A 114097-nucleotide genomic window follows, 5' to 3' on the forward strand; every position below is an offset into this window, starting at 1 on the left:
ATCTTTCGCCTGCCGGTGGATGAGGCCTTCAGTAACCGGGTGGTGTGGCACCAGGATGTCGATATCATTTCGGAAATCAAACGCATGGCCCAGGGGCGCTGGCAAATCTCGGCCACCGGCGCCGCCGGTGCCGCGCCGCGTCCGAACGTGGCGGCCAGCGCAGAGCCCACAGAACGGCGCCAGCCGGTCGCCTTCACGCTGCCGCTCAGCCCGCAGGAGGAAAAGCATGCTGAACCTTAACGACATCGTGCAACTGATCCTGCTGTGCGCGCTGATCTTCATTCCGCTGGGCTACGCCTTTCATCGGCGTTTTCCACATTTGCGCCAATACTGGCAAAACCTGTTGTTATCGCCGCGCTATTTGAAATCCGCCGGTTTGTGGGTGCGCACAGGCGCCTCATCTCAGATTAAACGTGATAAGAAGCAGCCATGAATTCAAACTCGAATACGCAATCCGATAACGCACTGTGGCGCTACTGGCGCGGGCTGGGCGGCTGGAACCTCTACTTTCTGGCCAAATTCGCCCTGCTGTGGTTCGGCTATCTGAACTTCCATGCGCTGCCGAACCTGGTGTTCATGGCGTTTCTACTGATGCCGATCCCCTCGCAACGCCTGCACCGCTGGCGCCATTACCTTGCCATCCCGATCGGCATCGCGCTGTTCTATCACGACACCTGGCTGCCGGGCATCAACAGCATTCTCAGCCAGGGCTCGCAGTTGACCGGCTTCAGCGCCCAGTATCTGCTGGAGCTGGTCAACCGCTTCATCAACTGGCAGATGGTCGGCGCCGCCTTCGTGCTGCTTATCGCCTACCTGTTCGTTGCCCAGTGGGTGCGCGTCACGGTGTTCACCGTAGCGGCGCTGGTGTGGCTCAATATCGTCAACATCGCCGGGCCGGCGGTCTCACTGCTGCCCGCCACCTCCACGGCCTCAAGCGGCAGTGCCAATGCACCGGCCACCTCTGCGCCGGCGGCCGGGGACGCCGCGCCGGCAGACAGCCTGCCGCCGACCAGCGCCAACCTGACGGCCTACCTGAATCAGTTCTACGAGCGGGAAAAAGGCCGTGCCACCGCGTTCCCGGCCACCTTGCCCGCCGACGCCCAGCCGTTCGATCTGCTGGTGATCAACATCTGTTCGCTGGCCTGGGCCGATATGGAGGCGGTCAATCTGCAGAATCATCCGCTGTGGTCGAAAATGGACATCATGTTCGACAGTTTCAACTCAGCCACCGCCTACAGCGGCCCGGCAGCCATCCGCTTGCTGCGCGCCAGCTGCGGCCAGCTTTCGCATCACGATCTGTATCAGCCGGTGAACCAGCAGTGTTACCTGTTCGACAATCTGGCGAAGCTCGGCTTCAAGGAACAGCTGATGCTCGATCACTCCGGGGTATTCGGCAACTTCCTGAAAGAGCTGCGCGAACAGGGCGACATGCAGGCGCCGCTGATGTCGCAGGCCGGCATCGGCAACGAGCTGACATCGTTCGACGGCGAGCCGATTTATAACGATCTCGAATTGCTGAGCCGCTGGCTGGATCAGCAGCAAAAAGGCGGCGACGGCCGCACCGCCACCTTCTTCAACATCATTCCGCTGCACGACGGCAACCGCTTTGTCGGCTCCAACAAGAGCGCCGACTACCAGCCGCGCGCGCAGAAGCTGTTCGATCAGCTGAACACCTTCCTCGACCAGCTGGAGAAATCCGGCCGCAAAGTGGTGGTGGTGATCGTGCCTGAACACGGCGCGGCGTTGGTGGGCGACAAGATGCAGATGTCCGGCCTGCGCGACATTCCCAGCCCGAACATTACCCATACGCCGGTCGGCATCAAACTGGTTGGCATGAAGGCGCCGCATCAGGGCAGCCCGCTGCAGATCAAAACGCCGAGCAGCTATCTGGCGCTGTCTGAACTGGTGTCGCGCCTGGTGGACGGCAAAGTCTTCAGCGAATCCAGCGTCGACTGGCAGGCGCTGACGCAGGGGCTGCCGCAGACCCCGGTCATCTCCGAAAACGACAACGCTATCGTGATGCAGTATCAGGGCAAGCCCTACATTCGCCTGAACGGCGGCGACTGGGTGCCCTATCCGCAATAAGTACGGCCTCAGCAACTCAAAGCACGCCGGCGGCGTGCTTTTTTATTTGGTTTTTATAATAAAAATAGTTAAACCGATCGACCGACAAAATGTTATTAACAACAAACCGTTAAATTCTATTATCCGATAATTATTGCCATGCGAAGATTCTTAAAAAAATAACCACCACTCGACTTACAGCAAGAAAGTCGTTAAATCGCGGGTGATGAAGATAGTTTAATGATTAACCCGTTGATTAAATAATAAAAAACGCCGGCGTTATGCCGGCGTGGGTTTACGCAGTGACCTCAGGCGCCTTACGTTCCCGGATGTTCATCCTGATCGACCGCAAAACAGGCTACCATCTGCTCACCGTACTGTTTGAGCTGAGGCTGCAGCTGCACGCAGGTGCCAAAGGCGCGGCGGCAGCGGGCGTTGAACGCACAGCCCGGCGGCGGGTTCATCGGGCTGGGCAGTTCGCCGGTCAGCTTGATGCGCTCGCGGCGCATATCCGGGTTCAACCGCGGCGTCGCCGACAGCAACGCCTGGGTGTACGGATGGCGCGGGTTGTTGAAGATCGCCTCTTTACTGCCCTTTTCCACGCAGCGGCCGAGGTACATCACCATCACCTCGTCGGCGATGTGTTCCACCACCGACAGATCGTGCGAAATGAACACATAGGACAGCCCCAGCTCCTGCTGCAGATCCATCATCAGGTTCAGCACCTGAGCGCGCACCGACACGTCCAGCGCCGACACCGGCTCATCGGCGATCACCACGTCCGGGTTCAGCATCAGCCCGCGGGCGATGGCGATACGCTGACGCTGGCCGCCGGAAAACATGTGCGGGTAACGGTCGTAATGCTCGGTTTTCAGGCCGACCTTCGCCATCATCTCCAGCGCTTTTTCCCGCCGCTCGGCGGCGCTGAGGGGCGTGTTGATCAACAGCGGCTCCTCGAGGATCTGCCCGACCTTCTTGCGCGGGTTGAGCGATCCGTAAGGATTCTGGAACACGATTTGGATCTTCTGGCGGCGCAGCTTCTCGGCGGAAACGTCCGGCTTCAGCAGATCCTGCCCCTGGTAATACAGCTCGCCGCCGGTCGGCACTTCGATCATCGTCAGCAGGCGGCCGAGCGTCGATTTGCCGCAGCCCGACTCGCCGACCACCGCCAGCGTTTTGCCGCGCTCCAGGGTGAAGGAGACGCCATCCAGCGCCTTGACCAGCCGCTCCGGCGCGAACAGGCCCTTTTTCACCGGGTAATGCTTCTTCAGGTCGATCGCCTGCAGTAAAGGTTGATTCTGGCTCATACGGTCGGCCTCCCCGCATCATCCAGCGGTGTGTGACATTTAACCTGACGGCCGGGAATGCTGCGCAGTTCCGGCTCCTCGTTACGGCAGCGCTCGTTGGCGTAGGGACAACGCGGATTGAGCAGGCAGCCGGTCGGGCGATCGTATTTGCCCGGCACCACGCCCGGCAGCGAAGCCAGCCGCGCCTTGTCGGCGGCGAACTCCGGCAGCGCGCGCAGCAGCGCCTGGGTATAAGGGTGACGCGGAGCACGGAAAATCTCCGCCGCCTTGCCGGATTCCACCACCTGGCCGGCGTACATCACGATGATGTGATGCGCCGCTTCCGCCACCAGCGCCAGATCGTGGGTGATCAGCACCAGCGCCATATTCTCGCGTTGTTGCAGATCCAGCAGCAGTTCGATGATCTGCGCCTGGATGGTCACGTCGAGCGCGGTCGTCGGCTCATCGGCGATCAGCAGCTTCGGCCGACAGGCGATGGCCATGGCGATCATCACGCGCTGGCTCATACCGCCGGAAAGTTGGTGCGGGTACACGTCCAGCCGCGAGGCCGGATCGGGGATACCCACCTGCGTCAGCAGGTCGATGGCGCGCTGGCGACGGGTGCGGCGGTTGCCGCCCTGATGCACCTTCAGCGCTTCCATGATTTGATAGCCGACGGTGTAGCACGGGTTCAGGCTGGTCATCGGATCCTGGAAGATCATCGCCACTTCGGAGCCCACCAGCTGGCGGCGCTCTTTTTCGGAGATCTTGCGCAAATCCTGGCCGTTGAACTCCAGCTTGTCGGCCATCACCTTGCCGGGAAAATCGATCAGGCCCATGATCGCCAGCGAGCTGACGGATTTGCCGGAGCCGGATTCACCGACGATGCCGACCACCTGGCCTTGATCCACGCTGTAACTGATGCGGTCCACTGCGCGGAACGGGGTGCCTTCGTCACCGAAGTGCACCGAAAGCTTGTCTACATTCAATAACGCCATCTCTCTCGTCCTCTGTTACTGCTTGAGTTTGGGGTCGAGAGCATCACGCAAGCCGTCCCCCATCAGGTTAAATGCCAGAACCGTCAGCAGGATCGCCAGACCGGGGAAGGTCACGACCCACCAGGCGCTTTGCGCGAACTGCAGCACGTCGGAGAGCATGGTGCCCCACTCCGGCGTCGGCGGTTGCGCGCCCATGCCCAGGAAGCCGAGAGCGGCCATGTCCAGAATGGCGTTCGAGAAACCGAGAGAAGCCTGAACGATCAAAGGCGCCAGGCAGTTAGGCAGAATATTGACGAACATCTGGCGCAGCGCGCCGGCGCCCGCCACCCGCGAGGCGGTGACGTAATCGCGGTTCACTTCCGCCAGCACCGCCGCGCGCGTCAGACGCACATAGTGCGGCAGGGCGACGAAGGTGAGCGCCAACGAGGCGTTGACGATCGACGGCCCGAAGACCGCCACCAGCACCAGCGCCAGCAGCAGGCTCGGCAGGGCCAGCATGATGTCGACGACGCGCATGATCACCGCGTCCACCGCGCCGCCGAAGTAACCGGCCAGCAGGCCGAGCACCACGCCCATGATCAGCGACAGCACCACCACCAGACAGCCGACCAGCAGCGACAGGCGCGCGCCGTACATCAGGCGCGACAGCACGTCGCGGCCGACGTCGTCAGTGCCGAGAATGTATTGCCAGCTGCCGCCCTCTTGCCACACCGGCGGCTTGAGCAGCGCGTCGCGGAACTGGTCCGCCGGCGCATGCGGCGCCAGCACCCCGGCACCGAGCGCGATCACCAGCATCAGAACGATATACACCAGGCCGACCACGGCCCCTTTATTGCGCTTGAAATAGTGCCAGAACTCCTGGAACGGGGTCATCGGCTTCGGCGCACCTTTAACTGCAGACTCAGTAACTTGAGACATGAGAGCGCCCCTTATTTCTTGTGGCGAATACGCGGGTTGACCACGCCGTAGAGCACGTCTACCAGCAGGTTAACCAGAATGATCATACAGGCGACCAGCAACACCCCGCCCTGCACCACCGGGTAATCGCGGCGCTGCAGCGCGTCGATCAGCCAGCGGCCGAGCCCCGGCCAGGAGAAGATGGTTTCAGTCAGAATGGCGCCGGCCAGCATGGTGCCGACCTGCAGCCCAATCACCGTCACCACCGGCAGCAGCGCGTTGCGCAGCGCGTGAACGACGATCACCCGCATGCGGCTCACGCCCTTGGCGCGCGCGGTGCGGATATAGTCTTCGCCCAGCACTTCCAGCATCGAGGAGCGGGTCATGCGCACGATCACCGCCAGCGGGATAGTGCCCAGCACAATGGCCGGCAGGATCATATGCATCACGGCATCGATAAAGTCGCCCGGCTCGCCCCAGATCAGGGTGTCTATCAGCATGAAGCCGGTCAGCGGATGGCTGTCGTCGAGGAATACCGTGTCGCTGATGCGCCCCGACACCGGCGTCAGGTTAAGCTGCACCGACACCAGCATGATCAGCATCATGCCCCACCAGAAAATTGGCATCGAATAGCCGGTCAGCGAGATGCCCACCGCGGTGTGATCGAAGACCGAACCGCGTTTGACCGCCGCCAGCACCCCGACCGGGATGCCCACCAGCACCGCGAACAGCATCGCGCAGAAACCCAGCTCCAGCGTAGCCTGGAAGCGCGGAACGAACTCGCTCCAGACGGAGATGCGGCTTTTGAGTGAGGTGCCCAAATCGCCGTGCAGCACGTTGGACACGTAGGAGAAATATTGTTGATAAAGCGGCTTGTCCAGCCCCATTTCCGCCATCAGCTGCGCGTGGCGCTCGGCGGAGATACCGCGTTCCCCGGCCATGATGGTCACCGGGTCGCCGGGGATCATATGGACGAATGCAAAAGTCAGCAACGTAATGCCGATAAACGTTGGGATAACTAACCCCAAACGTCGGAGTATGAACTGCAACATATCCCGAACTCTCTGTATCAATGCCCGGCAGCTCATCGTCCGCCAGGCTTATTAACGCTCACATGCCTTTGAACGATTCGACGGCCATACGCCGGAGACTGGTCAGCAGAGGCGCAAACCTGTTGCGCCCCTGCAAGTCCATTCGTGCGTCTCCGGTAAAGCGGTCGAAATCAGTCTACAGAGACATTCTCGAAGTGATGCTTACCGAGCGGATCCACGACGTAGCCTTTCACTTCCTTACGCACAGGCTCATACACGGTGGAGTGTGCGACAATCAGCGCCGGAGCCTGATCGTGCATCACCACCTGCGCCTGTTTGTACAGTTCGATACGCTTGTCGTGGTTGGATTCGGCGCGCGCCGGTTGAATCAGATCTTCAAACGGCTTGTAGCACCAGCGGGAGTAGTTGGAGCCGTCTTTCGCCGCCGCGCAGCTGAACAGCGTGGCGAAGAAGTTGTCCGGATCCCCGTTGTCGCCGGTCCAGCCCATCATCACCGTCTGGTGCTCGCCCGCTTTGGCGCGCTTGAGGTATTCACCCCACTCATAGGTCACGATTTTGGCTTTCACGCCGATCTTGGCCCAGTCGGCCTGGATCATTTCCGCCATGCGGCGCGCGTTCGGGTTGTAAGGACGCTGTACCGGCATCGCCCACAGATCGATGCTGAAACCGTCGGCCATGCCCGCTTCTTTCAGCAGCTCTTTCGCCTTGGCCGGATCGTAAGCGTAATCCTGCACCGCGTCGTTATAGCCCCACATGGTCGGCGGGATCAGGTTCTTGGCCGCCTGGCCCGCGCCCTGATAGACCGCATCGATGATCGCCTGCTTGTTGACCGCCATGGTCAACGCCTGACGTACCTTCAGGTTATCCAGCGGCTTTTTCTCGACGTTGAACGACAGGTAGCCCACGTTCAGGCCCGGCTGTTCCATCAGGTTGATGGACTTGTCCTGCTTCATGCGGGCGATATCGGCCGGGTTCGGATACGGCATCACCTGGCATTCGTTTTTCTGCAGTTTGGCGTAACGCACGGAGGCGTCAGGCGTGATGGAGAACACCAGGCGATCGATCTTCGGCTTGGTGCCCCAGAAACCGTCGAACGCCTTGTACAGGATCTTGGAGTCTTTCTGGTATTGCAGCAGCTGGAATGGGCCGGTGCCGATCGGATTCAGGTCGACTTTCTCCGGCGTGCCGGCTTTCATCATCACGTCAGCGTATTCGGCGGACAGGATGGACGCGAAGTCCATGCCCAGGTCAGCCAGGAACGGTGCCTCCGGGCGATTCAGCACGAAGCGCACCGTGTTGTCGTCGACTTTTTCGATCTTGGCGATCAGCTTAGGCATGTCCATGCCTTCGAAGTATTCGTAACTGCCGCCGGACACCTTGTGATAGGCGTTGTTGGCATCCAACTGGCGCTCAAAGGAGAACACCACGTCGTCGGCGTTGAAATCGCGCGTCGGCTTGAAATCTTTGCTGCTCTGCCACTTCACGCCTTTGCGCAGGTGGAAGGTGTAGGTTTTGCCGTCTTCGCTGACGTCCCACTTCTCCGCCAGACCTGGCTGCAGTTCGGTGGTGCCGATTTTGAATTCGACCAGACGGTTGTAGATCGGTACCGAGCTGGCGTCGTAGGTGGTGCCGGAGGTGAACAGCTGCGGGTTGAACCCTTCCGGGGAACCTTCAGAACAGTAAACCAACGTCTTGGCCTGTACGCTGGCCGCCACGGTCAGCGCGATCAGCCCAATGCCGAATTTCAGAACCCCCGATTTACCCAAGGAACGTGTCATCGTTAGTGCTCCATTGTGTGATGTGATGTGTGTAATTGCCGCCAGACCTGTATTTTTTATTGCGTGGTCTGTGCGGTCGGCGCCCGAAGGCAGAAGGTATGAGAGGAGAGAATGCCGGATGGAACGCATCGCGGCGGGGACGTCTGAGCGCGTGGAATTCACTCAAACAACTCTCGCTCTTATCCCTGAGGCTATCAAGTTGCCAACTGTTTGGGGTGTCGTCAATATAACCAGTGGGGATTTACGCAGACTGTGAGAAACAGCAAACAAACATAAAAAAAACCTTTTGTTAACAGTTCCAGCATGAAAATTTATGCTAAGCGGTCATTTTTAGCGCATTGGTCTGACCCCCACAAACTTACTGGTTTTTAACTCCGTTAAAAAACGCCAAAACTTTGTTGCTGAATGATGAATATCTGAACGGTTATTTTTGTGATCGCCGTTAAAGACAGAAGGAAATGCTGAAGGATTACCCAAAAGGGTGAGTCCGATGACCGCGTTTTGCTCGGGGCAGAGCCACAATCTGTGCGGCGTAAAAAAACTTTCGGCGGCGAAAAAGCCGGGGGCGAAAGGATATCCCCCGGCAACGCACTGCAACCGATTATTGAACGCCGGCGCTGTTGCCCAGGCTGGCGTTCATGCTGTTGAGAATATCGCCGTTATCCGCGTCGATCTCCCAGGAGAACAGGCCGCCCAACTGCTTATCCAGCACGTACTTACCTTTGGCCTGCACCGAGCGGGCATCGTCGAAGGTGATCAGATCGCCGGTGGAAGGCTTGAACACGTATGGCGCTTCCGCCGTAGCGTCGTAGGTGTACTGCCACTCGCCGCTCATGAACTGGCTGGCGATTTGGCGATAATCCACGATGCCGTTCTCCCAGGTGCCTTTGACCGGCCCGGTGGCGGTGCCGGTGAACGGAATATTGTTCTGGTAGCCGTTCACCCCGGTCCAGCCGCGGCCATACATGGCGGTGCCGACCACGATCTTGCCCGGCGTGACGCCCTGCGCCAGCAGCGCATTGACGCCGTTCACCGTGGTGTAAGCGGTGTCCGGCTTCCAGGCCGGCGCATTCAGCGCGGTCTGATGCCCCAGATTCTTCAGATCGAAGGCGCCGTAGAAGTCGTAGCTCATCAGGAAAATGTGATCCATCGAGTTCTGCGCGACGTTGTACGCCACCTTGTCGATCTTGTCCTTGCCGGCGCTGATGGCGGAGGTCAGCTCATACTTGCGGCCGGTTTCCGCCGACAGCTGATCCAGCATCGCCCGCAGCTCTTTCATCAGCAGCACATAGGTTTCCCCGTCCTGCGGGCTGCCCAGGTTCGGGTTGGCGCCTTTGCCACCGGGGAATTCCCAGTCGATATCCACGCCGTCGAAGAACTTCCAGGTCTGCAGGAACTCTTTCACCGAGCCGACGAAACGATCGCGCTTCACCTTGTCGCCCATGAAGAAGAACGGGTCAGACAGCGTCCAGCCGCCGATCGACGGCAGGATTTTCAGATCGGGACGCGCCTGCTTCAGCGCCATCAGTTGGCCGAAGTTGCCCTTGTAGGGGTCATCCCAGGCGGTGACGCCCTTCTGCGCTTTTTGCAGCGCGGCGAACGGATCGTGGATAGAGACTTTGAAGTCCTCACGCCCCTGGCAGGAGCGCTGCAGCGCCTGGAAGCTGCCTTCAATCTCTTTCAGGCTGTCGTTGATGCCGTTGCCGCCGCAGATCGGGATAAAGCCGTACAGCAGGTGGGTCAGGTTCTGCGCCGGGATCTTGTCGACGGTGAAATTGCGCCCGTAAACGCCCCACTCGACGAAATAAGAACCGACCACTTTGCCGGAGTTCTGTTTATAAGGTTTATTCTTTTCCAACAGCGGCTCTTTCAACGGCGCCAAATGACTGCCGTCGGTGTCGGCCACCACAATTTCGGTGGCGTCGCTGGCGGTGCAGCCGTCGGCATTGCACAATGCCACCTGCATTTGATAACGGCCGCCTTTATTGACTTTAAAATTCGCCGTACCGGAAGAACCGGTTGAAGGGCCGCTCCACGCCTCTTTGCCATTTAATAAAATCTTGGCCGTCGTGCCCGCGTCGCCATTCCATAAATTCCAGGAGACCGAAACGTCGGCGGCATTTTTTACCTTCACCAGATTATTATAAGCGGTGGCCGCCTGATCGACTTCGACGATGGCGAACTTGGTGTTACCCCAGGCGATGGTCGGCTTGCCCGGCGCGGCGGCCTGCGCCGCGGAACACAGCGTACTGCCGATCAACAGCGCCAACAGCGGTTTATTAAATTTGCGCATAACTGATTCCTTTATTCCGAGAGGATAAACATAAAGAGTTAATCGTCGCGATGCATTGCCGAAGCGAAAAAATTCCGCAATAATCCACGAAGATTAAAATCAATAAATAGCAACAGCGTCTTACCACGTGGCGAAATAATCATTCCCACCGCGTACATTCAGACTATAAATAAAAAAGGCGTGAAAACAAGAGCGCTATCAACTGGGTTTTATTCAGCAAGTGTGAATTTATTTTAATATAAATAAAAGAAAGCACGACAAATAAGGATAGTGAATTTTTTATTAAGGAAAGATAAATATTTATCAGGATTACACCACACTCTGCAGTCAGGGTGTTGTCATTATTGACAACGCCCTGACTGTGTTGGTACTGTGAACAACACTTAAGGAAAGAGCATGCCTTCGCAGCTAATTTACCAAGACAGGATCCCCCTGGCACCTGCCGCATTTGCACAGCTCGTCATTTGGCGGGTAGAGCCGCCCGTCAGGGCCAGCGGCCACTGTTATAAATACCGATTTGCCTATGTAAAAGACGGCATTTGTCGACTGCGGTATGACAATGAAGCGGGCAAAGGCGATCACAAACATATCGATGGCAAAGAAGAGCCGCTTAATTTCACGACCATTGATGCCTTGCTCGACAGTTTCTGGCGCGAGGTTATGCAGCTTACAGAGGAGTCATGATGAACACAGTCACCATTCGGGTCGCTTCAGTCGAAGAAATGAAACTCGCACTGAAGGAAGCCGCAACAGGCCAGCAAAGCGCTCAAGGGCATTACATCACATTCCTGGATTGGGAGCGGCTGTGGAAAACCTTATCACCCAAGAAAATGCATATCTTGCATACCATGACCGGCGCCGGCGAACTTTCCATTCGGGAAGTTGCACGCCGAGTGAAACGTGATGTGAAAGCGGTGCATACCGATCTGCAGGCGCTGTTAGGCTGCGGCATCGTCGATAAAGGTGAACAAGGCGTGATTTTCCCCTATGACGAAATCCATTTTGACTTCGTTGTAGGCAAAGCCGCCTAAACTGCAGGCGAAAAAAAACCTGCTTTAAAAGCAGGTTTTTCGAATGGTGGTCGGCGAGAGAGGATTACGCGCATCCTTGATGCGCGCCCTGCGGGCCGTTGCTGAAGCAACGTTGTCTCGCTTCGCGAGGCTCGAACCTCCTGCGGAGGTACTCATCCTCATAAACTGCAGGCGAAAAAAAACCTGCTTTAAAAAGCAGGTTTTTCGAATGGTGGTCGGCGAGAGAGGATTCGAACCTCCGACCCACTGGTCCCAAACCAGTTGCGCTACCAAGCTGCGCTACTCGCCGATGCGGGGCGCATCTTACTGCTGGCGGTTATAGGCGTCAATCACTTTTTTGCCCCCGTATTTCAAGTGGTGATAAAAGCGCCATAATGCGCTGCACCGGGGGTTGCGCAGCGCAGGATGCTCAGGCTTTGGCGGTTTTCAGCGCCGGCGTCTGCGCACGCAGGAACGGCAGCAGGAACAGCGCCGACAGGCAGGCGGCGATGGAAATCACCACGAAGAAGCCGTTCCAATGCCAGATTTCCATCACCCGCGCAATCGGATAGCCAGACAGCGCCGCGCCCAGGTAGGCGAACAGGCCGACGAAACCGGTCGCCGCGCCCGCCGCATCCTTGTGCGAGCACTCCGCCGCCGCCATGCCGATCAGCATCTGCGGGCCGAAGATGAAGAAGCCGATGGCGAAGAAGCAGCAGGCCTGCAGCAGGTAGGTGACGCCCGGCATCAGCCACAGCGCGGCTACCGACAGGAAGATACCGATAGCGAAGATCAGGTTCATCGGGCCGCGGTTGCCGCGGAACAGCTTGTCGGAACCCCAACCGGCCACCAGCGAACCGATAAAGCCGCCCACTTCAAACAGCGAGATAGCCGAGTTGGCGGTCATCAGCGAATAACCTTTTTCCTGCGTCAGATAGAGGTTGCCCCAGTCGTTGATCGCGGTACGCACGATGTACACCAGTACGTAAGAGACCGCCAGCAGCCAGATGTACTTGTTGGTCAGCACGTAGCGCTTGATGATCTCGCGATTGCTCAGCCCCTGACCTTCCGACTCCTGCACCAGCTCCATGGCGTCGTTGCGCCATTTGCCGACGCTCGGCAGCCCCATGCTGGTCGGCTTGTCGCGCAGGCGCCAGCACATCAGCAGGCCCAGCACCACGCCGATGATGCCGGGAATGATCATGCCGTAACGCCAACTGAAGTGCAGCGAGATAAAGCCCACCAGCAGCGGGATCAGCGCGCCGCCGACGTTGTGCGACGTGTTCCAGATCGCCCACCAACTGCCGCGCTCGGAGCGCGAATACCAGCTGGTGAGGATTTTGGAGCACGGCGGCCAGCCCCAGCCCTGGAAGAAGGCGTTGAGGATCCACAGCGTGCCCAGCATCATCAATGACGAGCTGAGGCCAAAGAAGATATTCAGCACCCCGGTCATGATCAGGCCCAGGCCCATAAAGTAACGCGGGTTGGAACGATCGCTGATCATGCCGGAAATGAATTTCGAGCAGCCGTAGGTGATGTAGAACAGCGTGCCGAGAATGCCGACGTCGGACATCGTCAGGCCCAGATCGCTCAGCATCGCCGGCATGATGAAGTTGAAGCTTTTGCGCGTGAAGTAAAACGCGGCGTAGCCGATGTACATGGTGCACATCAGCTGGATGCGCCAGTATTTGTAGCTGGCGTCGATCTGCCGTTGATCGGTGACCTGCGGCGCGTCCGGGCGGCTTTTAAGGAAAGACCACATGTGGAACCTCAGAGGATTGAATAAAGTGCCGCTATGATGCTCCTCGCGCGCGCGCGGAGCTTACGCCGGATTCCCGACGCGGCTAGGAGTTTTTCCTAGTTTTGTGCCTGCGCCGGCGAAACTGTGGGCAAGATCACACTCAAACAGGCGCCCCGTTCAGAGGTGAGCCGCAGGCTGCCGCCGAGGGCGCTGATGCGCTCCTGCATACCGCGCAGGCCGTATCCCGGCTGATGGTTATCCGCTGCAAAACCCACGCCGTTGTCACGGATGGTCAGGGCGATCTGCGGCGCGGCGCCTTTGCGCGGTTGCAGGCGCGCGTCCAACTCCAGGCGGCTGGCGCCGGCGTGGCGGCACACATTGGTCACGCCTTCCTGGCACACCCGATACAGCGTGATTTTCAGCGTTTCATCCAGCAGTTCGTCCGGTACCTGCCACTGCATGCTGCTCACCAGCGACGCGTCCTGCGGCAGCGACTCCCGCAGCATCGCCGCCACCGCCGCCGACAGCGGCAGGTTGTTCAGCGCCGCCGGCCACAGCTGGGTCAGCACATCGTGCACCCCGTCGTAGACCCGCAGCGCCAACGCATCGATGGCGTCGGCGCAGCCGATCACCGCCGGCTCCGGCGCCAGGCGCTTGACGATGCTGGCCTGAGTGCGAATAACGGTGATGGTCTGCCCCACTTCATCGTGCAGCTCGCGCGCCACCTCACGCCGGGTTTGTTCCTCCGCCGTCACCAGCGCCCGCGCCAGCTGCCGATTCTCTTCCAGCCTCAGCCTCAGTTGCTGATTCAGCTCGCGCTGGCGCTGAATGCCGGCCCCCAGCAGCAACCCGGTCAGGCTTTGGGCCAGCAACGACAACAGCAGATCGCGGTGCGACTCCGGCTGCGGCGGCTCGTTGACCATCAGCGCCACGCCGTTGAGCAGCGTCGCCAACAGCGCCCCCTGCCAGCCGTAGCGGTAAGACATGAACACGATTGGGATCGCCAGGCAGAAAGGCGCGAAACGGCGCAGCTCGGCGGCGTTAACCTGCTGCTGCAGCCAGATGCTGAACGCAAACAGCAGCAGATAGCTGGCCAGGTGACCCAGGCGCAACTCCACCGGTTTGTGGATCAGCCCCGGCTCCAGCGGCACCCAGATTTGGCGCGCCAGATAGTGCCACAGCAGCAGGCAGGTCGGCGCGATGGTGAAACCGCCGGTCAGGCCGAGCAGCAGCGCACGGGCGCCCTCGCCGCTCACCAGTTGCCACACCAGCGCCTGCAATAAAGCGGCAGCGGCCACCACCGCGCCCTGCAACAGCGGCCAGCGCCATTCACTGTCGCTCTGCTGATGGCGCAGCAACCACGGCGAGGCCAGCAGGCTGAGCAGCACCGTCAATACCAGCACCGCCACCGATGCCCACAGCGCCGGGCCATAGCCGAACTGATCCGCCAGCAGCGCCATCAGCAGCAGGTCAGCCAGCAGGATCCCCGGCCAGAAACGGTACGGGCTCTGCAGCAGAATGCCCATGCGCAGGCCGAACGGGAACAGCAACAGCGCCTGCCAGGGCGGATCGATCAGTGCGGTGCCGATGCCCCACAGGCAAAACGCGCTGGCGGCATAGATGAAAAACAGCGCCAGCTGGGTGATCAGGCGCTGCGTCACAGATTCAACATCCGTCTGGCCAGCTCGACGTTGTTATTGATGCCCAGTTTGGCAAACAGGTTGGCGCGATGCACATGCACCGTCTTCGGCGACAGCCCCAGCACGGCGGCAATCTCGCGCACCTCCTGCCCCTGCGCCAACAGCAGCGCGATCTCGCGCTCGCGGCGGGTGAGCGGATCCACCTTCACCCGCGCCAGCTGCTGGGCGATTTCCGGCATCAGGTAGACGCCGCCGCCGGCGACGGTGCGCACTGCGGTGATCAGATCTTCCGGCTTGCAACGCTTGGAGAGAAAGCCGCTGGCGCCGCGCTCCAGCGCCATTTCCACCAGCGCCGGGTTATCGTGCATCGACAGCATCACCACGCGAATGCCGGAAGGAATGTCCGCCAGCAGATCCAAGCCGCTGCCGTCCGGCATCGAAATATCGCAGATGCAGATTTCCGCCTCCAGCCCCGGCAGGCCGGCACGCGCCTGCGCCGCGCTGCTGAATTCGCCCACCACCTGAATATCGGCCTCCAGCGACAGCAGCTGCACAAAGCCCGAACGCACAATGTCATGATCGTCGATAAACGCCACGCGCAGGGTCATGGAAATCTCCGGTTAGCAGGGAAAGTGCGCAAGTATACCGTATGCACACACCGGAATAATTGATGAAGAGAATGTATTAGGTGAAATAGCCGGGCGCACATGGCGCCCGGCAGGGGGATTACAGGCGGGCGGGCGCCGCTTTCGGCTGCGGCACATGGCACCAGTTGTTTTTATCCACGATGCCGCCGTTCGGCGAGGTGTAGCCGAGACAGCCAAGAATGGTGTCGAACAGCTCGACGTGGCGGTGCGTTCTGCCGATGCGCTGCTGCGCCTGCAGCTGCTCAAAGGCGCTGAGGTGCTGCGGATTCTCGAGGTACTTGTCCGACGCCCACACTATCATCGGCACGCGGAACTGCTCCGGCGGCGCCATTTCGCGCGGCGTGCCGTGCAGGTGTGTATTCTCGCCGATCGATTCGCCGTGATCGGCGGCGTAGAACACGATGGCCTTCTTGTCGCGCACCTGATCGATCACGTTGCTGATAAAGCTGTCGGTATACAACACGGTGTTATCGAAGGCGTTGATCAGCTGCGCCTTGGTGCAAGAGTCATCCACCCCCATACACTCCGGCTGATAGCGCGCATAGCTGCGCGGATAACGCTGCGAGTACAGGTAGTGTGAGCCTTTGGTATGCAGGATCACCAGGTGTTTGCCCTTCGGATAACGCGCCAGCGACTCCTTCATTTCATCCACCAGCAGCATATCGTCGACCGCCTTGCCGTCGTTGCGCTTCTCGGACGCGATCATCTCGCGGAACGAATAGTTGTTCACGTCGGTATTGTTGTAAAACCACACCTCGCTCTGCATGGCGAACAGTTCGGAAGAGAAGCCCAGCTCTCTCAGCACCGCAAACACGTTCTGCTCTTTCAGCGTGCGCTGCGGGTTGTCCTCGGCACCGCCTTCACGCACGAACATGCAGCGCAGCGACAGTTTGGTGGCGGTGTCGCACGACTCGCCGCGGAACGCCACCAGATTCTTCTCTTTCGACAGCCGCGGCGTGGTATCGCGCTCGTAGCCCAGCATGCCCATGTGATCCCAGCGGGTGGTTTCGCCGATGATGAACACCACATAGGTATCGTCGATGTCGGCCGGCGGTACATAGGTGAAGTGTTTGCCCGGATCGAACAGCGTGCTCTGATCCTGGCTTTCGTCATAGCGGGTATAGGCGAACAGCCCCAGCGCCGACAGCCAGTTGGACGGCAGGTACGAATGCGCCACCACGCCGCCGTAGCTCGGCAGATCGACGTTGGCGAGCTTCTCCTGCACGCTTTGTTCATCGTCCAGCATGCGCAGCGGCAGCCATACCAATGCCACCACCGCCAGCAAGACCAGCAGCGGCTTGATGCGGTGGCCGGGGGTTTTCAGCTGCTCTATCAGGGTGTGGCGCAGGCTGTTTTTCCAGATCAGCAGCAGCGGCAAGGCGCTGAGCGCCATCATCCACAGCACGAAGTGCAAGCCGACAACCTCTTTCGACAGATCGATATCGGTGGTCATCACCGAAACCACGATGCCGTAGCCGATCACCACATTGAAAAACGTCATGTAGTAGCTGGCGGCAACCGAAATCAGCACCAGCAGCGAGGCGACAATGCGATAAAACAAACGGCCGCCGAGCGACACCAACCGCATGATAAAGAAAGTGAACAAAACGATAGCGATCACTTCCGTCACCGCCGAAATAAGCTTAATTCCCTGAATGCCGTGCGCGAGCGAGTCAAAACGGCGATAAAAAACGGACAGGTTTAAAAAGATGCCGATATAGATCGCTAACAATAACGATAAATTCTGCTGCGATAGCGATTTTATTTTGTTCATGTAGTGCGGTGGCTCCGGAGGGCGATAGCAGTTCTGAGTTTTTCAGACAGTCAATGCGGCTGCAGGTTCAGCCAACCGGCAATAAGCGTGATTTGGCAGGCAACAATCAAGAGAATTCTCACAAAACGGACATTTTTTGCCATTTACGTGAACTGTTTTCAGGCGGGACGGACATGAAAATGGAGGGATAAACCCTCCATTTTTTCCAAGGTGTCGGCGAAAATCTTACTTAACGTTCAGAGTGACGTCGATATTGCCGCGAGTAGCGTTGGAATACGGGCACACCACGTGCGCCTTTTTCACCAGATCTTCCGCCACGCTGCGTTCGATGCCCGGCAGCGAAATATCCAACTGCACTTCGATGCCGAAGCCGTTCGGGATTTCACCGATGCCGACGGTGCCGTCGATCTTCGCTTCGGCCGGAATTTTAACCTTTTCTTTCGCCGCGACGAACTTCAGCGCGCCGAGGAAGCAGGCGGAATAACCGGCAGCAAACAGCTGCTCGGGGTTGGTGACTTCGCCGCCGGCGCCGCCCATCTCTTTCGGCACGCCCAGTTTCACGTCCAACACGCCGTCGGAGGAGGTCGCACGGCCGTCGCGGCCGCCGGTTGCGGTGGCGTGAGCGCGGTAAACCACTTTCTCAATAGACATCGTTCATTCCTTCTTGCTGGTTGGCGAGATGACTACGGCTTCCACGAGGGAAAACCGGTCACATATTTATCTTTTGCGATTAAATCGCGCACTACTTATTTTTGACACTTATTAACCAGTGTAGACCACCCGCGCCGTTCTTGCGTTCGGCGGCGACGGGTCAAATCTGATCGATCAGGCTGCCGCGCAGCTTTTCCAGCTGCTGTTTAAGCGAAACGATCTCGTCCAGGCTGCAGTCGGTGGCGCACATCACCGCCTCGGGCACCGATTGCGCCCGCTCGCGCAGCGCGCGGCCGGCTTCGGTGAGCGCGATGATCACCTGCCGTTCGTCGGTGGTGGCGCGATAGCGCACCAGCAAACCGGCGGTTTCCAGCCGTTTCAGCAGCGGCGTCAGCGTGGCGGAATCGAGGAACAGCCGCTCGCCGATATCCGATACCGTCACCCGATCGCGCTCCCACAGCACCATCATCACCAGGTATTGCGGGTAGGTTAGTTCTAGCTGATTCAACAGCTTACGGTAAACTTTGTGCAGCGCCAGGTTGGCGGAGTACAGCGCGAAACAGAGCTGCTGATCGAGCTGCAGCAGGTTCTTCGCCTTGAATTGTTCGGTATCGGTGCTTTTCATGTGTGTGAATATAGATAGTGCACGATGTAATCGCAAGCTATTTTTTGTGAGGTGTGCTACATTTTTTTCATGCAGAGGAAGCCCGGAGGGAAAGGAAATGACGAACACGCTTGCAGAACGCGCGCGCCGCTACGCCACCAAGGCGCATGCGGCCATCGATCAGCGCCGCAAATATACTGGCGCACCTTATATCGTCCACCCGCAGGCGGTCATGGAACTGGTGCGTAGCGTGCCGCATACCGAAGAGATGCTGGCGGCCGCCTGGCTGCATGACACGGTGGAAGACACGCCCACCACCCTCGGCGATATCGAAAGCCACTTTGGGCCGCAGGTAGCGGAGCTGGTGCGGATGTTGACCAACGTCAGCCACGCCGAGGACGGCAACCGCTTCGAGCGCAAAAACCGCGATCGGCGCCACAGCGCAAGCGCATCGCCACAGGCCAAAACCATCAAGCTGGCGGATCTGATCGACAACACCCGCTCGCTGCTGGACTACGACAGCCACTTCGCCCAGACCTACCTGATCGAGAAGCAGCGCCTGCTGGAGGTACTGACCGAAGGCGACCCGACGCTGTGGCGCCAGGCCAGCCATATCGTCGAACAGGGGCTGCTCAGACTGCAGCAGCCGCCGCACAACGTGCCGGCCAGCTGGTTCGATCATGCCCGCCGGCGCTACCGCGAGAGCGACGCGGCCTGATCAGAAGGTCACTACCGTTTTCAACGCCGTCACCCAGGCGTCCTGCGTCTCGCTGACGCCCGCCGGGTGATGCCAATACTGCAGGCCCGGCTGCAGCTGCAGCCACGGCGTGACGTTCACCCGATAATAGAGCTCCGCCGTCACCGAATGGCCCGGTACCGGCCGGTAGTTCGGATCGTGATAATCACTGACGCCGTTGAGTTGGTTGAGATAGCGCTGATTGTCTTTATAGCGATCGCTCAGCTTCACTACCGAGACACCCAGCCCCAGCCAGTCGTCCGGCCGCGCATCGAACAGCCCGCGGTAACGGATGCCGGTCGAGGTGGACCAGTGCAGGTAGTTGCTGCGCTGATCCCCCAGCCCCAGGCTGTAAAACAAGCTCAGACCGCGGTTGGCGTCATCCGCATGGCGCGTCACCTGCTGGTTGAAACCGGTGTACAGGAACCAGGTGCGATCGTGGCTGCGATAGCCCTGCGGATCGCTGGCGCCCGGCCCGCCGGATACCCCTTCATAGAGATCGCTCTGGCGCGCGTTGGTGAACAGCACGCCCAGGTTATACACCCCCGGCAGCTGGTTGACGGCGTGGGTTTTCAGCTCCAGCTCCATCGGCAACAGAAAGCCTTTGCTGCCCTTGGTGGACCAACTCCAGGCGTGGCTGCGGCTGGGGGCGCTCGGGTTCTGTTCCATCACGCCGCCCTTGAGCGTCAGGCCATCGGTCAGCTTGTACTGCAGCGTGGTGCCCCAGTAATGCACGTTCCAGTTGTACCAGGTCAACGAGTTGGCGGACTTGCCGCCGCACAGCGTCAGCGTTTGGAAATCGCAGGGGATGATCTGATCGAAATCCTGCACCTTGTTCATCATGCCAATGCGCCACTGCAGCCGGCTGTCGAGGAAGGAACGGCTGAAGGTCAACCAGCCCAGGCGGGTAATCGACTGCCCGCCAAAGCTCTCCTGCGACAGATCGGTCAGGCCGACGCGCGGATCCTGCAGCCGATCGCGGGTCAGGCTGTTGTCATGGTTGCGGTTGACGATATTGCCTTCGATCGCCGCGTCCGGAATGCCGGTCAGCGCCTGCAGATCCTGGCTGAAGGTCAGCGAAAATTGGTCGATGTACGACGCCTGCTTATCGTGGTTGTAACCGCCGCCGGCGTTATACGACAGCTGGCTGAGGTAACCGAGATTATAGTGGAAACCGTGATCCTCCAGGATCGGCCTGATCCCCAGCATATCCCCCAATAGCCCAGGCTGCGGCGGTTCAAAACCGAGCGCCACCCCTTCCCATTTGGCGGTGGGGGCTTCGACGTCCTTGCCGGTCTGCAGCGTTTCCGCCTGCGCCTGGCTGCACCACAGCGCCAGCGCCGCCAGAGTCATGGAACGAGGTAATAAGCTTTTCATCATTATTATATTTCTCCGCATAACGGCTGACTGCGGGCAACAGCATTCCCTGGGAGAGAATTTCCCATCATGAACAGCAGCGAATAAAGGTTAATGCCCGGCGTTTGCCGCCGGGCTGAAGGGCTAGCGTCGGTCTTTCAGGCTGGCGCCGTTGCTGTGGATCACATCGCGATACCAGTAGAAACTCTTCTTGCGGCGACGCTCGAGGCTACCGTTGCCAGCATCGTCTCTGTCGACGTGAATGAAGCCGTAACGCTTCGACATTTCGGCCTTCGAGGCGCTGACCAGATCGATCGGCCCCCAGCTGGTATAGCCCATCACCTCGACGCCGTCATCGATCGCCTCGGCCACCTGCACCAGATGATCATTCAGGTAGTTGATGCGGTAATCGTCGTTGATGCTGCCGTCGGCCTCGACGCGGTCTTTGGCGCCCAGCCCGTTCTCAACGATAAACAACGGCTTCTGATAGCGGTCGTACAACACGTTGAGCAGGTAGCGCAGCCCGATCGGATCGATTTGCCACCCCCACTCCGAGCTGGCCAGGTGCGGGTTCGGCACCATGTCGAGAATGTTGCCGCGCGCCGTTTCGTACTGCTCCGGATCGGCGGTTACGCAGCCGCTCATGTAGTAGCTGAACGAGATGAAATCGATGGTTTCACGCAGCGTTTGCCGGTCTTCGTTGGTGATCTCCACCTGGATGCCGTTTTCGCGGAAGAATCGCTGCATATAGGCCGGGTAATAGCCGCGCGCCTGCACGTCGCCGAAGAACAGCCAGTCGCGGTTTTGGCGCTGGGTTTCCAGCAGATCTTCCGGCCTGCAACTCAGCGGATACAGGATGCCGCCCAACAGCATGTTGCCGATTTTACCCTCCGGCACGATCTCGTGACAGGCCTTCACCGCTTTGGCGCTGGCCACCAGCTGATGGTGGATCGCCTGATAGATGGCGCTCAGGTCGCTCTCCGGCGGCAAGCCGACGCCGGTGAAGGGCGCGTGCAGCGACATGTTGATCTCGTTGAAAGTCAGCCAGTGTTTGACCTTGTGCTTATAGCGTTCGAATACGGTGCGCGCATAGCGCTCGAAGAAAGCGATGGTCCGGCGATCGCCCCAACCGCCGTAATTCTTCACCAGGCCGTAAGGCATCTCATAGTGCGACAGCGTGATCAGCGGCTGGATGCCATACTTCGCCATCTCGTCGAACAGCCGATCGTAAAACGCCAGCCCGGCCTCGTTAGGGGTCTCTTCATCGCCCTGCGGGAAAATGCGCGTCCAGGCGATCGAGGTGCGCAGGCACTTGAAACCCATTTCGGCGAACAGCGCGATGTCTTCCGGATAGCGATGATAGAAATCGATCGCCACGTCCTTGATGCCGCTGTCGCCCGGCATGCGCGGCGTGATGGCGCCGAAAATGCCCTGCGGCTGCAGATCGGAGGTCGACAGCCCCTTGCCGTCAGCCTGATATGCGCCTTCTACCTGGTTCGCCGCTACCGCGCCGCCCCACAGAAAATGTTGCGGAAACTTGCCGTTCATCGCTTGCTCCTCAATTAACGTAATAAAGTCAGCAGCGGCGCCTGTTCCTGCACCGGAGACAGGCCGCTGGTCAACACGTCCACGTAGTCATCGCTGTTGCTGATGATGATCGGCGTGGTGGTGTCATAGCCGGCGGCATGGATCGCCGCCTGGTCGAACTCGATCAGCAGATCGCCCGGGGCGATCCGTTCGCCTTCCCGCACGTGGGCAGTGAAATGCGCCCCGTCGAGCTTCACGGTATCGATGCCGACGTGGATGAGAATCTCCGCGCCGTCGTCCGATTCGATACCGATGGCGTGTTTGGTTTTGAACAGCGACGCCACGCTGCCGCTCACCGGTGCCACTACGCGCCCCTGCTGCGGCGCAATCGCCACGCCTTTCCCCAGCAAACCGCTGGCGAAGGTGGCGTCGTTCACCTGCTCCAGCGGCACGATATCGCCGGCGATCGGGCTGAGGATCGCCTGTTTGCGGTTGAGCGGTGAAGCGGCTTCAGGCTGCGCGGCGGCCTCTTCCGCCGGCGCGACGCCGAACAGATAGCTGGCCAGCGCGGCGAACACGAACGACAGCAGGGTGCCGCCGATCGCGCCCCACACCGTGGCGTCGATGCCGCCGCCGGGGATGATCTGCGCGAAGGTGAACACGCTCACCAGGCCAAACGAGTAAACCGAAGTATGGAAGTAGCCGATCACCGCGCCGCCCAGCGCGCCGCCGATGCAACCGAAGATGAACGGGCGCTTGTTCGGCAAGGTGACGCCGTACACCGCCGGCTCGGTGATGCCGAAAATGCCGGCGCCGATCGCCGACGCGGACAGCGCCCGCAGCTTGGCGTCACGGGTGCGCAGCATCACGCCCAGCGTGGCGCCGACCTGCCCCATCACCGCCGGCAGCAGCAGCGGCACCATGGTGTCACGCCCCAGCACGCTCAGGTTGTTGATCATCAACGGCACCAGTCCCCAATGCAGGCCGAAGATCACGCACACCTGCCACATCGCGCCCATAAAGGCGCCGGCAATGATCGGGTTGAAGGCGTAAATGCTCTGATAACCGTTGGCCAGCAGATGGCTGAGCCAGGTCGCCGCCGGGCCGATCAACAGGAAGGTCAGCGGCACGGTGATCGCCAGACACAGCAGCGGCGTGATGAAATTGCGCAGCGCGCTGTGGATCACCCGGTTGAACAGCGGCTCCAGGCGGCAGGACACCCAGGCCGCAAAGATGATCGGAATCACCGACGAGCTGTAGTTGATGAAGGTCAACGGAATGCCGAAGAAGTATTCGCGCACCGCGCCCGGCTGCTGCGCCGCCTCGAAGGCCGCCATCATCAGCGGGTGCGTCAGCGCGCCGCCGATCGCCATGGTGACGAACGGGTTGCCGCCGAATTTTTTCCCGGCGGTATAGCCGAGCATGATCGGGAAGAAGTAGAACAGCGCGTCGCTGGCGGCGAACAGCATTTTGAAGGTGCCGCCGCTTTCCAGCAGCCAACCGCAGGCCAGGCTCAGCGCCAGGAACCCTTTCAGGATCCCCGAAGCGGCCATCACCCCGAGCAACGGGGTGAAAATGCCGGACACCAGATCGATAAAGCGGCTGAGCAGGTTATCCTTCTTGCCGTCCGCCTCGTCGCCATTCGGCGCGCCTTCGGTCAGCCCACCGACCCGGTTGACCGCATCGAACACCTCCGCGACGTGGTTGCCCACCACCACCTGGAACTGGCCGCCGCTCTCCACCACCATGATAACGCCGGGATTTTTCTTCAGCGCCTCGGCATTGGCATGGCTGTCGTCACGCAGCTTGAAACGCAGGCGAGTGGCGCAGTGCACCAGACTTTTCACATTGTCGCGGCCACCGACGCCGGCCAAAATCTCACTGGCTAATGTGTCATATTTCATACGGTTATCCTTAGACTTCGCGTTCTGCCGCTCCCCGCCCCGCGCTGGCCTGGCGCCGGGGGCGAAATGCGGCGCAAAAAAAAACCTAAACCTCGCTGCCTCTGCCCCATCGAGGGACAAAAACGCGAGGTTTAGGTTTTGCCTGCCGCAGCAGTAACAACCCTAAATCGGTTGAGTTATGACGTTACCACCGCGGATTTTGCCGGGGCAAGGCTTTGCGGCGGCAAATTCTCGAACTGTGATCGCGGGGGCAAAACGGCCTCAATGCGCGAAATAATGCATGCCGCCATCTACCGGGATCACTGCGCCGGTGATATATCGCGCGAGCGGGGAACAAAGAAACGCCGCCAGATAGGCCATATCTTCCGGCTCGCCGAAGTAGCCTATCGGGATATGTTGCGCAATGAACGCCTGGCGCGCTTCATCGGATGCGTATAAGCGCTCGCGGATCTGTTCGCTGTTGATGCGCCCCGGCTGTAACGTATTGACGGTAATCCCCTGCGCAGCCACGTCGCCGGCCAGCCCCTTGGCCCACAGATGCAGCGCGCCCTTGGCGGCGCTGGCGGCGCTCAGGCTGCGCGGTTCCATCGAGCCGCTGATGTTGATAACCCGCCCCCAGCCCTGCGCCTGCATGGCCGGCAACAGCGCCTGAGTCAACCGCCGGGCCGGCGTGAAATTCAAAGCGAAAGCCTCTTCCCAACCGCGATCGCTTTCGTCCAGCGCCGTGGGGTGAAATGCGCCGACCGCGTTGATCAGAATATCGACGGTCCCCAGCTGACGCAGCGCCTGCGCCGCCAGTTGGGTTAACGCTTCGGGGTCGGTAACGTCTGCAACGGCGACCCACGGGCGCACAGCGCCTTGCCGTTCCACCTCATCCGCCAAGGCCTGCAGCCGATCGCCGCGTCGTGCGGTGGCCACTACCGTGACCCCTTGAGCGGCCAGCACCCTGACCATGCCGGCACCGATCCCTTCGCTGGCTCCCGTGACCAATGCCGTGCGTTGTTGCAATTGCAAATTCATAAGAAACCCTAATTGAATAATTCAATTTAAAAGGATGTGTTCGCACATTGAATCACGACGCTATCCGTGTGAATATTCCTGAAAACCGCATCGTTAATGTGCAGGAATTCACCGATGTTTGACTGGCAGGATTTAAAACACTTCGTGGCATTGGCGCGCACCGGTTCGCTGTCGGCGGCGGCGCGGGAATTGGGCTGCGATCACGCCACCGTCGGGCGGCGCGTAGCGGCGCTGGAACAAGCGCTCGGCCTGCGTTTGATCGTACGTCACCCGCGCAGCACCCCGCTGACCCAGGACGGGCTGGCCATCGCCGGACTGGCGGCCGGGATCGACGCGCAGAGCCAGGCCATTATCCGCCATGCGCGCAGCGCCGGCGCAACGCCACAGGCCAGCGTGCGCATCAGCGCGCCGCCGTCGATCGCCGCGCATATTCTCGCTCCGCGCATTGCCGAATTTAATCAGGCTTTCCCACAAATCGTCGTGACGCTGGCGGGTGAATCCGCGCTCGCAGAGTTGGATCGCGGCGAAGCGGACATCGCCGTGCGCATGGTGCGCCCACAGCAGCCGGAGCTGCTGGCACAGCGCATCGGCATGATGCGCTACGCGCTGTACGCCGCGCCGGAGCATGCCGCACTGCCCGACGCGGCACGCCGCTTTCTCGCCTATGACCCTCACTACCGACAGCAGCCGCATCAGCAATGGTTGCAGCAGCTGTTACAGGGGCGGCCGGTGGTCTTTCAGGCCAGCGATCTGTTTTCACTGCAACAAGCGGCACGCTCAGGGTTGGGCGCCGCCGTTTTGCCGACGTTTGTCGCCGATAACGATCCGGATCTGGTGCCGTTGCCCACGGCGAGCGCCGCGCCAACGCGCGAGCTTTGGCTGGTGACGTATCCCGATTTGGCGCGTACCGCCGCCGTGCGCGCAGTGATGACTTTCCTGGTCGAGACGCTCGGTAAAACGTGCCCATTGCCGGCATAAACCATCAGCGTAACTAATATAAATACTGGACAAAAGTCACGCAGGGGATTATTACTGGTCAACGCTTAATCGAGAGTAGGGATGACCATCATCATGGTGTTGCGTACTGATGTAGGACGGATTTTGATTACCGGCGCCGGCGGCCGGGTCGCCACGGCGTTTCGTCAGGCCATGGGCGATCGCTACGCGCTGCGCCTGGCGGAACGCGACATCAGCCTGCTGAGCGATCGGCTGCCCGGCGATGAGATCATCAGCTTCAACATTGCCGATCTCGACGCCTGCCGCGCAGCCTGCGCCAACATCGACACCGTGTTGCACCTGGCCGCCGATCCGGCTCCCGACGCCGATTTTTGCAGTTCGTTGATGGACAACAACATTCTCGGCACCTTCAATATCTTCCGCGCGGCGAAAGATGCCGGCTGCCGCCGGGTGGTGTTCGCCAGCAGCGCACAGGCGGTGGAAGGTTATCCGCTCGATTACCAAATCCGCCCGGATGACGCGCCGAAACCGAAAAACCTGTACGGCGCCAGCAAGGCGTTCGGTGAAGGTATCGCCGCCTATTTCGCCCACCAGGAGGGGCTTTCCGCCCTGTCGGTGCGCATCGCCAACTTCACGGCCCTGAGCCCGGGCGATCGCCTCAGCGCCCGCGACATGAGCGCGTTTCTCAGCCATCGCGATGCCGCCGATCTGCTGGAGCGCTGCATTCGTGTCGCAGAGGTGCAATATGCGGTGGTGCATGGGGTTTCCAATAACCGTTACAAACGTTTATCGCTGGAAGAGACCAGCCGTTTGCTCGGTTACTACCCGCAGGACGATGCGTTCAGCCTGCTCGGTTTCGAGTAGCAGGCGGCAAGGGGGGAGAGAACAACGCCGGGCAGAACCCGGCGCCTGGCGGGAAATTACGGTTTTTCGGCGATTTTGCGCAGATATTCGTTATTTTTAAACGCAATGATGATCATCTCGAACGCCACGCGCACGAACACGCCGCCGACGATGATGCCGAACAGTCCGCGGAAGAACTCGCCGTAAAACATCATGCCAATACCGCTGATCAACACGCCCAACAGCGCCAGCCAGTAAACGGCGGTGATGATTTTTGGCGTCAGCATCGCATCGAAGAAGAAGATATTTCTCATGTGGATCTTTCCTTAGGCAGGTCTTTCATTATCCCAGAGGTGCCGTGCTAGCGGCCACCATGCATATACATGGGTAATGATAGCGGCTAAGACTAGATGCCGAACAGATAAATGGGGGCGGGAGTGGATAAGCGTTTATGTTTTATGCGGCTAACGGCGTGCGACGGGTAAAACCCGCCGCACGCCGTCGTTTTTAGCCGTTGGCGTAGACCACCTTTTCGGCTCGGCGGCTGGTAAACAGCACCAACAGCAGCGCCAGCCCGGCGATAATCGCCCCCATCACCGGCACGAAGCTGTATCCCAGCCCGGCGGAGACCACCGCGCCGCCGGCGGCGGCACCGAGCGCATTGCCCAGGTTGAAAGCGCCGATATTGACCGAAGACGACAGGCCCGGCGCTTCGCTGGCGACGCGCATCACACGCATCTGCAGCGGCGGCACCACGGCGAAGGTCGCCGCCCCCCAAATCACCATGCTGACCGCCGCGCCGATTTCACTGCGCGCCAGCAACGGGATCAGCAGCATGATGGCCGCCAGCAACAGCAGGAAGCCTTTCAGCGTCGCGCTTTCGGAGCGGTCAGCAAATTTGCCGCCGAGGTAATTGCCGATGGAGAAACCAACGCCGATCAATACCAGCATCACCGTCACGAACAACGGCGTCGCCTCAGTGATGTGCTGCAATACCGGCGAGATATAGGTATAGAGCGTGAACATCGCGCCCGCGCCCAGCACGGTGGTCAGCAGCGCGGTCAATACCTGCGGCCGCACCAGCACCGACAGTTCGCGTTTCACATCGGGCCGCGCCCCGGCGCTGCCTTGCGGCAACGAGAACCACAGCCCCAGCATGGCGACCACGCCTAACCCTGCGGTAGCCAGGAACGACATGCGCCAGCCGATGGTTTCACCCAGCCAGGTCGCGGCCGGCACCCCGCCGATATTGGCGATGGTCAGGCCCATAAACATGGTCGCCACGGCGCTGGCCTGTTTCTCCTTCGGCACCACGCTGGCGGCCACCACCGACCCAAGGCCAAAGAAAGCGCCATGGTTCAGGCTGGTGATGATGCGCGACAGCATCAGGGTGGTGTAATCCGGCGCGAGGGCCGACAGCACGTTACCGAGGGTAAAGATCGCCATCAGGAAGATCAGCGCGCTTCTGCGCGCCCGGTGCGACAGCAGCAGCGTCATCAACGGTGCGCCGACCATCACGCCAACGGCGTAGGCGCTGATCAACATGCCGGCCATCGGAATGGAAACGTCCACCCCTTTGGCGATGGTTGGCAGCAACCCCATGGGGGAAAACTCGGTGGTGCCGATACCGAACGCCCCCACCGCCAGGGCTAACAAGGGATAATTCACTTTCATGCAACAACTCCGGTTTACCGCTGCCGAAGCGCGGGAACAGTTAAGATGCCGAAAGTATGACATTGGTCACAGCAAAGATAAGCCGGCGGAAGGCTAAAAGACTTTTGCGATTTTGTTAAAAGTGCGGCGGGAGGCGGCATCCGTCATCCGGTGTGATCACGCGTGGTGGCCGTCCTACCGCTGCCCTTCCATCCAGGCAAGAAAATCCATCATCCGGTCGACAAAGACGGCGTCGTTCGCCTCGCCAACCGCATGAGCCAGCAAGTACGTCATGTCAGCCTGCTGTGCCGGATAGCGTGCCAGCAGCTGTTCGGCATACTCGGTTAGCGTTATCGGCCAGAACGGGCTTCCCTCGGCGCGCAACATATTGGTGGCGCGGATCAGCTTTCTGGCCGCTTCGCGCTTTAAGCGCCTCTCATCCGATACCGTCCTTGCCTGCAGCAGTTGCTCCCGATAACGCGCCAACGCGGGCCGTAAATCGGCATTGACCGCCAGCGCGATGCGCCGATCGGGCCGAAACAGCGAAAAAGCGGCGGACACGTCTTCGCCCCACAGGCAGCGGCAGTGATGCTTCAGCCAAAATCCCCAGGAATCGTGATGCTCCGGTGCCAACGCTTCATCAACGCTGCCGATGTCAAAGTCGACCTTGCTCACGATCCGCTGCTCCCACTGAAAGGCTTGCCGCCACGCTTCAAGGCGCCGCAACGTCCCGCTATCGGCCGGCTTGATGAGCAACAGCGTGATGTCCAGATCGGACACGCCGGGAAGGGCTTCGCCGCGCGCGACGCTGCCGTAGAGGTAAATGCTGTGGATGAGCGCCGGGAATTGGCGCGGCAGCCCCGTCGTCAGCGCCTCCAGCAGCGGGATAAAAGCCAGCTGCAGCGGAAACGCCGTCACCGTGGGAATCAACGCCACCTCAGGCCCTCCCGCGGCGCACCTTGCCCGCGCGCATTTCGATATTCCGCGCCAGCTCAGGCAGCCCGCCGGCCAGGAAGCAGGCTTCCGCCAGCACGAACAGCGGGCCGATGATAAGGCCCGCCACGTCGTCCATAAACGCCGGTTTTCGCCCCTCCCAGAAATGCCCGACGAACTGAAACAGCCAGCCGATCACGAAACCGCCGACGCTGACGCTCAGCCACGCCGCCGTCGACAGCGACGCCACCCAGGCGCCGAACCCGAGGCACAGCACCAGCAACGCCAACATCATGGCGCCAAGGCGCAGATTCAGCCACAGGTAATAGAGCGCCGAGACGATAACCAGCGCGCAGGCCGGCGAGAACGGCAGCCATCCCGCCCCCCATGCCGGCCGAGAGAGCAGCGCCAACAGGCTGACGACGATCAGCGGGATGCCGATAAAATGTGTGGCGATATTGCGCGCATCGCGATGATAGGCGGCATAAGCGGTAAGTTGATCTTCCAGACTTCGCATGTTGACCTCCGGTATGTGTGGCCTTCGTCGCCGAACGCGCGCCGCCGCATGCGGCTGCCCTTCCCCATAGCTTAGCGCGGGATCACCAATACCGGTTGACCAATCTCATCCAGCAGGCCGCGCGTGACCGAGGCGTTCAGCCAGCGCTCCAACGAAGACAGGTGGCGGTGCGAGATGATCAACAGATCGCAGTTGAACAGCGCCATCTGCTCCGGGATCACCTCGATGGGCGCCCCGGCGGCCAGCAGGCCCTGGGCGTTGAAGCCCATCTGTTTCAACGCCCGCGTCACCTGCCCGACCTGCTTTTCCGCCAGCGCCTCTTCGCGCTGGGCGGCGGGATATTCTTCGCGCTCGTCGCTGTCGAAACGCAGGCCGCTGCGGCTAAGCGTGAAGGCATTGTCCACCACCGTCAGCACGATCACGCCGCCGATGCTGCCTTGCAGACGCGCCATAAACTCCAGGGCGTTGCCGCTGTGTTCAAAGCAGTCCACCGCCAATAACACTCTCTCAATCATAACCATCCTCATTCGACCGAGTTAAATCGCGCCCTTGAAATTGGCTTCGCCCTTTTTCCAATAACCTTTGGCAAACAAAGCGGCGCGGGAGATGCCCATTTCGTTGATAAAACGCGCCTTCAGATACGCGGCGACCTGATGTTCGCAGGCCAGCCACACCTGCCCTTCCCCGGCCGGCAACTCGCAGTGGCTGACGGCCTGCACCAGCGGGCTGTTCATCACGCTGTCAAAATGCCGGGTGCGTATTTGCCAGCTGTTCACCTGCAAAAAGGAGCAATCGACGTCCTGGATCTCCTGCGCATCGCCCACTTCGGCGAACCACAGCACCGGCAACGGATCGGAGAGCGAGGCGAGGATGGTGCGCATGGCGGGCAACGCGGTCTCATCGCCCAGCAACAAAAGCCAGCGGGTTTGCGGCAGCAGCCGGAAGCCGCCGGAGCAAGGGCCGGCGAACCCCAGCTTGTCGCCCGGCATCGCGTCGCGCGCCCAGTTCGACGCCGGGCCTTCGCCGTGCAGCACCATGTCGATATCGAAGGTGCGGGCGAGTTTATCGATGCCGCTCAGGGTGTAAGCTCGCCCGGCCAGCGTGTCGCGCCACGGAAAGAACACCTTGACCCAGCTGGCCGGCTCCTGCGCGCGCGGATCGGCGATAAACTTGTCCACATCGTCGCCGCTCAAAGTGATGCGCCTGATCCGCGCGCTAACTTGCCGCACCGCGCTCACCCGCGCCTCCCGCTTGCGGCGGGTATCTCTTTCCAGCATCTCGTCGACCATCTTATTCAGCGTGTTGTGCATCAGCCTTCTCCTGTGGCGCCGCAGACGGATAGGTGTGTTCCCAGCCGCCGCCCAGCGCTCGATAGATATTCATCACGGCGATCGCCGTCTCCTCCTCTGAAACAATTTGCGCGGACTGCAGATCCAGCAGCGCGCGCTGCGTGCTCAGAACGTGGATAAAATCGCTGGCGCCGTTCAGATAGCTGTCGCGCGCCAGCGCAAACGCGTGTCGGTTGGCGGCCAGCGCTTCGGCCAGGTGCGTCTGGCGGCGCTGCTGGGCGCGATAGCCGGAAAGCGCGTCGTCGATCTCATGCCAGGCACGCAGCACCGTTTGCTGGTAGGCGATGGCCATTTCCTGCTGGCGATATTCGCTCAGGCGTACCCGCTGGGTGATTTTTCCCCCGTCGAACAACGGCAGATACAAAACGGGGCCGATGGCGAAGGTATGCGTGGACCAACTGCCCATATCCGACAAGGCCAATGCCTGGTAGCCCGCGTTGCCGGTCAGCGTGATGCGCGGGTAGTAGTCGGCGGTGGCGACGCCGATCTCGGCGGTGGCCTGATGCAAACGCTCCGCCGCTTCGCGAATATCCGGCCTGCGCAGCGCCAGATCCGACGCCACCCCCATCGGCACCGCGCGCGCCAGCGTCGGCAGCGGCCCCGGCGGCGACAGCATCGCCTTCAGCGCGCCCGGCCGCTCGCCCAACAGCAGACTGATGGCGTTGATCAAGCGTTCCTGCCGATCGGCCAACGTCGGCAGCAGGGCATCCACCTGCGCCAACTGCACCTGCGCCTGATCGATATCCAGTTCGTTGCCCGCGCCGCTTTGATAACGGCTTTGCGTCAGCTGCAGCGTGCGCAGCGCGGTGGCGCGGTTTTCCTGCGCCACCGCCAGCTGCTGCTGCGTGGCGCGCAGGCGCAGATAGTTGCTCGCCACCTCCGCCGTCACCGACGTCAGCAGTGCGCGCCGATTCTCCTGCGAAGCGGCGAAGCCGGCGCGCGCGCTTTCCGACGCGCGGCGCAGCTTGCCCCACATGTCCAGCTCCCAGGCGGCGCTGAAGCCGCCGCGCCAGAGGTTGTAATCCGCCTCTCCGCCGTTGCCGGACGGATCCATGCTGCCCACTGAGGTGGCGCGCTGGCGCTGATAGGCGCCATCCAGGCTCAGATCCGGCATCAGCGCCGCCTCCGTCACCCCCAGCAGGGCGCGGCTCTGCTGCAGGCGCGCCGTGGCGAGCTGCAGATCCAGGTTACCGGCCGCCACGCGCTGCGCCAGCTGCGACAGCGGCGCATCGTTGAATATCGACCACCAGGCCACCGGCAATGCCCCGCCGCCGGCCTGCTGACCCCAGCTCTCGGGCAATGTGTTCTGTGGCTGAGCATAATCCGGCCCCACCGCCCGGCAGCCGCTCAGCGCAATCAGCAAGAGCGGTATCACGGCTCTGTTCATTACAGCCCCCCGTCCAGCGTATTGATGCTGACGTCCGCAGACATGCCGACGCGCAGCGCGCTCAGCAAAGCGGCGTGCTCCTTGTTGATATCAAACACAATCTTCACCGGGATGCGCTGGACGATCTTGGTGAAGTTACCGGTGGCGTTTTCCGGCGCCACGGCCGAGAAACTGACGCCGGAAGCTGGCGCGATGCTGTCCACCTGCCCTTTCAGCGTTTGGCCGGGAAAGGTATCGATATGGATGTCTACCGACTGCCCGTGCGCAATGTTTTCCAACTGGGTTTCCTGGTAGTTGGCGATGATGTACAGCTTGTCCTGCGGCACGATGGCCAGCAGCGCATCGCCCGGTTTGACGAACTCCCCGACCCGCAAGCTTTTCTTGCCGACCACGCCGCCGATAGGCGCGGTGATGCGGGTATAAGACAGGTTCAGTTCGGCCATCGCTTTCTTCGCCTGCGCCAACATCAGTTCGGCATCGCTGTCCGCCAGCTTGGCCTGCAGCACCTGCTCCATATTTTTCGCCGCTTTGAGCGTCGCCTCCGCCTGCGCCACATTGGCGGAAAGCGTGTGCACCCGCGTCGTCGCCTGCTGCGCCGCCTGCTGCGAACCCGCGCCGCTGCTGGCCATTCGCTGGTAGCGGTTCTGCTCCTGGCGCGCAAACGCCAGCTCCGCCTGCGCCGCCTGCCGCTCCGCCTGCGCGGCGGCGATCAGCGCACTCTGCCGGGTGAGGTTAGCCCTGGCGTCGTCTTGCCGGGCGCGGGCCGATTGCTCCTGCGCCGTCGCCTGCGCCAGGGCAACGTTGAACTCACGCGGGTCGATCACCGCCAGCAACTCCCCCTGCTTGACCCACTGGTTGTCCTTGACCAACACCTGTGCAATTTCACCGGCGATCTGCGGAGAAATACGCGAAATATCGGCGCGAATATAGGCATCGTTGGTGTGTTGCTGTGTATCTTTAATAAAGAATTTATTGATTAATAATCCCAGCGTAATGGCGGCGACCGCCAATACGGCAATGGCGACTTTCTTATTAGCCATAAAAGTGACTCCATATAATAGGTATTTCTGATGATGAAATGTCAGGCGGCGACCGATCGCGGCGGATAAATACGGGTCGGCATAAATAAAATCAGCGCGGTCAGTAATAACGCCAGGCCGGCAACCAACAGATAAAGATCGGCGCTGGCCAGCACGTGGCTCTGCCGGGCGGCGAGCTGCGCCAGCTGTTCCGCACCGCCCGATGCGCTACTGTAGGCCGAGCCGAAACCGTCGGCGATCGTGCCGGCGTGATAATCCCCGCGCTGGCGGCTGAGCAACGCGATGGCGCCGCCGGCTGCGGTGGCCGCGAAGCCTTTCACCGCGTTGAACCAGGCCGCCGCAAACGGCCCGTCGGTCGGCAACAGCCCACCGGTCGCCTGCATCAGCAACGGGATGATCGCCATCGGTTGAGCGACCGCCTGCAACAGCGCGATGACGCGGAACGTGTCGCCATTCCATTCCGGCGTCAGCTGAGCCGCCAGCACGCAGGCGGTGGCCATCAACAGCAGGCTGATCGCCAGCACCCAGCGGCAATCCACTCGCGGCGTATTGCAAATTATGGCGACAATCGGCAGCGTAATTAATTGCGGCAACGCAACCCACAGCATTAAGTCGGAGGTTTGTTCCTGACGATAACCTTGAATCGCGGCTAAATATCCCGACGTGATATTAACCAGCGACACCATAATTAACAGCACACCACCCAGCGTAATTAAGGAGAAAGACAAATTCCTTTTGCTTAATAGCTGTAAATTAAAAAAGGGCAGCGGGTGGTACCATTCGTTAATCAGAAATAGCGCCAATAATCCGCCGCCGCCCAATAATAAAACGTAGATCAGCGGCGAATTCAGCCAGTCGAGGCGCTCCCCCTGTGAAATGCCCACCGTCAGCATGCCGAGCGCCATGCCGCCGAGCAGCAGGCCGCGCCAATTGAACTGCCGCAGGCGCTCCAGCCGCAGCGGATCCTGTGGCAGACCGTAGCCGATGCACAAGGCGGCGATCGCCATCAGCGGCAGGTTCCAGTAGAAATACCCGCTCCAACCCCAGTGAAAGGCGAAGGCGGCGGCGGTAGCGCCCAGCGTGGCGCTCCAGGCCGAGACCCAGCCGTAGGCGCCCAGCCCCAGCACCTTGATCAGCGGCGGCATAAAACGCAGCACCACCGTCATCAGCATCGGCGGCAACGCGCCGCCGGCGAAGCCCTGCAGGCTGCGCACCGCCAACAGCGCGCCATACTGTTCTCCCAGCCAGGGCGTCAGCAGCCCGCCGGCCAGATAAATGCCGCACATCGTCAACGCCACCCGGCGCAGCGAAAAAGTCGGCCAAAAACAGGGCGTGAACCCGGAACCGATCACAAAACCGGTGACGTAACAGGTAGTCAGCCAGCTGCCGGCATCGAAGCTCAGCAGCATGCCGCCCTGTATGTCCGCCAGCGCGAACTTGCTGGCGTTTTCCCCCACGCCGCTGGCCATCACCGCCAAAAACACGCCGAACAGCCCCAGCCAGGTGCGGCCGTTGATTTCACCGGCGCTGGCGAGCCATCGATTTTTGTGGTGCGGCGTAACAGACACCTCAACCATTCCCCACTCCTGCTGTTTCAGCCTCAATCTTTGTTGTCGTGGGCAGTATCCGGACTTATTTCGATTGTTTAAAATGAAATCATGTAATTAACTAGTTGCACAAAACGCAATCCACTACGCACACCACGACCGGAGAGGCCATGCCGCAAAAAATTGATTTCAATCTGATCTATGCGCTGAATCTGCTGCTGGAAGAAGGGAGCGTGAGCGGCGCTGCCGAAAAGATGAACCTGAGCGCGCCGGCGATGAGCCGCATTCTGGGGCGCATCCGCCGGCAGTTCGACGATCCGATCATGGTCAGGGCCGGCAAGCATCTGGTGCCGACGCCGCGCGCGCTGGAATTGAAACGCCAGCTCGGCGAGATCATCGAACAGGCCGCCGCGCTGATCGCACCGAATGATGCGTTCGAACCCGGCAAGCTGACCAGAACCTTCACCATTCGCGCCAACGACATCTTTATCGGCGCGCTGGCAGGCGGATTGCTGGAGACGCTGCGGGAATCGGCGCCGCTGAGCGGCCTGAAATTCATCGCCGAAAGCGACGGCGAGGATGACGCGCTGCGCAGCGGCAAAGTGGATCTGGTGATCGGTTCCTCACGCGATTGGCACCCGGAAATCAAGACGCAGAGCCTGTTCACCAGCACCTTTCAGGCGCTGGTGCGGCCGGGGCACCCGATCATCGGCCGGGTAACGCCTGAAACCCTGACCCATTACCCGCATATCAGCGTCTCCCGCCGCGGGCGTACGCAGGGGCCGATCGACGATGCGCTGCGCGATCTCGGCCTGCAGCGCAACGTCGCTCTGACCCTGCCGGGCTTCCATTCGGCGATGATGTTGACCATGAAATCGGACTTTATCCTGCCGCTGCCGCGCCACGTGCTGCAGGGGGTGAGCAACATCCACCTGCCATTGGCGGAGATCGAGCTGCCGCTCGAGTTGGAGTCGGTGTTTATCGTGCAGGCCTGGCATCCGCGCCTCGATCGCGATCCGGCGCACCGCTGGCTGCGGCAGACCATCAAGCAGTTCTTTTTGCAGCGGGAGTGAGGGGGTTATTGGCGATAAGGTGGCGGAAGATCACAGGAGTCGAACCTGCCCAGGACCGCTGGCGGCCCCAACCGGATTTGAAGTCCGGCCGCCCCACCGGGGACGAGGATCTTCCTTGGAGAAGAGGGAAGCAAGGCGCTGATTATAGCGCAGTTCGTTCGCTGCGCTAAGCGGGAAATGGCGGCCGCCGGCGATTCGGCGGCCGGGGGGGAGCTACTTCAGGAAATCCTTCACGTCCAGCAGGATGAACTCGTTGTCATCCGCCATATTGGGCTGGCGGCTGGAGGAGAACGGGAAGTTGTTGTCGTTGCCGACGATGATGTGGTTGGCGTCCACCACGTCCACGTTCTCGATGGTGAAGAACGGGAAGGTCAGCACGCCGTCGTTCAGCGGCTTGCGCGCCAGCTTGTTCGGATCCTGAATGTTCATCAGGTCGATATAGCCCAGTTTTTCGACCGGTTTGCCGACGTTGGCGTCCGAGAAGGCGATTTTATATACCCGCTTGAACTTGGCCACCTGGCTGAAGCAGTTGTCGGTTGGCGCACCGGCGGCGCAGGCTTTGTCCGGCGTGCCTTCGCCGTTGTCGCGCTCGATCACCAACCCGTGGGTGGCGTCGATCATGTTGAAGTCGCCGATGGCGTTCTGGTTGTCTTCCAGCACGTACTGCCAGCTGCGGCCGGTCCAGGCCTGCCGTTTGACGTCAAACTCCAGCACCCGCAGGTAGCGTTTGCCGCCGACGTTCTCGAACTGCTCGCCGTCCCACAGCGCCCCTTCCAGCAGCGGGTACAGCTTGCTGCCGTCCGGCGAGGCGGCCATGCCTTCAAAGCCCTTGGAGCGCGCCACCTGGAAGTTTTGCTTGCCGTCCGGCGCGCCCGGCAGGGTCAGCGTCGGGTTGTCCGGCGACTTCACCACCTTGCCGTCCACCTGCGTGTCGAACACCGCCAGCACTTTGCCGTTCAGGTCGGCCTTGATCAGGTAAGGCCCGAATTCTTCGCCGATCCACAAGGCATCGTCGGCAAACTGGAAGCTTTCCGGATCGAAATCGCTGCCGGTCAGATAGCGCTGTTCGGTGCTCTCGTTGATGATGTGGAACGGCACCTTTTTATCCGGATCGTGCAGGAACACCGTCTTCAGCGGCGCAACCGTGCCGTCTTTAAAATCGATCTTGTAGTGATTGAGGTACAGCATGGCGTCCGGGGAGTTGGCCTTGCTGCCGAAGCCGTTGTCGGTCAGCACCCAGTAGGTGCCGTCGGGCATGTGTTTGATGCCGGAGTGGCCCTGCAGCGGCTGACCGTTGATCGGCAGGCCGAGGCCGGTCAGGCGATCGGCGGATTTGCCCGCCACGCTGCCCAGCTCGGTGACGCGTTTGCCGCTGGTGTATTTGCCGCTCTGTTGCAGATCGCTCGGTGCATCTTTCGGCGTGGAAACGGCGGATTTTACCGGCAGCAGCGCATGCCCGGCCAGCGTCGCCTGCACCGGCTGCGCCTCGGCCCACAGGTTGGCGCTCAGCGCCATGCAGCCGACCAGCAGCGCCAGCCGGGTTTTGGTGTTGTGCATGTCATTGTCCCTTTTCGTTGTTATCGCCCAGAAGTAAAAGCAACGTCACTATAGGGAGCGGCAATGACAGAAATATTATTCGGCGAACGCCCGCTGGTAGCTGTGCGGGTGGAAGCGCCAGGTGATGGCAATCAGTACCACCACCAGCAGCGCGTGGATTTGCCAGTCCAGCATGAAGCCGCCGCTGTAATCGCGCAGCAGGCCGGAGAGGTAGGGCGTCACGCCCGCCAGCAGAAAACCGACGCCCTGCATAAAGGCCACCAGCCGCCCGGCCGCCGCCGGCTGGTGCAGGTGATCAAGCGCCAGCACCAGGCACAGCGGGAACGCGCCGCCCAGCCCCAGCCCGGAAACCAACACCCACAGCCACGGCAGCGTCTGCGGCAGGTAAATCAGACCGATAAAGCCGATCAGTTGCATCATCAAGGCCAACAGCAGCAGCGGCCGCCGGTCATGATTGCGCGCCAGCGCCGGCAGCAGCAGCGCGCCCATCACCTGGCCGAAGGTCATCAGCGCCAGCAGCGAACCGCTGGCCTGCGGCTGCCAGCCGAGCTGCATGTAGTACGGCGGCAGCCAGGCGATCAGGCTGGTATAACCGCCGTTGATCAGGCCGAAATAGGCGCCGAGCAGCCAGGCGCGCCGGTTGCGCAGCAGGCTTGGGCCGCGGTTTTCGCCCGCCGCGCCCAGGCGAGACAGCCCGCGGCTGACCGGCCACCACGCCAACAGCGCCACCAGGGCCGGCAACGCCCACCAGGCCAGCGCGCTGTGCCAGTCGCGCCCCGTACTCATCAGCCATGGGGTGATCGCCGCCCCCAGGCCGCCGCCCCCCATCAACGCCGCCGACCACAGCCCGGCCACCAGCGCCATGCTTTTGAGGAAGTGATGCTTGATGATGCCGGGCATCACCGCCTGGATCACCCCGATGCCGAGCCCGCCCAGCACCGCGCTCATTAACAGTTGCACGCTGCCGGGGGCCAGTTCGCGCCAAAGCGCGCCCAGCCCGATCGCCAGCAGGCTCAACGTCACGGCGCTGCGTTCGCTGAACAGCCGATTGATGGCGCCGCCCGCCAGCGCCATCAGCCCCATCATCAGCACCGGCAGCGTGGTCAACAGCGCCGCGCCGCCAAAGCTCAGCCCGGTGGCCTGGCGCAGCGTCGGCAGCAACGGGCCGATCGAGGTCAACAGCGGCCGCATGTTCAGGCCGATCAACACCAGCGCCAGCAACAGGGGGTTGAACCAGCGACGTGGAGAAGGTGAATTAACAGAATGATTTAACACGGTATATTCCTGGTACTGCGAAATGAAAAGTGCGGCGTCACAGCGCGATCGCCGCAGCGTTGCGTTACTGTAGGTAACGCCGCTAGTATTGGGAAATTAAATAATAAAATAGCCAACAGTGGGAAAATGAATCGCTACCCGATGTTCAATCCGCAGCTGCTGCTCAGCTTCGTCGCCGTGTGCGACAGCAACAGCTTCACCCGCGCCGCAGAGCGAGTGTTCTTGTCGCAGTCCACCGTCAGCCAACAGGTGCGTCGGCTGGAAGAGATGTTGGGCAAACCGTTGTTTGAACGCTCCTCGCATCAGGTGCTGCTGACTGAAGAAGGCGTCAAGTTGTTGAGCTACGCGCGCCGCATCATCGCGCTGAATGAAGAAGCCCACGACGCGCTGACCGGCATCTGGCGCGACGGCGTGCTACGGATCGGCATGCCGGAAGATTTCGCCGTGCCCACCACCGAGCTGCTGGCGGAATTCAGCCGCGAGCACCCGCACCTGCGGCTGGACGTAGCCAGCGGCCTGAGCGCCGATCTGCACAGCGCCTACGCACGTGAAGAGCTGGATCTGATCCTGGTGAAGCAGCGCCGCCAGCAACCGCCGCGCGCCGCGCGGCCGGAACCGCTGCTGTGGCTGGACAGCCTGGCCTTCCCGGCTATCGAGCAATCGCCGGTGCCGCTGGCGGTATTTCCACTCAACGGCCTGTACCGCGACGAGCTGTGCCAGGCGCTGGACAACCTCGGCAAACGCTGGCGTATCGGCTACAGCAGCGCCAGCCTGGCGGCGCTGACCGTCGCTTCCGCCGCCGGGCTGGGCGTCACCCTGCTGCCGGCCGGCTGTCGTTTGCCCACACACCGGGTGCTGGGCGCGGCCGAAGGATTGCCGCCGATAGACAGCTTCGAACTGGCGCTCTACTACCGCGACGGCGCCCCCGCCGCCACGCTGGCGCTGGCCCAGCGGCTGGCGGTGTTTTGCGGGTTGAAGTGAGATCGGTTACGCCACTATCTGCGGATATTCGCGCTGCAGCCAGTCGATAATCCGCACCCACAGCGCATCGGTCTGCTCAAGGCAAGCCTGTACCGCCGCATCCGTCACCAAATCGCCGGAATAATCCGCCACATTGCGCTGTTTTCGCAATGCATCCAGGCAGATCATTGCCTCGCGCGGCAACCCTACGGTGAGCGGCAACGTTTGGATCATGGTCTGGTGATGACCGGGTTTGCTGGTCAGCGTCCGGTACCCCTTGGCTTGCAAAGCGGCATTAGCCATTTGCATGACCGCCTTATATGCCGTGTCGAAACGGCTCTCATTGCTGAGCTGAGTGATACCCGCATCACGGCGGTTGCGCGCGGCGGCGGCCAGCAATTTTTTAATTGCCCCCGAGTCAGGCGTTATCACCTCCAGTCCCAGCCCGACCAGATTGTCCAGCGTCATCCTTGTCTCCCGCAATCCAGAGTTGGGGTTTCTGCATAATGTCCTGTATAAACGCGGAGTTCTCGGCCAAAGCCGCCCGCCACTCTTCCGGCGAGTACAGTTTGGGGTTAATTTCCCGTCCCAGCGTTTCCTGCAGCGGATAAATAGCCTGAATCACCTGTGAAAAAGACAGTTTGCCAACGATCAACACATCGATATCGCTGGCCGCCGTCGCTTTGCCACTGGCGACTGAACCAAAAATAAAGGCCCGTTCAATAGCTGCACCAAAATCTGCCAATGTCTGCCTTAAGCGCTCCACTGGCCCGCAAGCCTTGCGAAAAATAGCCGCCAGCTCTGGGAAAATCAGGCAATCAACGTTGGCCTGATAGCAAATTTGATTGCCCTGCCGCTGCCTGAGCAAAATGCCCCCCTCAGCCAGCCTGCTCAACTCTTTATGTAAAGTACCGGCCTGAGTTGTGGTACGCCGCGCAATTTCCCGCACGTGAAACGCTCGCCCGGGCTCAATAAACAGCAGGCTTAGCACTTTTATACGGTATTCGCTGAACAGCAGTTCGAGCATCGGATCGTGCATCACGCTAACCTCAATGTAGCTTTAATGACTACAAATGTAGCCATTAAAGCTACGAAAGAGCAAGCCAGGAAAGCCATTCAACCGATGGGCGCCGGTCATTACCAAATCGAATAGTCACCAGTGGCAAATGTCGCTGCCAACCGACCGCTTCCTCTCCTAAATTGGGGGATGTTTTCACCCACCTCACCTCTGGATTAAGGAACCGAACGTGGAAAACCCTCAACAACCGGGCCGCAGAGCCTTCCTCAGCCAAACCGGCAAACTCACCACCGCCTGCGCGGTGATCGGCCTGACCGGCGGTGTGGCACAGGCCGCGTCTCTTGGCGGCGAGCAGTGCGCGCCGGCACCGATGACCCTGACCGAACGTCACTATTGCCTGAGCGAGGTGCGGCTGGAAGACGGCTTTGAATACGACGGCGACACGGTGATCGGCACCCGCACCGCGCTGTATACGCTTGAGATCAAAGACGGCAAGATCGCCGCCATTCATGCCGCCAACGCCGCGCTGCCTGCCGGCGTGCCCCGCTATAAGGCACAGGGCCAGCTGCTGCTGCCGGCGTTTCGCGATATGCACATCCACCTGGACAAAACCTTCTACAGCGGCCCGTGGCAGGCGCCGCGCCCGCGCCAGGGCAAAACCATCATGGACATGATCGCGCTGGAGCAGACGCTGATCCCGAAACTGCTGCCCACCTCGCAGCAGCGGGCGGAAAATCTGATCGCCCTGCTGCAATCCAAAGGCAGCACCGTGGCGCGCAGCCACTGCAATATCGATCCGGTCAGCGGCCTGAAAAGCCTGGAGCACCTGCAGCGCGCGCTGGAAAACCACCGGGCGGACTTCAGCTGTGAAATCGTCGCTTTCCCGCAGCATGGCCTGCTGCACTCCAGGGTCGATGCGCTGATGCGTGAAGCGATGCAGATGGGCGTGCAGTACGTCGGCGGGCTCGATCCGACCAACGTCGACGGCGCGATGGAGAAATCGCTGGACGCCATGTTCCAGATCGCCCTCGATACCGGCAAAGGCGTGGATATCCACCTGCATGAGACCAGCCCGGCCGGGGTCGCCGCCATTAACTATATGATCGCCACCGTGGAGCAAAACCCGGCGCTGCGCGGCAAGGTCACCATCAGCCACGCTTTCGCCCTGACCACGCTGACGCCGGGCGAACTGGCGGAAACCGCCACCCGGCTGGCGGCGCAGCAGATCACCATCGCCTCCACGGTACCGATCGGCGGCCTGATGATGCCGCTGCCGCAGCTCAGCGAGAAAGGGGTGTTCGTGATGACCGGCACCGACAGCGTAATCGACCACTGGTCGCCGTTCGGCACCGGCGACATTCTGGAGAAGGCTAACCTGTACGCCCAGCTGTACCGCGGCTCCGACGAGTATCACCTGTCGCGCGCCATGGCCATCTCCACCGGCGGCGTGCTGCCGCTGGACGATAAGGGCCAGCGCGTCTGGCCGAAAGCCGGCGACGCCGCCGAGTTCGTTCTGGTCAACGCCAGCTGCTCCGCCGAGGCGGTCGCTCGCCTGCCGGCGCGCAGCGCCACCTTCCATCAGGGGCGTCTGGTGGCCGGCCAGGTGAGCAAAGCCTAAGGTCGGTCCGCTGTTGTCATCATGATGGCCGTTTTTGGCCTTCTGCCAGAGTAAGGCGCGGCGCAAGATGGTCGCTACACACACTGGCGGAGGGCCGAAAATGTCACAGAGCGCGTTATTGATCATCGATGTCCAGCAATCATTCCAGCACCGTCCATTCTGGCAGGAGGACGATCTGCCGGCGTTTCAACAGGCGCTGACCCGTCTGATCGCGGGCTGTCAGCAACGCGGCGCGGCGCTGGTCGACGTGCTGCACGTCTCGCCGCAGGGGCCGTTCTCGCTGGCTTCGGGCCACGTGCAGCGCCTGCCGTTCCTCACTCACCAGGCGGATATCACCGTGCATAAGCATGTGCACAATGCGCTGACCGAATCCGGCCTCGACGCCTGGCTGCGCGAGCGGGATATCAACCACCTGATCATCTCCGGCATCCGCACCGAACAGTGCTGTGAAACCACCACCCGGGTGGCGTCCGATCTCGGTTATCGGGTGACCTTCGTCACCGAGGCGACGCTGACCTTCCCGATGCGCCATCCCGACGGTGAAGTCTTTACCCCCGCGCAGCTGAAGCGGCATACTGAAACCGTACTGGTCGATCGTTTCGCCCACATCGCCAGCGTGGATGAGGCGCTGGCGCAACTCGCACAGGAGTAACCATGCCGCAGGCCGTCTATTTTCTGCTGTTGCCCAACGTGCTGTCGCTCGACGTCAGCGGCCCGGCGGAAACCCTGCGCCTCGCCGGGTCGTTCAGCCTGCGTTACCTCAGCCCGGCGCCGCAGGTCGTCTGCTCCATCGGCATGACGCTGAGCGGCCTGCAGCCGTTGCCCGAACGCCTGGAAGACGGCGCTATTCTGGTGTTGCCGGGCGTCGGCGATTCGCAGCGCTATTTCGCCGGTGAAGAGGCCGAGCAGGCCCGCCGCTGGCTGGCGACGCTGCGGCCCGATCTGCAGCGGCAGCGCATCACTCTGGTGTGCATCTGCTCCGGCGCGCTGCTGGCGGCGCAGGCCGGGCTGCTCGACGGCTATCAGTGCACCACCCACCACGACGTCATCGAACGCATCCGCCTGCAGGCGCCGGCGGCGCAGGTGAAAGAGAACCGCATCTTCGTCGAAGACCGCGGCGTCTATACCAGCGCGGGCATCACCACCGGCATCGATTTGGCACTGCATCTGGTTCACCGCCACTGCGGCTCCGGCCGGGCGCGCGACGTCGCACGCGACATGGTGGTCTATTTCCGCCGTGCCGGCGACGATCCGCAGCTGTCGCCTTGGCTGCGCTACCGCAACCACCTGCACCCGGCGGTACACCGCGCGCAGGACGTGATGGCCGCCGAGCCGGAGGCCGACTGGTCGGTGCCGCAGATAGCGGAAAAGGCGCACGTCAGCAGCCGACACCTGGCGCGGCTGTTTCGCAGCCACGTCGGCATCAGCGTGCGGGAATATCATGAACAGCTGCGGTTGGCGGTGGCGCAACAGCGCCTGCAGCAAGGGTATGGGTTGGAAAAGGCCGCGTTGGCGGCCGGTTTTTCTTCCGGGCGGCAGCTGCGCCGCGCCCAGCAGCGCCAGCACTCGCCGCTATGACACCAGTCGGCGGGTATCCAGCCGCTGCAGGCCGACAGACAGCAGCAGGCTGAGCCCCAGCGCCACGCCGAACACCCAGAAGATATCCAGCAGCGGGTGGCCGGTGAAATCCAGGTGCCGATTGCGCATCATGTTGACGATAAGGGCGTGAAAACCGTAGATCGCCAGCGAATGGCGGGAAAACACGCCCAACCAACCGATCGGCTGCGGCAGGCAATGTTTCACCCACACCAGCAGCGCTACCGCCGCCATAAACACCAGCGGGCCGCTGTAGATATAGTAGGTATCGGCGAAGTTGCCGTTGATGAACAGCTGGTGCTTGGTGCCGCGCGCGATCAACGCCACGCACAGCGCAAATCCCACCGCCGCCAGCCAGCCCACGGCACGCCCGCGCGCCTCCATCATGCCCATCGCCCGCCCGGCCAGCGCATACAGCAGGTAGTAGAAGGTATCGCCGTAGATATACAGGTTAACCGGCAGCAGGTGCGCGTTGCCGAAGGTCAGCTTGTCGGTATTCGGGTTGGCGATCACCGCCAACACCACCAGCACGGCGGCCAGGTAACGGCGCGACACCGGCTTGACGCCGATCAGCGGCGACAGCAGGTAAATCACCGCGATGGCGTAGAAAAACCACAGATGATAGAACACCGGCTTTTGCAGAATGCCGCGCAGCGACGGCCAGAAACCGATCTTGGTGAAAGCCGCGATATAGATCAGCGCGATGGCGCTGTAGAACAGAATGCAGCAGGCGATGCGGGTGAAATGCCGGCGGCCGGCGCTCTTTTCGCCGAAGAACAGGTAGCCGGAAATCATGAAGAACAGCGGCACCGACACGCGCGACAGCGAATTCAACACGTTGGCGATATCCCAGTTATGCAGCCCTATCGCCGCGCCGTTGGTGACGTAATAAGTGGTGGCGTGGATCATCACCACCATCATGCACGCTATCGCCCGCAGGTTGTCTATCCAGCCGATTTTCTCGCTCAAACGCTCGCTCGATCTTGTGTCATATTGGTATGTTAATAAGAGGTTATCGGGCGCAGCGTTCGGCGACAACCCAAAAGCGAAATATCAGAATGCACTTAAACCGCACCTTATGATTGCGAAGGTGAACAATTGGCGGCAAAATAGCCGCCATAACTCGCTCAGTTTGCGCTTCCCGCCCTGGCAGTTCCTTTTTCTCTTTTACTATCAGTACAATAATATGAAAACAACATTACCACCTGCGGCACGTTTGGGCCGGCAGGCGCTTTTATTCCCTCTTTGTCTGGTGCTGTTCGAGTTCGCCACCTATATCGGCAACGATATGATTCAGCCGGGCATGCTGGCCGTCGTGGCAGATTTCAACGCCGGCGAAGAGTGGGTGCCCACCTCGATGACCGCCTATCTGGCCGGCGGCATCTTCCTGCAGTGGCTGCTCGGGCCGCTGTCGGATCGCCGCGGCCGTCGCCCGGTGATGCTGGCCGGGGTGGCGTTCTTTATCGTCTCCTGCCTGGCGATCCTGCTGGTCACCACCATCGAGCAGTTTATCGCCATGCGTTTCCTGCAGGGCATCGGCCTATGCTTTATCGGCGCGGTCGGCTACGCCACGATCCAGGAGTCGTTCGAGGAGGCGGTGTGCATCAAAATCACCGCCCTGATGGCTAACGTGGCGCTGATCGCCCCGCTGCTGGGGCCACTGGCCGGCGCGGCGCTGATCCACGTCGCGCCGTGGCAGAGCATGTTCGTGCTGTTTGCGGCGCTGGCGGCCATCGCCTTCTATGGCCTGTGGAAAGCCATGCCGGAAACCGCCACGCTGCAGGGCGAGGCGTTTTCCGCCGCCAACCTGTGGCGCGACTACCGCCAGGTGTTGGGCAACCGCCGCTTCCTGTGCGGCGCCCTGGCGATCGGTTTCGCCAGCCTGCCGCTGCTGGCCTGGATCGCCCAATCGCCGGTGATCCTGATCAGCGGCGAGTCGCTGTCGACGTTGGACTACGGCCTGCTGCAGATCCCGGTGTTCGGCGCGCTTATCCTCGGCAACCTGACGCTGGCGCGCCTGACCGGCAAGAACAGCGTGGAGCGCCTGATCAAGCTGGGCGCGGGCCCGATGCTGCTGGGGCTGCTGATCGCCGCACTGGCGACCCAGTTCTCCAGCCACGCCTACCTGTGGATGACCGCCGGCCTGAGCCTGTACGCCTTCGGCATTGGCCTCGCCAACGCCGGGCTGTACCGCCTGACGCTGTTCTCCAGCAACGTCAGCAAAGGTACGGTGTCCGCCACCATGGGCATGCTGAGCATGATGGTGTTCACCGTCGGCATCGAGCTGGCCAAGGTCGCCTACGTCTGGGGCGGCAGCGGGCTGTTCAACCTGTTCAACCTCATCAGCGGCCTGTGCTGGCTGACGCTGGTGGCGCTGTTCCTCGGCAAACGCCGCAACGGCGACCCCACGCCGCAGCCGAACGGCGCGGCTTAAACATGACGATAAACGCCGGTCCGGTTTTCCGACCGGCGTTTTTTATGCGGCTTCAGCCGAGCAGCCCCCACAGCGCATACCCCGTTCCCACCACCGCCACCACCAACAGCAACGCTGCCGACAGAATGGAAATCGTCCGGCGCGCGCGCTGCAGCACCGAGCCCGACAGCAGAATGATATAGGCCAGCAAGATGGCGAAGTCCGCCAGCACCCACAGCGTGGTCAGCAGCGTCAGGCTGGCGCCGACCGAGGGGGTGACGGCGATGAACTGCGGAAAAAAGGCGACGAAGAAGATGATATCTTTCGGGTTGGCGATGCCCACCAGAAAGCCGTTCACGATCGCCGAGCGCTTGTGCGGCCCCGCTGGGCGCGGCGCGCTCGGTGCCTCGCTAAATGAAGATAAATCCTCATAGAGTGAGACAATCGCCATGCGGGCGATGAACAGACAGCCCAACAGGCTTACCCACTGCAGCATGCGCATATCCACGGCGAACAGCCCGGTGATGATCAGCGCCGCGATGCCGATCAGCAGCAAGGAGGCCCAGTTGCTGCCGAGCGCGGTCAGCAGCGCGCGCCGGGCGCCAAAGCGCGCCGCGGTGTTGGCCACCATCATCACCACCGGCCCCGGGGTGGCGATCAGCAGGAAAATGGCGGCGAAATACGCCGCCAGCAACGACAGGTTCATCTTTATTTCACTCACATTCAGGCGGTTGGCTTCGCGCCATTATCATCCCGCCGCCCCCGCCTTGAAAAAGGAGTAATCCTGTCGTTTACTGTGAGTCATACTCATCTTGAGAGACGCCGCGATGGCCAGTTCCCTTCCGCCGCTTTATGCCCTGCGCGCCTTCGAAAGCGCTGCCCGCACCGGCTCGTTCACGCAGGCCGCCACCGAGCTGCACCTCACCCCCAGCGCCGTCAGCAAGCACATCAAAACGCTGGAGCAGCACTTCGGCTGTCGCCTGTTCCAGCGCAATGGCCCGCGCATCGAGGTCACGCCGCAAGGAAAAATCTTCGCCGCCGAGCTGCAGCAAGGGTTGGGGCGCATCGAACAAGCCTGCGAGCTGTTCAAGAGCCACCGCGATCTGCTGCGGCTGAAGGCGCCTTCCACCCTGACCATGCGCTGGCTGCTGGACTGCCTGAGCCGGTTCCGGCAAACGGCGCAGGCATTCGAGGTGCAGGCAGCCAGCGTCTGGATGGACATCGACAGCGTGGATTTTTTCAGCGAACCCTACGACTGCGCCATCCTGCTCGGCAACGGCTATTTCGGCGCCAACACCGCCGCCGTAAAGCTGTTCGACGAATGGCTGATCCCGATTTGCGCCCCTGCGCTGCTCGCCGACGGGCAGCGCAGCCTCGCCACCTGCCCGCTGATCCATCCGTCGCCCGATCGGCGCGACTGGCGGCGCTGGCTGCAGAAAAGCGGCATAGCAGCCCCGATCGATCTCGCGCGCGGCCAGGTGTTCGACTCGCTGGAACAGGGCAATGCGGCGGCCATCGCTGGGCACGGCATCTCGATCGGCGATCTGGCGCTGAGCCTGCGGACCATTGAGGAGGGGTTATTGGCGCTGCCTTGTGACGCCGCCGTGCGCACCGGCGACGGTTATTATCTGGTTTGGCCGGCGGAGTCGGCAAAGCGGCCGCTGATCGAACGCTTACAGGCGTTTCTCGCCGCCCAGACGCCCGACGTGAGCCGGGCCGCCGTTAGATTTATCGGGTAGGGGACTCGCTACCGAACAGCCCGCCGTCGCGCAGCAGATGCTCGTTGCCCTTGCGGCGGGTAAAGCCGCTGCGATCGAAGAACTCCAGCACCTGGATCGCCAGCTTGCGCCCGACGCCAAGCCGATCGCGGAAGTCGGCGGCGTTGGCGCCACCCCGCTCCGCATCCAGCGCGCGGATCAGCGCCGCAAACTGCTCGATGCGTCGGCTGAGGTAATAGCGATCCACCACCACCGCCGTCACATGGCCCAGTTGGGCCGCCTTGCGCAGCAGCGTTCGCACCCGGCTCTCCTCCTCGCCCAATTCGAGCGCCAGATCGCGCACCCACCACGGTTCGTCGCCGAACAGCGGTTCGATGCGCGCCCACAGCGGCGCCTCTTCGGCGCTGAACGCCAGGCCGTGCTCCGGCAGGTGCAGCCAGCCGCGCGTATTGCGCAGCGCGCCGGCCTTCAGCAGCCGATCGATCATCATAAACACCAGCGCTTCAGGCTGCTGCGGCAGCGCCATGCGCCGCAGGCGGGCGCGCCCTAAGCCCAGCTGATCGGCGTGCTGTTGGTGGTACTCCGTCAGCACCTGCAGCAGGCGGCTTTCCGCCTGTTGCACCTGATCCAGCGCCAGCGCCCGGTCACCGACGATCAGCAGATCGCCGTTCGCCAGCAGCTCGTTCAGACCGTCGTCAGTCAATTGCCGCGCCCAGGCGAACGCCGCCAGCGACAGCGCGCCGTGCGGCAACTCAAGCGCCAGCGCCTGCGCATCGTCTTGCGCCTGCGCCAGGGCCTGCAGCCATGCCAGATAGTCCGGCTGACGCTTGCCGCGCTTGGGCGCATTCAGCCTGAGCACCCGGGCCGCGCCCAGCGTTTGCCGTGCGCCGATATCGCGCAGCACCAACCGATCGTTCTGCGCCAACCACAGCGGGCGATCGAGGATCAGTTCCGCCAGCCCGTCGTTCAGCAACGAAATGCGCCCGGTGATGTGGCTGGCGGCATGGTGCAGATGCAGCGGCTGCCAATGGCGGATCGGCCGATCCGTCTCCAACGCCACCAGAATGCGTTCCGCCGCTTCGGGCGGACGCTGCGCCAGCAGCCAATCGCCGCGCGCGATCCGCTCTTTATCGACATCGCCGCTGATGTTAAGCGCAATGCGCTGCCCGGCCTGCGCCTGCTCCACGGTCTGATTCTGGGCATGCAGGCCACGCACCCGCACCGGCGCGTCGGCGCCGGTCAGCCACAGCGTATCCCCCACCTTCACCCGGCCGCCGAGCGCGGTGCCGGTCACCACCAGCCCCGCCCCTTTGACGCTGAACGCACGGTCTACCGCCAGGCGAAAACGGCGCGTCAGCGCATGTTCAGCGGGCGACAACGCCAGCAAATGCGTGCGCAGCGCCTCGATGCCCTCGCCCGCCGCCGCCGCGGTCACGAACAGCGGCGCATCGGGCCACCCCTGGCGCGCCAGCTCGTCGCGCACCTGGCTACGCACTTCATCGACACGCGCCGCGTCCACCCGGTCGGCCTTGGTCAGCGCCACCGTCAACGCCGGGTGCCCGCTCAGGCGCAGGATCGCCAGATGCTCGCGGGTCTGCGCCATCACGCCATCATCGCAGGCCACCACCAGCAACGCATGGTCGATGCCGCCGACGCCCGCCAGCATATTGGCGAGGAATTTCTCGTGGCCGGGCACGTCGATAAACCCCAGCACCCGGCCGTCCGGCTGCGGCCAATAGGCGTAGCCCAGATCGATGGTCATACCGCGGCGCTTTTCTTCCGGCAGGCGATCCGCGTTGATGCCGGAGATCGCCTGCAGCAAGGTGGTTTTGCCATGATCGACATGGCCGGCGGTGGCGATGATCATGATGCACTCAGCGCTGCGATCAGCGCCCCTTCCTGTTCCAGGCAGCGCAGATCCAGCCACAGCCTGCCGTCGCCGAGGCGGCCGATCACCGGCTGCGGCAGGCGGCGCCAGCGTTCGGCCAGCGCTTCCAGCGTGGCGCCGCGGCCGTCGCGCGGCGTGAAGGTCAGGGCATAGCTGGGCAGGCGATCCACCGGCAGCGAACCGCTGCCGATCTGCGACCAGCACGGTTCGGCGCGCAGGTCGAAATCAGTGGTGAACTGCGGCGTCAGCGCCGCCAGCAACCGCTCGGCCGCCTGTTGCATCTCCTGCTGCGGGCGGGTTAGCAGCCGCAGCGTCGGCAGCTGCTCAGCCAGTTTTTCCGGCTGCAGATAGAGCCGCAGCGTGGCCTCCAGAGCCGCCAGCGTCAGCTTGCCGACGCGCAGCGCGCGCTTGAGCGGATGCTGCTGCAGGCAAGCGATCAGCGCCTTTTTGCCGACGATGATCCCGGCCTGCGGGCCGCCCAGCAGCTTATCGCCGGAGAACGTCACCAGATCGACGCCGGCGGCCAACAGCCGCTGCGGCATCGGTTCGGCGGGCAGACCGTACTGCGCCATATCGATCAGCGAGCCGCTGCCCAGATCGGTGGCGGTCGGTACGCCCCGTTCGGCCCCGAGCTGCGCCAGCTCGGCCTCGTCGACCGCTGCGGTAAAGCCCTGAATGCTGTAGTTGCTGGTGTGCACCTTCATCAACAGGCCGGTCTGCTCGTTGATGGCGTGCTGGTAATCTTTCAGATGGGTGCGGTTGGTGGTGCCGACCTCCACCAATTGGCAACCTGCCTGGCGCATCACGTCAGGAATGCGGAACGCGCCGCCGATCTCCACCAGCTCGCCGCGCGACACCACCACCTCTTTGCCGGGGGCGACCGCCGCCAGCATCAGCAGCACCGCCGCCGCGTTGTTATTGACGATGCAGGCGTCTTCCGCGCCGGTCAGCCGGCACAGCAGACTCGCCACCGCCCGATCGCGATGGCCGCGCCCGGCGCCGTCCAGATCGTACTCCAGCGTCACCGCCTCCCCCATCACCGCACTCACCGCATCCTTCACCGGCTGCGCCAGCAGGGCGCGCCCGAGGTTGGTGTGCAGCACGGTGCCGCTGAGGTTGAACACCGGCAACAAAGCCGGGCGTTGCTGCCGGGCCAGCTCGGCCCGCAGCGCCTGCGGCCAGTCGTCGCACCAGGCCGGTAAGCGTTGCTGTTGTTTGATCGCGTCGCGCGCCTGGGTCTGCAGCCGGCGCAGCAGTTCGCCGATCAGCGTCTGGCCATGCTGCGCCACCAGCGGTTCAATCGCGGGTTCACGCAGCAGGCGGTCGATGGCGGGCAGTTGGCTGTAAAGAAGGTGGGATTCAGTGCTCATGGTCGCTCGGTTTTCAGTTTAGACGTATCGGCATAGCAAAACCCCGCCGCAGCGGGGGAGAAAAGAAAGCTCAGGGCGGCGCAGTGCGGGCGAAGCTTTCGCGGGCGAACAGGCGTTCAGCCAGCTTGACCAGCGCCGGGCGCTCGACGCACCAGTTGGGCAGGATGCGGCGGAAATTGAGGTAGCCCAGCGCGCAGCCGACGGCGATATCCGCCAGCGTCAGCCGCTCGGCATTGAGCCACGCTTTTTCCCGCGCCAGCGTTTCCAGCGCGTCCAGGCCGTGCGTCAGCTTGTCGCGCTGGCGCAGCATCCAGCTTTCGTCCTGTTTTTCCGGCGCGCGCCGGCTTTCGCGAAACAGCGTCGCCGCCGCTTCGGTCACGCCGTCCGCCAGCGCCGCCACCTGACGAACGCGCAGCGCAGCGGCGCGCTCGACCGGCAAAAACGCCGGTTCCACCGCCAGCAGCTCAAGGTATTCGGCCACGATCGGCGAGTCATAAAACACCTCGCCGTCATCGGCGATCAGCACCGGCACCTTGGCGAGCGGGTTCCATTCCTTCACCCGGCTGCCGGGCTCATACGGCGGATCGTTGACGAATTCGAACGCGATCCCCTTCTCCAGCAGCAGCACGGAAATCTTGCGCACAAAGGGGCTGGTGTAACTGCCGATAAGTTTCATCCGTTCTCCTCCGCTTCGTCCTGGCCGCGGCGCGGCGCCCTTACTTCACCGTCAGAGTATCGATAATCCGCTGCACCAGCGCCTGATGCACCTCCGGCGTTTTGGCCGGCGACAGCATTTGCAGCGTTACCACCCGCTTGTTGAACACCGTCAACACCAGCGTGGAAACCACTTTTTGCCCGTTGACGGTCTGCTCGGTATCTACCCGACGAAACTTCTGTTTGCCGACGGTGAAGTTCTCTTCTTTGGTGGTCTGGATGTTCTGATAACGCTCGGCCAACACCGTGATGGCGCTCTGCGCCAGCTCTTTCAGCATTTTGTCGCTGGTGTTGAGCTTCATGTCATCCGGCGGGATCACTTCGGACGAGACCGCACTCTGGCGCGACTTGCCGTCGAGGAAACGCTGGATGGTGGAGGTGCTGTCGTTGATGATGCCGCTGTTCAGCGTCTGATCGCTGAAGCCCGGCGGCAGTTCGAAGGTGATTTTGCCCTTCTGCAGCGACACGTTCAGCCCCGGCGGCGCAGGTGGCGTCTCTACCGGCGCAGGCGGCGGCGGTGGCGCGGGCTGCGTCACGGTCGGCTTGGTATCGGGTGGCGGCACCGCCGGTTTGGTGTCGTCCTTGTTGTCGCAGGCCGCCAGTCCGAACGCCAGTACGGCGACCGCAGTCAGTTTTGCCAGGGTGTTTAACATCGTGGTTCCTTTCGCTTGGCGCGTCATGGCCTAAACGTAGCAACTCGCCCGGGCGAATGCCAGAAGCCCGTTCTGAAATTGCTCATTCGGCCCCGCGCGAACGGGGCCGGGCGGTTACTCCGCCGGGAACAGGAACGGATTGATGCTGCTGCGGCCGAAGCCTTCTTCTTCCATACGGGCGTCCAGCACCAGTGAAGCCAGATCGTCGGCCACCGCTTCGACCTGCGGGTCTTTTTCCTGATAGAGGATCTTCAGGTAAGTGCCGCAGTCGCCGCAGCTTTCCGCCTTCACCGCCGCCTGCTCGCTGTCCAGCGACCAATAGTTGAGATCGCGGGTCTGCTCGCAGTTGCTGCACTTCACCCGCACCACGTGCCATTCGCTTTCGCACAGGTTGCAGTGCAGGTAGCGCAGGCCGTTGACGGTGCCGATGTGCACCATGCTGGAGACCGGGATGCTGCCGCACACCGGGCAGAACTGGCGCTGCTCGCCGTATTCGGCGCGCGCCTTGCCGGGGATCAGGCTGGCCATCTGCGCCCAATAGAGCGACAGCGCGGCCCAAAGGAACGGCGCCTTCTCGCTGCCCACCTTGCCGAACTCGCGGTTGAGCAAGGCGTCGGCCATCAGCTCCAGCTCGTGCGCCGAGGCCTTCTCCAGGTTGTCCAGCACCGCCAGAATGTGCTCCGGCGCCTGTGGGCGCAGCTCGGCGATCAGCGACGTCAGCAGCTTGCGCCAGTGCTCGCTGCGCGGAAACACGCTCAGATCAAGCGGCGGTTTGCCGCTGGCGGCGCCCTGCGCCAACGCTTCGCTCAGATCGAGCTCCAGCGGATTGTCGTGCAGCGCATGCTGCTGCGCCTGCGCCAGCTCGGCGGCGAAGTTCAGGTAGTCGCCCAGCGGGTTGTCGACCGCCAGCTGACGCAGGCGTTCGGCGCGGCGGCTGTAGAGGCTTTTCAGGTTGGCGAAAAGTAACGGCGGGATGTTCTCCGCCGTTGTGGACTTCTCACGCTGTGCCCCTAACTGCTCTTTAGGAACGATGCGGATACTCATCAGGGTTTGTCTTCCTGTCGTTTCTCGCGGACCTCACGGTACCAGCGCGGATGATGTTTCTTGGCCCAGGCCGCCGGCACCCAGCCTTCCACCATCGCGGTAATGGTGCCTTTTACCCACAATGCGGCGTAAATGTGCACCATAATCACGATGATAAGGCCGACCGCGGCCAGCGAATGCACCAGCAGCGCGATGCGGATCAGCGGGATGGAGAACGACGGCGCAAAATACGGCCGCCAGATCACCACGCCGCTGGCCAGCAGCAGCACCAGGCTGATAATCGCTGCCCAGAACACGCACTTCTGGCCGAAATTATAGCGCCCGGTATCACCCACTTCCTCGTTCATGGCGATTTTGTGGATGTTCTTGGCCCAGACGATATCTTCCCGGTTGATCAGGTTATGCTTCCAGTAGCGCAGGAACATCAGCAGGAACGCGGCAAACATGATCACCCCGACAAACGGGTGCAGAATGCGCGCCAGCTGCGGCGTCCCGAAGATGTTCATCAGCCAGTTGAAGGAGGGGAAGAAGAACCCCAGCCCGCTGATGGCGGCGAACACGAAGCAGAACGCCACGATCCAGTGGTTGATGCGCTCCGGTGCGCTGTAACGCTGAATGGGCTTTTCCTTTCTCATTTGCGCGTCTCCTCGTCATGCGACTCGTCGTGCTCGTCCTCATCTTCGACGCGGTTAGGCCCGACGCCGACATAGTGGAACACGCTCGCCGCGAAGGTGGCGGCAAAGCCGATGGCCGCCAGGGGTTTCCACACGCCCTTCCAGAAGGTCACCGCCGGGCTGATGCTCGGGTTGTCCGGCAAACCGTGGTACAGCTGCGGTTTGTCGGCGTGGTGCAGCACATACATCACGTGCGTACCGCCCACCCCCGCCGGATCGTACAGACCGGCGTTCTGGTAGCCGCGGGTGTTCAGCTCGCTGACGCGATCCGCCGCCACCTGCTTCATCGCTTCCTTGGTGCCGAAGTGAATCGCGCCGGTCGGGCAGGTTTTCACGCAGGCCGGTTCCTGGCCGACGTCCACGCGGTCGACGCACAGGGTGCACTTGTACACCCGGTTGTCGTCCTTGTTCATGCGCGGTACGTCGAACGGGCAGCCGGCGATGCAGTAGCCGCAGCCGATGCAGTGCTCGGACTGGAAGTCGACGATGCCGTTGGCGTACTGAATGATCGCGCCTTCCGACGGGCAGGCCTTCAGGCAGCCCGGATCGGCGCAGTGCATGCAGCCGTCCTTGCGGATCAGCCATTCCAGCTTGCCGTTTTCCTCCACCTCGGAGAAGCGCATCACCGTCCACGACTTGGCGGTCAGATCGGCGGGGTTATCGTACACCCCGACGTTGTGCCCCACTTCGTCGCGGATGTCGTTCCATTCGGAACAGGCCACCTGACAGGCTTTGCAGCCGATACAGGTGGTGACATCGATCAGTTTGGCCACTTCTTCCTGGTGGTCACGGGCGCGCGGCGCCGGCGTGAAGCCATTGGTGGCGGATTTACGAATGATGTCTTGAGATTGCATGGCCATAATTCGTCTCCGTTACACCTTTTCCACGTTGACCAGGAACGCCTTGAACTCCGGCGTTTGCGTATTGGCGTCGCCGACGAACGGCGTCAGCGTGTTGGCGATAAAGCCTTTCTTCGCCACCCCTTCGTAACCCCAGTGGATCGGGATGCCGATGGTGTCGACTTCCTGGCCGTGCACCTGCAGCGTGCGAATGCGCTTGGTCACCACCGCCTTGGCCTTGATGTAGCCACGGTTGGAGCTGACTTTCACGGTATCGCCCTGCTTGATGCCTTTCTTCTCCGCCAGCTTCTCGCCGATCTCCACGAACTGCTCCGGCTGCGCAATGGCATTCAGCCGCGCGTGCTTGGTCCAGTAGTGGAAGTGCTCGGTCAGACGATAGGTGGTGCCGACGTACGGGAACTTGTCGGATTTGCCCATCGCCGCCAGATCGTCCTTGAACACGCGCGCCGCCGGGTTGGACACCACGTTCGGGTGCAGCGGGTTGGTGCCGAGCGGCGTTTCGAACGGCTCGTAGTGTTCAGGGAACGGCCCTTCCGCCATCTTGTCGGTGGCGAACAGGCGGCCCATGCCTTCCGGCTGCATGATGAACGGCCCGACGTCGCTGCCCGGTGCTGCGGTGCTGTAGTCCGGGATATCGGCCCCGACCCACTTGGCGCCGTCCCACTCCAGCAGCTGGCGTTTCGGATCCCAAGGTTTCCCCTGTGGGTCCGCCGAGGCGCGGTTGTACAGGATGCGACGGTTGAGCGGCCATGCCCAGGCCCAGCCCAGCGTATTGCCGAGGCCGGACGGATCGGCGTTGTCGCGCCGCGCCATCTGGTTGCCGGCCGGCGTCCAGCTGCCCGCGAAGATCCAGCAGCCGCTGGCGGTGGTGCCGTCGTCGCGCAGCTGCGCGAACGAGCTGAGCAGCTCGCCTTTTTTCACCAGCACTTTGCCGTCGGCATCCAGCAGATCCGCCAGCGCCTTGCCGTTGTTCTCCTGCGCCACCTCTTCCGGCGCCGGGTTGTCCGGCGTCAGGTAGTCCCAGCGCATGTTCAGCACCTGCTCCGGCACCGCACCGCCGTCGCGCGCATACATCTCGCGCAGGCGGCTGAAGATGCCCGCCAGGATCTCGCCGTCGTTCAGCGCTTCGCCCGGGGCGTCCGCGCCTTTCCAGTGCCACTGCAGCCAGCGGCCGGAGTTGACGATCGAGCCGTTCTCTTCGGCGAAGCAGGTGGACGGCAGGCGGAACACTTCGGTCTGGATCTGCGACGGATCCACTTCGTTGAACTCGCCGTGGTTCTGCCAGAAGTTGGAGGTCTCGGTGTTCAACGGATCGATGGTCACCAGGAACTTCAGCTTGGACAGTGAAGCCACCACCTTGTTTTTGTTCGGGAACGACGCCACCGGGTTAAAGCCCTGGCAGAAGTAGCCGTTGACCTTGCCCTGCGCCATCATCTCGAAGTACTGCAGCACGTCGTAGCCTTTGTCCCACTTCGGCAACCAGTCAAAGCCCCAGCTGTTGTCCTTCTGCGCCTTGTCGCCGTAGAAGGTCTTCATCATGCTGACGAAGAATTTCGGGTAGTTGCCCCAGTAGTTCACCTGGCCCGGCAGCAGCGCCTTCGGCGTGTTGGCCTTCAGGTAAGTCTCGAGATCGGTCTGTTTCTCCGACGGCAGCGTCATGTAGCCCGGCAGGCTCTGCGACAGCAGGCCGAGATCGGTCAGACCCTGGATGTTGGAGTGGCCGCGCAGCGCGTTGACGCCGCCGCCCGCCATGCCCATGTTGCCGAGCAGCAGCTGGATCATCGCCATGGTGCGGATGTTCTGCGCGCCGACCGAGTGCTGAGTCCAGCCCAGGGCATACAGGAACGACGCAGTTTTATCCGCCACGCAGGTTTCGGCGATGTATTCGCACACCTTGAGGAAATCGTCCTTCGGCGTGCCGCAGATGTTGTTCACCACGTCAGGGGTGTAGCGGCTCACGTGCTGCTTCAGCAGGTTCCACACGCAGCGCGGATCCTGCAGCGTGACGTCGCGCTTGGCGAAGCCGTTCTCGTCGAACTGATAGTTCCAGGTGGTTTTGTCGTACTTGCGGTTTTCCGCGTCGTAGCCGCTGAACAAGCCGTCTTCGAAGGCAAAGTCTTCCCGCACCAGCAGGCTGGCGTTGGTATAGGCCTCGACGTACTCGCGGTTAAATTTGTTGTTGGTCATCAGATACAGCAACACGCCCGACAGGAAAGCGATGTCGGTCCCGGAGCGGATCGGCGTGTAGAAGTCCGCCACCGATGCGGTTCGGGTAAAGCGCGGATCGATTACGATCAGCTTGGCATTGTTGTGTATTTTGGCTTCCATCGCCCAGCGGAACCCCACCGGATGCGCTTCCGCCGCATTACCGCCCATGACGATAATCAAATTCGCGTTCTTGATATCAACCCAGTGGTTGGTCATCGCACCGCGACCAAATGTTGGAGCAAGACTTGCTACCGTTGGTCCGTGTCAGACACGCGCCTGGTTGTCTACGGCAAGCATGCCGAGAGCGCGACTAAATTTTTGCGACAGAAAACCGGTTTCGTTGCTGGCGGCCGAGGCGCACAGCATGCCGGTGGTCAGCCAACGGTTGACGGTAACGCCCTGATCGTTGGTTTTGATGAAGTTGGCGTCACGGTCTTCTTTCACCAGCTTGGCGATGCGGGTAAAGGCGTCGTCCCAGCTGATGCGCTGCCATTTGTCCGACCCTGGCGCCCGATATTCCGGGTACTTGAGGCGGCTTTCGCTGTGGATGAAGTCAACCAGGCCGGCACCTTTCGGGCAAAGCGCGCCGCGGTTTACCGGATGATCCGGATCCCCTTCGATATGGAAAATGCTTTCTTTGGCGTTTTTGGCGCCATCACCAAGGCTGTACATCAACAGCCCACAGCCGACGGAACAATACGTACAGGTATTACGGGTCTCGCGGGCGCGCAGCAGTTTGTACTGCCGGGTTTCCGCCAACGCCACTTCAGGGGCAAAGCCCAGCGCGGCCACCGTCGTTCCTGCCATACCGCCAGCGCAGATCTTAAAGAACTGCCTTCTGCTGACCTGCATGGGGGTCTCCTTTACACTCGATTGTCACATTGTTCAAATGGCGCTCTTCGCCAAAACGGCAGAGCGCTAATGTCACTGTTGTTATGCTGATACGCGACGCGGCGATATTACCACAGCGTGCTTGTGGTTGTTACACACTCGTGCTCATTCAGTGAACGCATTGGCACATTTCGATACATTTCGGCGTCTGTACAGGCCCGGCGCTCTCTACAGTATAGAGAGTAACCAACATGTCGGCGCGAGGGCATCAGGTGGCGCTCAAGGCTTCTTTTCTATCAGTCTGTTAACGCAGCGATTTGTTCATTAACCACACACTTCACAGGGCATTGATAATCATTTTCAATATCATTTAATTAACTATAATGATCCGACTGCTTACGCGGTGCTCGCCCTTTGCGCCGCCCATACACCACTGGAGATGATGATTATGAGTTATTCACTGCCATCCCTGCCGTACGCTTACGACGCACTGGAACCGCATTTCGACAAGCAGACGATGGAAATCCATCACACCAAACACCACCAGACCTATGTCAACAACGCCAACACCGTGCTGGAAGCCTACCCTGAGCTGGCCAAATACAGCGTTGAAGAGCTGATCCAGGATCTGGATAAAGTGCCTGCCGACAAACGCACCTTCATGCGCAACAACGCCGGCGGCCACGCCAACCACAGCTTCTTCTGGAAAAACCTGAAAACCGGCACCACGCTGGGCGGCGATCTGAAAGCGGCCATCGAGCGCGATTTCGGCAGCGTTGAGAAATTCCAGGAAGAGTTCGAAAAAGCCGCAGCCACCCGCTTCGGTTCCGGTTGGGCCTGGCTGGTGCTGAAAGACGGCAAACTGGCCGTGGTGTCTACCGCCAACCAGGACAGCCCGCTGATGGGCGAAGCCGTCGCCGGCGCTTCCGGTTTCCCAATCATCGGTCTGGACGTATGGGAACACGCTTACTACCTGAAATATCAGAACAAACGCCCTGACTACATCAAGGCGTTCTGGAACGTGGTCAACTGGGACGAAGCGGCCGCACGCTTCGCTGCGAAGAAGTAATTCGCCCCCGCTGATGAAGATGCCCGCCGCCGGCGGGTATTTTTTTGCCTGAAATCCGCTAAAGTTTGACCACTTCTTGCCGATGGTTTGTTCAATTGACGTTCGCCCGGAGAAGGAAAAACGCTATGGCGGCATTGCAAGCATTGGCAGGAAAGTTCACTCATCTCACCGTAGGTAAAAAGCTCGGTCTCGGCTTCGCGCTGTTGCTGCTGTTGGCGGTCGTCATCGCCGGCACCGGAGCGCAATACCTGCACATCATCGAATCCCGCGCCGATCGCATCGACTTCAGCAACCGGCTGAACGAGGAGATCAATCAGGCCAAATACAACCGCGCCATGTATGGCCAGACCTACCAGCCGGAATATATTCAGAACAATCGCGCCAATATCGACAACGCCGTCAAACTGATAGACCAGGGGCAGGCGTTGGACTGGGACGCCCAAAGCCGCAAGGATCTGCAGCGTCTGGTGACGCTGATCGGGGAATACCAGCAGCAGCAAAAAGTCTTTGAGCAGGCGGTGGCGGCCAAAGATGCGGTGCGCCAGAGCTGGAACATGTCGGAAGTGCAGGCCAGCCTGAGCCAGGTGGAACGTCAGCTGACCAACGGCGATCTGCAGCTGGCCTTTATCCAGCTGAACCAAAAGCTGACCCAGGTGCGCTACGGCGCGCGCGGCCTGCTGCTGAGCCTGAACAAGGAAACCGAGGCGCCGCTGATGGCGGCCATTGACGACGCGCGTGACGCGGCCAACGCCCTGAGCCGCCGGGTCAGCGACGCGCAGCGCCCGCAGCTGCAGCCGCTGCTGGCCGCTTTGGACGATTACAAAAACCGCATTGCGGCCTACCTGCCGGCCTATGAGCACGAGCAGCAGATCAGCCGGCAGCTCGGCGAACGCGCGCAGGCGATCGGCACGCTGGTGAACGCCTTTATGCAGGACGAGCTGGTGCAAACGCGCAACAACATCAATCTGGCGCAGCTGCAGATGGGCATCACCACCCTGATCGCCATCATCGCCGGAGTGCTTATCGCCTGGCGCATCACGCTGCAGATCATCCGTCCGCTGCACAGCACGCTGGCGATGGCGGAACGCATCGCCAGCGGCGACCTGCGCCAGGCGCAGACCAGCACCCGCCGCGATGAGCTGGGGCAGCTGCTGAACGCGGTGGCGGCGATGAGCCAAAATCTGCGCACCATGATTGAAAAGATCCAGATGGGCGTCAGCCAGGTTTCCACCGCCTCGGCGGAAATCGCCGCCGGCAACACCGATCTCTCTTCCCGTACCGAACAGCAGGCGGCGGCGGTCGAGGAAACCGCCGCCAGCATGGAACAGCTGACCGCCACGGTGAAACAGAACGCCGACAACGCCCATCACGCCAATCAGCTGGCCACCGACGCTTCGCAGACCGCGCAGCAGGGCGGCAAGCTGGTGGAAAACGTGGTCAGCACCATGCGCGATATCTCCAGCAGTTCGCAACGTATCGCCGAAATTACCACCCTGATCAACGGCATTGCCTTCCAGACCAACATCCTGGCGCTCAACGCCGCTGTCGAAGCGGCACGCGCCGGCGAACAGGGCCGCGGCTTCTCGGTGGTCGCCAGCGAAGTGCGCAGCCTGGCGAGCCGCAGCGCCCAGGCAGCCAAAGAGATCGAAGGGTTGATCGCCGAATCGGTCAGCCGGGTGAAAACCGGCACCGAACTGGTGGAAAGCACCGGCAACACCATGGAGCAGATCGTCCGCTCGGTTACCCACGTGCGCGACATCATGGCCGAGATCGCCGCCGCCTCCGATGAACAGACGCGCGGCATCGCCCAGATTGGCCAGGCGATCGTAGAAATGGACCACACCACCCAGCAGAACGCCGCGTTGGTGGAAGAGTCCGCCGCCGCCGCCGATTCGCTGGAAGAGCAGGCGGAGATGCTGCTGCAGAGCGTTTCGGTGTTCCGTTTGGCGGAGCAGACCGAACCCGCCACCGTGAAAGCCGCCGCGCCGAAAGCGCCGGCCGTAAAACCCGCGGCCGCCAACGCCGCAGCGGAAGAGAACTGGACCACCTTCTGACGCCCTCAGGCGAGGAATATCCGTTCCTCGCCCTATCTTTGTGGCAACAGGTGGGTCGCGACTCCCCAATTCAACAAATTAAAACCAGAGGCGGTCGCATCAAGCATTGCGTAGCCGCAATTGCGATGACCGTATCTGCGGAGGTCCTCCTGCGGGTCAGCCCCTTTAAGCCACCAAATCAGTGCCTGCAGAGCATGGCCGTGCGTAACCACACCAAGCGTTTGATTTTGTCCATCGACAGCCAGATCGGACAGACAAGCCATCAGGCGCCAGGCAACCTCATAAGCATTCTCCCCTCCCGGAGCCGACGCCTCTGCCTTACCGGCAAAGAGGCACTGCGTCGCTTCAGGATAATCGCGCATGGCCTGCGCATAAGATAATCCTTCCAGTCGGCCAAAATCTTGCTCCTGCAAACGCTTATCCATTTGCACAGTGCAGCCACATCTCTCAGCCAACGTCTCCGCTGTCGTAAAAGCCCGGCCAGCCGGTGAACTGATCAACAAAGTGACCGATAACATTTGCAAGCGAGCGCCAAGCCCAGCGATTTGACGTCGCCCCTCTTCTGTCAGCGGACTGTCACTTCGCCCCTGAATAATCCCCGAGCGGTTCCATTCTGACTCCGCATGCCTCAATACAATGAAACGCATGGTTTTTTCTCGACGATAAAAGCCTAAATATAGACAGGAAAAACACATCCTTCCGTACAGGTAAACGCCGGGTAGTGTACGGGAACAACTCAGGCTATGCTGAGCCCTCGACGCGAGACACGGAGGCGCACATGCATCACCCAGACGTTTACATCGGCAGCATCCAACCCTATGAAGGCGGGCGCCCCAGCGCCATCGCCAAACGCCAGGTGGATGGCGCCATCCGGCTCACGCCGCTCGGGCTGGAAGGCGACGAACAGGCCGAAAAAAGCTACCACGGCGGGCCGGACCGCGCGCTGTGCCACTACCCGCGCGAGCATTATGCCCACTGGCGCGAGCAGTTTCCGGCGCAGGCCGAGCAATTTTGCGCCCCGGCCTTCGGCGAGAACATCTCCACCGAAGGGCTGACCGAACACAATGTGTTTATGGGCGACATCTTCCGCTGGGGCGAGGCGCTGATCCAGGTCACCCAGCCGCGCTCGCCGTGCTTCAAGCTCAATTATCACTTCGCCATCGAGGACATTTCGGTGCTGATGCAGCAAAGCGGCCGCTGCGGCTGGCTGTATCGGGTGGTGTCGCCGGGCGCGGTCAGCGGCGACCGTCCGCTGGCGCTGGCGGCGCGCAGCAGCGACGTGACGGTCGCCGAAGCTATCGCCATCGCCTGGCATATGCCGTTCGACGCGGAACAGTACCGCCGCCTGTTGGCGGTGGCCGGCCTCTCCGCCAGCTGGAGCAAGACCATGCTCACGCGGCTCGCCGAAGGGCGCCTCGAGGACTTCAATCGCCGCCTGCTCGGCCGTTGAACACGCGGGCGGAAAAGATGAAAAACGTGCGCCGGATGCCGCGCTAAACATTTTCTTCCGCCTATACTGTAGCCGCACGTTTTTTCAGCCAGGAGCCAGGTATATGACCACCCCGACCCATTCGATTCATCACGCCGCCGCCGAAGGCTATCAGGCCAATGCCGATCGCTATGTGAAAGGCCGGCCGGATTACCCGCCGGAAATCGCCGTCTGGCTGCGTGACGTCATCGGTTTGCACGCCGGCATGACGGTTATCGATCTCGGTGCCGGCACCGGCAAGTTCACCCCGCGCCTGCTGGAAACCGGCGCGCAGGTGATCGCCGTCGAACCGGTGCCGCAAATGCTGGAAAAACTGTCGGCGGCGCTGCCGCAGGTGAAAACGCTGGCGGGCACCGCCGAGGCGATCCCGCTGCCGGACGAGTCGGTCGATGCCGTGGTGTGCGCCCAATCCTTCCACTGGTTCGCCACGCCGCAGGCGCTGGCGGAAATCCAGCGCATTCTCAAGCCCGGCGGCAAACTCGGTCTGGTGTGGAACATGCGCGATGCGCGCGTCGGTTGGGTGCGTAAACTGAATCAGATCGTCGATCGCCACGAAGGCGATGCGCCGCGTTTCTATACCGGTGAATGGCGCAAGTTCTTCCCGTTCAAAGGCTTTGAACCTCTGCAGGAGCAGGTGTTTATGCTGGGCCACCGGGGCGCAGTGGAGGACGTGATCTACAACCGCGTGCGTTCAACCAGCTTTATCGCCGCGCTGCCGCAGCCGCAACAGGAGCAGGTTATCGATCAATTGCGCCAACTGGTGGCGGAAGAAGAGGAGCTGCAGGGCCAGGACACGATAACCGTGCCCTATCAGACCAAGGCGTATTTCACCACCAAGGTCTGACGCCCGGGGTTCAGAACGCTTTCTTGGCGTAACCGGTGACCGCTTTCAGGCCCATCTCACGGCCCAGTGCGGTCATCGGGTGCACCACGATCAGCCCGCGTGCGCTTTTCTTCAGCGCGCCCATATCGGCCTGCTCTTTCTTGGTGATTTCACGGCTGAACGGCAGCTTGCTCAGCTTCTGCGCTTCGGCGCTCAGCTTCTCGCCGCGCACGTTTTTCAGGCGCTCGATCTCCGCCGCCAGCTTCTCTTTTTCTTTGGTGTGCTGCGCGATCAACTCAGGATTGCCCTGTTGGATCACGGTGACGTCTTTGTGGTTCAAGGCGTCCAGCAGGTCGCTCAGGCGCTTGATCTCTGCCTTTTCTTTCTCTTTCATGGTCTCTGGCCCGTTGTGCCCAAAATGGCACGCTAATCAACAATACCGGCATTGTAGCAAAAGGCGCGCGCCGTTACCCGTCCTGCGCAATACCGGGCGGCAGGCCGCTCATCTCGCAGGCTTTGGCGCCCAGCCGGGCCAGCGCCTGGGTGTAGCGCGCGTTGAACGGGTAGCAGCAGGAGAGCCGCAGCGCGTTGCGGTAGCGCCCGCTGGGGGAATACAGGGTGCCCGGCGTCAAACAGATCTGCTCCTCCAGCAGTTGATGGAACAGCGCCACGCTGTCCACGTTAGGAGGGAACTCGACCCAAAACACGAAGCCGCCCGCCGGCTGCGTGGCCAGCGTGCCGCGCGGGAAATGCCGGGCGATCAGCGCCCGCGCCTCGTCCACCTGAGCGGCGTAGCGCTTACGCAGGTTGCGCAAATGGTGATCGTAGCCGCCGCTCTCCAGGAAGGTCGCCAGCGTTTCCGACAGTAGCTGCGACTCGGACATCGATGACACCGCCTTCAGCTTGCGCAACGCCTCATGGAAACGGCCGCCGCAGATCCAGCCGACGCGAAAATCCGGCGCCAGCGTTTTGGTGAAGCTGGAGCAAAACAGCACCCAGCCGTCGCGATCGAACGCCTTCACCGCCGGTGACAGCGCGCCGCCGAACTGGATCTCGGCATACAGCCCGTCTTCAATCAACGGCACCTGATGATCGTTCATCAGCCGCGCCAGTCGCTTTTTCGCCGCCAGCGGCATGGTGCAACCCAGCGGGTTTTGCACCGTCGGCATGGCGATCACCGCATTCAGCCGCTTCTCGTTCAATAGCAGTTCCAGCGCATCCAGCGACAGCCCCAGCTGGGGGTCGGTGGGGATTTCCAGCGCTTTCAGCCCCAGGCTGGCCAGCAGCGGCAGCAGATAAAAGTAGGTCGGCGACTCCAGCCCGACGCAGTCGCCCGGTTGGGTGGTGACGCGCAGCGCCAGCTGCAGCGCTTCCATGCAGCCGTGGGTCAGCACCACGTCGCCCGGCTCCAGCAGCATACCCAGCGTCATCGAGCGGCGAGCGATCTGCTGGCGCAGCCGCAGGCTGCCGGGCGGCAACGGGTACTGCCCGATCAGATCCGGCTGGCGGCGCAGCTGAGAGGACAGCATGCGCCCCAGCTTGCCGCCGGGATAGAAATCGCTGGTCTGCGGGCAGGCCAGCGCAATGTTGGTGAAGGCCGGGTTTTGCTGGGCGGCGAACACCGTATCGATCAGCGCCAGCACGTCGTCCGCCGGCGGTTCGATACGGCCGCTGGGCGCCGAGGCCATCTTCAGCGCCGGCAGCGTGCTGCGCACATAAAACCCCGACTGTGGCCGTGCTTCAATCAGCCCGCGATCCTCCAGCGTGCGGTAAGCCGACACCACGGTATTGATGCTGACGCGATGGGTTTGCGCACAGCGCCGCACCGAGGGCAAGCGGTCACCGGGCAGCAGCGTGCCGCGGCGAATGGCCTCAGCCAGCGTATCCGCCAGCTGCAGGTAACGGGTATCCGGGGTCTCATCGAGCAGGGTCACAGTTTCTCTCCAGGCAATGGTTACAGTTTACATTTCGTACAACTGTAACCATGACAATATACGATTTGTGATTCTGTCACCATCCCATCGCAGCGATTATGCTGATCCTCTCGTTATCACCGTCATTTTCAAGGAACCTGCCATGCTGGACTCCGCCTTTGTCAGCTACGTCACCGTCATGTCGATCACCCCCGGCCCCAACAACCTGCTGCTGGCCTCGTCGGGCGTCAACTTCGGCCTGCGCCGCACCCTGCCGATGCTGTTCGGCATCTGCGTCGGCTGCGCGGTGCAGCTGGCGATCATTATCCCGCTGCTGGCGCTGGCGTTGAGCTGGGCCGGCGTCATCCGCTTCCCGCTGGCGGTGATCGGCTGCGCCTACCTGCTGTGGCTGTCGTGGAAACTGTTCCAGGCCGCCTCGCCGGACGCCAAAGAGCAGGCGCAGCCGATGAGCCTGCTCAACGGCGCGCTGTTTCAGGCGGTCAATCCCAAGGCCTGGCTGATGGTGATCAACGTGGCGATCCTGTTCACCCCGCGCGAAGGCGCCACCTTTGTCCATACGCTGTCGGTCATCGCCGGTTTCGCGCTGCTGAACTTGCCTTGCGTGCTGCTGTGGGCGGTGCTGGGCGATCGGTTGCGCAACGCGCTGCGGGTCACCTGGAAACTGCGGGTGTTCAACGGCGCGATGTCAGGCCTGATGGCCGCCACCGCGCTGTGGTTGCTGTTCGACGAGTGGCGCGCGGCCTTTGCTTAGCCGCGGCCGAGAGGAGAAAGCCGGGAGGGTTGTTTGGCGCCGATACCGGCGATCAGATCGGTAATGGACAGCACCATGGTGGAGCGCACCATCTGCTGATAGCGTTGGCGCTGCATGGCGATCAGCGCTTCATCCGCCTCACCCGGCTGCAGGAAGGTCGGCACCGGCGGCAGCGCAGCCACGCAGTGCAGCTCGCCGAACGGTCCGAGGATTTCGTCGTCAACGAAGCGGTATTCCGAACCGTCATGGTTCAGTTCTTCCCGCATCGCCATCAGCAGCTCGGCGTCTTCATATTCGTGGCGGGAAATCACCCCCAGCCCGTACATCAGCTTCAGGCGCACCGACAGCTCCCCCAACGGGCCGCTGCCGGACAATAGCGGTTCGACGGCATATTTCACCGCGTAGTCGTCCTTGCGAAATACCTGCACCACCAGCACGTTGAGCGCTTCCGCCAGCAGCTCTACCGCCGCGATCAGGAAGCTGCGCACCGTTTTGCCCGCGTTCAGCTTTTCCAGAACCTGGTTTTCAAATGCCTGTGCTTCTTCCATCGTCGCTTTTCGAAAGGCGTGGGGAGGGCCGTCGATGCCGAACTCGGGTTGCAGGAGCGCAGCAAGCTGCGCTCGGGTGTTCATCATCACGGATCTACTTGTGCATGGCGTTATACACAGCAACGGCCTGTTCTACAACCTCGCTTTCCGCCGGCAAGCCGGAAATTTGCGCCAGCGCGGCTTTCGGCCCCAGGGTGCTCAGCAGTTCCGCCAATTCCAGCGCCTGCGGATCCTGTTCGCTGCGGTAACTCATGGCGGCGGCGATGCCCTGGATCAGGTTGGCGTGCGGCAGGCCATATTCCAGCGTGCCCAGCAACGGCTTGATCAGGCGATCGCCAGCGCTCAGTTTGCGCAGCGGCTGGCGCCCTACGCGCTCGACGTCGTCATGCAGATACGGGTTTTCAAAGCGGCCGAGGATTTTATTGATGTAGGCGGCGTGCTTATCGGCGTCAAAGCCATAGCGCTTGATCAGCACCGCGCCGCTCTCTTCCATCGCCCCTTTCACCACGCGGCGGATCGCCGGGTCAAGAATGGCGTCGCGAATGGTTTGCAACCCAGCCAGCTGGCCGAGATAGGCGGTGATGGCGTGACCGGTGTTGAGGGTGAACAGCTTGCGCTCGACGAAAGCCATCAGGTTATCGGTCAGCTCCATGCCGGCGATCGCCGGAGGCTGGCCTTTAAACTGCGTCTGGTCGACGATCCATTCGCTGAAGGTTTCCACTGTGACTTCCAGCGGATCGCTGCTGTCCGCCGGCGGCACGATGCGGTCGACCGCCGAATCGACGAAGCCGACGTGCTGCTCAACCCATGCTTGCTCGTCCTGCGGCAGCGCGGCAAACACGTGCTGCTTCAGCTGGCTGGTGCCGCGCACCATGTTCTCACAGGCGATGATGTTCAGCGGCTGCGCATTGCCCTGCTGATGGCGCAACACCAACCCTTTGGCGATCGTGCCGGCGATTTTGGCGAGAATTTGCGGGCCCACGGCGGTGGTCACCAGATCCGCCTCGGCGATCAGCGCTACCGCGGCTTCGCTGCCGCTGTTGACGGCGCTGACGTTGTTGACGCTCTCTACGCGCTCTTGCTCGCCCACCACGTGCACCTGGTAGCTTTTACGGCTGTTCAGCAGATCCAGCACCGTTTGATTGACGTCGGCGAAGGTCAGCTCAACGCCCGCGTCCGCCAGCAGCTTGCCGATAAAACCGCGGCCGATGTTCCCTGCGCCAAAATGTAATGCTTTCATAACTCTACCTTCTTAATGTCGAAGGGTGCAGCAAGCTGCACCCTTTAAAATGATTCTGTTATCCGGCTTTTTTGCCGCCGAGCAGGTCCAGCACTTCCTGGACGCTGGTGGTATTCGCCAGCCGCTCGATCACGCTCTCGTCATCCAGCGCGTTGGTCAGGCTGGTGATCACCTGGATATGCTCGTTGTTGCGCGCGGCAATGCCGATCACCAGGCGCGCCACTTCGTCCTCTTCATCGCCGAAGCGCACGCCCTGCGGGTATTGGCAGAACACCACGCCGGTACGCAGCACCCGGTCTTTAGCCTCGATGGTGCCGTGCGGCACGGCGATCGACTCGCCCAAGTAGGTGGACGTGAGCTTTTCGCGCTCCAGCATCGCCGGCACGTATTCCGGCTCAACGTAGCCGCCCTTCACCAGCTGCTCGCCGGCGAAACGGATCGCCTGCTCTTTGTCGCTGACCTGCAGGTTGAGGAACACGTTGCTCTCGCTTAGCTTGAACAGCCCCTGTTCGCCGGCCTCTGCAGCCGCGTGCGCGCCGCTCTGCGGGGCCGCTGCGGCAGCGGTATTCACCGCCAGCAAACGCTCGACCAGATCGCCATACAGCTTGCTGTCGAGGAAGTTGGTCAGTGAAATGTGCTGGGCCTGCGGCGCATGGCGCATCGCGCGTTCTGTCAGATCGCGGTGGGTGATCACCAGGTCCACATCGTCCGGCAGACTGTTGATGGCGCTGTTGGTCACCGAGATGTTCTTCAGCCCGGCGTCGGCCACTTTCTTGCGCAGCACCCCGGCGCCCATGGCGCTGGAGCCCATGCCCGCATCGCAGGCGACGATGATTTTGCGCACGGTGCTCAGATCGCCATCGACCGCCGACGGCGCGGCCGCGCCGCCCTTGGACTGCGATTTCATCTCTTGCACGCGACGGGTCGCGGCTTCCAGATCATCATCCTCTTTCACCTTGGAGGTTTTCAGCAGGAAAGCGGACACCACGAAGGAGACGGCAAAGGCTGCGAACACCGCCGCAATGTTGGCGAAATAGGCGCCTTTCGGGGTCATCGCCAGCACCGCCAGAATCGACCCAGGGGAAGCCGGAGACACCAGGCCACCGTTCAGCATCGTCAGGGTAAAGACGCCGGTCATGCCGCCCAGGATCACCGCCAGCAGCAGACGTGGGTTCATCAGCACGTACGGGAAGTAGATTTCGTGGATGCCGCCCAGGAAGTGAATGATCGCTGCACCGCCGGCGGATTGCTTGGCGCTGCCGCGGCCAAAGAACATGTAGGCCATCAGCACGCCCATGCCCGGGCCTGGGTTGGCTTCAATCAGGAAGAATACCGACTTGCCGGCTTCCGTGGCCTGCTGAATGCCCAGCGGCGAGAAGATGCCGTGGTTGATGGCGTTGTTCAGGAACAGGATTTTCGCCGGTTCAACGAAGATGGACGCCAACGGCAGCAGGTTGTTCGTCACCATCACGTGCACGCCCGCCGCCAGCAGTTTGGAGAGCACCTCCACCAGCGGCCCGATGCCCAGGAAGGCCAGGATCGCCAGCAGCATGCCGATGATGCCGGCGGAGAAGTTGTTCACCAGCATTTCAAAGCCGCTTTTGATCTTGCCGTCCACCCAGCGGTCGAAGTGCTTGATAGCCCAGCCGCCCAGCGGGCCGGCGATCATCGCGCCGAGGAACATCGGCATGTCGGCGCCGACGATGACGCCCATGGTGGTGATGGCGCCGACTACGCCGCCGCGATCGCCGCCTACCAGTCGCCCGCCGGTGTAGCCGATCAGCAACGGCAGCAGGTAGGTGATCATCGGGCCGACCAGCTTGGCTAAGGTTTCATTCGGCAGCCAGCCGGTTGGAATGAACAGTGCGGTGATAATCCCCCAGGCGATAAAGGCGCCGATGTTGGGCATCACCATGTTGCTCAGGAAGCGGCCAAAGTTTTGCACTTTAACCTTGATGTCTGGTGAAAACATAAAACACACCCCTATTGTTACGCGCTGACAATAGAGCGCGTGATTATTGTTGTGACGATCCAGCCGTGTTGCCGCTGTATGCGAAACGGACTCTATCACGCTGTTTTTGTCACGCGAACTTCACGAATTTTTTGTGATACAAATCACATACAACACCCCAACAAACCACCACTTATAGTGATGCTGATCACAATTATGGCGTGTAAAAAAAGCACAGTGAGAAAGAAATCGCCTTAAAACCCGCAATAAAGTGATGCGCATCACATTTTTAACTTGGTGTTTTGTTTTTAAATTGTGACAAACATCACAATTTATTTTTGGCCGCCGCGCCCGATAACAACGCGCTGTTTGATCTTCCCTGTGAGCACTCATCCCGCCGGGAACTAGCGAAGTGATGAGTGAAAGAAAACTACATTGCCTAATGAATGGATTAATTGAAGTGTAGTACAGAAGCCTGCGCAATAAGCCAGCAAGTTATTGGAAACGCTGAGGGGGGAAATAAAACAGGCCGGCAATGCCGGCCTGTCTCTCGTGCGCGGGGGCGTTATTGCGTCACGCTTTGAATGGTTTTCTGCGCGTTCACCAGGTTCTGCTGTTTAGCCACCAGATTCGACATCATGGTGTTGTATTGCGCCACCTGTTGCGCGGTGCGGAACTGCACGCCGTTGTTGTTAAAGCTGACCTGATTGCCCTGGCTCTGCAGGAAATCGCCAACCTGCACCAGATCCTGCACGAAGCTGGCGGTGGTCGGGATCGCCGGCATCAGGGCGTTGGCCGGCGCGGTGACGATCTTGTCATAGGCCTGGTTGTACACCGCCTTCAGATCGTCGGGCTGCTTCAGCGCCGCACGGGCGGTATCCGCCTGCGATTTGGCGGACTGGATCTGCTGGCCCAGCAGGTTCAATGCTCCGACCGATTGCTGCAGCGCGTCGCGTTTGTTCAGGTAGTCCTGCGCGGTGCGGATCTGGTTAATCTGGTCCAGCGCCGGCGTCAGGCTGGCGCCGACCGATTTGGACAACTGCTGGGAAAAACCGACCAAAATCGCATAATCGCCGGCATAGTTGCCGAACTTCTGTTTCTGGTCTTCGCTCAGCGTGGGGATGTTCGCCCCGCTGCGCATCACGGTATTCTGTAAGTAATCAATGAATGCTTTGCGCTGTTCCGGCTCTTTATCGCCGCAGGCGGTCAATTGCATGACCACCAACAATGCCAATACCGGTGCCAACCAACGCGCGAAAACTCTGCTCTGGATCCCTACCGCCATGTGACATAACTCCTGTTATAAACCTGCTTTTTCATTGGACTCCGCCCCTTTTTCCGCACTCCGTGCGCCTATAAGAATAGATCAACTGGCGGCGTTCCGATACGCGATTCCGCTTGCGGTGAACATTGTCTGGTTAAAAACGGCGTACTGCGTGTACCACGTACGCATGGTACACTTTTCCAACGTTTATCGCCGGGCCAACTTGCTCATGTCCTCTTATCAACCGCCGTTGACCATCACCCCCTCCATTCTGCATCTGGCGACAGACGTAGGGGCAGCGTTGGCCCGTTTGACAATGCAAGCGGAACAAGAGCATGCGTTGCGGCTAAGGCGCATCAATCGGATCCGTACCATTCAAGGTTCGTTGGCGATCGAAGGCAATACCCTGAGCGAAGAGCAGATCACCGCTATCATCGCAGGTAAACGCGTCATCGCCCCTCCGCGAGACGTTCAGGAAGCGATGAATGCCATCCATTGCTATACCAACCTGAATCATTGGCATCCCGAAAATGAACGCGATCTGCTTGCCGCACATGGGATGCTGATGAACAGCTTGCTACCTGATGCCGGCCGCTATCGTCAGAGCGGCGTCGGCGTGATGAACGGCAACGTCGTGATCCATATGGCTCCCCCGGCGGAACGCGTACCGTTGCTGATCCGCCAACTGCTCATCTGGCTGCAACAAACCGATCTGCCACCGCTGATCGGCAGCTGTGTATTTCACTATGAATTCGAATTCATCCACCCGTTTGCCGATGGAAACGGCCGCATGGGACGGTTGTGGCAAACGCTGATTTTGTCACGCTGGGATCCTTTGTTCGCCAACGTGCCGGTTGAGAGCCTGGTGCATGATAACCAGTCCGGATATTACCAAGCGCTGAATGCCAGCAACCAAAAAACCGATTGTTCACCCTTCGTTGAATTCATGCTGGAAATGATTCTAAAAGCGCTTGAGCTGAGTATTACCCCCCAAGTCACCCCCCAAGTCACCCCCCAAGTCGATGACTTGCTGGCGGCGCTGCAAGGTGAGATGTCGCGAGAAGCACTCCAGAATGTTCTACAGTTGCAGGATCGAAAATCTTTCCGCGAACGCTATCTCCAACCGGCCTTGAATGCCGGTTGGATTGAAATGACGTTACCGGATAAGCCCAAGAGCCGTTTACAACGCTATCGCTTGACCGCAGCCGGTATCAAACAGTTACGCCAGCCATAAAAAAGGCGCCCGCAGGCGCCTTTTCACAGCACAGAGCCGTTTTACTGCAGTACGGAGATATCCGCCACCTGCAGGAACAGTTCACGCAGTTTGCTCAGCAGCGTCAGACGATTCACGCGCACTTCCGCATCGTCCGCCATTACCATCACGTTGTCGAAGAACGCATCCACCGGCTCACGCAGCGCAGCCAGTTCCACCAGCGCTTCCTGGTAGTTGCCCGCCGCGAAGTACGGCTGCAGCTTGTCGCGCAGCACCACCAGGTGGGTCGCCAACTGGATCTCCGCCGCGTCCTTCAGCACCGAGGCGCGCACGCTGTCGTTCAGCGTTTCGGTAGATTTGGCCAGGATGTTGGAGACGCGTTTGTTGGCCGCAGCCAACGCCGCCGCTTCGTCCAGCGTGCGGAAGTGGGATACCGCCTTGACGCGTGCGTCGAAGTCGGCCGGCTTGGTCGGACGGCGCGCCAGCACCGCCTGAATGGTATCGACCGCGTGGCCTTCTTCCTGATACCAGGCGCGGAAGCGGCCCAGCATGAATTCCACCACCTCATCGACCACTTTGGCGTTGGTCAGCTTGCTGCCGTACAGGCGCACGGCCTCTTCGGTCAGAGTCTGCAGATCCAGCGGCAGGTTTTTCTCGACGATGATGCGCAGCACGCCCAGCGCGGCGCGGCGCAGCGCGAACGGGTCTTTATCGCCTTTCGGATGCTGCCCGATGCCGAAGATGCCGGCCAGGGTGTCCATTTTGTCGGCGATCGCCAGTGAACAAGCCACCAGCGACTGCGGCAGCGCATCACCGGCGTAGCGCGGCTGATACTGCTCGTTCAGCGCAACGGCGACGTCTTCCGCCTCACCGTCGTGGCGCGCGTAGTGCATGCCCATCACGCCCTGGGTGTCGGTGAATTCGAACACCATGTTGGTCATCAGGTCGCACTTCGACAGCAGGCCCGCACGGGTGGCGTGGTTGACGTCGGCGCCGATCTGGCCGGCAACCCAGCCCGCCAGCGCCTGAATGCGATCGGTCTTGTCGCGCAGGGTGCCCAACTGCTGTTGGAACAGCACGGTTTCCAGGCGCGGCAGATTGTCTTCCAGACGTTTCTTGCGGTCGGTGTTGAAGAAGAACTCGGCGTCGGCCAGACGCGGACGCACCACCTTCTCGTTACCGGAGATGATCTGCTGCGGGTCTTTCGACTCGATGTTGGCCACGAAGATAAAGTTCGGCAGCAGTTTGCCCGCGGCGTCGTACACCGGGAAATACTTCTGATCGCCCTTCATGGTGTACACCAGCGCTTCCGCCGGCACCGCCAGGAATTTCTCTTCGAATTTGGCGGTCAGCACCACCGGCCATTCCACCAGCGAGGCCACTTCTTCCAGCAGGCTGTCGCTCAGATCGGCCTTGCCGCCAATCTTCTGCGCCGCCAGCTCGGCGTCGCGCTTGATGAGCGCTTTACGCGCTTCATAGTCGGCGACCACTTTGCCGCGCTCCAGCAGGATCTGCGGGTATTGGTCGGCGTTGTCGAGGGTAAACTCGGCTTCGCCCATGAAGCGGTGGCCGCGCACGGTACGCGCAGAGTCGATGCCCAGCACGGTGCCCGGGATCAGATCGGCGCCCAGCAGCATCGTGACGGTGTGCACCGGACGCACGAACTGCACGTCAGAATCGCCCCAGCGCATCAGTTTCGGGATCGGCAGCTTGCCGAGCGCGGTGCTGACCATGCCGGCCAGCAGTTGCTGCGCCGACTGGCCTTTGACGTGGGCGCGGTACATCAACCACTCGCCCTTGTCGGTCACCAGGCGTTCAGCCTGATCGACGGTGATGCCGCAGCCGCGCGCCCAGCCTTCGGCCGCTTTGCTCGGTTTGCCTTCGGCGTCGAACGCTTGAGCGATCGCCGGGCCGCGTTTTTCAATTTCGCGATCGGCCTGCGCCGCGCTCAGGTTGGCCACTTTCAGCGCCAGGCGGCGCGGTGCGGCGAACCAGCTCACTTCACCGTGTTCCAGGCCGGCGTTATCCAGCTCGGCAGTGAAGTTGGCGGCGAAAGATTCCGCCAGGGAACGAAGAGCCTTCGGCGGCAGCTCTTCCGTGCCGATTTCCACCAGGAAAGTCTGTTGAGTCATGGCTGCCTCTTAGTTCTCGTTCTTCTTGTTGCACATCGGGAAGCCCAGCGCTTCGCGGGAAGCGTAGTAGGCTTCGGCAACGGCTTTGGTCAGCGTGCGGATGCGCAGAATGTAGCGTTGACGCTCGGTCACCGAAATCGCCTTGCGCGCGTCCAGCAGGTTGAAGGTATGACCCGCCTTCAGGATGCGTTCGTAGGCCGGCAGCGGCAGCGGTTTTTCCAGCGCCAGCAGCGACTGGGCCTCTTTCTCGTACTGCTCGAAGCAGGAGAACAGGAAGTCGACGTCGGCGTATTCGAAGTTGTAGGTGGACTGCTCCACTTCGTTCTGGTGGAACACGTCGCCGTAGGTGGTGACGCCCAGCGGGCCGTTGCTCCACACCAGATCATACACGCTGTCCACGCCCTGGATGTACATCGCCAGACGCTCCAGACCGTAGGTGATCTCGCCGGTTACCGGCTTGCACTCCAGGCCGCCGACCTGCTGGAAGTAGGTGAACTGCGTCACTTCCATGCCGTTCAGCCACACTTCCCAACCCAGGCCCCAGGCGCCGAGCGTCGGGTTTTCCCAGTTGTCTTCCACGAAGCGGATGTCGTGGATGGTCGGATCCAGACCCAGCTCTTTCAACGAGCCCAGGTAGAGTTCCTGAATGTTGTCCGGCGATGGCTTAATCACCACCTGGAACTGGTAGTAGTGCTGCAGACGGTTCGGGTTTTCGCCGTAGCGGCCGTCGGTCGGACGGCGGGATGGCTGCACGTAGGCGGCGGCCATCGGCTCCGGCCCCAGTGCGCGCAGGCACGTCATCGGGTGTGAGGTTCCCGCGCCGACTTCCATGTCCAATGGTTGAACGATGGTGCAGCCCTGGCGCGCCCAATAATCCTGCAGTGTCAGGATCAGGCCCTGGAAGGTCTTGGTATCAAACTTTTGCATGTTGAATTCGCACGCGATACAAGTGGATTTAGATGGAATGAGCCAGTATACCCGTTGACCGTAAGATATACAGCCAGAATCCGGCAACAAGTGCGAATCGGGGCGAGAAGCGCTGGATTTTCGCGCGCGGTGCGCGCAGGACAGGACGCCGGTTAGCCGGCTTATTTCACCGGCGACGAACGTGGCGAAAATACGGCCCGCCAAAAACATTAGAATAACTTAACAAAAAACGAGACTAATCGTTGCTTAAATCGTCACTTATTCGCCCGCAGCTCCTGTTCTCATCAACCCTATTTACGCCGATTGAAATGCACACATGCTTATATTTGCCACAGGGCAAAGTTACGCCAATGTTATTTTTGTTAATTTTATCAACTAAAAAACTCGCCTCACCGGCAGATAATGTGACTAAGCGCCAAATTATTTCTTATATCGTGAAAAATAAGGCGATATCACGCGACGGGCCGCTGCAGCGACTCGAGGAGAAACAAGCGGATATGTAATACGCCAACAATGAGCCACAGAAACCCATTGACAGTTAATCTTTGGTTATACAATAATAATTAAAATTTTCCCTGGTGTTGGCCAAGTGGCTACCTGATCCTTTCATAGGATCAGTTTTTTTTTGTATTTCCGTCAGCGTCATGACGGCCCGCATAATTAATTCCCGTCCGCTTCCTCTTAATTAGCTTCCCTTATAAGAACGTATCGCTTACGCAATGCCATTTAGCGCGCCTTTGGCAAACGCGCTCTGCAGGCAACCCATTCAAAAGCGCGCGCTGACGCCGACGTTATACATAAACTGCTCGCCGCTGCTCAGCCCGCCGGTTTGCGAGACGGTGGCGAAGGCCGATACCCTGTCCGTCAGCGGCATGTTGGCCCCCAGCGTGACATCCACCCAGTTTTTGTCCTGGCCCGCACTGTCGCGGGTAAACGAGGTTTGCGTCGATTTCAGGCCACCGCCGGCGCGGTAGACGTCGTCGCCGAACTGATGCTGATAGCTCACTTCCGCATAAGGGTTAAATACGCCGAATTGCGTATCCAGCCGCCAGCCCAGCGCACCGATCTGCGAGTGGTAGGTTTGATCGTTGAAGCGCATGGCGGTGCTGTCATCGCCGTCTTCGCTGTAGCCGGAAACGCGGCTGTAATCCCAGGCGAACTGCGCCACCGGCCCGGTGGTCAGGTAAGAAGCGATCGGGAAGTCATAGCCGGCGGTCACGCGCGCGCCCCACTGCTTGCCGGAAGTCGAACCGGTTTCGGTACGCGTCAGCGGCCCCAGCCGCATGCTGCGGCGAATATCGTCATAATCCATCGCCGCATAGTGCAGATCGGCGTTGACCCAACCGTGCTCGAATATCGCCAGCGAACTGAAGGCCGACAGCAGCAGCCCACGCGCCTTGTAATCATAACGGCTGGAAGGATGCTGATCGTCGTTGGAACCGGCGATCAACGCACCGATCAACCAGCCGTCGGTCAGCTGATAGTCCACGCCGACGGTCAGGTTGTGGGTGGTGGCGTTGCCGTCCCCCGCCGCCCGGTTATCGGCATAGTCGTAGTGCTGGCCGGCGTAACCGCCGAACACGCCCAGCGAGCCCTGCGGGTTTTCGCCGTGGCGCAGCTGCTGGAAGCGGCTGTCGAGCGTGGCGCGGCTGTCGCGCGCCATCGCCGCCGTCGCCTGATTCAGCGCCACCACCTGCGCCGGGCCATCCAACACCGCCTGGATATAATCCGCAATCAGCAGGTGCGCCTGCGGGCTCGGGTGGAAGTGGTCGGAGAACAGATAGGATTGGCTGGCATCGAAGCCGGGCATGTCGGAACGGCAGACCGCCGAGGAAACGCCCGGCGGACAAGCCATGCCGGCGGTGTTGGCGAAGCCGAACTGCGCCGGATTGGCAATCGCTTCTGCAAACAGTTTGTTGACGTCCACCCGCACGATATTGCCGCCGCCCTGCGCCAGCAAACGGTCTTCACTTTGATTATAGAAATCGGTCAGCTGACCGGCCTGCGCGCTCAGGCTGTCATACGCCGCGATGAGCTGGGTGGCGATCGCCTGCTGTACCTGAGGAATGGCGCTGCCCTGCTTCGCCGCAGCGGCCAACGCCGCGTGGATCGCCTGCGTGCGCGACGCGTTGTCCGGCGTCGCCAGCGAATTGAGCGTGGCGTAGGCCGCCTGGATCGCCGCCCCCTGCACCGGAGACAGCGCCTGTTGAATGATCAACTCCATCAGCTGCGGCGTGGAGCCGATGTTCGGCACCGTCGGCACGATCACCGTGCCGGCGCCGGCGTTCAGCAGCGAATGCACCTGCGCGGCGGCGGCCGCCGCGCTGTTATAGGCCACACCGGGTGCGGTCGCGGCGTTCAACGCCGCCGCCGCCAGATCGTTACCGCCGATCCAATGAATGTACAAACCGTCGCCATCGGCCTGGCCGTTAACCCGGTTCAGATAGCGCTGTACCTGATCCTGGGTATTATCGACCGGATTCAGGCCCGGCACCGCCACAGCGCCGCCGGCGGCATAGTTTTCACCGCCGTTGTCCGAAGCCACCAGCGCCGCGCCGATGCGCTGCGCCAACGCCTCGTCGTACAGCAGATGCTGGCTGCCGTCATAGGTGAACCGGCCGTTGTTGCCGGTATCGCTCAGGCTGTCGCCAAAGACGTAGAGTTGGTCATACGCCTGAGCCGGAAGGGTCACACTGCAAAGTAGCGCCACTGCAAGCGCCGCCGGGCGGGGCATGCACGTTATTTTTAGAGGCATGAATCGACTCCTGAGAGCCTGCAAATGAAGGCAATATCGTTTTTATCGTTGACCGGTTTTCCACCGACCATGTAGTAACTATTGTCGGCTTTTCCGTCACGTCAAGCGGGCTGATGACAAAACAATCAGAGGCTTGCCAAGTTCGCCGCTTCGAGCGATGATTACTGTTCATAAATACAGCACAAGGACATTCAGGATGGCAGACGAACGTTGCGGTTGGGTGACGGCCGATCCGTTGTATCTCGAGTATCACGACAAGGAATGGGGCGCGCCCACCACCGACGCGCGCGAGCTGTTTGAAATGCTCTGTCTGGAGGGGCAACAGGCCGGCCTTTCCTGGATCACCGTGCTGAAAAAGCGCGAGAACTACCGCCGCGCTTTCCACCAGTTCGATCCGCAGCGGGTCGCCGCCATGAGCGAGCAGGACGTGGAACGATTGCTGCAGGACAGCGGCATCATCCGCCATCGCGGCAAGATAGAAGCCATTATCGCCAACGCCAGGGCCTATCTGGCGATGGAGGAGGCCGGGGAGAATTTCGTCACCTTCATTTGGGATTTCGTCGGCGGCCAGCCGCAGCTCAACCGCTGGCAAGCGCTAAGCCAGGTCCCGGCTAAAACCGAGCAGTCCGACGCCATGTCCAAGGCGCTGAAAAAGCGCGGCTTCAAGTTTATCGGCTCCACCATCTGTTACGCCTTCATGCAGGCCAGCGGGCTGGTGAACGATCACCTGACGGGGTGCATGTGCTACCCAAAGCCACGGTGATCCGCCCCAGCGGCCTGGAGGATATCGACCGGCTGATGGCGCTGTGGCTGCCCAGCACCATCGCCGCCCATCCGTTCGTGGCGGAAAAATACTGGCGCGAGAGCGCCGCGCTGGTACGAGAAAACTACCTGCCGCGCGCGCAAAGCTGGGCCTGCTGGCATGACGACGAGATCGTCGGCTTTATCAGCGTGCTGGACGAGCAGTTCATCGGCGCGCTGTTCGTCGATCGGGCGTTCCACGGCCGCGGCGTCGCCCAGGCGCTGATGGCGCATGTGCAGCAGCGCTACCGCCGGCTCAGCCTGGAGGTTTATCAGCAGAACCTGCGCGCCTGCGCGTTCTACCACAAGCACGGTTTTCAGGTGACGCAGCGCCTGTTCAACGACGAAACCCTGGCCTATACGCTGATCATGAATTGGCCGGCAATCGAAAATTCAACCGGTTGCGGTTAAAAAAGGCGCATTCACACCCCGGCGGCGCGCAATTAGGAATCCGCTGCATGGCGCCGCCCGGCATTTTGTCGCATAACACCCCCCAGCACTCCCCCGCGCTCATCATTTGTCACGCTTTTCTCCGGAACTGCCGGCGAACCAGCGCGTCATAGTAGCGCGGTGGCGCGGGCTTCCCGCGGCGCCCATTTTTTGCGCCCCCGTTTTGGGCCGGCGCGTACAGATTTTGATGCCATTAAGGACAAGAACATGAAAAAACGCATTGCCATTATTGCCGGCGCAGTGAGCGTAGCGCTCACCCTGTCGGCCTGTACCACCAACCCTTACACCGGCGAATCCGAAGTCGGTAAATCCGGTATCGGTGCAGGCCTCGGGGCCGCACTGGGCGCCGGCGTCGGCGTGCTGTCCTCCTCCAAGAAAGATCGCGGCAAAGGCGCGCTGATCGGCGCGGCGGCCGGTGCAGCGCTCGGCGGCGGCGCGGGTTATTACATGGATGTGCAGGAAGCCAAACTGCGCGACAAGATGAAAGGCACCGGCGTCAGCGTCACCCGCCAGGGCGACAACATCGTGCTGAACATGCCGAACAACGTGACCTTCGACAGCAGCAGCGCCACGCTGAAACCGGCGGGCGCCAACACCCTGACCGGCGTCGCCATGGTGCTGAAAGAGTATCCGAAAACCGCGGTCAACGTGGTCGGCTACACCGACAGCACCGGTTCTCGCTCGCTCAACATGAACCTGTCGCAACAGCGCGCCGACGGCGTAGCCAGCGCGCTGATCACTCAGGGCGTGGCGGCGAACCGTATTCGCACTACCGGCGCCGGCCCGGACAACCCGATCGCCTCCAACAGCACCGCGGAAGGCAAGGCGCAGAACCGTCGCGTCGAGATCACCCTCAGCCCGCTGCAGTAATCCCGTGCGGGGCGCAACCGACGCCCCGCCGCTTCCTCCCGACTTTCTCCTTATCCTTCAACATTCCCGCTCGCACATCGGGTATGGTAGTCTCCTTGGCAATTAACCGCGGGAGAGATCGGCTGTGAGCACAGGCAAGGCAACGCGCGCCTCAGGACGCGCCACCATCAGCGATGTGGCAAGCATCGCCAAAACCGGCAAGACCAGCGTGTCGCGCTATCTGAATGGTGAACAGCACCTGCTTTCCGACGATCTCAAACAGCGCATCGAACAGGCCATTCAGCAGCTCGACTACCGGCCAAGCCAGATGGCACGCAGCCTGAAGGGCGGCCAGACCCGCCTGATCGGCCTGATCCTCGCCGATATCACCAACCCCTATTCGGTGGACGTGATGCGCGGTATTGAAGCCGCCTGTCGCCAGCACGGTTTTACCCTGCTGGTGTGTAACACCAACAACGAAGTCAATCAGGAGCAGCACTATCTGCAGCTGCTCAGCAGTTATCGGGTGGAAGGCATCGTGGTCAACGCGGTCGGCATGCGCGAGGAAGCCTTATCCACGCTGCAACAGTCGATGCTGCCGATGGTGCTGATCGACCGCAAGATCCCCGACTTCGCCTGCGACGTGGTGGGCCTGAACAACCGCGAAGCCGCCACCGTCGCCACCGAACATCTGCTGCAACAAGGTTTCGAAGCGATCCTGTTCCTCAGCGAGCCGCTCGGCACGGTCAACACCCGTCTGGAACGCCTGCACGCCTTCAGGCATACCATGGCGCAGCACCCCGCGCTGTTGGCGGAGCAGGCCGAAACGCCGCTCAACGATCGGCAGAAGCTGGAGCAAGTGTTGAGCGATTTCAGCGGCCGCCATCGCGGCATGCGCAAGGCGGTGATCTCCGCCAATGGCGCCCTGACGCTGCAGGTGGCGCGCGCCATGCGCCGGCTGGGCATCCAGTGGGGCAACGACATCGGCCTGCTGGGCTTTGATGAACTGGAGTGGGCGGAGCTGGCGGGCGTCGGCATCACCACGCTGAAGCAGCCCACCTACCAAATGGGGCATGCGGCGCTGGAGCGGCTGGTGCAGCGCATTCAGGGCCTGGCCGCCCCCAGTGGCGATCAAATGTTCTCCGGCGAGCTGATCGTCCGCGGCTCCACCACCCGCTGACTGACTTTCCCATGGGCCGTTGACCGCCCCTCCGCATCGGCTGTTTTTTGCTCAGCTTCGTGATTGCGATCATATTTTTACACTCTGTCGCTTTTCGCTGGAACCGGTTCCATTTAACGTACCGGTAACAGCAGCGGCGGCGACAATGCCGCCTCAGGAGTCAAAATGAAAACAGAAATCATCGTGGTCACCGGCGCCTACGGCACCGATACCGTCAAACAACACGGCGGCCAGCGCGCGCTGTTGCCCCTCATCGCCGGTGCCGGCGCCGACGGCGTCGAGATCCGCCGCGAACTGTTCGCCGCCGGCGAGCTGGACAGCCTGCCGGCGCTGGCGCAGGAGATCGAGCGCCAGCAACTGTTCTCCGTCTATTCCGCCCCTGAGGCGCTGTTCACCCCGCAACATACGCTGAACCCCAACCTGCCGGCGCTGCTGGCGGAGGCACAGGCGCTGAATGCGCGCCAGCTGAAGCTGTCCCTCGGCCATTTCCGCCCCGGCTTCGACTTTACCGAGCTGAAAGTGGCGCTGGAACAACACCCGGTCAAGCTGGTGGTAGAAAACGACCAGACGCCGGACTGCGGCATTTTGTCGATGCTGAACGCCTTTTTCCATGCGGCGGAAGATAGCCACCTGCCGGTCAGCATGACCTTCGATATGGCCAACTGGCTGTGGGTAGGACAAGACGCCTTCGCCGCCGCCGATCGCCTGGCCCGTCACGTCGGTTACGTGCACGTCAAAGCCGCCACCCAAGGCCCACGCGGCTGGCGCGCCGTGGCACTGGACGATACCGACGGCAGCTGGCGCGATCTCTTGGCCCGCCTGCCGCACGACGCGCCGCGCGGCATCGAATTCCCGTTGCAGGGCGATGATCTGGAAGCCGTCACCCGCCATTACGTCAATATTTTGCGTGCGGAGTAACCCCATGATGACAACGTTAACGGCAACGACGGCGCAACAGGCGCCCCTGGATGTGGTCACGCTGGGCGAAGCCATGGCGATGTTCGTGGCGGCACAGACCGGCGATCTGGCGGAGGTGGAAACCTTCACCAAACGCATCGCCGGCGCCGAACTGAACGTGGCGATCGGCCTGGCGCGCCTGGGCATGAACGTCGGCTGGGTCAGCCGCGTCGGCAACGACTCGTTCGGCCGCTTCACCCTGCAGCAGCTGAAAAAAGAGGGCATCAACTACCGGCAGGTCACGGTTGACGGCCAGTATCCGACCGGTTTTCAGGTGAAGTCCAAAACCACCGATGGTACCGATCCCAGCGTGGAGTATTTCCGCAAAGGCTCGGCGGCCAGCCACCTTTCGGTCGCCGATTTCAACCGTGAGTATTTCGCTTCAGCGCGCCACCTGCACCTGAGCGGCGTAGCGGCGGCGCTGTCCAGCCAATCGCTGGCGCTGTGCCACCATGCGGCGCGCGAAATGCGCGCCCTGGGCAAAACCATTTCGTTCGACCCCAACCTGCGCCCGGTGCTGTGGCCCAGCCGCGAGGTGATGATCGAGCAGCTCAACCAGCTGGCGTTCGCCGCCGATTGGGTGCTGCCGGGGCTGAAAGAGGGGCAGATCCTCACCGGCCAATCGACGCCGGAAGGCATCGCCGATTTCTATCTGGAGCGCGGCGTGCAGGCGGTGATCATCAAAACCGGCCCGGACGGCGCCTGGTTTAAAACCGCCGCCGGCGATAAAGCGGCAGTAGCTGCGGTCAAGGTCGACAACGTGGTGGATACCGTGGGCGCAGGTGACGGCTTTGCCGTCGGCACCCTCAGCGCCCTGCTGGAAGGCAAAACGCTGAAACAGGCGGTGCAGCGCGGCAACAAAATCGGCTCGCTGGCGATCCAGGCCATCGGCGACAGCGAAGGCTTGCCGACCCGCGCGGCGCTGGCCGAATAATAATAAAAAATACGACTTCTCCGCATGACGTCAGCCTCTGGCCCTACAACCGGGACGCGTCGGGAGAGCATCTGCCCCTTCTTCTGGCATGCCGGCGAAGGGGATGCAACACCACTGAAGGATACTGAACATGAACAAAGCGACTGTCGCGGCCAAACGCTGGTGGTACATCATGCCCATCGTGTTTATCACCTATAGCCTGGCCTATCTCGATCGCGCCAACTTCAGCTTCGCCTCCGCCGCCGGCATCAATGAAGATCTCGGCATCACCAAAGGCATGGCCTCGCTGCTGGGCGCGCTGTTTTTCCTCGGTTATTTCTTCTTCCAAATTCCCGGCGCCATCTACGCCGAACGCCGCAGCGTCAAAAAACTGATCTTCTGGTGCCTGATCCTGTGGGGCGGCTGCGCCTCGCTGACCGGCGTGGTCAGCAATATCCCGATGCTGGCCGCCATTCGCTTTATCCTCGGCGTGGTGGAGGCGGCGGTGATGCCGGCGATGCTGATCTACATCAGCAACTGGTTCACCAAATCGGAGCGGTCACGCGCCAATACCTTCCTGATCCTCGGCAACCCGGTGACGGTGCTGTGGATGTCGGTGGTGTCCGGCTACCTGATCCACGCCTTCGGCTGGCGCGAAATGTTCATCATAGAGGGCATTCCGGCGGTCATCTGGGCGTTCTGCTGGTGGGTGCTGGCGAAAGACAAACCGGCGCAGGCCGGCTGGCTGAGCGCCGATGAGAAACGGGCGCTGCAACAGCAGCTGGACGAAGAGCAGAAGGGCATCAAGGCCGTGCGCAACTACGGCGAAGCCTTCCGCTCGCGCAACGTGATCCTGCTGTGCGTGCAGTACTTCGCCTGGAGCATCGGCGTGTACGGCTTCGTGCTGTGGCTGCCTTCCATCCTGCGCAGCGGCATGCAGATGGGCATGGTGGAAGCCGGTTGGCTGTCGGCGGTACCTTACCTGGCGGCGACCATCGCCATGATCGTGGTCTCCTGGGCGTCGGACAAAATGCAAAACCGCAAACTGTTCGTCTGGCCGCTGCTGCTGATCGGCGCGCTGGCGTTCTTCGGTTCTTACGCCGTCGGCACCAACCACTTCTGGATCTCCTACGGCCTGCTGGTGGTCGCCGGCGCCGCGATGTACGCCCCTTACGGGCCGTTCTTCGCCATCATTCCGGAAATGCTGCCGAAAAACGTCGCTGGCGGCGCCATGGCGCTGATCAACAGCATGGGCGCGCTGGGTTCGTTCTTCGGTTCCTGGTTCGTCGGCTATCTGAATGGCGCCACCGGCAGCCCGGCGGCCTCTTACATGTTTATGGCCATCGCACTGGTGGTGGCGGTGGTGCTGACGCTGATCGTCAAACCCGCCCGCAACGAGATCCAGCCGCAATTGGCTTGATCCGGTTATACTTTTTATCTGTTAACCCAACCGGGGGGGCGCCAGGCCCCCTTTGGCCCAGCTGGAGTTCGTGATGAAGCCTTCTATCGTATTGTACAAAAGCCTGCCTGCCGACCTGCGTGAACGCCTGGAACAGCACTTCACCGTGCACGCCTTCAACGGCCTGCAGCCGGAGAACCGCGACGAACTGCGCCAGGCGCTGCAGCAGGCCGAAGGGATCATCGGTTCCGGCGGTAAAATTGACGAAGCCTTCCTGCAGCAGGCGCCCAAACTGCGCGCGGCCTCGACTGTTTCCGTCGGCTACGACAACTTCGACGTCGAGGCGCTCAACGCGCATAACGTGCTGCTGATGCACACCCCGACGGTGCTGACCGAAACCGTCGCCGACACCATCATGAGCCTGGTGCTGGCGACCGCGCGCCGGGTGGTGGAAGTGGCCGAACGGGTGAAGGCCGGCGAATGGCGCGGCAGCATCGGGCCAGACTGGTTCGGCGTCGACGTGCACCACAAAACCATCGGCATCCTCGGCATGGGCCGCATCGGCCTGGCGCTGGCGCAGCGCGCGCACTTCGGCTTCGGCATGCCGGTGCTGTACAACGCCCGCCGCACGCACGAAGAGGCGGAACAGCGCTTCAACGCGCGCCGCTGCGATCTGGATACCCTGCTGGCCGAGTCGGATTTCGTTTGCATCACGCTGCCGCTGACCGAGCAAACCTTCCACATGATCGGCCGCGATCAGCTGGCGAAGATGAAGAAAAGCGGCATTCTGATCAACGCCGGCCGCGGGCCGGTGGTGGATGAGCAGGCGCTGATCGAAGCGCTGCAAAACGGCGTGATCCACGCCGCCGGGTTGGACGTGTTCGAGAAAGAGCCGCTGCCGGCCAACTCGCCGCTGCTCAGCATGCCGAACGTGGTGGCGTTGCCGCACATCGGCTCCGCCACCCATGAAACGCGCTACGGCATGGCCGCCTGCGCGGTGGATAACTTGATCGCCGCATTGACCGGCACGGTGAAAGAAAACTGCGTCAACCCGCAGCTGTTGCAGAAATAACTTAGCGCGGCCGGTGGTCTGCGGATAACCGGCCGTGTTGCTCTTCCTGCTGCGGCGCGAACAGCGCCTGCAGCTGATGTTCTTCGGCGAAGTGCTGCAATTCGGCATCCTGAATTGCCTGAACGATCTCTTCTCGCCAGTTTTTGTCCGTCATCGCTAACCTCCTTTGATGTTCATCGTTTAATCTGCCGCAGCGCACGCGCAAAGCCAAGCCGAATCAATCCGAAAACGCTCCGCCCTCCCTCTCCTCCCCGAAAAAAAACCGCAGGGAGGAGGCCGTTTTTTCACCGTTTGCCACACTGGGCGCTACCCTGCGACAAAAACGCTTCCTGCCGCGCGTAAGGAGAGCCATGAAACTGTTACCCCTGCCCTTGTTGATGCTGTTGTCGCCAGCAGCGCTGGCCGCCTGGACGCTGCCCGGCTTTCCGGCCTTCGACGAAACCGCCGCCGGGCTGTTCATCAGCCAGGCCCCGCTGCCTAAAGGCCAGCGGCCGCTGCAGCTGTATCAGGATAACCAATGCTGGCAGCCGGCCGAGGCGGTGAAGCTTAACCAGACGCTGTCGCTGCAGCCCTGCGGCGTCAACCCGCCGGCCAGCTGGCGGCAGTTCCGCGCCGGCGACTATCAGGCGCACATCGACACCCGCAGCGGTACCCCCACGCTGCGGCTCAGCCTGCGCAGCGCGCCGGAAAGCGCCGCCGTTGCCATCCGCAGCTGCCCGCGCTGGGACGGCAAGCCGGTCACGGTCGACGTCGCCTCGACCTTCGCCGAAGGCGAAACGCTGCGCGATTTCTATTCCGGCCAAACGGCGCAGGTGAGCCAGGGTAAAATCACGCTGCAGCCCGCCGCCGTCAGCGGCGGCTTGTTGCTGCTGGAATCCGCCGCCACCACCAAACCGGCGGCGTTCAGCTGGCATAACGCCACAGTTTATTTCGTGCTGACCGATCGCTTTGAGAACGGCAATCCCGCCAATGACCACAGCTACGGGCGCCGCAGCGACGGCCTGCAGGAGATCGGCACCTTTCACGGCGGCGATCTGGCTGGCCTGACGCAGAAGCTGGATTATCTGCAGCAACTCGGCGTCAACGCCTTGTGGATTAGCTCGCCGCTGGAGCAGATCCACGGCTGGGTCGGCGGCGGCGCCAAGGGCGACTTCCCGCATTACGCCTATCACGGCTATTACGCGCTGGACTGGACCCGCCTCGACGCCAACATGGGCACCGAACAGGAGCTGCGCACGCTGGTCGAGCAGGCGCATCAGCGCGGCATTCGAATTCTGTTCGACGTGGTAGTGAACCACGTCGGCTACGCCACGCTGGCGGATATGCAGACGTTTCACTTCGGCTCGCTGTATCTGCAGGGCACGGAGGTGGAAAGCATCCTGGGGAAAAACTGGGGCGACTGGCGTCCTGGGCCGGGGCAAAACTGGCACAGCTTCAACGACTACATCAACTTCAGCAACAAGGCGGGCTGGCGCCAATGGTGGGGGAAAAACTGGATCCGCACCGATATCGGCGACTATGACGCGCCGGGCTATGATGATCTGACGATGTCGCTGGCCTTCTTGCCGGACATCAAAACCGAAGCGCCCGGCGCCAGCGGCCTGCCGCTGTTCTACCGCCATAAGCCCGACACCGCCGCACACGATATCCCCGGTGCCACTACCCGCGATTACCTGACCGTCTGGCTCAGCCAGTGGGTGCGTGATTACGGCATCGACGGTTTCCGCGTCGATACCGCCAAACACGTGGAAAAACCGACGCTGGCGCTGTTGAAGCAACGCGCCACGGCGGCGCTGGCGGCGTGGAAAGCGGAACACCCGCAGCAGGCGCTGGATGACGCACCGTTCTGGATGACCGGCGAAGCCTGGGGGCACGGGGTGATGAAAAGCGACTATTACCAGAACGGTTTCGACGCGATGATCAACTTCGACTTCCAGGACCAGGCGTCACTGGCGTTGGGCTGCTTTGCCGACATCGACGCCACCTACCGGCAGATGGCCGAGCGGCTGCAGGATTTCAACGTGCTGAGCTACCTCTCGTCGCACGACACCCGGCTGTTCTTCGCCGACGATGCCAAAGGCTCGCTGTCGCGGCAACAGCGGGCGGCGAACCTGCTGTTGCTGGCGCCGGGCGCGGTGCAGATTTACTACGGCGACGAAAGCGGCCGCCCGCTCGGCCCGACCGGTTCCGATCCGCTGCAGGGCACCCGCTCCGACATGAACTGGCGCGAACTGCAGGGGGAGAAAGCTCCGTTGCTGGCCCACTGGCAGCGGCTGGGGCAGTTTCGCGCCCGCCACCCGGCGATCGGCGGCGGCGTGCAAATCCCGCAGCCGCACGCCGCTTACTATGCCTTCAGCCGCCGGCTCGGCGACGATAAGGTGATGATAGTGTGGGCCGGCGAACGGTCACAATAATTCAGCGTAATATGCTACCAATAGACCATTGAGTAAAACTTATGCCCAGTGGTCTATTTTTCGGCCGCATTGCAGCGGGATTTATCTGGCGGTATGGTGGGTGATTACCTGCTAAAAAACAGTACTGCTGCACCTATGACTTTCTCACTTTTCGGCGACAAATTTACCCGTTATGCGGGCATCACCCGTTTGATGGACGATCTGAACGAAGGCCTGCGCACCCCCGGTGCCATCATGCTCGGCGGCGGCAACCCCGCGCAGATCCCAGAGATGGAAGCCTACTTCAAACAGCTGTGCCAGGAGATGCTCGATCAGGGCAAACTGACCGAAGCGCTGTGCAACTACGACGGCCCGCAAGGCAAGGACGCGCTGCTGAAAGCGCTGGCCAATCTGCTGCGCGACGAGCTCGGCTGGGAGATCTCGCCACAGAATATTGCACTGACTAACGGCAGTCAGAGCGCGTTTTTCTACTTGTTCAACCTGTTCGCCGGCCGCTACGCCGACGGTTCACGCCGCCGCGTGCTGTTCCCGCTGGCGCCGGAATATATCGGCTATGCCGACGCCGGGCTGGACGAAGGGCTGTTCGTCTCCGCTAAACCGAACATCGAGCTGCTGCCGGAAGGCCAGTTCAAATATCACGTTGATTTCGAGCACCTGAATATCGGCGATGACATCGGCATGATCTGCGTTTCGCGGCCGACCAACCCAACAGGCAACGTGATCACCGACGAAGAGCTGATAAAGCTCGATCGGTTGGCGCAGCAGCGCAATATTCCGCTGGTGATCGACAACGCCTACGGCGTGCCTTTTCCCGGTATCATCTTCAGCGACGCCACGCCGCTGTGGAACCCGAATACCATCCTGTGCATGAGTCTGTCCAAGCTCGGCCTGCCGGGCTCGCGCTGTGGCATCGTGATCGCCGACGAGAAGGTGATCACCGCGCTGACCAACATGAACGGCATCATCAGCCTGTCGCCGGGCAGCATGGGGCCGGCGATGGCGACGGAAATGATCGAGCGCGGCGATCTGCTGCGCCTGTCGAACGAGGTGATTCGCCCGTTCTACAAACAGCGTGTCGAACACACCATCGAGATTATCCGCCGCTACCTGTCGCCGGAACGCTGCCTGATCCACAAACCGGAAGGGGCTATCTTCCTCTGGCTGTGGTTCAAGGATCTGCCGATCACTACCGAGGTGCTGTATCAGCGCCTGAAAAAGCGCGGCGTGCTGATGGTGCCGGGCCACTACTTCTTCCCGGGGCTGGAGCACGACTGGCCACATACCCACCAGTGCATGCGCATGAACTACGTGCCCGACCCGGAGAAAATCGAGCGCGGCGTGGCTATTCTGGCGGAAGAGATCGAACGCGCGCATCAGGAAGGCTAACGCCGGCTGGTTGAAAATCGACCGATAAAGATATACGATGCATATATCGTATATCTTTTTTAGGAGAGCCAGCTATGACTCGCATCGTGATCGATTTACCTGAAGAAGACCTGCGGCAGCTCGACAATCTGAAAAATATCCGCCACGTTCCCCGGGCCGAAATCATCCGTCAGGCCGTCTCCCGCTATCTGACGGAGAACCACGTGGAAGATCCCAGCAATGCTTTCGGGCTCTGGTCCGGGGCGATGGGAGATGGCGTGGACTACGAAAATCGTCAGCGCGAGGAGTGGGAATAATGGTGGCTCAACGGGCGTTATTTGACACCAATATTCTGATCGATTATCTCAACGGCATTCCTCAAGCCAAAGACGTTCTGACCGAATACCACATTAACCCGGCTATTAGCGCCATCACCTGGATGGAAGTGATGGTGGGTGCCAAAAAGCAGGGGGCGGCGCTGGAGCTGAAAACGCGCCAGTTTTTAGGGCAATTTCTGCTGCTGCCTATTACCGATGAAGTTGCCGAACGCGCCGTAGAACTGCGCCACTCACAGCTTGTGAAGCTGCCGGACGCCATTATCTGGGCCACCGCGCAGGTGGGGTTCCGGACGCTCATCTCCCGCAACCCCAAAGATTTTGGCACTGACAACGGCGTGTTAATGCCTTATCGGCTGTAGTCGAGCAGCGTTACAGCGTCCAGAACAGCACCGCCAGCAGCTGCGGCGACATGATGCGCAGGAACATCGCCAGCGGATAAACGGTGGCGTAAGACAGCGCGGCGGCGCCGCTGGTCGGGTGCAGGCCGTTGGCGAAGGCCAGCGCCGGCGGATCGGTCATCGACCCCGCCAACATGCCGGACAGCGTCAGGTAGTTCATCTTGCCCACCGTGCGCGCCAGAATACCGACGCTCAGCAGCGGAATGGCGGTGATCAACGCGCCGTATCCCACCCACGTCAGCCCCTCGCCGTGCAGCAACGTCTCGATGAAGTTGCCGCCCGACTTCAACCCGACTACCGCCAGAAACAGCACGATGCCCAGTTCGCGCAGCGCCAGGTTGGCGCTCGGCGGCATAAACCAGTACAGCTTGCCGATACTGCCGATGCGCCCCAGGATCAGCGCCGCCACCAGCGGCCCGCCGGCCAGCCCCAGCCGCAATGCCGCCGGGAAGCCGGGCACGAACAGCGGAATGGAACCGAGCAGCACCCCGAGGCCGATACCGATAAACACCGGCAGCATCTGCACCTGCTGCAGTTTTTGTTGGGCGTTGCCGACGATTGCCGTCACCGCGTCGATGGCCTCCGGCCGACCGACCAGGTTGAGGATGTCGCCGAACTGCAGCGTCACGTTGCTGCCGGCCACCAGCTCGACGCCGGCGCGGTTGAGGCGTGAAATCACCACGTCATACTTTTGCTTCAGGTTCAGATCGCGGATTTTTTTACCCAGCACCTGCTCGTTGGTCACCACCGCCCTCACCACCTGCAGCGCGGTGCCGCGCGTCGAGAGCGACGCGTCTACCTCTTCGCCGATCACCAACCGGGCATTCTCCAGGTCTTCGCGCTTGCCCACCAAATGCAGGTAGTCGCCAAGCTCCAGCCGCTCGTGCGGCGCCGGCACCATCAGCAGCTCCCCACGCTTGAGGCGTGAACAGACGATCGCTTCACCGTTGAGCAGCGGCACCTGCTTGATCGCCATGCCCTGCAAATTGGGATTGCGTACCGCCACGTTCATGGCGTGCAGCAGCTCGCGCTGATTGCCCAGGCTGCTTTCAAACGCCTGCGCCTCGCGCTCGATATTGATGCGGAAAAACAGTCGGATCAGCCACATCACCAGCAGAATGCCGCAAATGCCGAACGGATAGGCCATGGCGTAGCCCATGCCCATGCCGTCCACCAACGCCGGATCGGAGCCGAGATCGGTCAGAATCTGTTGGCCGGCGCCCAACGCCGGGGTGTTGGTAACCGCGCCGGAGAACACGCCGAGGATGATCGGCAGCGGCACGTCGAACAGCTTATGTACCGCCGCTGCCACTACGCCGCCGGTCAGCACCAGCAGCACCGCGAAGGCGTTAAGCCGCAAACCGGAGACGCGCAGCGAAGAGAAGAAACCGGGGCCGACCTGAATGCCGATGGTATAGACGAACAGGATCAGGCCAAACTCCTGGATAAAGTGCAGCATGTCGCCGTTCAGGCTGATTTGCCCACTCTGGGCGAAGTGCCCGACCAGAATGCCGCCGAACAGCACGCCACCGATGCCCAACCCGACGCCGTACAGCTTCCAGTTCCCCATCCACAGCCCAATGACGGCCGCCAGCGCCAACATGCTGACGGTCAGGGCGATATCGCTCATAGGTCACATCCTTGCCAAAGTTGAACAATGGGTTTGCGGCCAAAGACACACAATTAACAAGGATTATGACATCGGGCTGACGGGGGGTCTGTGGCGTGCGCCACATAACGCAACGGGGGAGATCCGTCTGGATCTCCCCCGCATGATGATGACCGTTTTTCAGTCGGTTATTTGGCTTCCAGCTCCGGCGTCGCGCCGATGGCGATGCGCTGCGGCTGCAAGGCTTCCGGCACCTGACGCACCAGATCGATGTGCAACAGGCCATTTTCAAATTTGGCCTCGGACACCTGCAGATGCTCCGCCAGAGTGAAGGTCAACTGGAACTCTTTGCACACCAGGCCCTGATGCAGGTATTCGACCTGTTTTTCCGGCGGTGTGGGTTTACCGCTGACGGTCAAGCGCGGCCCTTCCACTTCGATATTCAGTTCGCTCTGCCGAAAACCGGCCAGCGCCAGAGAAATGCGGTAGTGATTGTCATCGCTTTTCTCGATGTTATACGGCGGGAACCCCTGAGGCTCCTGGCCCCCCATTGAGCTGGCCAATTTATCAAAACCAATCCATTGACGCAGAAGCGGGGATAAATCGTAATTACGCATAGGAACAACTCCTTTCATTAAGCGAGATGTGTTTATTCAGCCCCCTGACGGCGGGCGTGTCATGACTGCATATTTACCGGCAGCGTAACTGCCGGCGAAACGGGAATTATTTAATTTCGATGCGGCGCGGTTTTAATGTTTCCGGCACGATGCGTTGCATGTCGATATACAGCAGGCCGTTCTCCAATTTGGCGCCTTTAATTTGAATATGTTCGGCCAGCTGGAATTTACGCTCGAAATTACGTTCGGCGATGCCCTGGTATAAATAGGTTTTCTCTGCCGGTTCATTATTGTGCGCCCCGCGCACGATCAGCAGATTATCTTGCGTGGTGATCTCCAGCTCCTGCTCGGCAAACCCGGCTACCGCGATAGCGATGCGATAATGATTTTCGTCCACCAGCTCGACATTATAAGGCGGATAACCGCCGTTGCCCTGGCTCTGGCCGACCTCCAACGCGTTGAACAGGCGATCGAAACCAATGGCGGAACGGTATAGCGGGGAAAGATCAAAATTACGCATAAAACAGCCTCCTAAGGCACTTCAGCGAGGTTGAAATAAATACGCCTTCCATTCTGGACAGGCTAATTAAGCCAGAATCCCCTTACGGCGAATTCTCAATTCGGCTCTGATGATAAAATGGGGGTTGATTTCGTCAATTCAACAGGCGAGGATCAAAAAAAGCTCATTCCGGTTAGGTGAAAGTTTTTTTACCACTTACACTAAAGTGAGAGAGCCGCCACAGAGCGGGATTTTGCTTCTTTTCAAGCAGCAACAGGATGTTATAAATCGGCTTAATTAAGGGGCACAGCAACCCTGCAGGATGGATTAATGACGACGATGAAAGCGATAGCGACGGGCTGCATGCTGTTGGCGACCAGCGGTTGCTCCAGCGTGATGAGCCATACTGGCCCGAATCAGGGTTACTATCCCGGCACCCGCGCCAGCGTGGACATGCTGAAGGACGACAACACCAGTTGGGCGATGATGCCGCTGGTGGCGCTGGATCTGCCGTTCTCCGCGGTGATGGATACCGTACTGTTACCTTACGACTATCTGCGTTCCGGCGATGACGCCACCGCAGACTCGCCGAAAGCGCGTATCCTGCGCAGCGAGCAGCAGAATCTGGCGGCGACCGGCAATCCCGGCGAGGGTAACGACAGCGCCGCCACGCATTAATCACGCACGCTGCGGGCCGTCAGGCCCGCCTTACGCCTCAACCACGAAGATCTGGTTGAACCCCGCTATCTCACGCATAAACGCCACTTTCTTGCCATCCGGCGAAAATACCACGGCATCGCCCGACGGCGGCTGCGCGCTGCGCTGCGTCAAACGCTGCAGGCGGCCGCTGGCGACCTCGCACAGCATCACGCTGTTATCGCACACCAGCGCAATCGTCCCGCCCTGCGGGTGCCAGCTGAACGCCGACTGAATGTCATGCTCGCTGCGGCTCACCTGGCGCGGCTCGCCGCCGTTCGGCGACACCGTCCACAGCTGCACCACGCCGCCGTCATCCTTCATCAAAAACGCGATCTGGCTGCCATCCGGCGAGCTGCGCAGCCAGTGGCGCGGCGCGCCGGCTACGCCCGGAAAACGGCGTTCCCCGGTAAAGGTCACCCGCCGTTGCCTGACGCCCAGCGGCGGCGCGGGCAGCTCGCTTTCCGTCCCCTGCAGCGGCAGAGCGCCCGCAGCGGCGTAGTCGGCGTCGTTTTCCGGCAGATCGACGATAAACACCTCCGGCAGCTTCTCGCCGGCGGCGGACAGCGTATCGCCGATGAACGCCAGCGCCCAACGCTGCCGGCTGCCGTCGGCCTTGCGGTAACCTTCGCGGCCAATCCAGCCTTCTTCGTAGGCGCGATTGATCTGATCGCTGCCCGGCTGCGGCTGCGGTACGGTCTCGCTGACCAGCACGCAATAGTGGCTGCCGTCATATTCGCGCGGGTGCTGTTTCGGCGGATTAACCCCGTGCAGCGGCACAGCCACGCCGACGTTGCGCAGATCGCGCGCCGGATCGCGTTCATGCATCACATGGTCGTTGTAGGTAAAGCTGAGGCGGCTGCCGTCCGGGCTGAAAACGTGCACATGGCTGCCGCCGCGCAGCGCGCCGGGCGTATAGGGCGCGGTGATATCCAGCGCGTCGAGGGTGATGGCCAACTCGCGATCCGGTTCGCTGACGATCACCCCGCGACGGTGGTGAAAATCATACTGCCAGGCGCTGTCCGGATGCTCCGGGCCATGGATGAATACATAGCGCGCCGGCGCATCGGGGCTGACCGTGACCACGCCGACGTGCGCGCCGTGCTGGGCGCGATACACCACTTCCACCGCGCCGCTGGCGACGTTGACCCGCTCGATGCTCAGGCCGGTGAAAGAGGCGCCGCGCGGGCGCACGTCATAAGCGAGCCATTGGCTGTCCGGCGTCCAGACGTTGATATTGGTTAACTGATGCCCGCGTGGGTCGAAAGTCAGTTGTTTTTCCCGATGGCTCATGACGGCTCTCCTGCGCATGCTGGCACTGAGCCGCCATCTTACCGGATCGACGGCGGCGTTTCACATAGCCAACAAGGGTAGCCCAAAGGGCTTTTTCGGTGCGGAATTACGCCAGACTTTTCCCCTGTCTTATCATTGAAGGCTATCGGCGGCACCGGCAGGAAATAAGCGCCCGATTAGCCGGCCATATGCCTGGCGGAGAAACTCAACGGCGCCAATGCGGTATAAGTGAATGAGACGAGCGCTATTTTTTCATTCTCATTTCCCTCATAAGAATAAGGCAGTGGCGGCGCCTTACTTAACGCAAATAAATAAAAAATCATGCCGCTAAGCGATAAATTAATGATTATTTTCACCGCAAACGCGATGCCGTTTCCCCTGCCTGGCCGGTTAGCCAGACGCCCGGGCGACGGGGTTTACAACCAATACAAAAAAGTACAAACTGGATTTTTAAGTACAATAAAATTCTGGAGCCGGTATGAACCCCCTCTTCGATGCCATTGTTTCTGCCCATCAGCAACTGCGCCCTCAGGTGCGGGTCACGCCGTTGGAGCGCAGCGTGCTGCTTTCACAGCAGTTGGGCTGCGAGCTGTATCTGAAGTGCGATCATCTGCAGCACACCGGTTCCTTTAAATTTCGCGGCGCCAGCAACAAGCTGCGGCTACTGGATAGCGAACAACGCCGGCGCGGCGTGATCGCCGCCTCAACCGGCAACCACGGCCAGGCGGTCGCCCTAGCGGGGCAGCTGATGGGCGTTGGCGTCACGGTTTATGCGCCGGAGACGGCGGCGAGCATCAAGCTCGACACCATCCGCGCGCTGGGCGGCGCCGTGGAACTGGTGCCGGGCGACGCGCTGAACGCCGAACTGGCGGGGGAACAAGCCGCACGCCAGCAGGGGAAAACCTATATCTCGCCGTATAACGACGAGCAGGTCATTGCCGGCCAGGGCACCTGCGGCATGGAGCTGGTTGAACAACTCGCCGAACTGGACGCGGTATTCGTGGCGGTGGGCGGCGGTGGCTATATCGCCGGCATCGGCACCGTTTTGCGGCAATTGTCGCCGAACACGCAGCTTATCGCCTGCTGGCCGGAAAACGCCACCAGCATGTACAGCGCGCTGGAAGCGGGCCATATCTTTCCGGTGGCAGAGCAAGAAACCCTGTCTGACGGCACCGCCGGCGGCGTCGAGCCGGGCGCCGTGACCTTTCCACTGTGCCAGCAGCTGATCGACCGCAAAGTGCTGGTCAGCGAGGCGGAGATCAAGCATGCGATGCGTCTGATCGCCGCCAGCGATCGGTGGATTATCGAAGGTGCGGCCGGCGTGGCACTGGCGGCGGCGATCAAACTGGCGCCGGAATACCAGGGGAAAAAGGTGGCGGTGGTGCTGTGCGGTAAAAACATCGTGCTGGAGAAATACCTCAAGGCCATCGCCGATGCGCATCCTTAACCGGCAGCAAATCCTCGCCGCATTCGACGCCGAGGCCATTACGCCGCTGCTGAAGCAGGGGTTTATCGCCTACTCGCAGCAACGGGTGCAACAGCCGCCAGTGCAGCATTTCAAGTTCGATCGGGCCGCCGGCGACTGCTGCATCAAATCCGCCTGGCTGGAAGGCGACGAGCTGTTCGTGGCCAAAGTGTCCGCCGGTTTCTATCGCAACGCCGAGCACGGTCTGGCCAGCAATCAGGGGTTGATGATGGCGTTCTCCGCCCAGACCGGCGAGCCCCGCGCGCTGCTGCAGGATGAGGGGTGGTTGACCGCGCTGCGCACCGCTCTGGCCGGCCGCATCGCCGCCGAGCTATGCGCGCCGCCGCATATTCAGGCGATAGGCATGGTCGGTACCGGGCTGCAGGCACGGCTGCAGCTGCAGTGTCTGAAACCGGTGACCGATTGCCGCGAGGTATGGGTATGGGGCCGCAACGAACAGGCGCTGGCGGCGTATCGGCGCGATGCCGAAGCCGAGGGATTTCGGGTATGGGTCACGCAGGATGCGGCGGAGCTGGCGGCGCACTGCCAGCTGATCGTGACCACCACGCCCAGCCGCGAACCGATCTTGCAGGCGGCGGATATCCGGCCCGGCACGCACATTACCGCCGTGGGCGCCGACGCGCCCGGCAAGCAGGAGCTGGCGACCGATCTGGTGGCCAAGGCGGACACGCTGCTGGTCGATGCGCTGACGCAGTGTGCGGAATATGGCGAGATCGCGACGGCTTATCGGCAGAACAAGCTGACTTCAACGCCGATCGTCGAAATTGGCACCGCATTGGCGCAGGGGGAGCGGGTGCGAAGCGAGCCGCAGCACATCACCATCGCCGATCTTACCGGGCTGGCGATTCAGGATCTGCAGATCGCCAAAGGGGTGCTGGCGACAATATAAAGGGGCGCCGCAGCGCCCCGTTTTCTCAGGCGTTGAGCACAAATTTCTCGATGGCGCGCGCCACGCCGTCTTCGGTATTGGCGCTGGTGACAAACTGCGCCACTGCTTTCAGCTCGGGAATGGCGTTGCCCATCGCCACGCCGACGCCGGCATATTCGATCATCGCCGTATCGTTGGCCTGATCTCCCAGCGTCATGATATTTTCCCGCGCCACGCCGAGGTGCTCGGCCAGCATTCTCACCCCGGCGCCCTTATCGACGTTCTTATGCAGGATTTCGAGGAAGTAAGGCGCGCTTTTGAGGATAGTGTAGCGCTCGCGCGTTTCCGCCGGGATGCGCGCAATGGCGCTGTCCAGCAGCTCCGGCTCGTCGATCATCATCACTTTCGGGAAACGCATCTGGCGATCCATCTCTTCCACGCTGCGGTATTTCAGCGGGATGCCGGTCATTGCCGCCTCGTGGATGGTGTACTTGCCGATGTCCTTGTTCGGGGTATAGAGGGTATCGAAATCAAACGCCTGGTAGTGAACGCCGAACTCGCGCGCCATCTGCTCGAAGTGCAGATAATCCTCGAAGCCCAGGGTTTCCTGCAGGATGCAGGCGCCGTCGGCCGCACGCAGCACCAGCGCGCCGTTGTAGGTGATGCAAAAATCGCCGGGGCCCTGAATGTCCAACTGACGCAGATAGTCCTGCACCCCGACATAAGGCCGCCCGGTGGCCAGCACCACATGCACCCCTTTGCGCCGCGCCGCCGCGATAGCCTGCTTTACCGCCGGCGTGATTTGGTGCTGCGGATCCAGCAACGTGCCATCCATGTCGATCGCAATCAGTTCAATAGCCATTCAACGCTTCTCCCAGTGGTTTTTTTTCCATGCTAACGCGTTTCAGCCTCGGCTGTCAGCGCCAAAAAAGGCGTAAAAAAATCCGCGCGGGTCGCCCGGCGCGGATTTTCACAGCCATTAACGCATCAAATATCGATGTTCGCCGCTTTCAGGGCGTTTTCTTCGATAAAGGCGCGACGCGGTTCAACCGCATCGCCCATCAGCGTGGTGAACAGCTGATCGGCGGCGATGGCGTCCTTGACGGTCACGCGCAGCATGCGGCGGCTTTCCGGATCCATGGTGGTTTCCCACAGCTGTTCCGGGTTCATCTCGCCCAGACCTTTATAACGTTGCACCGACAGACCGCGGCGCGACTCTTTCACCAGCCACTCCAGCGCCTGCTCGAAGCTGTCTACCGGCTGACGGCGTTCGCCACGCTCGATGAACGCACCCTCTTCGATCAGCCCGCGCAGCTTCTCGCCCAGCTGGCAGATCTTGCGGTATTCGCCGCCGTGGATGAAGTCGAAGTCCAGCTTATAATCGGTATCCACGCCGTGGGTGCGGATGCGCAGCGCCGGTTCGAACATCTGGCGTTCACGGTTCTCGAAGATCACGAAGTCATAGCTGCTGCCATGCTGTTCTTTGTCGTTCAGCGCCTGCACCAGCGAAGCGATCCAGGCTTTCACCTTGGCTTCATCGCTGAGATCGCCTTCGTTCAGCGTCGGCTGGTAGATCAGGCTGTTCAGCAGCGCGCGCGGGTAGCGGCGCTCCATGCGGCCGATCAGCTTCTGCACGCTATAGTGCTCAGCCACCAGTTTCTCCAGCTGCTCGCCGCCGAGCGCCGGCGCGTTGGCGTTGGTGTGCAGCGTAGCGCCGTCCATCGCGATGGCGATCTGGTACTGATCCATCGCCTCGTCATCTTTGATGTACTGCTCTTGCTTGCCTTTCTTCACCTTGTACAGCGGCGGCTGCGCGATGAACACGTGGCCGCGCTCGATGATTTCCGGCATCTGGCGGTAGAAGAAGGTCAACAGCAGCGTACGGATGTGCGAACCGTCGACGTCGGCATCGGTCATGATGATGATGCTGTGGTAACGCAGCTTGTCCGGGCTGTACTCGTCGCGGCCGATGCCGCAACCCAGCGCGGTGATCAGCGTCGCCACTTCCTGCGAAGAAAGCATTTTGTCGAAACGCGCTTTCTCGACGTTGAGGATTTTCCCCTTCAGCGGCAAGATAGCCTGGTTCTTGCGGTTACGCCCCTGCTTGGCAGAGCCGCCCGCGGAGTCCCCTTCCACCAGGTACAGTTCGGACAGCGCCGGATCGCGTTCCTGGCAGTCCGCCAGCTTGCCCGGCAGGCCGGCCAGATCCAGCGCGCCTTTGCGGCGGGTCATCTCACGCGCCTTACGCGCCGCTTCGCGCGCGCGCGCCGCGTCGATGATTTTGCCGACCACGATTTTCGCGTCGCCTGGATTCTCCATCAGGTAATCCACCAGCTTCTCGTTCATCAGCGTTTCAACCGCGGTTTTCACCTCGGAAGAGACCAGCTTGTCCTTGGTCTGAGAGGAGAACTTAGGATCCGGCACCTTCACCGACACTACGGCGATCAGGCCTTCACGCGCGTCATCGCCGGTGGCGCTGACCTTGGCCTTCTTGCTGTAGCCTTCCTTCTCCATGTAGCTGTTCAGCGTGCGGGTCATCGCGGTACGGAAACCGACCAGGTGCGTGCCGCCGTCGCGCTGCGGAATGTTGTTGGTGAAGCAGTAGATGTTTTCCTGGAAACCGTCGTTCCACTGCAGCGCCACTTCCACGCCGATGTCGTCTTTCACGGTGGAGAAGTAGAACACGTTCGGGTGGATCGGGGTTTTGTTCTTGTTCAGGTACTCGACAAACGCCTTGATGCCGCCTTCGTAATGGAAGTGGTCTTCACGGTCGGTGCGCTTGTCCTTCAGGCGGATGGACACGCCGGAGTTGAGGAAGGACAGCTCGCGCAGACGCTTGGCCAGAATGTCGTACTCGAATTCGGTCACGTTGGTGAAAGTCTGGTGGCTCGGCCAGAAACGCACCATGGTGCCGGTCTGTTCGGTTTCGCCCACCACGTTCAGCGGCGCCTGCGGCTCACCGTGACTGTAGGTTTGTTCGTGCACCTTGCCTTCGCGGCGGATCACCAGCTCCAGTTTCTCCGACAGGGCGTTAACCACCGAGACGCCCACGCCGTGCAGGCCGCCGGAAACTTTATAGGAGTTGTCGTCGAATTTACCGCCGGCGTGCAGCACGGTCATGATGACCTCTGCGGCTGAAACCCCTTCTTCCGGGTGAATGCCGGTCGGAATGCCGCGGCCGTCATCCTGCACCGATACCGAGTTGTCGGCATGGATGGTGACCTGAATGTCACTACAGTGGCCCGCGAGCGCTTCGTCGATAGCGTTGTCCACAACCTCGAATACCATGTGGTGCAGACCGGTGCCGTCATCGGTGTCGCCGATATACATGCCCGGGCGCTTGCGCACCGCATCCAGCCCTTTTAATACCTTGATACTTGAGGAGTCATAAGAATTCGACATCAACGTTTCTCGCTCATTTTAGTCCTGTGGTTGAACCTCTATTTTACCCTGTTCCACGCGGAACATCTTGCCCTTTTCACCGGCCATGTCGGTCACTTGTTCAGCGCTGACCGCGCTGACAAAAACCTGGGCCTGGGTGGCTTTCAGGCGTTCGGCCAGCAACCGGCGACGGCCGGTGTCCAGCTCGGAGGCAAAATCATCAATCAGATACAGGCAACGCCGCCCGCTCTGCCGGGTGAGAAACTCACCCTGCGCCAAGCGCAACGCGCACATCAGCAGCTTAAGCTGACCGCGCGATAACAAATCCTCTACCGGCGTGCCGTCGGCACGAATGCGAAAGTCCGCTTTATGCGGCCCCACCGCGGTATAGGTCAACGCCCTGTCGCGCTCGAACTGGCGCTCCAGCAGCTCGCCATAGTCGCTCTCTTTGTCCCAGCCGCGCTGGAAGGAGAAGCTCAGGGCAAATTCAGGCAGAAACTGCGCGCAGGTCGCGGTGATATCCGCGGCGATCGCGTCGCTGTATTCCGCCCGCCATTCGCTGATGCGCTCCGCGAGCGGGATCAGTTCCTGATCCCAGGCGCGGATCTGCGCATAGCGACTCACCTGGCGCAGCGCGGCATTGCGCTGCTTCAGTAACCGTTTCAGGTTGCTCCAGGCGGTGAAAAAACCGGGTTCGTTATGAAAACAGCCCCAGTCCAGGAAGGCGCGCCGGAATTTCGGCCCGCCGTTCAGCAGGGTAAAACCTTCGGGGGTGATCAGCTGCATGGGCAGCAGCTGCGCCAGCTCGGCCACCTTGTGGCCGTCGCTGCCATCGATGCGTACTTTGCTGTCACCCTGACGGCTCTTGCTCAATCCTACCGACAGCTCGCGCTCCGCGCCTTCGATGCGGCCGTGCAGCACGAACTCCGGTTGGTCGTGGCGGATTACCCGCCCGGCCTGCAGGCTGCGAAAGGCGCGGCCATGGCCGAGCGTATACACTGCTTCCAGCACGCTGGTCTTGCCGCTGCCGTTGGCACCGACCAGGAAGTTGAATCCCGGCGCCAGCGCCAAATCCGCCGCCTCGATATTGCGGAAGTCTTTAATCAATAAACGCGTCAGAGCCATGCAATCTCTTTACCGATGACGGTGCTGTAATTCAAGGTAACGAGACTACAACCGCATTGGCATGACAACGTAGGCCGCCGCCTGGCTGGCGCCGTCTTCGATCTGCACGCTGGAGACCGAGTCGGTCAACAGCAGGCGCACGTCTTCACACTTGAGCGCGTTCAACACGTCCAGCACGTAGCTGACGTTGAAACCGATCTCCATCTCCGCGCCGTCGTAGCTGACGTCGAGGATCTCTTCCGCCTCTTCCTGCTCCGGGTTGTTGGCGGTGATCTTCAGCTGGTTCTGGCTGACGTACAGCCGCACGCCGCGGAATTTCTCGTTCGAGAGAATGGCCGCGCGGGCGAACGCCTGCTTGAGCAGATCGCAGCCGGCTTCCAGCGTTTTGTCCGGGTTCTTCGGCAAGACGCGGCGATAGTCCGGGAAACGGCCGTCAACCAGCTTGGAGGTGAAGATGAAATCGCCGACGTGAGCGCGGATGTTGTTGCTGCCGATCTGCAGCTGCAGCAGCGAATCGCCGCCGTCCAGCAGACGCACCAGCTCCATCACCCCTTTACGCGGCACGATCACCGAATGCGACGGCAGCTGTTGGCCGATCGGCATCGAGCACACCGCCAGGCGGTGGCCGTCGGTCGCGACGGTGCGCAGCTCTTCGCCTTCGGTTTCAAACAGCATACCGTTCAGGTAGTAACGCACGTCCTGATGGGCCATCGAGAACTGGGTGGCTTCGATCAGGCGCTTCAGCGTCGCCTGCGGCAAGGTGAATTCCACCTCGCTCTGCCAGTCGTCCAGGTTCGGGAAGTCCGCCGCCGGCAGCGTGGAGAGCGAGAAACGGCTGCGGCCGGATCGCACCAGCATGCGCTCGCTTTCCAGCGTGACGGCGATCTCCGCCCCTTCCGGCAGGCCACGGCAGATATCAAAGAATTTGCGCGCGGGCACGGTGGTCGCGCCCGGCTCATGCGGCTGGGACAGGGCGACGCGCGCCACCATCTCCATCTCCAGATCGGTGCCGGTCAGCAGCAGGGAGCCTTCCGTCACCTGCAGCAGCAGGTTGCCCAGGATCGGCAAGGTCGGGCGGCCGCCCAGCGGGCTGCTCACCTGTTGCAGCGGTTTTAGCAGATGCTCACGTTCAACGATAAATTTCATAGCGCTATGAAGATAATGTTCTGATTAAATTGGAGAAATCTTCTTTGATGTCGTGACTTTCCTCACGCAGCTGCTCGATCTTCCGGCAGGCGTGCAACACCGTGGTATGGTCGCGGCCACCAAACGCATCGCCGATTTCCGGCAGGCTGTGGTTGGTGAGTTCCTTCGCCAGCGCCATCGCCATCTGGCGCGGGCGGGCAACGGATCGCGAACGCCGCTTGGACAGCAAATCCGCGACTTTAATCTTGTAATACTCCGCCACCGTCTTTTGGATATTGTCGATGGTGACCAGCTTTTCCTGCAGCGCCAGCAGATCGCGCAGCGCTTCGCGCACGAAATCGATGGTGATGGCCCGGCCGGTAAAGTTGGCATTGGCGATCACGCGGTTCAGCGCCCCTTCGAGCTCACGCACGTTGGAACGCAGGCGCTTGGCGATGAAGAACGCCACTTCGCCCGGCAGGCGAATGTCGTTTTCGTCGGCCTTTTTCATCAGGATCGCCACGCGGGTTTCCAGTTCCGGCGGCTCGATCGCCACCGTCAGCCCCCAGCCGAAGCGGGACTTCAGACGATCTTCCACCCCGTTGATCTCTTTAGGGTAGCGATCCGAGGTCAGGATAATCTGCTGATTGCCTTCCAACAGGGCGTTAAAGGTATGGAAGAACTCTTCCTGCGAACGCTCCTTGTTGGCAAAGAATTGGATGTCATCGATCAGCAACGCGTCGACCGAACGGTAGTAGCGCTTAAACTCTTCGATGGCATTGTTCTGCAACGCTTTGACCATGTCCTGCACAAAGCGTTCCGAGTGCATGTAGACCACTTTGGCGTTGGCCTTGCGCGCCATGATGCCGTTGCCCACCGCGTGCAGCAGGTGAGTTTTACCCAGGCCGGTGCCGCCATACAGGAACAAAGGGTTGTAGGCGCCGCCCGGATTGTCCGCCACCTGGCGAGCCGCCGCGCGCGCCAGCTGGTTGGACTTACCCTCGACGAAGTTGTCGAAGGTGTGTTTAGGGTTGACGTTGGAGCGGTAAGAGAGCTCGGGCTGCGCCGCCGCGTTGTCCCAGCTCGGGCGCGAAGGCGCGGCCGTGCGCGCCGCCGGAGCCGCAGGGGCGCTGCTGACGCTGGCGGTCACGGTCTGGCTGATCACCTGCGTGATCGGCTTGCTGCCGACTTCAAAACGCAGCAAAGGCGCGTCCGTGCCGCAGAAATCATTCAGCAGACCATTGATGTTGTTTAAGTACTTATCGCGAACCCAATCCAGCACAAAACGGTTAGGCGCGTACAGCGCCAGGGTGTTGTCACTCAGTTCCGCCTGCAATGGGCGAATCCACATACTAAATTCTGTGGCAGGTAACTCATCCTGCAATCGGGCAAGACACTGCTGCCAAAGCGAAAGTGACACGGCGGACTCCACTCGAACAAGATCAATAAAGAAAAGAAACGGGCAACTTTTTTATAACTCATGATTTTTGACACATACCCGGCATCGGCTGTTTGCCTGTGGGGGATGCGAACCGCCTTTCACGGTTTGTGTCCCTCACGATCCCGGCATGAGGGATCGCGATCGGAATGACGGATCATAGCGCAATCCGCGCAAGAGATCCTCCCCTTCCTCACAGATTAGATCCATTTTATCCACAGGCCGCGGCCGGCGGCGATCTTTTCACCGCTGCGGCCGCACGACCGTGCAGATCCCGGCCGCTGCACCGCGTTTTTTACATTGTCAACCGGTTATACCCTGTTATCCACGCCGGATCCTGGGATCGCGCGCAAAGGATCTCACGGGGATCCTTGCGATTTCACCCCGAGTCCGTATAATCTTCGCCCTACGTGTGATACCTGGTTCCTTATGGTGCGTCATTAGCCAGACAGGATTCTGCGGTGACCACGGGCCAAGACCGGATTTTGTTCCGTTATTGGCAGACAACCAGGTAGGCTGGCGCGATGCGAATTGACTCAGGACTGTACAATTATTACAATCCCGCTTCTTTATGTATTGCGATTGAGGCGTCGGTCATCTTCACGCCGAGTAGCCAAACGCGTTTACTGATCAGTAATTATTTTAAGTTTAGGTAGAAATCGCTATGAAACGCACTTTCCAACCGTCCGTATTGAAGCGCAACCGTAGCCACGGTTTCCGTGCTCGTATGGCCACCAAAAATGGTCGTCAAGTTCTGGCCCGCCGTCGTGCGAAAGGCCGTGCTCGTCTGACTGTTTCTAAGTAATAAAGCTAACCCGCTGAGTGGTTAAGCTCGCTTTTCCCAGGGAGTTACGTTTGTTAACTCCCACTCATTTCACTTTCGTCTTCCAGCAACCACAACGGGCTGGCACGCCGCAAATCACCATCCTCGGCCGCCTGAACCAGCTGGGGCATCCCCGCATCGGTCTTACCGTCGCCAAAAAACACGTCAAACGCGCGCACGAGCGTAATCGGATCAAACGCCTAACCCGCGAAAGCTTCCGCCTGCGCCAGCACGAATTACCGGCGATGGATTTTGTCGTGGTGGCCAAAAAGGGGATAGCGGATTTGGATAACCGCGCGCTGACGGAAGCTTTGGATAAATTATGGCGTCGCCACTGTCGCCAGGCTCCCGCATCCTGATCGGGCTGGTGCGAGCCTATCAGCTCGTCATCAGTCCGCTGCTAGGGCCTCGTTGTCGCTTCCAGCCGACATGCTCTCATTACGCAATTGAGGCATTAAGCAGGTTTGGCATGATAAAAGGCAGTTGGTTAGCATTGAAACGCGTATTAAAATGCCACCCTTTGAACCCAGGTGGCGATGATCCGGTGCCGCCAAAAACCGACGATAACAGAGAACACTAACGATGGATTCGCAACGCAATCTTCTCCTCATCGCTCTGCTGTTCGTGTCTTTCATGATCTGGCAGGCATGGCAAACGGACAACGCTCCGCAGCCGGCCGCACAGACCACGCAACAGACTTCGAACGCAGTAGCCGGTGATGCCGCCAGCCAGGCCGTGCCAGCCAGTGGTCAGGGTAAGCTGATTACCGTGAACACCGACGTGCTGTCGCTGACCATCAACACCCGTGGTGGCGATATCGAGCAGGCTAAACTGTTGGCCTACCCGGATACTCTGGGTTCATCGACTCCGTTCCAACTGCTGGAAACCACCCCGTCGTTCGTCTATCAGGCGCAAAGCGGCCTGACCGGTAAAAACGGCCCGGACAACCCGGCCAACGGCGAACGCCCGCTGTATCAGGCGGCACAAGACAGCTACACCCTGCCGGAAGGCCAGGACGAGCTGCGCATTCCGCTGACCTACACCGATAAAGACGGCGCGGTCTACACCAAGACCTTCGTGCTCAAACGCGATCACTATGCGGTCGGCGTGGATTACAGCATCGACAACAAAGGCGCGACGCCGCTGGAGCTGACCCTGTTCGGCCAGCTGAAGCAGACCACCGAATTGCCTAAGCACCGCGACACCGGCAGCAGCAACTTCGCGCTGCACACCTTCCGCGGCGCGGCGTACTCGTCCAGCGAAGACAAGTACCAGAAATACGCGTTCGACAAAGACGAAAACCTGAGCGTCACCACCAAAGACGGTTGGGTCGCGATGCTGCAACAGTACTTTGCCACCGCGTGGGTGCCGGCGACCAAGGGTGACAACACCTTCTACACCGCCAAACCGGGTGACAACCTGTCCACCATCGGCTTCAAGTCTACGCCGGTCGTGGTGCAGCCGGGCGCTCAGCAACAGCTGAACGCCACCCTGTGGGTCGGTCCGGAGCTGCAGGACCAGATGGCCCAGCTGGCGCCGCACCTGGACCTGACCGTGGATTACGGTTGGCTGTGGTTCATCTCCCAGCCGCTGTTCAAACTGCTGAAGTTCATCCACGGCTTTATCGGCAACTGGGGCTTCTCCATCATCATCATCACCTTCATCGTGCGCGGCATCATGTACCCGCTGACCAAGGCGCAGTACACCTCGATGGCGAAAATGCGCATGCTGCAGCCGAAACTGCAGGCGATGCGCGAGCGTATCGGCGATGACAAACAGCGCATGAGCCAAGAGATGATGGCGCTGTACAAGGCGGAGAAAGTGAACCCGCTCGGCGGCTGTCTGCCGCTGATCATTCAGATGCCGATCTTCCTGGCGCTGTACTACATGCTGATGGGTTCGGTCGAGCTGCGCCACGCGCCGTTCGCCCTGTGGATCCATGACCTGTCGGCGCAAGACCCGTACTACATCCTGCCAATCCTGATGGGCGTGACGATGTTCTTCATTCAGAAGATGTCGCCGACCACCGTGACTGACCCGATGCAGCAGAAAATCATGACCTTCATGCCGGTGATCTTCACAGTGTTCTTCCTGTGGTTCCCGTCCGGTCTGGTGCTGTACTACATCGTCAGCAACCTGGTGACCATCCTGCAACAGCAGCTGATTTACCGTGGTCTGGAAAAACGCGGTCTGCACAGCCGCGACAAGAAAAAAAGCTAAGCGTATTGTAGGGGTTCGGCGCGCCGACCCTTGCAGTCACACCAAAGGCGGTCATTAGACCGCCTTTTTGCATCTTAATCGTCAGAGAGAACCGTTATGAGCACCACCGATACCATCGTAGCCCAAGCCACCCCGCCGGGACGCGGCGGCGTCGGCATTCTGCGCATTTCCGGAAGCAAGGCCAAAGACGTCGCCCAGGCGTTGCTCGGCAAGCTGCCGAAGCCGCGCTACGCTGACTATCTGCCGTTCCGCGACGCCACTGGTGACACTCTCGATCAGGGCATCGCGCTGTGGTTCCCCGGGCCGAACTCCTTTACCGGCGAAGACGTGCTGGAGCTGCAGGGCCACGGTGGGCCGGTGATCCTCGATCTGCTGCTCAAGCGCGTGCTGGCGCTGCCCGACGTACGCATCGCACGGCCCGGCGAGTTCTCCGAACGCGCGTTTCTCAACGACAAACTCGATTTGGCGCAGGCCGAAGCGATCGCCGATCTGATCGACGCCAGCTCCGAACAGGCGGCGCGTTCGGCGATGAACTCGCTGCAGGGCGCGTTCTCCACCCGCATCCACCAGCTCGTGGAAGCGCTCACTCACCTGCGAATCTACGTGGAGGCGGCGATCGACTTCCCGGACGAGGAAATCGACTTCCTGTCCGACGGTAAAATCGAGGCGCAGCTCAATGACGTGATGGCGGATCTGGACAACGTGCGCGGTGAAGCGCGCCAGGGCAGCCTGCTGCGCGAAGGGATGAAGGTGGTGATCGCCGGGCGTCCTAACGCCGGCAAATCCAGCCTGCTCAATGCGTTGGCCGGGCGCGAAGCGGCGATCGTCACCGATATCGCCGGCACCACCCGCGACGTTCTGCGCGAACACATCCATATCGACGGCATGCCGCTGCACATCATCGACACCGCCGGCCTGCGCGACGCCAGCGACGAAGTGGAGCGCATCGGCATCGAACGTGCATGGAACGAGATCGAACAGGCCGACAGAGTGCTGTTTATGGTTGACGGCACCACCACCGCCGCCACCGAGCCGGCCGAGATCTGGCCGGAGTTTATGGCGCGCCTGCCGGACACGCTGCCGATCACCGTGGTGCGTAACAAGGCCGACATCACCGGCGAAACGCTGGGTATGACGGAAGTGAACAACCACTCGCTTATTCGCCTGTCGGCCCGCACCGGCGAAGGCGTCGATGTGCTGCGCGATCATCTTAAACAGAGCATGGGCTTCACCAGCAACATGGAAGGCGGCTTCCTGGCGCGCCGTCGCCACCTGCAGGCGCTGGAACTGGCGGCGCAGCATCTGGTGCAAGGCAAAGAACAGTTAGTGAGCGCTTACGCGGGCGAGCTGCTGGCCGAGGAACTGCGCCAGGCGCAGCTGGCCTTGAGCGAAATCACCGGCGAATTCACCTCCGACGATCTGCTGGGCCGTATCTTCTCCAGCTTCTGTATCGGCAAATAACGCGCTGCCAGACGCCTTCACGGCCGGGGCACCCTGTTCCGGCCGTTTTTCTTTCCCGCTCTCGCTCTGCGCGCTGGCTCACAGCGCCGCCGCAACGGCCCGCGATATACTGGACGGTCAGGTGTCTTCCTCAGGAACGAGTCAACATGGCGTTAACCCTCAAGGTATTGCTGGAAAACCGCCGCGCCGCCGGCGCCAACCCGCTATTGCAGGCCAAGGCCGGGTTAAGCCTGCTGATTGAGGACGAGACGACCTCCATACTGTTCGACACCGGCCCCGACGACAGCTTCCTGCGCAATGCGGCGCTGATGGGCGTCGATCTCTCCCGCATCACCGCGACGGTGCTCTCCCACGGCCACTATGACCACTGCGGCGGCGTCGCCTGGCTGCCGGACAACAGCCGCATCATCTGCCACCCGCAGGTCGGCGATGAGCGCTATGCGGCGCTGAAGGTGCTGGGCCACACCCACAAAATCAAAAAGCTCTCTTTGGATATCGACTACTCGCGCCATAACATGCACTACAGCCGCACGCCGCTGGCGATCGGCGATCGCTTTATGTGGTCAGGTGAAATCGCCGTGCCCGCACCGCGCGCCTACGGGGTGATTACCGGGGAAAACGCGGCGGTGGATTACGTTATCGACGAAGGAGTGCTGATTTACAAATCGGATCGCGGTCTGGTGATCGTGACCGGCTGCGGGCATCGCGGGATCGTGAATATTGTGCGCCACTGCCAGAAAATCACCGGGATCGATCGGATCCACGCCTTGATTGGCGGTTTTCATCTGCGTTGCGCTTCTCCGCGTACCCTCTGGCGCGTCCGCCGTTTTTTAAAGCAGCATCAGCCGGAAAAGATCATGGGCTGCCACTGTACCGGCGCGTGGGGTCGGCTATGGCTGCCGGAAGGGATCGCGCCGGCCACCGGCGATAGCTGGATCCTGGAATAACGCCTGCGCCGCTCATCACTGAAATTGGCAACAAATCGGATAAAACGCATAGTGTTTTTTGATGATAAATCCTCAACTTAGTCTTAATCTAACACCCCTGCGTTCTTAGCGACCCTCTGTAATGGAGTGAACAATGGCGTGTCATTTTGCCCGATGGACCCCGGCCTCCGCCGTCCTGGATACCCAGAGACTCTCCGACGAAGTGATTGCCGCCACCCGCACCTTTTCCGTTAAACGCCGCACGCGCTACCTGCAAGGGCGCATTCTGCTCGCCGAAATGATGTTCTATCTGTACGGCCTGCCGACGCTGCCCCCCATCGCCACCACCCCGACCGGGCGCCCCTGCTTCGCCGATCATCAACTGCCCGATTTCAGCCTCGCTTACGCCAGCAACACCGTGGGCGTGCTGCTGAGCGACGAAGGCAAAGTTGGCCTGGATATCGAAGTGATGCGCGCGCGCGGCACCCGGCAAAGCGCGTTGCAACACGCGCACCAGACGCCGGCGGAAAACGCCTGGATCGGCGCACAGGACGATCGGCTGGAAGCGGAGACTCAGCTGTGGAGCATCCGGCAAAGCGTGCTGAAAATTTCCGGCCTCGGCAACAGCGGCCAATCGACGCTGCGTCTGCATCCCTTCTCCGGTCACCTGCGCTCCAGCGCCACGCCGGACGTTCAGGTGATGAGCGACGCCGACGAATACCTGAGCTGGGCGTGCGCCGGCAGCCCCAGCCTGGATCGCCTGCTGTGCTGGCGCTACGAAGAGCGCCACGGTTTGCGCAAAGACGGGGAGATCTCGCCGCGCAGTCCGGCGGCGTCCTCGCGTTTCGTCAAATTGACGGGCCTGACGACGCCCGGTTAAGGCGGTGCAAAGCGGACAGCACTTGTCTTTGCCGCACGAGTTTCTGCATTAAATTGTAAAAACAGCTAAATGTTGAGCAATCGCCTATTCTCGACCCGAGCTTTAGCCTACTATTCGCCCATGTTGTTCGCTGAATCTGCTCATTCGAAAGGGAGAATCACCATGTCAGACCAAGCCTTAAAAATCGTCACTCTGCTCGGCAGCCTGCGCAAAGGCTCCTACAACGCCATGGTGGCCCGCGCCTTGCCAGGCCTGGCTCCGCAGGGCGTCACCATTGAAGCGCTGCCTTCCATCCGCGATATCCCTCTGTACGATGCCGACCTGCAGCAGGGTGAAGGTTTCCCTGCCGCGGTCGAGGCGATCGCCGAGCAGATCCGCCAGGCCGACGGCGTGATCATCGTTACCCCCGAATACAACTATTCCGTGCCCGGCGGGTTGAAAAACGCCATCGACTGGCTGTCGCGCTTGCCGAATCAGCCGCTGGCCGGTAAGCCGGTCGCCATTCAAACCAGTTCGATGGGGCCGATCGGCGGCGCGCGCTGCCAATATCACCTGCGCCAGATCCTGGTGTTCCTCGATGCGATGGTAATGAACAAGCCTGAGTTTATGGGCGGTGTGATCCAGAGCAAGGTGGATGAACAGGCTGGTGAACTGAGCGATCAGGGAACGCTGGATTTCCTGACTGGCCAGCTGTCCGCATTCAGCGATTTTATTCGCCGCGTGGAGTGAAGGTCTCGCGGCGCCTGCCGGGCGCCGCAACAGGACATGAAGTCCGTCAATTCATTAGAAATTAAAGCCATAGCATCATGTATTTTTTCATTTTAGCGTTATTTTTTGTTGCCATCACCAGTCCCGCTTTCGCCGCAGACATGCGTTATCCCGCCGGTGAAGAGCCGCTGGAGCTGCCTGCGCACAGCGCGCTCAACGCCCAACTGTCGCGATCCGCGCAAAACCAGGAAGATAAAAAGCTCGGCGCCATGTCGCTGTACCTGACGCTGATGCGCGAAGACGGCCGCAACGTCTGGGCCCCCTACCAACTGGCGGTGTCGTCGGCGGAGAAAGGGCAAACCGAGCTGGCGGAGCGTTACCTGCAGCTGAGCGCCGACCGCGGCCTGTGGTACTACTACAACCTGCTGGAGGACGACGCCTTCAACAGCATCCAACACTCCGCCACTTACCAATCCATTTTGGCCGCCACCAAAGCGCGCTATCTGCAGCACGCACGCCAGTATGAAGGCAAAGCCAGCTACGCGGTGCCGGACGGCGAAGCGCCGCCCGCAGGTTGGCCAACGGTGATCTTCCTGCATACCTACGGCAAAGCCGCCGCCATCAGCCCCGAGGAGCGGCTGCTGTTCGGCGAAATGGGCGTGGCCTACATCGAGATCAACGGCACGCAGATGCTGTCGGAAAACAGCTTCCGCTGGTCAAATTACAGCGACGAGAGCACCCAAACCGCCCTGCAGCGCACGGTGCAACAGCTGGCCCCGCAGCTAAAGCTGAATCCCCAACGGATTTACCTCAGCGCCCGCGGCCAGGGCGCGCTGCACGCCGCTAACCTGCTCGCGAAATACCCGCAGTTTTACGCCGGTGCGCTGCTGATCGCCCCCCACGGCGAAATCAAACCCGCCCAGCAGTCGCTGGCGGCGCAAAAGAAAATCGTGATGGCGTATTACGATCGGCAAAACTTCAGCGAACAGGCGCTGGCGCTACATTTCGCCAATCTGTTCGGGGAGGAGAATCAGGTGCAGACGCTGCACTTCGCCCAGGGAGAGGATGCCGCCGGCAGCTGGCAGGCGCGCTTCAGGCGGCCATTGCAGTGGGTGTTGGATCAGGCGCCGGATGCGACGCCGGGCGTCTAGGGATTCAGGGCCGACCGCCGTCGGCCCTTTAGCGATCAATGGCCGTCGACGAAGACGATCTTCAGCACGAACAGCAGCGCCACGACCACCACGCACGGACTGATTTCACGCCAGCGGCCGGTACCCAGCTTCATCACGCAATAGGAAATAAAGCCGAGCGCGATGCCCTCGGTGATCGAGAAGCTGAACGGCATCATCACCGCAGTAACAAACGCCGGAACCGCTTCGGTCAGATCGTCCCACTTCACCCGCGCCAGGCTGGAGGTCATCAGCACGCCGACGTAGATCAGCGCGCCGGCGGCGGCGTAAGCCGGCACCATGCCCGCCAGCGGCGACAGGAAGATCACCAGCAGGAACAGCAGGCCGGTGACCACCGCCGTCAAACCGGTGCGGCCGCCGACGGCGACGCCGGACGAGCTTTCGATGTAAGCGGTCACGGAAGAAGTGCCCGCCAGCGAACCAGCCACTGAGCTGATGCTGTCTACGTACAGGGCCTGCTTCATGCGCGGGAACTTGCCCTGGTTATCGGTCAGGCCGGCTTTATCGGTGACGCCGATCAGCGTACCGGAGGAGTCGAACAGGTTCACCAGCATAAACGAGAAGATGACCCCGGCCAGCCCGATGTTCAGCGCGCCGGCCACGTCGACCTGGCCCACCACCGAGGTAATGCTCGGCGGCAGCGAGAACAGGCCGCCGTATTTCACGTCGCCCAGCATCCAACCGATCAGGGTAGTGACCACGATCGACACCAGCACTGCCGCGTGGAAGTTACGCGAAGAAAGCACTGCGATGATGAAGAAGCCGAGCGCCCCCAGCAGCACGTTGTGCGAG

At 61.2% G+C, this 114097-nt stretch carries 105 protein-coding genes, 2 tRNA genes and 1 other RNA gene (2 of these 108 cut by a window edge); 45 read left to right on the forward strand and 63 right to left on the reverse strand.

Translation table 11 applies throughout. The annotated features are described in order from the left end of the window. The 3 genes in view from bcsE to bcsG are tightly spaced (each overlapping or abutting the next) and all read left to right on the forward strand, a layout consistent with a single transcriptional unit that may run on beyond the window. Nucleotides 1-240, forward strand: the final stretch of a protein-coding gene (gene bcsE / locus AAIE04_RS07500; RefSeq protein WP_498576742.1) for a cellulose biosynthesis protein BcsE. The gene continues 1329 nt to the left of window position 1, outside the view; the window shows 240 of its 1569 coding nt (coding positions 1330-1569); its start codon lies beyond the left edge, outside the window; the stop codon is at nucleotides 238-240. Then, nucleotides 227-433, forward strand: a complete 207-nt coding sequence (gene bcsF / locus AAIE04_RS07505; RefSeq protein ID WP_025160405.1) for a cellulose biosynthesis protein BcsF — start codon at nucleotides 227-229, stop codon at nucleotides 431-433. Before bcsE ends, bcsF begins: the two co-directional genes overlap by 14 nt. Next, the gene (bcsG, locus tag AAIE04_RS07510; protein ID WP_498576743.1) at nucleotides 430-2085 is read left to right on the forward strand and encodes a cellulose biosynthesis protein BcsG; all 1656 of its coding nucleotides are present in this window, start codon (nucleotides 430-432) and stop codon (nucleotides 2083-2085) included. The genes bcsF and bcsG overlap by 4 nt, the downstream gene beginning before the upstream one ends. Before the next feature lie 296 nt (nucleotides 2086-2381). Here bcsG and dppF read toward each other — a convergent pair whose 3' ends face one another. The 6 genes from dppF to chiA all read right to left on the reverse strand — a co-directional run bounded on the left by dppF (nucleotide 2382) and on the right by chiA (nucleotide 10368). After that, complete coding sequence (gene dppF / locus AAIE04_RS07515; RefSeq protein ID WP_060424251.1) at nucleotides 2382-3371, reverse strand: dipeptide ABC transporter ATP-binding subunit DppF; 990 nt, start codon at nucleotides 3369-3371, stop codon at nucleotides 2382-2384. Continuing rightward, nucleotides 3368-4348: a dipeptide ABC transporter ATP-binding protein gene (gene dppD / locus AAIE04_RS07520; RefSeq protein WP_019452581.1), complete on the reverse strand. Its 981-nt coding sequence runs from the start codon at nucleotides 4346-4348 to the stop codon at nucleotides 3368-3370. Before dppD ends, dppF begins: the two co-directional genes overlap by 4 nt. 15 nt (nucleotides 4349-4363) lie before the next feature. Beyond that, nucleotides 4364-5266, reverse strand: coding sequence for a dipeptide ABC transporter permease DppC (gene dppC, locus AAIE04_RS07525; protein WP_025160406.1), 903 nt, complete (start codon nucleotides 5264-5266; stop codon nucleotides 4364-4366). Nucleotides 5267-5277: 11 nt separating this feature from the next. Beyond that, nucleotides 5278-6297 (reverse strand): dipeptide ABC transporter permease DppB, encoded by a 1020-nt coding sequence (gene dppB / locus AAIE04_RS07530; protein WP_043129106.1) that lies wholly within the window; start codon nucleotides 6295-6297, stop codon nucleotides 5278-5280. A gap of 170 nt (nucleotides 6298-6467) precedes the next feature. Then, nucleotides 6468-8075 (reverse strand): dipeptide ABC transporter periplasmic-binding protein DppA, encoded by a 1608-nt coding sequence (gene dppA / locus AAIE04_RS07535; protein ID WP_019452584.1) that lies wholly within the window; start codon nucleotides 8073-8075, stop codon nucleotides 6468-6470. Between the two features lie 601 nt (nucleotides 8076-8676). Beyond that, a complete protein-coding gene (gene chiA / locus AAIE04_RS07540; RefSeq protein WP_063918221.1) occupies nucleotides 8677-10368 on the reverse strand; it encodes a chitinase ChiA in 1692 nt (563 codons plus the stop codon). A gap of 396 nt (nucleotides 10369-10764) precedes the next feature. Here chiA and AAIE04_RS07545 point away from each other — a divergent pair, with 396 nt between their 5' ends. Together AAIE04_RS07545 and AAIE04_RS07550 are read left to right on the forward strand one after the other, a co-directional pair. Continuing rightward, nucleotides 10765-11052, forward strand: coding sequence for a toxin-antitoxin system TumE family protein (locus tag AAIE04_RS07545; RefSeq protein WP_498576744.1), 288 nt, complete (start codon nucleotides 10765-10767; stop codon nucleotides 11050-11052). Beyond that, the gene (locus tag AAIE04_RS07550) at nucleotides 11049-11399 is read left to right on the forward strand and encodes an HVO_A0114 family putative DNA-binding protein (RefSeq protein WP_498576745.1); all 351 of its coding nucleotides are present in this window, start codon (nucleotides 11049-11051) and stop codon (nucleotides 11397-11399) included. Before AAIE04_RS07545 ends, AAIE04_RS07550 begins: the two co-directional genes overlap by 4 nt. A 47-nt stretch (nucleotides 11400-11446) precedes the next feature. On the opposite strand, the gene AAIE04_RS07555 is transcribed toward AAIE04_RS07550, so the two are convergent. The 8 genes from AAIE04_RS07555 to AAIE04_RS07590 form a co-directional block, all read right to left on the reverse strand. Continuing rightward, nucleotides 11447-11575: non-coding RNA, RtT sRNA (locus tag AAIE04_RS07555), on the reverse strand. Nucleotides 11576-11611: 36 nt separating this feature from the next. After that, nucleotides 11612-11688, reverse strand: a tRNA-Pro gene (locus AAIE04_RS07560). Between the two features lie 120 nt (nucleotides 11689-11808). Continuing rightward, nucleotides 11809-13140 (reverse strand): MFS transporter, encoded by a 1332-nt coding sequence (locus AAIE04_RS07565; protein WP_019452586.1) that lies wholly within the window; start codon nucleotides 13138-13140, stop codon nucleotides 11809-11811. Between the two features lie 95 nt (nucleotides 13141-13235). Further along, entirely contained in the window at nucleotides 13236-14780 is a 1545-nt protein-coding gene (gene uhpB / locus AAIE04_RS07570) for a sensor histidine kinase (protein WP_498057069.1), read from the reverse strand. Next, nucleotides 14777-15367 carry a response regulator transcription factor UhpA gene (uhpA, locus tag AAIE04_RS07575; protein ID WP_498576746.1) on the reverse strand — a complete coding sequence of 197 codons (591 nt, stop codon included), beginning with the start codon at nucleotides 15365-15367 and terminating at the stop codon, nucleotides 14777-14779. The genes uhpB and uhpA overlap by 4 nt, the downstream gene beginning before the upstream one ends. 118 nt (nucleotides 15368-15485) lie before the next feature. After that, a complete protein-coding gene (eptB, locus tag AAIE04_RS07580; RefSeq protein WP_498576747.1) occupies nucleotides 15486-17180 on the reverse strand; it encodes a kdo(2)-lipid A phosphoethanolamine 7''-transferase in 1695 nt (564 codons plus the stop codon). A gap of 225 nt (nucleotides 17181-17405) precedes the next feature. After that, entirely contained in the window at nucleotides 17406-17831 is a 426-nt protein-coding gene (locus tag AAIE04_RS07585; protein ID WP_004934114.1) for an organic hydroperoxide resistance protein, read from the reverse strand. A 160-nt stretch (nucleotides 17832-17991) separates the two neighbouring features. Further along, complete coding sequence (locus tag AAIE04_RS07590) at nucleotides 17992-18456, reverse strand: MarR family winged helix-turn-helix transcriptional regulator (RefSeq protein ID WP_019452590.1); 465 nt, start codon at nucleotides 18454-18456, stop codon at nucleotides 17992-17994. Between the two features lie 97 nt (nucleotides 18457-18553). On the opposite strand from AAIE04_RS07590, the gene AAIE04_RS07595 reads away from it, so the two are divergent. Next, a complete protein-coding gene (locus tag AAIE04_RS07595; protein ID WP_498576748.1) occupies nucleotides 18554-19153 on the forward strand; it encodes an HD domain-containing protein in 600 nt (199 codons plus the stop codon). Here the strand turns inward: AAIE04_RS07595 and AAIE04_RS07600 are convergent, their stop codons facing one another. The 4 genes from AAIE04_RS07600 to AAIE04_RS07615 all read right to left on the reverse strand — a co-directional run bounded on the left by AAIE04_RS07600 (nucleotide 19154) and on the right by AAIE04_RS07615 (nucleotide 24978). Next, nucleotides 19154-20524: a carbohydrate porin gene (locus AAIE04_RS07600; protein WP_498576865.1), complete on the reverse strand. Its 1371-nt coding sequence runs from the start codon at nucleotides 20522-20524 to the stop codon at nucleotides 19154-19156. It lies immediately after the preceding gene. A 147-nt stretch (nucleotides 20525-20671) separates the two neighbouring features. Continuing rightward, a complete protein-coding gene (locus tag AAIE04_RS07605) occupies nucleotides 20672-22075 on the reverse strand; it encodes a glycoside hydrolase family 1 protein (protein ID WP_498576749.1) in 1404 nt (467 codons plus the stop codon). 14 nt (nucleotides 22076-22089) lie between these two features. Next, nucleotides 22090-23958 carry a PTS beta-glucoside transporter subunit IIABC gene (gene bglF / locus AAIE04_RS07610; RefSeq protein ID WP_074055662.1) on the reverse strand — a complete coding sequence of 623 codons (1869 nt, stop codon included), beginning with the start codon at nucleotides 23956-23958 and terminating at the stop codon, nucleotides 22090-22092. A 261-nt stretch (nucleotides 23959-24219) separates the two neighbouring features. Next, on the reverse strand, nucleotides 24220-24978 hold the full coding sequence (locus tag AAIE04_RS07615) for an SDR family NAD(P)-dependent oxidoreductase (RefSeq protein WP_063918227.1): 759 nt from the start codon (nucleotides 24976-24978) through the stop codon (nucleotides 24220-24222). A gap of 114 nt (nucleotides 24979-25092) precedes the next feature. Here AAIE04_RS07615 and AAIE04_RS07620 point away from each other — a divergent pair, with 114 nt between their 5' ends. Both AAIE04_RS07620 and AAIE04_RS07625 read left to right on the forward strand, forming a co-directional pair. Further along, nucleotides 25093-25956 carry a LysR family transcriptional regulator gene (locus AAIE04_RS07620; RefSeq protein WP_019452596.1) on the forward strand — a complete coding sequence of 288 codons (864 nt, stop codon included), beginning with the start codon at nucleotides 25093-25095 and terminating at the stop codon, nucleotides 25954-25956. Between the two features lie 93 nt (nucleotides 25957-26049). After that, on the forward strand, nucleotides 26050-26799 hold the full coding sequence (locus AAIE04_RS07625) for an NAD-dependent epimerase/dehydratase family protein (RefSeq protein ID WP_025160408.1): 750 nt from the start codon (nucleotides 26050-26052) through the stop codon (nucleotides 26797-26799). 56 nt (nucleotides 26800-26855) lie between these two features. Here AAIE04_RS07625 and AAIE04_RS07630 read toward each other — a convergent pair whose 3' ends face one another. From AAIE04_RS07630 to AAIE04_RS07670, 9 genes are all read right to left on the reverse strand, one after another. Next, the gene (locus tag AAIE04_RS07630) at nucleotides 26856-27092 is read right to left on the reverse strand and encodes a DUF4282 domain-containing protein (protein WP_019452598.1); all 237 of its coding nucleotides are present in this window, start codon (nucleotides 27090-27092) and stop codon (nucleotides 26856-26858) included. Nucleotides 27093-27285: 193 nt separating this feature from the next. Then, nucleotides 27286-28452: an MFS transporter gene (locus AAIE04_RS07635; RefSeq protein WP_498576750.1), complete on the reverse strand. Its 1167-nt coding sequence runs from the start codon at nucleotides 28450-28452 to the stop codon at nucleotides 27286-27288. Between the two features lie 174 nt (nucleotides 28453-28626). Next, entirely contained in the window at nucleotides 28627-29367 is a 741-nt protein-coding gene (locus AAIE04_RS07640) for a nucleotidyltransferase domain-containing protein (RefSeq protein WP_498576751.1), read from the reverse strand. 1 nt (nucleotide 29368) lies between these two features. After that, nucleotides 29369-29881, reverse strand: coding sequence for an Mpo1 family 2-hydroxy fatty acid dioxygenase (locus AAIE04_RS07645; protein WP_498576752.1), 513 nt, complete (start codon nucleotides 29879-29881; stop codon nucleotides 29369-29371). A 71-nt stretch (nucleotides 29882-29952) separates the two neighbouring features. Beyond that, a complete protein-coding gene (locus tag AAIE04_RS07650) occupies nucleotides 29953-30396 on the reverse strand; it encodes a universal stress protein (protein ID WP_019452601.1) in 444 nt (147 codons plus the stop codon). Nucleotides 30397-30417: 21 nt separating this feature from the next. Continuing rightward, nucleotides 30418-31191: a siderophore-interacting protein gene (locus tag AAIE04_RS07655; RefSeq protein ID WP_019452602.1), complete on the reverse strand. Its 774-nt coding sequence runs from the start codon at nucleotides 31189-31191 to the stop codon at nucleotides 30418-30420. Further along, on the reverse strand, nucleotides 31172-32617 hold the full coding sequence (locus tag AAIE04_RS07660; protein WP_498576753.1) for an efflux transporter outer membrane subunit: 1446 nt from the start codon (nucleotides 32615-32617) through the stop codon (nucleotides 31172-31174). Before AAIE04_RS07660 ends, AAIE04_RS07655 begins: the two co-directional genes overlap by 20 nt. Then, nucleotides 32617-33657 carry an HlyD family secretion protein gene (locus AAIE04_RS07665; RefSeq protein WP_019452604.1) on the reverse strand — a complete coding sequence of 347 codons (1041 nt, stop codon included), beginning with the start codon at nucleotides 33655-33657 and terminating at the stop codon, nucleotides 32617-32619. The genes AAIE04_RS07660 and AAIE04_RS07665 overlap by 1 nt, the downstream gene beginning before the upstream one ends. A gap of 41 nt (nucleotides 33658-33698) precedes the next feature. Beyond that, the gene (locus AAIE04_RS07670; protein ID WP_019452605.1) at nucleotides 33699-35234 is read right to left on the reverse strand and encodes an MFS transporter; all 1536 of its coding nucleotides are present in this window, start codon (nucleotides 35232-35234) and stop codon (nucleotides 33699-33701) included. A 140-nt stretch (nucleotides 35235-35374) separates the two neighbouring features. On the opposite strand from AAIE04_RS07670, the gene AAIE04_RS07675 reads away from it, so the two are divergent. Next, complete coding sequence (locus tag AAIE04_RS07675; protein ID WP_019452606.1) at nucleotides 35375-36277, forward strand: LysR family transcriptional regulator; 903 nt, start codon at nucleotides 35375-35377, stop codon at nucleotides 36275-36277. A 20-nt stretch (nucleotides 36278-36297) separates the two neighbouring features. Here the strand turns inward: AAIE04_RS07675 and AAIE04_RS07680 are convergent. The 3 genes from AAIE04_RS07680 to AAIE04_RS07690 all read right to left on the reverse strand — a co-directional run bounded on the left by AAIE04_RS07680 (nucleotide 36298) and on the right by AAIE04_RS07690 (nucleotide 39109). Beyond that, a tRNA-Sec gene (locus AAIE04_RS07680) sits at nucleotides 36298-36392 on the reverse strand. Between the two features lie 98 nt (nucleotides 36393-36490). Beyond that, nucleotides 36491-37834 (reverse strand): esterase-like activity of phytase family protein, encoded by a 1344-nt coding sequence (locus AAIE04_RS07685; protein WP_435981627.1) that lies wholly within the window; start codon nucleotides 37832-37834, stop codon nucleotides 36491-36493. Nucleotides 37835-37909: 75 nt separating this feature from the next. Next, on the reverse strand, nucleotides 37910-39109 hold the full coding sequence (locus tag AAIE04_RS07690; protein WP_498576754.1) for a cyanate transporter: 1200 nt from the start codon (nucleotides 39107-39109) through the stop codon (nucleotides 37910-37912). Between the two features lie 126 nt (nucleotides 39110-39235). Here AAIE04_RS07690 and AAIE04_RS07695 point away from each other — a divergent pair, with 126 nt between their 5' ends. Next, entirely contained in the window at nucleotides 39236-40090 is an 855-nt protein-coding gene (locus tag AAIE04_RS07695; protein ID WP_498576755.1) for a LysR family transcriptional regulator, read from the forward strand. A 6-nt stretch (nucleotides 40091-40096) separates the two neighbouring features. Here the strand turns inward: AAIE04_RS07695 and AAIE04_RS07700 are convergent, their stop codons facing one another. Both AAIE04_RS07700 and AAIE04_RS07705 read right to left on the reverse strand, forming a co-directional pair. Continuing rightward, nucleotides 40097-40537: a hypothetical protein gene (locus tag AAIE04_RS07700; RefSeq protein ID WP_019455541.1), complete on the reverse strand. Its 441-nt coding sequence runs from the start codon at nucleotides 40535-40537 to the stop codon at nucleotides 40097-40099. Beyond that, the gene (locus tag AAIE04_RS07705; RefSeq protein WP_498576756.1) at nucleotides 40488-41108 is read right to left on the reverse strand and encodes a nucleotidyltransferase domain-containing protein; all 621 of its coding nucleotides are present in this window, start codon (nucleotides 41106-41108) and stop codon (nucleotides 40488-40490) included. The genes AAIE04_RS07700 and AAIE04_RS07705 overlap by 50 nt, the downstream gene beginning before the upstream one ends. A gap of 208 nt (nucleotides 41109-41316) precedes the next feature. On the opposite strand from AAIE04_RS07705, the gene AAIE04_RS07710 reads away from it, so the two are divergent. From AAIE04_RS07710 to AAIE04_RS07720, 3 genes are all read left to right on the forward strand, one after another. Beyond that, a complete protein-coding gene (locus tag AAIE04_RS07710) occupies nucleotides 41317-42705 on the forward strand; it encodes an amidohydrolase family protein (protein ID WP_197668153.1) in 1389 nt (462 codons plus the stop codon). 100 nt (nucleotides 42706-42805) lie between these two features. After that, entirely contained in the window at nucleotides 42806-43357 is a 552-nt protein-coding gene (locus AAIE04_RS07715) for an isochorismatase family protein (protein ID WP_498576757.1), read from the forward strand. Nucleotides 43358-43359: 2 nt separating this feature from the next. Then, entirely contained in the window at nucleotides 43360-44283 is a 924-nt protein-coding gene (locus AAIE04_RS07720) for a GlxA family transcriptional regulator (RefSeq protein WP_019455537.1), read from the forward strand. Here the strand turns inward: AAIE04_RS07720 and AAIE04_RS07725 are convergent. Then, nucleotides 44278-45270 (reverse strand): acyltransferase, encoded by a 993-nt coding sequence (locus AAIE04_RS07725; protein WP_498057053.1) that lies wholly within the window; start codon nucleotides 45268-45270, stop codon nucleotides 44278-44280. The two genes, AAIE04_RS07720 and AAIE04_RS07725, sit on opposite strands and share 6 nt — an antisense overlap. A 217-nt stretch (nucleotides 45271-45487) precedes the next feature. On the opposite strand from AAIE04_RS07725, the gene AAIE04_RS07730 reads away from it, so the two are divergent. Further along, a complete protein-coding gene (locus tag AAIE04_RS07730; protein ID WP_004934040.1) occupies nucleotides 45488-46735 on the forward strand; it encodes an MFS transporter in 1248 nt (415 codons plus the stop codon). A 52-nt stretch (nucleotides 46736-46787) separates the two neighbouring features. Here the strand turns inward: AAIE04_RS07730 and AAIE04_RS07735 are convergent, their stop codons facing one another. Beyond that, nucleotides 46788-47420 (reverse strand): LysE family translocator, encoded by a 633-nt coding sequence (locus tag AAIE04_RS07735; RefSeq protein WP_197668156.1) that lies wholly within the window; start codon nucleotides 47418-47420, stop codon nucleotides 46788-46790. Nucleotides 47421-47541: 121 nt separating this feature from the next. Here AAIE04_RS07735 and AAIE04_RS07740 point away from each other — a divergent pair, with 121 nt between their 5' ends. Next, on the forward strand, nucleotides 47542-48453 hold the full coding sequence (locus AAIE04_RS07740; protein WP_498576758.1) for a LysR family transcriptional regulator: 912 nt from the start codon (nucleotides 47542-47544) through the stop codon (nucleotides 48451-48453). Here the strand turns inward: AAIE04_RS07740 and selB are convergent. From selB to fdnG, 8 genes are all read right to left on the reverse strand, one after another. Next, on the reverse strand, nucleotides 48443-50299 hold the full coding sequence (selB, locus tag AAIE04_RS07745) for a selenocysteine-specific translation elongation factor (protein ID WP_197668157.1): 1857 nt from the start codon (nucleotides 50297-50299) through the stop codon (nucleotides 48443-48445). The genes AAIE04_RS07740 and selB overlap by 11 nt on opposite strands. Continuing rightward, the gene (selA, locus tag AAIE04_RS07750; RefSeq protein ID WP_498576759.1) at nucleotides 50296-51690 is read right to left on the reverse strand and encodes an L-seryl-tRNA(Sec) selenium transferase; all 1395 of its coding nucleotides are present in this window, start codon (nucleotides 51688-51690) and stop codon (nucleotides 50296-50298) included. The genes selB and selA overlap by 4 nt, the downstream gene beginning before the upstream one ends. 70 nt (nucleotides 51691-51760) lie before the next feature. Beyond that, entirely contained in the window at nucleotides 51761-52366 is a 606-nt protein-coding gene (locus tag AAIE04_RS07755; RefSeq protein WP_019455530.1) for a glutathione S-transferase, read from the reverse strand. A 40-nt stretch (nucleotides 52367-52406) separates the two neighbouring features. Then, nucleotides 52407-53057: a DcrB/PsbP domain-containing protein gene (locus AAIE04_RS07760; protein WP_019455529.1), complete on the reverse strand. Its 651-nt coding sequence runs from the start codon at nucleotides 53055-53057 to the stop codon at nucleotides 52407-52409. 114 nt (nucleotides 53058-53171) lie between these two features. Further along, nucleotides 53172-54101, reverse strand: a complete 930-nt coding sequence (gene fdhE / locus AAIE04_RS07765; protein WP_019455528.1) for a formate dehydrogenase accessory protein FdhE — start codon at nucleotides 54099-54101, stop codon at nucleotides 53172-53174. Beyond that, entirely contained in the window at nucleotides 54101-54736 is a 636-nt protein-coding gene (gene fdoI / locus AAIE04_RS07770) for a formate dehydrogenase cytochrome b556 subunit (RefSeq protein WP_004934017.1), read from the reverse strand. The genes fdhE and fdoI overlap by 1 nt, the downstream gene beginning before the upstream one ends. Then, entirely contained in the window at nucleotides 54733-55635 is a 903-nt protein-coding gene (gene fdxH, locus AAIE04_RS07775) for a formate dehydrogenase subunit beta (RefSeq protein ID WP_004934014.1), read from the reverse strand. The genes fdoI and fdxH overlap by 4 nt, the downstream gene beginning before the upstream one ends. A 12-nt stretch (nucleotides 55636-55647) precedes the next feature. Next, nucleotides 55648-58695 (reverse strand): formate dehydrogenase-N subunit alpha, encoded by a 3048-nt coding sequence (gene fdnG / locus AAIE04_RS07780; RefSeq protein ID WP_498576760.1) that lies wholly within the window; start codon nucleotides 58693-58695, stop codon nucleotides 55648-55650. Nucleotides 58696-59122: 427 nt separating this feature from the next. On the opposite strand from fdnG, the gene sodA reads away from it, so the two are divergent. Both sodA and AAIE04_RS07790 read left to right on the forward strand, forming a co-directional pair. Further along, nucleotides 59123-59743: a superoxide dismutase [Mn] gene (sodA, locus tag AAIE04_RS07785; protein WP_004934003.1), complete on the forward strand. Its 621-nt coding sequence runs from the start codon at nucleotides 59123-59125 to the stop codon at nucleotides 59741-59743. 125 nt (nucleotides 59744-59868) lie between these two features. After that, complete coding sequence (locus AAIE04_RS07790; protein ID WP_498576761.1) at nucleotides 59869-61797, forward strand: methyl-accepting chemotaxis protein; 1929 nt, start codon at nucleotides 59869-59871, stop codon at nucleotides 61795-61797. Between the two features lie 32 nt (nucleotides 61798-61829). On the opposite strand, the gene AAIE04_RS07795 is transcribed toward AAIE04_RS07790, so the two are convergent. Beyond that, a complete protein-coding gene (locus tag AAIE04_RS07795; RefSeq protein WP_015376170.1) occupies nucleotides 61830-62444 on the reverse strand; it encodes a histidine phosphatase family protein in 615 nt (204 codons plus the stop codon). Between the two features lie 131 nt (nucleotides 62445-62575). Between AAIE04_RS07795 and yiiM the strand changes: the two genes are divergently transcribed. Both yiiM and AAIE04_RS07805 read left to right on the forward strand, forming a co-directional pair. Beyond that, nucleotides 62576-63247, forward strand: a complete 672-nt coding sequence (gene yiiM, locus AAIE04_RS07800) for a 6-hydroxyaminopurine reductase (RefSeq protein ID WP_498576762.1) — start codon at nucleotides 62576-62578, stop codon at nucleotides 63245-63247. A gap of 103 nt (nucleotides 63248-63350) precedes the next feature. Then, nucleotides 63351-64130: a class I SAM-dependent methyltransferase gene (locus tag AAIE04_RS07805; protein WP_019455524.1), complete on the forward strand. Its 780-nt coding sequence runs from the start codon at nucleotides 63351-63353 to the stop codon at nucleotides 64128-64130. 10 nt (nucleotides 64131-64140) lie between these two features. Here the strand turns inward: AAIE04_RS07805 and AAIE04_RS07810 are convergent, their stop codons facing one another. Continuing rightward, nucleotides 64141-64503, reverse strand: coding sequence for a YibL family ribosome-associated protein (locus AAIE04_RS07810; protein ID WP_019455523.1), 363 nt, complete (start codon nucleotides 64501-64503; stop codon nucleotides 64141-64143). A 73-nt stretch (nucleotides 64504-64576) separates the two neighbouring features. Further along, nucleotides 64577-66043, reverse strand: coding sequence for an aminotransferase-like domain-containing protein (locus tag AAIE04_RS07815; RefSeq protein ID WP_063918267.1), 1467 nt, complete (start codon nucleotides 66041-66043; stop codon nucleotides 64577-64579). Nucleotides 66044-66185: 142 nt separating this feature from the next. Between AAIE04_RS07815 and AAIE04_RS07820 the strand changes: the two genes are divergently transcribed. Then, the gene (locus tag AAIE04_RS07820) at nucleotides 66186-66794 is read left to right on the forward strand and encodes a LysE family translocator (RefSeq protein WP_004933983.1); all 609 of its coding nucleotides are present in this window, start codon (nucleotides 66186-66188) and stop codon (nucleotides 66792-66794) included. Here the strand turns inward: AAIE04_RS07820 and AAIE04_RS07825 are convergent. The 4 genes from AAIE04_RS07825 to AAIE04_RS07840 all read right to left on the reverse strand — a co-directional run bounded on the left by AAIE04_RS07825 (nucleotide 66791) and on the right by AAIE04_RS07840 (nucleotide 71818). Beyond that, a complete protein-coding gene (locus AAIE04_RS07825) occupies nucleotides 66791-67342 on the reverse strand; it encodes an MltR family transcriptional regulator (protein WP_016929575.1) in 552 nt (183 codons plus the stop codon). The two genes, AAIE04_RS07820 and AAIE04_RS07825, sit on opposite strands and share 4 nt — an antisense overlap. A 94-nt stretch (nucleotides 67343-67436) precedes the next feature. Continuing rightward, entirely contained in the window at nucleotides 67437-68582 is a 1146-nt protein-coding gene (locus AAIE04_RS07830; protein WP_063918268.1) for a mannitol-1-phosphate 5-dehydrogenase, read from the reverse strand. Between the two features lie 58 nt (nucleotides 68583-68640). Next, nucleotides 68641-70554, reverse strand: a complete 1914-nt coding sequence (locus AAIE04_RS07835; protein ID WP_498576763.1) for a PTS mannitol transporter subunit IICBA — start codon at nucleotides 70552-70554, stop codon at nucleotides 68641-68643. Nucleotides 70555-71098: 544 nt separating this feature from the next. Next, nucleotides 71099-71818 carry a DUF3053 domain-containing protein gene (locus AAIE04_RS07840; protein ID WP_019455519.1) on the reverse strand — a complete coding sequence of 240 codons (720 nt, stop codon included), beginning with the start codon at nucleotides 71816-71818 and terminating at the stop codon, nucleotides 71099-71101. Between the two features lie 151 nt (nucleotides 71819-71969). Between AAIE04_RS07840 and AAIE04_RS07845 the strand changes: the two genes are divergently transcribed. Next, nucleotides 71970-73031: a Fic family protein gene (locus AAIE04_RS07845; RefSeq protein WP_235049956.1), complete on the forward strand. Its 1062-nt coding sequence runs from the start codon at nucleotides 71970-71972 to the stop codon at nucleotides 73029-73031. 41 nt (nucleotides 73032-73072) lie between these two features. Here AAIE04_RS07845 and glyS read toward each other — a convergent pair whose 3' ends face one another. From glyS to AAIE04_RS07860, 3 genes are all read right to left on the reverse strand, one after another. Continuing rightward, nucleotides 73073-75142: a glycine--tRNA ligase subunit beta gene (gene glyS / locus AAIE04_RS07850; protein ID WP_019455517.1), complete on the reverse strand. Its 2070-nt coding sequence runs from the start codon at nucleotides 75140-75142 to the stop codon at nucleotides 73073-73075. 9 nt (nucleotides 75143-75151) lie between these two features. Further along, nucleotides 75152-76069 (reverse strand): glycine--tRNA ligase subunit alpha, encoded by a 918-nt coding sequence (gene glyQ, locus AAIE04_RS07855; protein WP_004933966.1) that lies wholly within the window; start codon nucleotides 76067-76069, stop codon nucleotides 75152-75154. 766 nt (nucleotides 76070-76835) lie between these two features. Continuing rightward, nucleotides 76836-78824: an autotransporter domain-containing esterase gene (locus tag AAIE04_RS07860; protein ID WP_025160292.1), complete on the reverse strand. Its 1989-nt coding sequence runs from the start codon at nucleotides 78822-78824 to the stop codon at nucleotides 76836-76838. Nucleotides 78825-79020: 196 nt separating this feature from the next. Here AAIE04_RS07860 and AAIE04_RS07865 point away from each other — a divergent pair, with 196 nt between their 5' ends. The 8 genes from AAIE04_RS07865 to ghrB all read left to right on the forward strand — a co-directional run bounded on the left by AAIE04_RS07865 (nucleotide 79021) and on the right by ghrB (nucleotide 86445). Beyond that, nucleotides 79021-79587 carry a DNA-3-methyladenine glycosylase I gene (locus tag AAIE04_RS07865; protein ID WP_074055688.1) on the forward strand — a complete coding sequence of 189 codons (567 nt, stop codon included), beginning with the start codon at nucleotides 79021-79023 and terminating at the stop codon, nucleotides 79585-79587. Further along, entirely contained in the window at nucleotides 79584-80036 is a 453-nt protein-coding gene (locus AAIE04_RS07870) for an N-acetyltransferase (RefSeq protein ID WP_063918270.1), read from the forward strand. The genes AAIE04_RS07865 and AAIE04_RS07870 overlap by 4 nt, the downstream gene beginning before the upstream one ends. Nucleotides 80037-80282: 246 nt before the next feature. Continuing rightward, nucleotides 80283-80945, forward strand: coding sequence for an OmpA family lipoprotein (locus AAIE04_RS07875; protein ID WP_016929583.1), 663 nt, complete (start codon nucleotides 80283-80285; stop codon nucleotides 80943-80945). A 124-nt stretch (nucleotides 80946-81069) separates the two neighbouring features. Next, nucleotides 81070-82104 (forward strand): LacI family DNA-binding transcriptional regulator, encoded by a 1035-nt coding sequence (locus AAIE04_RS07880; protein ID WP_019455513.1) that lies wholly within the window; start codon nucleotides 81070-81072, stop codon nucleotides 82102-82104. A 165-nt stretch (nucleotides 82105-82269) separates the two neighbouring features. After that, nucleotides 82270-83022: a sugar phosphate isomerase/epimerase family protein gene (locus tag AAIE04_RS07885; protein WP_063918271.1), complete on the forward strand. Its 753-nt coding sequence runs from the start codon at nucleotides 82270-82272 to the stop codon at nucleotides 83020-83022. A 7-nt stretch (nucleotides 83023-83029) separates the two neighbouring features. After that, nucleotides 83030-83995, forward strand: a complete 966-nt coding sequence (locus AAIE04_RS07890) for a sugar kinase (RefSeq protein ID WP_025160293.1) — start codon at nucleotides 83030-83032, stop codon at nucleotides 83993-83995. A gap of 130 nt (nucleotides 83996-84125) precedes the next feature. Beyond that, a complete protein-coding gene (locus tag AAIE04_RS07895) occupies nucleotides 84126-85394 on the forward strand; it encodes an MFS transporter (protein WP_063918272.1) in 1269 nt (422 codons plus the stop codon). Nucleotides 85395-85467: 73 nt separating this feature from the next. Continuing rightward, entirely contained in the window at nucleotides 85468-86445 is a 978-nt protein-coding gene (gene ghrB / locus AAIE04_RS07900) for a glyoxylate/hydroxypyruvate reductase GhrB (RefSeq protein WP_063918273.1), read from the forward strand. Nucleotide 86446: 1 nt separating this feature from the next. Here ghrB and AAIE04_RS07905 read toward each other — a convergent pair whose 3' ends face one another. Beyond that, on the reverse strand, nucleotides 86447-86599 hold the full coding sequence (locus AAIE04_RS07905) for a hypothetical protein (protein ID WP_019455508.1): 153 nt from the start codon (nucleotides 86597-86599) through the stop codon (nucleotides 86447-86449). Between the two features lie 196 nt (nucleotides 86600-86795). Here AAIE04_RS07905 and AAIE04_RS07910 point away from each other — a divergent pair, with 196 nt between their 5' ends. The 4 genes from AAIE04_RS07910 (at nucleotide 86796) to AAIE04_RS07925 (ending at nucleotide 90921) form a co-directional block, all read left to right on the forward strand. Next, complete coding sequence (locus tag AAIE04_RS07910) at nucleotides 86796-88859, forward strand: alpha-amylase (protein ID WP_498576764.1); 2064 nt, start codon at nucleotides 86796-86798, stop codon at nucleotides 88857-88859. A gap of 135 nt (nucleotides 88860-88994) precedes the next feature. Next, nucleotides 88995-90245: a valine--pyruvate transaminase gene (locus tag AAIE04_RS07915; protein WP_198636775.1), complete on the forward strand. Its 1251-nt coding sequence runs from the start codon at nucleotides 88995-88997 to the stop codon at nucleotides 90243-90245. 74 nt (nucleotides 90246-90319) lie between these two features. Next, complete coding sequence (locus tag AAIE04_RS07920; protein ID WP_004933932.1) at nucleotides 90320-90541, forward strand: ribbon-helix-helix domain-containing protein; 222 nt, start codon at nucleotides 90320-90322, stop codon at nucleotides 90539-90541. After that, nucleotides 90541-90921 (forward strand): type II toxin-antitoxin system VapC family toxin, encoded by a 381-nt coding sequence (locus AAIE04_RS07925; protein WP_154747408.1) that lies wholly within the window; start codon nucleotides 90541-90543, stop codon nucleotides 90919-90921. The genes AAIE04_RS07920 and AAIE04_RS07925 overlap by 1 nt, the downstream gene beginning before the upstream one ends. A gap of 10 nt (nucleotides 90922-90931) precedes the next feature. On the opposite strand, the gene AAIE04_RS07930 is transcribed toward AAIE04_RS07925, so the two are convergent. The 3 genes from AAIE04_RS07930 to ibpA all read right to left on the reverse strand — a co-directional run bounded on the left by AAIE04_RS07930 (nucleotide 90932) and on the right by ibpA (nucleotide 93706). After that, the gene (locus AAIE04_RS07930; RefSeq protein WP_019455505.1) at nucleotides 90932-92590 is read right to left on the reverse strand and encodes a putative transporter; all 1659 of its coding nucleotides are present in this window, start codon (nucleotides 92588-92590) and stop codon (nucleotides 90932-90934) included. Between the two features lie 167 nt (nucleotides 92591-92757). After that, nucleotides 92758-93186, reverse strand: coding sequence for a small heat shock chaperone IbpB (ibpB, locus tag AAIE04_RS07935; RefSeq protein ID WP_004933922.1), 429 nt, complete (start codon nucleotides 93184-93186; stop codon nucleotides 92758-92760). Nucleotides 93187-93292: 106 nt separating this feature from the next. Then, nucleotides 93293-93706, reverse strand: a complete 414-nt coding sequence (ibpA, locus tag AAIE04_RS07940; protein WP_498576765.1) for a small heat shock chaperone IbpA — start codon at nucleotides 93704-93706, stop codon at nucleotides 93293-93295. A gap of 309 nt (nucleotides 93707-94015) precedes the next feature. On the opposite strand from ibpA, the gene AAIE04_RS07945 reads away from it, so the two are divergent. Continuing rightward, nucleotides 94016-94363, forward strand: a complete 348-nt coding sequence (locus AAIE04_RS07945) for a YceK/YidQ family lipoprotein (protein ID WP_019455503.1) — start codon at nucleotides 94016-94018, stop codon at nucleotides 94361-94363. A gap of 30 nt (nucleotides 94364-94393) precedes the next feature. Here AAIE04_RS07945 and AAIE04_RS07950 read toward each other — a convergent pair whose 3' ends face one another. After that, nucleotides 94394-95674, reverse strand: a complete 1281-nt coding sequence (locus AAIE04_RS07950) for a YidR family protein (RefSeq protein WP_019455502.1) — start codon at nucleotides 95672-95674, stop codon at nucleotides 94394-94396. 478 nt (nucleotides 95675-96152) lie between these two features. Between AAIE04_RS07950 and AAIE04_RS07955 the strand changes: the two genes are divergently transcribed. After that, the gene (locus AAIE04_RS07955) at nucleotides 96153-97121 is read left to right on the forward strand and encodes a threonine/serine dehydratase (protein ID WP_498057037.1); all 969 of its coding nucleotides are present in this window, start codon (nucleotides 96153-96155) and stop codon (nucleotides 97119-97121) included. Beyond that, a complete protein-coding gene (locus AAIE04_RS07960; protein ID WP_498576766.1) occupies nucleotides 97108-98049 on the forward strand; it encodes an ornithine cyclodeaminase family protein in 942 nt (313 codons plus the stop codon). The genes AAIE04_RS07955 and AAIE04_RS07960 overlap by 14 nt, the downstream gene beginning before the upstream one ends. A gap of 25 nt (nucleotides 98050-98074) precedes the next feature. Here the strand turns inward: AAIE04_RS07960 and yidA are convergent, their stop codons facing one another. The 5 genes from yidA to dnaA all read right to left on the reverse strand — a co-directional run bounded on the left by yidA (nucleotide 98075) and on the right by dnaA (nucleotide 105079). After that, nucleotides 98075-98890: a sugar-phosphatase gene (gene yidA, locus AAIE04_RS07965; RefSeq protein ID WP_063918278.1), complete on the reverse strand. Its 816-nt coding sequence runs from the start codon at nucleotides 98888-98890 to the stop codon at nucleotides 98075-98077. Between the two features lie 125 nt (nucleotides 98891-99015). Next, nucleotides 99016-101430: a DNA topoisomerase (ATP-hydrolyzing) subunit B gene (gene gyrB / locus AAIE04_RS07970; protein ID WP_498576767.1), complete on the reverse strand. Its 2415-nt coding sequence runs from the start codon at nucleotides 101428-101430 to the stop codon at nucleotides 99016-99018. Between the two features lie 18 nt (nucleotides 101431-101448). Next, nucleotides 101449-102534, reverse strand: a complete 1086-nt coding sequence (gene recF / locus AAIE04_RS07975) for a DNA replication/repair protein RecF (protein WP_498576768.1) — start codon at nucleotides 102532-102534, stop codon at nucleotides 101449-101451. A gap of 45 nt (nucleotides 102535-102579) precedes the next feature. Beyond that, entirely contained in the window at nucleotides 102580-103680 is a 1101-nt protein-coding gene (gene dnaN, locus AAIE04_RS07980) for a DNA polymerase III subunit beta (RefSeq protein WP_004933892.1), read from the reverse strand. A gap of 4 nt (nucleotides 103681-103684) precedes the next feature. After that, a complete protein-coding gene (gene dnaA / locus AAIE04_RS07985) occupies nucleotides 103685-105079 on the reverse strand; it encodes a chromosomal replication initiator protein DnaA (protein ID WP_004933889.1) in 1395 nt (464 codons plus the stop codon). 682 nt (nucleotides 105080-105761) lie between these two features. On the opposite strand from dnaA, the gene rpmH reads away from it, so the two are divergent. The 9 genes from rpmH to AAIE04_RS08030 all read left to right on the forward strand — a co-directional run bounded on the left by rpmH (nucleotide 105762) and on the right by AAIE04_RS08030 (nucleotide 113266). Next, on the forward strand, nucleotides 105762-105902 hold the full coding sequence (rpmH, locus tag AAIE04_RS07990) for a 50S ribosomal protein L34 (protein WP_000831330.1): 141 nt from the start codon (nucleotides 105762-105764) through the stop codon (nucleotides 105900-105902). Between the two features lie 17 nt (nucleotides 105903-105919). Then, complete coding sequence (gene rnpA, locus AAIE04_RS07995) at nucleotides 105920-106279, forward strand: ribonuclease P protein component (RefSeq protein ID WP_004933883.1); 360 nt, start codon at nucleotides 105920-105922, stop codon at nucleotides 106277-106279. Next, complete coding sequence (gene yidD / locus AAIE04_RS08000) at nucleotides 106243-106500, forward strand: membrane protein insertion efficiency factor YidD (RefSeq protein WP_004933881.1); 258 nt, start codon at nucleotides 106243-106245, stop codon at nucleotides 106498-106500. Before rnpA ends, yidD begins: the two co-directional genes overlap by 37 nt. Before the next feature lie 2 nt (nucleotides 106501-106502). Further along, the gene (gene yidC, locus AAIE04_RS08005; RefSeq protein ID WP_019455493.1) at nucleotides 106503-108140 is read left to right on the forward strand and encodes a membrane protein insertase YidC; all 1638 of its coding nucleotides are present in this window, start codon (nucleotides 106503-106505) and stop codon (nucleotides 108138-108140) included. A gap of 96 nt (nucleotides 108141-108236) precedes the next feature. Next, on the forward strand, nucleotides 108237-109601 hold the full coding sequence (mnmE, locus tag AAIE04_RS08010) for a tRNA uridine-5-carboxymethylaminomethyl(34) synthesis GTPase MnmE (protein ID WP_498057033.1): 1365 nt from the start codon (nucleotides 108237-108239) through the stop codon (nucleotides 109599-109601). 146 nt (nucleotides 109602-109747) lie between these two features. Then, complete coding sequence (locus tag AAIE04_RS08015; protein WP_063918280.1) at nucleotides 109748-110548, forward strand: MBL fold metallo-hydrolase; 801 nt, start codon at nucleotides 109748-109750, stop codon at nucleotides 110546-110548. 133 nt (nucleotides 110549-110681) lie between these two features. Then, complete coding sequence (locus AAIE04_RS08020; protein WP_019455490.1) at nucleotides 110682-111407, forward strand: 4'-phosphopantetheinyl transferase family protein; 726 nt, start codon at nucleotides 110682-110684, stop codon at nucleotides 111405-111407. Nucleotides 111408-111569: 162 nt separating this feature from the next. Continuing rightward, nucleotides 111570-112136 (forward strand): NADPH-dependent FMN reductase, encoded by a 567-nt coding sequence (locus AAIE04_RS08025; protein WP_019455489.1) that lies wholly within the window; start codon nucleotides 111570-111572, stop codon nucleotides 112134-112136. Nucleotides 112137-112213: 77 nt separating this feature from the next. Beyond that, nucleotides 112214-113266, forward strand: a complete 1053-nt coding sequence (locus AAIE04_RS08030) for an alpha/beta hydrolase (protein WP_063918281.1) — start codon at nucleotides 112214-112216, stop codon at nucleotides 113264-113266. 35 nt (nucleotides 113267-113301) lie between these two features. Here AAIE04_RS08030 and AAIE04_RS08035 read toward each other — a convergent pair whose 3' ends face one another. Continuing rightward, on the reverse strand, nucleotides 113302-114097 hold the 3' portion of the coding sequence (locus tag AAIE04_RS08035; RefSeq protein WP_004933851.1) for an NCS2 family permease. 542 nt of this gene lie beyond the right edge of the window; 796 of the gene's 1338 nt are visible here — the last part of the coding sequence; its start codon lies beyond the right edge, outside the window — the gene reads right to left on this strand; its stop codon occupies nucleotides 113302-113304.

The sequence above is a fragment of the Serratia sp. Ae19-1 genome, from assembly GCF_059801225.1.

Excerpts from the sequence above, each read along its gene's own strand:
- AAIE04_RS07820 (WP_004933983.1), top strand. The coding sequence starts at position 66,186 with ATGCTGGACTCCGCCTTTGTCAGCTACGTCACCGTCATGTCGATCACC.
- AAIE04_RS07885 (WP_063918271.1), top strand. The coding sequence starts at position 82,270 with ATGAAAACAGAAATCATCGTGGTCACCGGCGCCTACGGCACCGATACC.
- bcsG (WP_498576743.1), top strand. The coding sequence starts at position 430 with ATGAATTCAAACTCGAATACGCAATCCGATAACGCACTGTGGCGCTAC.
- eptB (WP_498576747.1), bottom strand. The coding sequence starts at position 17,180 with ATGAACAAAATAAAATCGCTATCGCAGCAGAATTTATCGTTATTGTTA.
- AAIE04_RS07890 (WP_025160293.1), top strand. The coding sequence starts at position 83,030 with ATGACAACGTTAACGGCAACGACGGCGCAACAGGCGCCCCTGGATGTG.
- yidA (WP_063918278.1), bottom strand. The coding sequence starts at position 98,890 with ATGGCTATTGAACTGATTGCGATCGACATGGATGGCACGTTGCTGGAT.
- AAIE04_RS07735 (WP_197668156.1), bottom strand. The coding sequence starts at position 47,420 with ATGAACCTGTCGTTGCTGGCGGCGTATTTCGCCGCCATTTTCCTGCTG.
- AAIE04_RS07685 (WP_435981627.1), bottom strand. The coding sequence starts at position 37,834 with ATGCACAACACCAAAACCCGGCTGGCGCTGCTGGTCGGCTGCATGGCG.
- AAIE04_RS07840 (WP_019455519.1), bottom strand. The coding sequence starts at position 71,818 with ATGGCGGTAGGGATCCAGAGCAGAGTTTTCGCGCGTTGGTTGGCACCG.
- AAIE04_RS07955 (WP_498057037.1), top strand. The coding sequence starts at position 96,153 with ATGAACCCCCTCTTCGATGCCATTGTTTCTGCCCATCAGCAACTGCGC.
- AAIE04_RS07695 (WP_498576755.1), top strand. The coding sequence starts at position 39,236 with ATGAATCGCTACCCGATGTTCAATCCGCAGCTGCTGCTCAGCTTCGTC.
- selB (WP_197668157.1), bottom strand. The coding sequence starts at position 50,299 with ATGATCATCGCCACCGCCGGCCATGTCGATCATGGCAAAACCACCTTG.
- AAIE04_RS07545 (WP_498576744.1), top strand. The coding sequence starts at position 10,765 with ATGCCTTCGCAGCTAATTTACCAAGACAGGATCCCCCTGGCACCTGCC.
- AAIE04_RS07630 (WP_019452598.1), bottom strand. The coding sequence starts at position 27,092 with ATGAGAAATATCTTCTTCTTCGATGCGATGCTGACGCCAAAAATCATC.
- AAIE04_RS07910 (WP_498576764.1), top strand. The coding sequence starts at position 86,796 with ATGAAACTGTTACCCCTGCCCTTGTTGATGCTGTTGTCGCCAGCAGCG.
- AAIE04_RS07950 (WP_019455502.1), bottom strand. The coding sequence starts at position 95,674 with ATGAGCCATCGGGAAAAACAACTGACTTTCGACCCACGCGGGCATCAG.
- AAIE04_RS07755 (WP_019455530.1), bottom strand. The coding sequence starts at position 52,366 with ATGAAACTTATCGGCAGTTACACCAGCCCCTTTGTGCGCAAGATTTCC.
- AAIE04_RS07565 (WP_019452586.1), bottom strand. The coding sequence starts at position 13,140 with ATGTGGTCTTTCCTTAAAAGCCGCCCGGACGCGCCGCAGGTCACCGAT.
- fdoI (WP_004934017.1), bottom strand. The coding sequence starts at position 54,736 with ATGAGAAAGGAAAAGCCCATTCAGCGTTACAGCGCACCGGAGCGCATC.
- AAIE04_RS07590 (WP_019452590.1), bottom strand. The coding sequence starts at position 18,456 with ATGAAAAGCACCGATACCGAACAATTCAAGGCGAAGAACCTGCTGCAG.
- AAIE04_RS07925 (WP_154747408.1), top strand. The coding sequence starts at position 90,541 with ATGGTGGCTCAACGGGCGTTATTTGACACCAATATTCTGATCGATTAT.
- AAIE04_RS07620 (WP_019452596.1), top strand. The coding sequence starts at position 25,093 with ATGTTTGACTGGCAGGATTTAAAACACTTCGTGGCATTGGCGCGCACC.
- AAIE04_RS07605 (WP_498576749.1), bottom strand. The coding sequence starts at position 22,075 with ATGAACGGCAAGTTTCCGCAACATTTTCTGTGGGGCGGCGCGGTAGCG.
- AAIE04_RS07960 (WP_498576766.1), top strand. The coding sequence starts at position 97,108 with ATGCGCATCCTTAACCGGCAGCAAATCCTCGCCGCATTCGACGCCGAG.
- AAIE04_RS07740 (WP_498576758.1), top strand. The coding sequence starts at position 47,542 with ATGGCCAGTTCCCTTCCGCCGCTTTATGCCCTGCGCGCCTTCGAAAGC.
- AAIE04_RS07660 (WP_498576753.1), bottom strand. The coding sequence starts at position 32,617 with ATGAACAGAGCCGTGATACCGCTCTTGCTGATTGCGCTGAGCGGCTGC.
- AAIE04_RS07905 (WP_019455508.1), bottom strand. The coding sequence starts at position 86,599 with ATGACGGACAAAAACTGGCGAGAAGAGATCGTTCAGGCAATTCAGGAT.
- AAIE04_RS08015 (WP_063918280.1), top strand. The coding sequence starts at position 109,748 with ATGGCGTTAACCCTCAAGGTATTGCTGGAAAACCGCCGCGCCGCCGGC.
- dppF (WP_060424251.1), bottom strand. The coding sequence starts at position 3,371 with ATGAGCCAGAATCAACCTTTACTGCAGGCGATCGACCTGAAGAAGCAT.
- AAIE04_RS07615 (WP_063918227.1), bottom strand. The coding sequence starts at position 24,978 with ATGAATTTGCAATTGCAACAACGCACGGCATTGGTCACGGGAGCCAGC.
- AAIE04_RS07875 (WP_016929583.1), top strand. The coding sequence starts at position 80,283 with ATGAAAAAACGCATTGCCATTATTGCCGGCGCAGTGAGCGTAGCGCTC.
- AAIE04_RS07790 (WP_498576761.1), top strand. The coding sequence starts at position 59,869 with ATGGCGGCATTGCAAGCATTGGCAGGAAAGTTCACTCATCTCACCGTA.
- bglF (WP_074055662.1), bottom strand. The coding sequence starts at position 23,958 with ATGAAATATGACACATTAGCCAGTGAGATTTTGGCCGGCGTCGGTGGC.
- bcsF (WP_025160405.1), top strand. The coding sequence starts at position 227 with ATGCTGAACCTTAACGACATCGTGCAACTGATCCTGCTGTGCGCGCTG.
- AAIE04_RS07600 (WP_498576865.1), bottom strand. The coding sequence starts at position 20,524 with ATGACTCTGGCGGCGCTGGCGCTGTGGTGCAGCCAGGCGCAGGCGGAA.
- AAIE04_RS07760 (WP_019455529.1), bottom strand. The coding sequence starts at position 53,057 with ATGTTAAACACCCTGGCAAAACTGACTGCGGTCGCCGTACTGGCGTTC.
- fdxH (WP_004934014.1), bottom strand. The coding sequence starts at position 55,635 with ATGGCCATGCAATCTCAAGACATCATTCGTAAATCCGCCACCAATGGC.
- AAIE04_RS07945 (WP_019455503.1), top strand. The coding sequence starts at position 94,016 with ATGACGACGATGAAAGCGATAGCGACGGGCTGCATGCTGTTGGCGACC.
- ghrB (WP_063918273.1), top strand. The coding sequence starts at position 85,468 with ATGAAGCCTTCTATCGTATTGTACAAAAGCCTGCCTGCCGACCTGCGT.
- AAIE04_RS07805 (WP_019455524.1), top strand. The coding sequence starts at position 63,351 with ATGACCACCCCGACCCATTCGATTCATCACGCCGCCGCCGAAGGCTAT.
- AAIE04_RS07825 (WP_016929575.1), bottom strand. The coding sequence starts at position 67,342 with ATGGAAGAAGCACAGGCATTTGAAAACCAGGTTCTGGAAAAGCTGAAC.
- dppA (WP_019452584.1), bottom strand. The coding sequence starts at position 8,075 with ATGACACGTTCCTTGGGTAAATCGGGGGTTCTGAAATTCGGCATTGGG.
- AAIE04_RS07830 (WP_063918268.1), bottom strand. The coding sequence starts at position 68,582 with ATGAAAGCATTACATTTTGGCGCAGGGAACATCGGCCGCGGTTTTATC.
- AAIE04_RS07865 (WP_074055688.1), top strand. The coding sequence starts at position 79,021 with ATGGCAGACGAACGTTGCGGTTGGGTGACGGCCGATCCGTTGTATCTC.
- uhpA (WP_498576746.1), bottom strand. The coding sequence starts at position 15,367 with ATGACCCTGCGCGTGGCGTTTATCGACGATCATGACATTGTGCGTTCG.
- chiA (WP_063918221.1), bottom strand. The coding sequence starts at position 10,368 with ATGCGCAAATTTAATAAACCGCTGTTGGCGCTGTTGATCGGCAGTACG.
- rpmH (WP_000831330.1), top strand. The coding sequence starts at position 105,762 with ATGAAACGCACTTTCCAACCGTCCGTATTGAAGCGCAACCGTAGCCAC.
- AAIE04_RS07730 (WP_004934040.1), top strand. The coding sequence starts at position 45,488 with ATGAAAACAACATTACCACCTGCGGCACGTTTGGGCCGGCAGGCGCTT.
- yidC (WP_019455493.1), top strand. The coding sequence starts at position 106,503 with ATGGATTCGCAACGCAATCTTCTCCTCATCGCTCTGCTGTTCGTGTCT.
- AAIE04_RS07715 (WP_498576757.1), top strand. The coding sequence starts at position 42,806 with ATGTCACAGAGCGCGTTATTGATCATCGATGTCCAGCAATCATTCCAG.
- ibpB (WP_004933922.1), bottom strand. The coding sequence starts at position 93,186 with ATGCGTAATTACGATTTATCCCCGCTTCTGCGTCAATGGATTGGTTTT.
- AAIE04_RS07665 (WP_019452604.1), bottom strand. The coding sequence starts at position 33,657 with ATGGCTAATAAGAAAGTCGCCATTGCCGTATTGGCGGTCGCCGCCATT.
- dppC (WP_025160406.1), bottom strand. The coding sequence starts at position 5,266 with ATGTCTCAAGTTACTGAGTCTGCAGTTAAAGGTGCGCCGAAGCCGATG.
- fdhE (WP_019455528.1), bottom strand. The coding sequence starts at position 54,101 with ATGAGTATCCGCATCGTTCCTAAAGAGCAGTTAGGGGCACAGCGTGAG.
- gyrB (WP_498576767.1), bottom strand. The coding sequence starts at position 101,430 with ATGTCGAATTCTTATGACTCCTCAAGTATCAAGGTATTAAAAGGGCTG.
- AAIE04_RS08020 (WP_019455490.1), top strand. The coding sequence starts at position 110,682 with ATGGCGTGTCATTTTGCCCGATGGACCCCGGCCTCCGCCGTCCTGGAT.
- glyQ (WP_004933966.1), bottom strand. The coding sequence starts at position 76,069 with ATGCAAAAGTTTGATACCAAGACCTTCCAGGGCCTGATCCTGACACTG.
- AAIE04_RS07670 (WP_019452605.1), bottom strand. The coding sequence starts at position 35,234 with ATGGTTGAGGTGTCTGTTACGCCGCACCACAAAAATCGATGGCTCGCC.
- dppD (WP_019452581.1), bottom strand. The coding sequence starts at position 4,348 with ATGGCGTTATTGAATGTAGACAAGCTTTCGGTGCACTTCGGTGACGAA.
- AAIE04_RS07675 (WP_019452606.1), top strand. The coding sequence starts at position 35,375 with ATGCCGCAAAAAATTGATTTCAATCTGATCTATGCGCTGAATCTGCTG.
- recF (WP_498576768.1), bottom strand. The coding sequence starts at position 102,534 with ATGGCTCTGACGCGTTTATTGATTAAAGACTTCCGCAATATCGAGGCG.
- AAIE04_RS07650 (WP_019452601.1), bottom strand. The coding sequence starts at position 30,396 with ATGATTGAGAGAGTGTTATTGGCGGTGGACTGCTTTGAACACAGCGGC.
- AAIE04_RS07860 (WP_025160292.1), bottom strand. The coding sequence starts at position 78,824 with ATGCCTCTAAAAATAACGTGCATGCCCCGCCCGGCGGCGCTTGCAGTG.
- AAIE04_RS07835 (WP_498576763.1), bottom strand. The coding sequence starts at position 70,554 with ATGTTTTCACCAGACATCAAGGTTAAAGTGCAAAACTTTGGCCGCTTC.
- AAIE04_RS07700 (WP_019455541.1), bottom strand. The coding sequence starts at position 40,537 with ATGACGCTGGACAATCTGGTCGGGCTGGGACTGGAGGTGATAACGCCT.
- mnmE (WP_498057033.1), top strand. The coding sequence starts at position 108,237 with ATGAGCACCACCGATACCATCGTAGCCCAAGCCACCCCGCCGGGACGC.
- AAIE04_RS07625 (WP_025160408.1), top strand. The coding sequence starts at position 26,050 with ATGGTGTTGCGTACTGATGTAGGACGGATTTTGATTACCGGCGCCGGC.
- AAIE04_RS07895 (WP_063918272.1), top strand. The coding sequence starts at position 84,126 with ATGAACAAAGCGACTGTCGCGGCCAAACGCTGGTGGTACATCATGCCC.
- sodA (WP_004934003.1), top strand. The coding sequence starts at position 59,123 with ATGAGTTATTCACTGCCATCCCTGCCGTACGCTTACGACGCACTGGAA.
- selA (WP_498576759.1), bottom strand. The coding sequence starts at position 51,690 with ATGAGCACTGAATCCCACCTTCTTTACAGCCAACTGCCCGCCATCGAC.
- AAIE04_RS07795 (WP_015376170.1), bottom strand. The coding sequence starts at position 62,444 with ATGCGTTTCATTGTATTGAGGCATGCGGAGTCAGAATGGAACCGCTCG.
- glyS (WP_019455517.1), bottom strand. The coding sequence starts at position 75,142 with ATGACTCAACAGACTTTCCTGGTGGAAATCGGCACGGAAGAGCTGCCG.
- ibpA (WP_498576765.1), bottom strand. The coding sequence starts at position 93,706 with ATGCGTAATTTTGATCTTTCCCCGCTATACCGTTCCGCCATTGGTTTC.
- AAIE04_RS07550 (WP_498576745.1), top strand. The coding sequence starts at position 11,049 with ATGATGAACACAGTCACCATTCGGGTCGCTTCAGTCGAAGAAATGAAA.
- AAIE04_RS08025 (WP_019455489.1), top strand. The coding sequence starts at position 111,570 with ATGTCAGACCAAGCCTTAAAAATCGTCACTCTGCTCGGCAGCCTGCGC.
- dppB (WP_043129106.1), bottom strand. The coding sequence starts at position 6,297 with ATGTTGCAGTTCATACTCCGACGTTTGGGGTTAGTTATCCCAACGTTT.
- AAIE04_RS07595 (WP_498576748.1), top strand. The coding sequence starts at position 18,554 with ATGACGAACACGCTTGCAGAACGCGCGCGCCGCTACGCCACCAAGGCG.
- yidD (WP_004933881.1), top strand. The coding sequence starts at position 106,243 with ATGGCGTCGCCACTGTCGCCAGGCTCCCGCATCCTGATCGGGCTGGTG.
- yiiM (WP_498576762.1), top strand. The coding sequence starts at position 62,576 with ATGCATCACCCAGACGTTTACATCGGCAGCATCCAACCCTATGAAGGC.
- AAIE04_RS07810 (WP_019455523.1), bottom strand. The coding sequence starts at position 64,503 with ATGAAAGAGAAAGAAAAGGCAGAGATCAAGCGCCTGAGCGACCTGCTG.
- dnaN (WP_004933892.1), bottom strand. The coding sequence starts at position 103,680 with ATGAAATTTATCGTTGAACGTGAGCATCTGCTAAAACCGCTGCAACAG.
- AAIE04_RS07915 (WP_198636775.1), top strand. The coding sequence starts at position 88,995 with ATGACTTTCTCACTTTTCGGCGACAAATTTACCCGTTATGCGGGCATC.
- AAIE04_RS07655 (WP_019452602.1), bottom strand. The coding sequence starts at position 31,191 with ATGCACAACACGCTGAATAAGATGGTCGACGAGATGCTGGAAAGAGAT.
- AAIE04_RS08030 (WP_063918281.1), top strand. The coding sequence starts at position 112,214 with ATGTATTTTTTCATTTTAGCGTTATTTTTTGTTGCCATCACCAGTCCC.
- AAIE04_RS07705 (WP_498576756.1), bottom strand. The coding sequence starts at position 41,108 with ATGCACGATCCGATGCTCGAACTGCTGTTCAGCGAATACCGTATAAAA.
- AAIE04_RS07645 (WP_498576752.1), bottom strand. The coding sequence starts at position 29,881 with ATGCGAAGTCTGGAAGATCAACTTACCGCTTATGCCGCCTATCATCGC.
- AAIE04_RS07720 (WP_019455537.1), top strand. The coding sequence starts at position 43,360 with ATGCCGCAGGCCGTCTATTTTCTGCTGTTGCCCAACGTGCTGTCGCTC.
- AAIE04_RS07585 (WP_004934114.1), bottom strand. The coding sequence starts at position 17,831 with ATGTCTATTGAGAAAGTGGTTTACCGCGCTCACGCCACCGCAACCGGC.
- AAIE04_RS07920 (WP_004933932.1), top strand. The coding sequence starts at position 90,320 with ATGACTCGCATCGTGATCGATTTACCTGAAGAAGACCTGCGGCAGCTC.
- AAIE04_RS07930 (WP_019455505.1), bottom strand. The coding sequence starts at position 92,590 with ATGAGCGATATCGCCCTGACCGTCAGCATGTTGGCGCTGGCGGCCGTC.
- AAIE04_RS07635 (WP_498576750.1), bottom strand. The coding sequence starts at position 28,452 with ATGAAAGTGAATTATCCCTTGTTAGCCCTGGCGGTGGGGGCGTTCGGT.